The 93,259-nt window shown below is 59.4% G+C and carries 85 protein-coding genes and 3 pseudogenes; 58 read left to right on the top strand and 30 right to left on the bottom strand.

The annotated features are described in order from the left end of the window. Positions 1-703 precede the first annotated feature (703 nt). Positions 704-997 (top strand): winged helix-turn-helix domain-containing protein, encoded by a 294-nt coding sequence (locus QWI18_RS22205; RefSeq protein ID WP_296309061.1) that lies wholly within the window; start codon positions 704-706, stop codon positions 995-997. A 13-nt stretch (positions 998-1,010) separates the two neighbouring features. Here the strand turns inward: QWI18_RS22205 and QWI18_RS22200 are convergent, their stop codons facing one another. Beyond that, the gene (locus tag QWI18_RS22200; protein WP_369319882.1) at positions 1,011-1,706 is read right to left on the bottom strand and encodes a histidine phosphatase family protein; all 696 of its coding nucleotides are present in this window, start codon (positions 1,704-1,706) and stop codon (positions 1,011-1,013) included. Between the two features lie 349 nt (positions 1,707-2,055). On the opposite strand from QWI18_RS22200, the gene QWI18_RS22195 reads away from it, so the two are divergent. Continuing rightward, entirely contained in the window at positions 2,056-2,898 is an 843-nt protein-coding gene (locus QWI18_RS22195) for a phosphatase PAP2 family protein (protein ID WP_369319881.1), read from the top strand. On the opposite strand, the gene QWI18_RS22190 is transcribed toward QWI18_RS22195, so the two are convergent. Both QWI18_RS22190 and QWI18_RS22185 read right to left on the bottom strand, forming a co-directional pair. Further along, positions 2,851-5,106 carry a putative bifunctional diguanylate cyclase/phosphodiesterase gene (locus QWI18_RS22190; protein ID WP_369319880.1) on the bottom strand — a complete coding sequence of 752 codons (2,256 nt, stop codon included), beginning with the start codon at positions 5,104-5,106 and terminating at the stop codon, positions 2,851-2,853. The genes QWI18_RS22195 and QWI18_RS22190 overlap by 48 nt on opposite strands. A 14-nt stretch (positions 5,107-5,120) precedes the next feature. After that, entirely contained in the window at positions 5,121-8,024 is a 2,904-nt protein-coding gene (locus QWI18_RS22185; protein WP_369319879.1) for a chemotaxis protein CheB, read from the bottom strand. Between the two features lie 293 nt (positions 8,025-8,317). On the opposite strand from QWI18_RS22185, the gene QWI18_RS22180 reads away from it, so the two are divergent. Together QWI18_RS22180 and QWI18_RS22175 are read left to right on the top strand one after the other, a co-directional pair. Further along, the gene (locus tag QWI18_RS22180) at positions 8,318-11,011 is read left to right on the top strand and encodes an ATP-binding protein (protein WP_192130416.1); all 2,694 of its coding nucleotides are present in this window, start codon (positions 8,318-8,320) and stop codon (positions 11,009-11,011) included. Positions 11,012-11,120: 109 nt separating this feature from the next. Beyond that, positions 11,121-12,542, top strand: coding sequence for a sugar porter family MFS transporter (locus QWI18_RS22175; protein WP_369319878.1), 1,422 nt, complete (start codon positions 11,121-11,123; stop codon positions 12,540-12,542). Between the two features lie 67 nt (positions 12,543-12,609). Here QWI18_RS22175 and QWI18_RS22170 read toward each other — a convergent pair whose 3' ends face one another. Both QWI18_RS22170 and QWI18_RS22165 read right to left on the bottom strand, forming a co-directional pair. Then, positions 12,610-13,305: a tRNA (adenine(22)-N(1))-methyltransferase TrmK gene (locus QWI18_RS22170; protein ID WP_369319877.1), complete on the bottom strand. Its 696-nt coding sequence runs from the start codon at positions 13,303-13,305 to the stop codon at positions 12,610-12,612. 120 nt (positions 13,306-13,425) lie between these two features. Next, the gene (locus QWI18_RS22165; RefSeq protein ID WP_192130414.1) at positions 13,426-13,815 is read right to left on the bottom strand and encodes a RidA family protein; all 390 of its coding nucleotides are present in this window, start codon (positions 13,813-13,815) and stop codon (positions 13,426-13,428) included. Between the two features lie 130 nt (positions 13,816-13,945). On the opposite strand from QWI18_RS22165, the gene QWI18_RS22160 reads away from it, so the two are divergent. The 7 genes from QWI18_RS22160 to QWI18_RS22130 all read left to right on the top strand — a co-directional run bounded on the left by QWI18_RS22160 (position 13,946) and on the right by QWI18_RS22130 (position 19,066). Then, positions 13,946-14,881: a LysR substrate-binding domain-containing protein gene (locus tag QWI18_RS22160; RefSeq protein WP_369319876.1), complete on the top strand. Its 936-nt coding sequence runs from the start codon at positions 13,946-13,948 to the stop codon at positions 14,879-14,881. A gap of 7 nt (positions 14,882-14,888) precedes the next feature. Then, a complete protein-coding gene (locus tag QWI18_RS22155; RefSeq protein WP_369319875.1) occupies positions 14,889-15,374 on the top strand; it encodes an N-acetyltransferase family protein in 486 nt (161 codons plus the stop codon). A gap of 70 nt (positions 15,375-15,444) precedes the next feature. Then, positions 15,445-16,026: a TetR/AcrR family transcriptional regulator gene (locus QWI18_RS22150; protein WP_369319874.1), complete on the top strand. Its 582-nt coding sequence runs from the start codon at positions 15,445-15,447 to the stop codon at positions 16,024-16,026. A 58-nt stretch (positions 16,027-16,084) separates the two neighbouring features. Next, positions 16,085-17,188 carry an alkene reductase gene (locus tag QWI18_RS22145; RefSeq protein ID WP_369319873.1) on the top strand — a complete coding sequence of 368 codons (1,104 nt, stop codon included), beginning with the start codon at positions 16,085-16,087 and terminating at the stop codon, positions 17,186-17,188. Between the two features lie 116 nt (positions 17,189-17,304). Beyond that, positions 17,305-18,048 carry an SDR family oxidoreductase gene (locus QWI18_RS22140; protein ID WP_369319872.1) on the top strand — a complete coding sequence of 248 codons (744 nt, stop codon included), beginning with the start codon at positions 17,305-17,307 and terminating at the stop codon, positions 18,046-18,048. A 62-nt stretch (positions 18,049-18,110) separates the two neighbouring features. After that, positions 18,111-18,497: a nuclear transport factor 2 family protein gene (locus QWI18_RS22135; RefSeq protein ID WP_065988984.1), complete on the top strand. Its 387-nt coding sequence runs from the start codon at positions 18,111-18,113 to the stop codon at positions 18,495-18,497. Between the two features lie 128 nt (positions 18,498-18,625). Continuing rightward, the gene (locus QWI18_RS22130; RefSeq protein WP_369319884.1) at positions 18,626-19,066 is read left to right on the top strand and encodes an SRPBCC family protein; all 441 of its coding nucleotides are present in this window, start codon (positions 18,626-18,628) and stop codon (positions 19,064-19,066) included. Positions 19,067-19,183: 117 nt separating this feature from the next. On the opposite strand, the gene QWI18_RS22125 is transcribed toward QWI18_RS22130, so the two are convergent. Beyond that, positions 19,184-19,903 carry a hypothetical protein gene (locus QWI18_RS22125; RefSeq protein WP_369319871.1) on the bottom strand — a complete coding sequence of 240 codons (720 nt, stop codon included), beginning with the start codon at positions 19,901-19,903 and terminating at the stop codon, positions 19,184-19,186. Positions 19,904-20,025: 122 nt separating this feature from the next. Further along, complete coding sequence (locus tag QWI18_RS22120) at positions 20,026-20,712, bottom strand: hypothetical protein (protein WP_369319870.1); 687 nt, start codon at positions 20,710-20,712, stop codon at positions 20,026-20,028. A gap of 110 nt (positions 20,713-20,822) precedes the next feature. On the opposite strand from QWI18_RS22120, the gene QWI18_RS22115 reads away from it, so the two are divergent. Beyond that, positions 20,823-21,134 (top strand): hypothetical protein, encoded by a 312-nt coding sequence (locus QWI18_RS22115; protein ID WP_369319869.1) that lies wholly within the window; start codon positions 20,823-20,825, stop codon positions 21,132-21,134. A 40-nt stretch (positions 21,135-21,174) separates the two neighbouring features. On the opposite strand, the gene QWI18_RS22110 is transcribed toward QWI18_RS22115, so the two are convergent. The 12 genes and pseudogenes from QWI18_RS22110 to tssI all read right to left on the bottom strand — a co-directional run bounded on the left by QWI18_RS22110 (position 21,175) and on the right by tssI (position 37,422). Further along, positions 21,175-21,528 carry an SMI1/KNR4 family protein gene (locus QWI18_RS22110; RefSeq protein WP_192130408.1) on the bottom strand — a complete coding sequence of 118 codons (354 nt, stop codon included), beginning with the start codon at positions 21,526-21,528 and terminating at the stop codon, positions 21,175-21,177. 108 nt (positions 21,529-21,636) lie between these two features. Then, positions 21,637-22,854, bottom strand: a pseudogene (locus tag QWI18_RS22105) (DUF6531 domain-containing protein); the annotation flags it as partial. Positions 22,855-23,126: 272 nt separating this feature from the next. Next, entirely contained in the window at positions 23,127-23,597 is a 471-nt protein-coding gene (locus QWI18_RS22100) for an SMI1/KNR4 family protein (protein ID WP_369319868.1), read from the bottom strand. A 9-nt stretch (positions 23,598-23,606) separates the two neighbouring features. Continuing rightward, complete coding sequence (locus QWI18_RS22095; RefSeq protein ID WP_369319867.1) at positions 23,607-24,017, bottom strand: immunity 22 family protein; 411 nt, start codon at positions 24,015-24,017, stop codon at positions 23,607-23,609. Positions 24,018-24,041: 24 nt separating this feature from the next. Continuing rightward, a pseudogene (locus tag QWI18_RS22090) lies at positions 24,042-24,747 on the bottom strand (RHS repeat domain-containing protein); the annotation flags it as partial. A gap of 67 nt (positions 24,748-24,814) precedes the next feature. Beyond that, on the bottom strand, positions 24,815-25,456 hold the full coding sequence (locus tag QWI18_RS22085; protein ID WP_369319866.1) for a hypothetical protein: 642 nt from the start codon (positions 25,454-25,456) through the stop codon (positions 24,815-24,817). Further along, positions 25,453-29,550 (bottom strand): RHS repeat-associated core domain-containing protein, encoded by a 4,098-nt coding sequence (locus QWI18_RS22080; protein WP_369319865.1) that lies wholly within the window; start codon positions 29,548-29,550, stop codon positions 25,453-25,455. Before QWI18_RS22080 ends, QWI18_RS22085 begins: the two co-directional genes overlap by 4 nt. 70 nt (positions 29,551-29,620) lie before the next feature. After that, positions 29,621-30,232, bottom strand: a complete 612-nt coding sequence (locus QWI18_RS22075; RefSeq protein WP_369319864.1) for a hypothetical protein — start codon at positions 30,230-30,232, stop codon at positions 29,621-29,623. A 3-nt stretch (positions 30,233-30,235) separates the two neighbouring features. Further along, positions 30,236-34,465, bottom strand: coding sequence for an RHS repeat-associated core domain-containing protein (locus QWI18_RS22070; protein WP_369319863.1), 4,230 nt, complete (start codon positions 34,463-34,465; stop codon positions 30,236-30,238). 3 nt (positions 34,466-34,468) lie between these two features. Beyond that, positions 34,469-34,933: a DUF1795 domain-containing protein gene (locus QWI18_RS22065; protein WP_296312572.1), complete on the bottom strand. Its 465-nt coding sequence runs from the start codon at positions 34,931-34,933 to the stop codon at positions 34,469-34,471. Positions 34,934-34,966: 33 nt separating this feature from the next. Then, positions 34,967-35,536, bottom strand: coding sequence for a hypothetical protein (locus QWI18_RS22060; RefSeq protein WP_369319862.1), 570 nt, complete (start codon positions 35,534-35,536; stop codon positions 34,967-34,969). A gap of 32 nt (positions 35,537-35,568) precedes the next feature. Then, positions 35,569-37,422 carry a type VI secretion system tip protein TssI/VgrG gene (tssI, locus tag QWI18_RS22055; protein WP_296312564.1) on the bottom strand — a complete coding sequence of 618 codons (1,854 nt, stop codon included), beginning with the start codon at positions 37,420-37,422 and terminating at the stop codon, positions 35,569-35,571. Between the two features lie 749 nt (positions 37,423-38,171). Here tssI and QWI18_RS22050 point away from each other — a divergent pair. The 7 genes from QWI18_RS22050 (at position 38,172) to QWI18_RS22020 (ending at position 43,657) form a co-directional block, all read left to right on the top strand. Continuing rightward, positions 38,172-39,569: a DUF6861 domain-containing protein gene (locus QWI18_RS22050; protein ID WP_369319861.1), complete on the top strand. Its 1,398-nt coding sequence runs from the start codon at positions 38,172-38,174 to the stop codon at positions 39,567-39,569. An 8-nt stretch (positions 39,570-39,577) separates the two neighbouring features. Then, entirely contained in the window at positions 39,578-39,841 is a 264-nt protein-coding gene (locus QWI18_RS22045) for a hypothetical protein (RefSeq protein WP_065988963.1), read from the top strand. 155 nt (positions 39,842-39,996) lie between these two features. Next, a complete protein-coding gene (locus tag QWI18_RS22040; RefSeq protein WP_244160356.1) occupies positions 39,997-40,416 on the top strand; it encodes a hypothetical protein in 420 nt (139 codons plus the stop codon). Positions 40,417-40,832: 416 nt separating this feature from the next. Then, the gene (locus tag QWI18_RS22035; RefSeq protein WP_369319860.1) at positions 40,833-41,759 is read left to right on the top strand and encodes a hypothetical protein; all 927 of its coding nucleotides are present in this window, start codon (positions 40,833-40,835) and stop codon (positions 41,757-41,759) included. 321 nt (positions 41,760-42,080) lie between these two features. Continuing rightward, the gene (gene tri1, locus QWI18_RS22030) at positions 42,081-43,151 is read left to right on the top strand and encodes an ADP-ribosylarginine hydrolase Tri1 (protein WP_369319859.1); all 1,071 of its coding nucleotides are present in this window, start codon (positions 42,081-42,083) and stop codon (positions 43,149-43,151) included. Positions 43,152-43,166: 15 nt separating this feature from the next. Beyond that, the gene (locus QWI18_RS22025; protein WP_369319858.1) at positions 43,167-43,376 is read left to right on the top strand and encodes a hypothetical protein; all 210 of its coding nucleotides are present in this window, start codon (positions 43,167-43,169) and stop codon (positions 43,374-43,376) included. Then, entirely contained in the window at positions 43,373-43,657 is a 285-nt protein-coding gene (locus tag QWI18_RS22020) for a hypothetical protein (protein WP_065988961.1), read from the top strand. Before QWI18_RS22025 ends, QWI18_RS22020 begins: the two co-directional genes overlap by 4 nt. 2 nt (positions 43,658-43,659) lie before the next feature. On the opposite strand, the gene QWI18_RS22015 is transcribed toward QWI18_RS22020, so the two are convergent. Next, positions 43,660-44,130 (bottom strand): hypothetical protein, encoded by a 471-nt coding sequence (locus tag QWI18_RS22015; protein ID WP_369319857.1) that lies wholly within the window; start codon positions 44,128-44,130, stop codon positions 43,660-43,662. 18 nt (positions 44,131-44,148) lie between these two features. Then, on the bottom strand, positions 44,149-44,691 hold the full coding sequence (locus QWI18_RS22010) for a CbrC family protein (RefSeq protein WP_369319856.1): 543 nt from the start codon (positions 44,689-44,691) through the stop codon (positions 44,149-44,151). Positions 44,692-45,081: 390 nt separating this feature from the next. On the opposite strand from QWI18_RS22010, the gene QWI18_RS22005 reads away from it, so the two are divergent. The 4 genes from QWI18_RS22005 (at position 45,082) to QWI18_RS21990 (ending at position 46,938) form a co-directional block, all read left to right on the top strand. Next, positions 45,082-45,483, top strand: a complete 402-nt coding sequence (locus QWI18_RS22005; protein WP_369319855.1) for a hypothetical protein — start codon at positions 45,082-45,084, stop codon at positions 45,481-45,483. 306 nt (positions 45,484-45,789) lie between these two features. Further along, complete coding sequence (locus tag QWI18_RS22000; protein ID WP_369319854.1) at positions 45,790-46,053, top strand: hypothetical protein; 264 nt, start codon at positions 45,790-45,792, stop codon at positions 46,051-46,053. 141 nt (positions 46,054-46,194) lie between these two features. Continuing rightward, positions 46,195-46,494: a hypothetical protein gene (locus tag QWI18_RS21995; protein ID WP_369319853.1), complete on the top strand. Its 300-nt coding sequence runs from the start codon at positions 46,195-46,197 to the stop codon at positions 46,492-46,494. A 126-nt stretch (positions 46,495-46,620) separates the two neighbouring features. Continuing rightward, positions 46,621-46,938: a hypothetical protein gene (locus tag QWI18_RS21990; protein WP_369319852.1), complete on the top strand. Its 318-nt coding sequence runs from the start codon at positions 46,621-46,623 to the stop codon at positions 46,936-46,938. A gap of 277 nt (positions 46,939-47,215) precedes the next feature. Here the strand turns inward: QWI18_RS21990 and QWI18_RS21985 are convergent, their stop codons facing one another. Then, positions 47,216-47,956, bottom strand: coding sequence for a hypothetical protein (locus tag QWI18_RS21985; RefSeq protein ID WP_369319851.1), 741 nt, complete (start codon positions 47,954-47,956; stop codon positions 47,216-47,218). A 321-nt stretch (positions 47,957-48,277) separates the two neighbouring features. On the opposite strand from QWI18_RS21985, the gene QWI18_RS21980 reads away from it, so the two are divergent. The 9 genes and pseudogenes from QWI18_RS21980 (at position 48,278) to QWI18_RS21940 (ending at position 52,538) form a co-directional block, all read left to right on the top strand. Next, positions 48,278-48,808 carry a hypothetical protein gene (locus tag QWI18_RS21980; RefSeq protein ID WP_369319850.1) on the top strand — a complete coding sequence of 177 codons (531 nt, stop codon included), beginning with the start codon at positions 48,278-48,280 and terminating at the stop codon, positions 48,806-48,808. A gap of 280 nt (positions 48,809-49,088) precedes the next feature. After that, complete coding sequence (locus QWI18_RS21975; RefSeq protein ID WP_369319849.1) at positions 49,089-49,391, top strand: hypothetical protein; 303 nt, start codon at positions 49,089-49,091, stop codon at positions 49,389-49,391. A gap of 61 nt (positions 49,392-49,452) precedes the next feature. Further along, positions 49,453-49,761, top strand: a complete 309-nt coding sequence (locus tag QWI18_RS21970) for a hypothetical protein (RefSeq protein WP_369319848.1) — start codon at positions 49,453-49,455, stop codon at positions 49,759-49,761. Positions 49,762-49,783: 22 nt separating this feature from the next. After that, positions 49,784-50,200 (top strand): hypothetical protein, encoded by a 417-nt coding sequence (locus QWI18_RS21965; RefSeq protein WP_369319847.1) that lies wholly within the window; start codon positions 49,784-49,786, stop codon positions 50,198-50,200. A gap of 201 nt (positions 50,201-50,401) precedes the next feature. Next, a complete protein-coding gene (locus QWI18_RS21960; RefSeq protein ID WP_369319846.1) occupies positions 50,402-50,911 on the top strand; it encodes an SMI1/KNR4 family protein in 510 nt (169 codons plus the stop codon). A 122-nt stretch (positions 50,912-51,033) separates the two neighbouring features. Beyond that, the gene (locus QWI18_RS21955; RefSeq protein WP_369319845.1) at positions 51,034-51,297 is read left to right on the top strand and encodes a hypothetical protein; all 264 of its coding nucleotides are present in this window, start codon (positions 51,034-51,036) and stop codon (positions 51,295-51,297) included. A gap of 39 nt (positions 51,298-51,336) precedes the next feature. Beyond that, entirely contained in the window at positions 51,337-51,600 is a 264-nt protein-coding gene (locus QWI18_RS21950) for a hypothetical protein (protein ID WP_369319844.1), read from the top strand. Positions 51,601-51,632: 32 nt separating this feature from the next. Next, a pseudogene (locus tag QWI18_RS21945) lies at positions 51,633-51,977 on the top strand (immunity protein Tsi6 family protein). Further along, positions 51,978-52,538 (top strand): HD domain-containing protein, encoded by a 561-nt coding sequence (locus QWI18_RS21940; protein ID WP_369319843.1) that lies wholly within the window; start codon positions 51,978-51,980, stop codon positions 52,536-52,538. Positions 52,539-52,593: 55 nt separating this feature from the next. Here QWI18_RS21940 and QWI18_RS21935 read toward each other — a convergent pair whose 3' ends face one another. Beyond that, the gene (locus tag QWI18_RS21935; protein WP_369319842.1) at positions 52,594-53,118 is read right to left on the bottom strand and encodes a hypothetical protein; all 525 of its coding nucleotides are present in this window, start codon (positions 53,116-53,118) and stop codon (positions 52,594-52,596) included. Positions 53,119-53,774: 656 nt separating this feature from the next. On the opposite strand from QWI18_RS21935, the gene QWI18_RS21930 reads away from it, so the two are divergent. The 15 genes from QWI18_RS21930 (at position 53,775) to tssA (ending at position 74,918) form a co-directional block, all read left to right on the top strand. Continuing rightward, positions 53,775-54,524, top strand: coding sequence for a hypothetical protein (locus QWI18_RS21930; RefSeq protein WP_296306458.1), 750 nt, complete (start codon positions 53,775-53,777; stop codon positions 54,522-54,524). Positions 54,525-54,593: 69 nt separating this feature from the next. Continuing rightward, complete coding sequence (gene tssB / locus QWI18_RS21925) at positions 54,594-55,127, top strand: type VI secretion system contractile sheath small subunit (protein ID WP_062387737.1); 534 nt, start codon at positions 54,594-54,596, stop codon at positions 55,125-55,127. 14 nt (positions 55,128-55,141) lie between these two features. Beyond that, complete coding sequence (gene tssC / locus QWI18_RS21920) at positions 55,142-56,644, top strand: type VI secretion system contractile sheath large subunit (RefSeq protein ID WP_065988946.1); 1,503 nt, start codon at positions 55,142-55,144, stop codon at positions 56,642-56,644. A gap of 27 nt (positions 56,645-56,671) precedes the next feature. Continuing rightward, a complete protein-coding gene (gene tssE / locus QWI18_RS21915; RefSeq protein WP_065988945.1) occupies positions 56,672-57,154 on the top strand; it encodes a type VI secretion system baseplate subunit TssE in 483 nt (160 codons plus the stop codon). Continuing rightward, a complete protein-coding gene (tssF, locus tag QWI18_RS21910) occupies positions 57,154-58,986 on the top strand; it encodes a type VI secretion system baseplate subunit TssF (protein WP_369319841.1) in 1,833 nt (610 codons plus the stop codon). The genes tssE and tssF overlap by 1 nt, the downstream gene beginning before the upstream one ends. Then, on the top strand, positions 58,950-60,020 hold the full coding sequence (tssG, locus tag QWI18_RS21905; protein WP_192130388.1) for a type VI secretion system baseplate subunit TssG: 1,071 nt from the start codon (positions 58,950-58,952) through the stop codon (positions 60,018-60,020). The genes tssF and tssG overlap by 37 nt, the downstream gene beginning before the upstream one ends. Further along, positions 60,017-62,614, top strand: coding sequence for a type VI secretion system ATPase TssH (gene tssH / locus QWI18_RS21900; protein WP_369319840.1), 2,598 nt, complete (start codon positions 60,017-60,019; stop codon positions 62,612-62,614). The genes tssG and tssH overlap by 4 nt, the downstream gene beginning before the upstream one ends. 53 nt (positions 62,615-62,667) lie before the next feature. Then, on the top strand, positions 62,668-63,441 hold the full coding sequence (tssJ, locus tag QWI18_RS21895) for a type VI secretion system lipoprotein TssJ (protein WP_369319839.1): 774 nt from the start codon (positions 62,668-62,670) through the stop codon (positions 63,439-63,441). Next, on the top strand, positions 63,434-64,777 hold the full coding sequence (gene tssK / locus QWI18_RS21890; protein WP_065988940.1) for a type VI secretion system baseplate subunit TssK: 1,344 nt from the start codon (positions 63,434-63,436) through the stop codon (positions 64,775-64,777). The genes tssJ and tssK overlap by 8 nt, the downstream gene beginning before the upstream one ends. After that, complete coding sequence (gene icmH / locus QWI18_RS21885) at positions 64,774-65,571, top strand: type IVB secretion system protein IcmH/DotU (RefSeq protein WP_065988939.1); 798 nt, start codon at positions 64,774-64,776, stop codon at positions 65,569-65,571. The genes tssK and icmH overlap by 4 nt, the downstream gene beginning before the upstream one ends. 30 nt (positions 65,572-65,601) lie before the next feature. Further along, positions 65,602-69,540 (top strand): type VI secretion protein IcmF/TssM N-terminal domain-containing protein, encoded by a 3,939-nt coding sequence (locus QWI18_RS21880; RefSeq protein ID WP_369319838.1) that lies wholly within the window; start codon positions 65,602-65,604, stop codon positions 69,538-69,540. Between the two features lie 79 nt (positions 69,541-69,619). After that, positions 69,620-70,546: a type VI secretion system-associated protein TagF gene (gene tagF / locus QWI18_RS21875; protein WP_296306482.1), complete on the top strand. Its 927-nt coding sequence runs from the start codon at positions 69,620-69,622 to the stop codon at positions 70,544-70,546. Then, positions 70,543-73,038 (top strand): type VI secretion system membrane subunit TssM, encoded by a 2,496-nt coding sequence (tssM, locus tag QWI18_RS21870; protein WP_369319837.1) that lies wholly within the window; start codon positions 70,543-70,545, stop codon positions 73,036-73,038. The genes tagF and tssM overlap by 4 nt, the downstream gene beginning before the upstream one ends. 159 nt (positions 73,039-73,197) lie before the next feature. Next, positions 73,198-73,716: a type VI secretion system tube protein Hcp gene (locus QWI18_RS21865; RefSeq protein WP_065988935.1), complete on the top strand. Its 519-nt coding sequence runs from the start codon at positions 73,198-73,200 to the stop codon at positions 73,714-73,716. Between the two features lie 101 nt (positions 73,717-73,817). Beyond that, positions 73,818-74,918, top strand: coding sequence for a type VI secretion system protein TssA (tssA, locus tag QWI18_RS21860; protein WP_065988934.1), 1,101 nt, complete (start codon positions 73,818-73,820; stop codon positions 74,916-74,918). Positions 74,919-75,013: 95 nt separating this feature from the next. Here the strand turns inward: tssA and QWI18_RS21855 are convergent, their stop codons facing one another. The 5 genes from QWI18_RS21855 to QWI18_RS21835 form a co-directional block, all read right to left on the bottom strand. Next, complete coding sequence (locus tag QWI18_RS21855; RefSeq protein ID WP_065988933.1) at positions 75,014-75,394, bottom strand: VOC family protein; 381 nt, start codon at positions 75,392-75,394, stop codon at positions 75,014-75,016. Between the two features lie 57 nt (positions 75,395-75,451). Continuing rightward, a complete protein-coding gene (locus tag QWI18_RS21850; protein ID WP_065988932.1) occupies positions 75,452-76,789 on the bottom strand; it encodes an MFS transporter in 1,338 nt (445 codons plus the stop codon). A 109-nt stretch (positions 76,790-76,898) separates the two neighbouring features. Beyond that, positions 76,899-77,837 (bottom strand): hydroxymethylglutaryl-CoA lyase, encoded by a 939-nt coding sequence (locus tag QWI18_RS21845; RefSeq protein WP_369319836.1) that lies wholly within the window; start codon positions 77,835-77,837, stop codon positions 76,899-76,901. After that, positions 77,834-79,027: a CaiB/BaiF CoA-transferase family protein gene (locus QWI18_RS21840; RefSeq protein WP_065988930.1), complete on the bottom strand. Its 1,194-nt coding sequence runs from the start codon at positions 79,025-79,027 to the stop codon at positions 77,834-77,836. Before QWI18_RS21840 ends, QWI18_RS21845 begins: the two co-directional genes overlap by 4 nt. A 106-nt stretch (positions 79,028-79,133) precedes the next feature. Then, on the bottom strand, positions 79,134-80,045 hold the full coding sequence (locus QWI18_RS21835) for a LysR family transcriptional regulator (RefSeq protein WP_192130379.1): 912 nt from the start codon (positions 80,043-80,045) through the stop codon (positions 79,134-79,136). Between the two features lie 958 nt (positions 80,046-81,003). Between QWI18_RS21835 and QWI18_RS21830 the strand changes: the two genes are divergently transcribed. From QWI18_RS21830 to QWI18_RS21785, 10 genes are all read left to right on the top strand, one after another. Further along, on the top strand, positions 81,004-82,635 hold the full coding sequence (locus QWI18_RS21830) for a methyl-accepting chemotaxis protein (protein ID WP_192130378.1): 1,632 nt from the start codon (positions 81,004-81,006) through the stop codon (positions 82,633-82,635). Between the two features lie 66 nt (positions 82,636-82,701). Beyond that, a complete protein-coding gene (locus QWI18_RS21825; protein ID WP_369319835.1) occupies positions 82,702-83,697 on the top strand; it encodes an aldo/keto reductase in 996 nt (331 codons plus the stop codon). Then, positions 83,694-84,143, top strand: coding sequence for a thiol-disulfide oxidoreductase DCC family protein (locus tag QWI18_RS21820; protein ID WP_369319834.1), 450 nt, complete (start codon positions 83,694-83,696; stop codon positions 84,141-84,143). Before QWI18_RS21825 ends, QWI18_RS21820 begins: the two co-directional genes overlap by 4 nt. Positions 84,144-84,344: 201 nt before the next feature. After that, positions 84,345-85,709, top strand: coding sequence for an MFS transporter (locus tag QWI18_RS21815; RefSeq protein ID WP_369319833.1), 1,365 nt, complete (start codon positions 84,345-84,347; stop codon positions 85,707-85,709). Continuing rightward, the gene (locus QWI18_RS21810; protein ID WP_369319832.1) at positions 85,690-86,619 is read left to right on the top strand and encodes a 2-hydroxyacid dehydrogenase; all 930 of its coding nucleotides are present in this window, start codon (positions 85,690-85,692) and stop codon (positions 86,617-86,619) included. Before QWI18_RS21815 ends, QWI18_RS21810 begins: the two co-directional genes overlap by 20 nt. A gap of 119 nt (positions 86,620-86,738) precedes the next feature. Further along, positions 86,739-87,533 (top strand): NYN domain-containing protein, encoded by a 795-nt coding sequence (locus QWI18_RS21805; protein ID WP_065988923.1) that lies wholly within the window; start codon positions 86,739-86,741, stop codon positions 87,531-87,533. Between the two features lie 32 nt (positions 87,534-87,565). Further along, entirely contained in the window at positions 87,566-87,814 is a 249-nt protein-coding gene (locus QWI18_RS21800) for a hypothetical protein (RefSeq protein WP_192130374.1), read from the top strand. Between the two features lie 73 nt (positions 87,815-87,887). After that, the gene (locus QWI18_RS21795) at positions 87,888-88,763 is read left to right on the top strand and encodes a hypothetical protein (RefSeq protein WP_369319831.1); all 876 of its coding nucleotides are present in this window, start codon (positions 87,888-87,890) and stop codon (positions 88,761-88,763) included. A gap of 191 nt (positions 88,764-88,954) precedes the next feature. Continuing rightward, on the top strand, positions 88,955-90,253 hold the full coding sequence (locus QWI18_RS21790; RefSeq protein ID WP_369319830.1) for an MFS transporter: 1,299 nt from the start codon (positions 88,955-88,957) through the stop codon (positions 90,251-90,253). 41 nt (positions 90,254-90,294) lie between these two features. After that, entirely contained in the window at positions 90,295-91,041 is a 747-nt protein-coding gene (locus QWI18_RS21785) for a substrate-binding domain-containing protein (RefSeq protein WP_369319883.1), read from the top strand. Here QWI18_RS21785 and QWI18_RS21780 read toward each other — a convergent pair. Together QWI18_RS21780 and QWI18_RS21775 are read right to left on the bottom strand one after the other, a co-directional pair. Continuing rightward, positions 91,027-91,935 carry a LysR family transcriptional regulator gene (locus QWI18_RS21780; protein WP_369319829.1) on the bottom strand — a complete coding sequence of 303 codons (909 nt, stop codon included), beginning with the start codon at positions 91,933-91,935 and terminating at the stop codon, positions 91,027-91,029. The two genes, QWI18_RS21785 and QWI18_RS21780, sit on opposite strands and share 15 nt — an antisense overlap. Before the next feature lie 108 nt (positions 91,936-92,043). Then, the gene (locus tag QWI18_RS21775) at positions 92,044-92,670 is read right to left on the bottom strand and encodes a pyridoxamine 5'-phosphate oxidase family protein (protein WP_369319828.1); all 627 of its coding nucleotides are present in this window, start codon (positions 92,668-92,670) and stop codon (positions 92,044-92,046) included. Positions 92,671-92,833: 163 nt separating this feature from the next. On the opposite strand from QWI18_RS21775, the gene QWI18_RS21770 reads away from it, so the two are divergent. Next, a complete protein-coding gene (locus tag QWI18_RS21770) occupies positions 92,834-93,034 on the top strand; it encodes a DUF2986 domain-containing protein (RefSeq protein ID WP_065988916.1) in 201 nt (66 codons plus the stop codon). The last annotated feature ends 225 nt before the right edge of the window (positions 93,035-93,259 follow it).

Raw genomic sequence — 93,259 nt, 5'->3', positions numbered from 1 at the left:
AAACTGGGGTATCTGCCACCGACCGTTTACGAACGGACGATGGCCTTGAAACAACCTATCGAGGTGTCCGGAATTAGTTGACCACTACAGATCTGCGGTGTGACGCCTGACGCCTTCCCGGCTAAAGCCGGTCCCACAATTGGGATCGGCGCTGGACCCGCTGGATGCACGCGATGCCTAGAGTGGGATCGGCGCTGGACCCGCTGGATGCAGTCGATGCTTTTTAGTAGGACCGGCTTCAGCCGGGAAGAGGCCAGTGTGTACGACATCGATTTCGCGGTGTGACGCCTGACGCCTTCCCGGCTAAAGCCGGTCCCACAATTGGGATCGGCGCCGGATCCGCTGGATGCAGTCGATGCTTTTAGTGGGACCGGCTTCAGCCGGGAAGAGGCCTTTTTGTGCGCCACAAGATCTGCGGTGTGACGCCTGACGCCTTCCCGGCTAAAGCCGGTCCCACAATTGGGTTCGGCGCCGGACCCGCTGGATGCAGTCGATGCTTTTTAGTAGGACCGGCTTCAGCCGGGAAGAGGCCTTTTTGTGCGCCACAAGATCCGCAGTGTGACGCCTAACGCCTTCCCGGCTGAAGCCGGTCCCACAGTTAGGGCCCGGCGCCAGCCCCACGAGTTCTTCACACCCCTCAAACCAATTTTTGACAATCGCGGCCCTACTATCCCGTCACTGTCGCGAGGGTGGAATCATTACTATGCTGGTTGTTGAAGATCTGGTGCTGGACACCGGAAAATACAGGGCCTTCCGCGCCGACAAACGCTTGAAACTTAACCCGACCAACATCGACATACTGGCGCTGCTGATGCTAAGAAGTCCCGCTATTGTCAGCAAGGAAGAGATCGCCAAAATGCTCTGGGGCGAACAAGGTACTGACAAGAGCACCGGCCTCGGCACCCGCGTCCATCAAATCAGAAAAGTTGTCGATGACGGTTTTGCCTATCCGCTGGTTCATACGGTGTATGGCGTCGGTTATCAACTGTGCAAGTAAGCCACTCTATACCTTATGTTGTTTCAGTCACCCCCTCCCTCTCCAGTTGCTTCCAGTCTTGCGGATTGATGACGCCCCTGATCACTGGCCTGTTGCGCTTGTCCAGCGAGATAAATACCGCCCCGTCGTATTCGCTGGTTTCGGCACTGGGATAACCCTGCTGACTTTCCAGCTGACCGATGCATTCGCTGTGGGTCACCAGGACCAGATTCCGGTTGATCGCCTTGTGCGCCATGACCCGGCCGAGGTTCATGTTCTCGCAATCAACCAACCAGTCCTGGGACGCCACCGGATGGCCAAACAGGGATTGGGCGGTCTGCGCCGTGCGTCTGGACGGGCTGGCGAGGATATCGGTCTGCGCTAACCCCAACTGACCGAGCGAACGTCCCACCTGGGCAGACACTTGGCTGCCGTTGCGGGTGATGCCGTCCTTTGGACCCAGGCACTCATTATCCGACCGATCGCAGCGCTCCCCGTGTCGCACCAGCACCACCACTTCGCCTTTCTTCCAGCTCTCGTAAAGACCCGCCCTGCTCATGTTTTGCCCCCTGACGAGGTCAATCGGCGAACGGGGCCAACAGGTATACCCCGTTAACAGCAGCAGCGACACGACGATACCCGAGGCGGTCAGCAGTACACGGAATTTACTGGCGCTGTTGAATAACTTACCCGCTATCAGTGCGGGCGATACATTAACGTGTTCGCGCATCGTGTTGCTCCGACTGTTCAGTCCATGGCAGATGGAAATCTGCGGCATTGAATGGCAACAAGCGTAAACAGCGATGCATGGTTATTTGGTTAAGGGCTCGTGAAAAATACAGTGATGATCAAGCGTGACCACTTTCAACAGGAGAACAAGACACGCGACTAAACGATCATGGGGTACGACGTTTCATACCCACAGCGTCATCTTGTGATTAAAACCCTCAGCACGCCGTATCTATCAACGCCGTTTTCACATCGTCTTCACCGCGAGCTGACTCGGTCACCCGTAACTTCCGTCAGCGCCGACTTATTTCCCGGCGAAGTTATGAACCCCACTTATCGGGACACTCAGCGTGCGAAACCAACGATCACGATTTTATGCCTGGAACCTGGGTTTACCGATCGCCATTGCCCTGGCGATATTCGTGGTCTTCGACCTGACTTCGCTGGACGAGGTCATCAGCAACTGGCTGTATGGCCCGAATCACGAATTCCCGTTTGGCCACAATCGCCTGTTTGAAAACCTGACCCACCGCTGGCCGCGGATCATTCCCGACCTCACGGGGGAAGCCGCGATCATCGGCTCGCTCCTGTCATTCCTCTGGCCGCTGTTGAAACCGGGGCGACACGACCGGCTTATCAGGTCGCTGGAGAGGTTGCGCATCGCCCCGCTGCTGCGCTTCACCGCCCGCCACCGGCGGGACTTCCTGTTCATCGTTGTCTCGTTCGCCGTGATCACCGGCATGATCCACTTCTTCAAAAGCCACACCAGCATCTACTGCCCGGTCGAAACGACGCTGTACGGCGGGACGATGGAGAAGAGGGAGTGGTTCGAGAATTTCAGCCTGTTCCATGAAGCCGGCGCCGGTCGCTGCTGGCCGGGTGGGCATGCCTCCGGCGGCTTCACCATGGTCGCGCTGTACTTCGTCGCGCGCCGGTATCAATGGCGCCACGCCCGCGCGATCCTGTATGCCTCGATGATTCTGGGGGCGATCTACGGCACCACGCGCGTCCTGCAAGGCTGGCATTTCATGTCGCACACGTTCTGGGCCGGGGTGATCGTGTGGATCGGTGCGCTGCTCACTGCCCTCGCCTGCTATGGCTGGCGACAGCTTGCCCCTGGGCCCGTCGAGGAGGCCAGTCCCGCGCTACGGAAGCGGTCGGTGTCCGGGCCCAACGGAGTCACCGATCTGTAAATGTGGCATGAGCGGGTCAGCCATCCAGGCGTCGATCCAGCCGCGAATCAGCGTCGCCGGCATTGGCTCGGCGATGCCGAAACCCTGGCCGATCTCACAACCGAGCTGCAACAGGCGTGACGCCTGGGCGGGGCTGTTGACGCCCTCGGCGATGACTTCGCGACCGAACGCGCTGGCCAGCCCCAGAATCGCCTGCAGGATCGAGATATCGCCGGGGGCGTCGAGCATGCCGTGAATGAACGTCTGATCGATCTTCAGTTGCGCCACCGGCAAGCGCTTCAAGTAGCTGAGGGACGAATACCCTGTGCCGAAATCGTCCAGGGCAAAGCGCACGCCCAGTTGCTCGCACGCACGCAACGTGCGCGAGACGCCTTCGACGTCTTCCAGCGCGCTGGTTTCGAGGATCTCGATCATCAGCATTTCCGGCCCGACATCAGGGTGTGCTGCGAGTCGCTCGGTCAGGTTCGCCACAAAATCAGGGTGCTGAAGTTGCCGTGCCCCGACGTTGATACTAACCGCCAGATGCAGCCCTTCCCGTTGCCAGCGCTCGATCTGGCTCAAGGCACTTTCGAGCACCCACTCACCCACCACCTCCGCCAGTGAGCTGCTTTCGATCAGCGGCAGAAAACTGCCCGGCAACAGCAATCCGCGCTCCGGATGCTCCCAGCGCAGCAGGGCTTCCGCACCGACGACCGCGCCTGTGCGCAGGTTGACCTTGGGCTGAAAATACAGGCGCAGTTCCCCCTCGCGAATGGCCTGATCGATACGGTCCAGACGCGCGTTGTGCCCACGCATCTCCTGGTCATGCTGCGCATCGAACACGTGGAAACGGTTCTTGCCCTCGAGTTTCGCCTGGTACATCGCCTGATCGGCCTGGCGCAGCAGTTGATCGGCGCTGATCTCGTTATCCTGCGGGTAGTAACTGACGCCGATGCTCGCCGACAGCGTCAGGTTCAGCGCGCCCACCTGCACCACCTCGCTGGCGGCCGTGAGCAGACGTGCAAGGATCGGCGCGCTGTCGCAGAGCTGATCAAGATCGACGATCAGCGCCACAAATTCGTCTCCCCCCAGACGCGCCAGCGTGCAGGCCTCGTTCAGGACGTTCTGCATGCGCCGGGACACGCTGGACAGTACCCGGTCCCCCACGTCATGGCCGTGCAGGTCATTGATCGCCTTGAAGCCGTCCAGGTCCAGGTAACCCAATGCCAGCCGGGTGCCGTTGCCCAAGGCATCGGCCATCGCCTGTTGCATGCGCGAGGCGAGCAGAACGCGGTTGGGCAAGTGGGTCAGCGGGTCGTAGTGGGCCACGTATTCCAGCTGCCGCTGGTAGCTGTGCAGTTCGGTGACGTCGGTGAACAGCGAGACGTAATGCTGGGTAACGCCATGGGCGTCGACGATGGCGGTAATGGTCTGTCGCGCGGCATAGGCCGAGCCGTCGCGCCGGCGGTTCCACAAGTCGCCCTGCCAGTAATGCTCGGTCAGCAGGCTGCGCCAGAGGCTGACGTACTCGGCACGCGGGGTCATGCCGGAGGCAAGAAAGCGCGGGTTCTTGCCCGTCGACTCATCGCGTTCATAGCCGGTGATGGTGGTGAACGCGTCGTTGACCTCGATGATCGCGCCGGTCGGGTCAGTGATCATGATGCCCTCGCGCGCGTGGGTGAATACGCTGGCAGCGAGGTTGAGGCGATGTTCGATCTGCCGGCGCGCGGTGAGGTCGGTCAGGGTCACACGGATGCCGCTCGTCTCGCCGCCGTGGCGCACGCAGTTCAGCCGGGCCTGCCAGTGCGTGCCGTCGGTGCGCTCCAGGCTGAGATCGCACTCCTCCGCTTGCCCTGTGCGACAGACTCGGGCGAATACCTGCTGCCAGTGGTCGCGGTCCCGGCTGACGACGCGGCCGGCAAAGCGCCGTTGCAACAGGCGGTGGCGCGGGTAGGTCAGCAGCGTCTCGCCGGTGCGGTTGACGGCTTCAATGACCCCTTGGCGCGTCAGCGTGAGGTAACCCACCGGCGCGTTTTCGTACAAATCCAGGTAGAGGTCGCGGGAGGCCTCGAGGGCGGACTGGGCAACGCGCAGTTCCTCGTTCTGCATCTGCAACTCGGCCTGGTGCAATTGCAGGTCATGCAGCAGCCGGGCGTTGTCGTCCGGGTCCGGGATGTCGGGAGGGTTCGCCGGATGAACGATATGGGGCTCGAAAGGCGGGGGTTTCATGGTCGTCCCGCACCTCAGGCGTGTGAAGTGTCAGGCTGCATCGCCAGAAGAATCAGGTGCGGCCGCGTGGCATCTCCCACCACCCGACGGGCATTCAGGGTGATCGCTCGCGGGCCTGCATCGGTCAGTTCATGCTCCACGACGAAGCCATCGAAGCTGGTGTCGTTTTCCAGCAGGGTGCCGAGCTTTTGCCGCAGCGCCGGGATGTCCCACAGGCGATTGTTGAGTTCAAAAAGTGTGCGACCGGTGGTCAAGGGCACAGTGGTCGGGAACGTGCGGTAATAGGAGCGACTGGCGGACACAACGCACAAGTTTTCGTCCAGCACCAGCAGCGGCTCGATGACCGTGTCGACGATGGCTTCGGCCAACTCGCGCGCCGCCTGCACGGCCTTCTGGTTGGCGATGCGGCTGTTGATGTCGTGAAAGGTCATGACCACGCCGTCAATGACGTTGTCCAGCGTGCGGTACGGTGCCAGCCGCGCCAGGAACCAGTTGCCCGACACAGTGCACAGTTCGATCTCTTGCGGGATCAACATGTCGAGCACCTCCTGTGCGGGGACCAGCAGGTCCATGGAGTGAATGTACGAAGAGATATCGGCCAGTGGCCGCCCCACATCCTTGGGGATCAGGCGGTAGATCTTCACGGCGTCGCGCGTGAAGCGGCGAATGATCAGCTTTGTGTCAAGAAATATAGTCCCGATATTGATGCTGTCGAGGAGGTTCTTCATGTCATTTTGCATGTCGCCGAGCTGTTCGATCTTCGTTTGCAGCTCGGCATTGACCGTGACCAGCTCCTCGTTGACCGATTGCATCTCTTCACGGGAGGTTTCCAGCTCCTCGTTGGACGACTGCAATTCTTCGTTGGTCGATTGCATCTCTTCGTTGGCCGCGCCCAGCTCCTCGTTCAGGTGCTGCAACTCATCAATGGTCGCCTGCAGGTTCTCCCGCGTGTACGCCAGGTCGTGCTCCAGCAGCCTGACCCGATCGGGCGCCAGATGTGCGGCGGTATCCGGTACCGCGTCGGGCGGAATGTCCGCGCCGCTGGCCGGTTCCTGGAACGTGATCAGGAGCAACTGCTCGCCCTGAGCCGTGTTGCCCATCCGGCGCACGCTGAGGCTGACCCAGCGCGTCGCGCCGTCACCGCTTACCGGCAGCGGCCGGGTGGCAGTCGGCTCGGCGCTGAGGGCGGCACGCTGCACCGCACTGCGCAGGTCCAGCTGCAGGCCTTCGCGGGCCATTTCGACGACGTTGAGGCTGGGTTGCCCCGGCGCAGGGCGCAGGTAGCGGCCAGTGTCGCCGTGGACATACAGAATGTTGCCGGTCAGATCAGTGACCACCGAGGCAGGGCCAAAGTCCTGCAGCAGCGCCCGACGGGTCAGTTCGGCAATGTTGGTTTCCTTGATCATGGTCGCGGGGCGGTCCGGGGGTCGGCTGATGGGGCTGGGCAGCCACGACAGCGTGCTGTCCATCGGCATGGATTTAGGGGTTCGGGTCTTCACGGCCCGGTAGAACTTCCATTTGCGCTGCAACGGCGTGAACAGTGTGGCATGCCCGCCGATGCTCTCGGAAGGCGAGAGAAACAGCACGCCGTCAGGCGTGAGCGCGTAATGAAAGGTCGGGATCAGGCGGTTCTGCAGCGCATGCCCCAGGTAGATCATCAGGTTGCGGCAGCACAGCAGATCGATACGGGTGAAGGGCGGATCCTTGATCACGTTCTGCACCGCGAACACGATCATCTCGCGGATTTCCTTCTTCACCCGGTAACCGCCTTCGACGCGACTGAAATAGCGCTCCAGGCGCTCGGCGCCGACGTCACGGGCGACGGAAAGCGGGTAGAACCCGGCGCGGGCGATGCTGATGGCATCGGCGTCCAGGTCGGTGGCGAACACCTGAATCCCCGGCGCCACCCCGGCAGCCTGACCCTGCGGATGCAGGAGCTCGTACAGAACGATGGCCACCGAGTAGGCCTCTTCACCCGTGGCGCAACCGGCAATCCACACCCGCAGCGGCTCATCGCCAGCCTTGGCGTCGATCATCGGCTGGAGGATCTGCCGCTGCATGACCGTGAACGCGGCCGGGTCACGAAAGAACTGGGTGACGTTGATCAGCAATTCGCTGAACAGCGACTTGCATTCCTCCGCCGAGCCCTGCAGCAGCCTCAGGTAGTCGACCTGACTGGCGAGGTTCATGATCTGCAGCCGTCGCTCGATGCGCCGCGCGATGGTGCTCTTCTTGTACTGGGTGAAGTCGTGGCCGGTCATGGTGCGCAGGTGCAGCAGAATCTGCTCGATGGCGTCGCCCTGCATCGTCGACGGTGCCGGGCCGTCCGGATCCGTGCCGCCGGTCAGTACGCCGGGCATTTGCTCGACGCTCATCACATGACTGGCGTTGCCCGCCTGGATCGCGCTGTCGGGCATGCCGCTGTAGGTCGCCTCCTCCGGCCACTGCACCAGGGTTCTGCCGCCGTGATCGAGGATCGCCCGGCAGCCGGCGGTGCCGTCCGCACCGGTACCGGACAGAATCACGCCGACCGCCCTCGTCCCATGGTGCTCGGCCATTGAGGCGAAGCAGGCGTCGATGGGCAGAGGGTGACCGCGCTCGCCCTCGTAGCGGGTCAGGACCAGCGCGTCGGCCGTCACGCTCAAGCCATAGTGCGGCGGGATCACATACACGGTGTCGGCGTCGAGCGGCGCGCCATGGCTGGCCTCGACGACCCTCATGCCAGTCGAGCGGGCGAGGATTTCGGTGAGCAGGCTGGGCGTGGTCGGTGCAAGGTGCTGGATCACCAGAAAGCTCATGCCCGAATCGCTCGGCATCAGGCTCAGGAAGCGCTGCAGCACTTCCAGACCGCCCGCGGACGCGCCAAGGCCGACGAGCAGTCGGCCCTGGGGGCGGGGGTGCTGCGCGATGTCGGACACGGGATCCCTCATGTGGCAAATGGACGCGGATGATGCCCGCTGCCGGCCGGCCGGGCAATGGCGGATAGGCCGCCAGGCCTCGCCGATGAGTCGCCCCGACGGGTCGACAAGCCAGACAGGCGCCTGCATTAATGTCACACTGACGCCCGGCCTGTCCCTGATAGCGCTGTGCCATACTCTACGTATGCCGGGTCACAGCGTCGCGCGTCAATGCCGTTCATCCAGAAGCGGAAATATCTTCCCGCGCCCCCAGTCCATCCCTTTCTCTGAACCACTGTGTCGAGATGTCGCCCATGAAGTCGGACAACGTACAAATTGGCCCGCTGGATTTCCTGCTGGGCGGGGGTGAGATGGGGCGATTGATCCGGGATTTCGACTGGGCGTCGACGTCACTGGGGGATCCGGCAGCGTGGCCGCAGTCTCTGCGCTCGGCCATCAGCATCTGCCTGCACTCCAGCTTCCCGACCGCGATCTATTGGGGCAAAGACTTCTGCCTGCTGTACAACGACGCCTGGGCACCGATCCCGGCGGATCGTCACCCGGCGGTACTGGGCCACCCGGCGCGGGAGGTCTGGCCGATTATCTGGGACGTCGTCGGGCCGCAGCTCGAAGCCGCCGTCCGGGATGCCGAGGGCTTTTCGGCGTTCGACCAGCGGTTGATGATGGAGCGTGGCGGGAGCCTGGTGGAGACGTGGTGGAACTACAGTTTCACGCCGATCCGCGGGGAAAACGGGCGCATCGCGGGCATCCTCAATCAGGGCCACGAGGTCACTGACCGGATTCTCGCCGAGCGTCGCCGTACGGACCAACTCGTCCGTCAACGCAAGATGTTCGAGCAGGCGCCCGGCTTCATCACGGTGCTCCATGGCCCCGAGCACCGCTTCGAATTCGTCAACCAGTCCTACACGCGGCTGTTCGGCGAGCGCGATTACGTCGGCAAAACCATCTACGAGGCATTCCCGGAGCTCGCAGGCCAGGGCTTTTATGAGTGGCTCGACGGGGTCTACCGCACCGGCGAGCGCCTGGTTCAGCAACACACCCCGATCCAGCTCAGTCACCCGGACGCCCCGTGCGAAGTGCGCTACCTGGATTTTATCTATGAGCCGCTGCTCGATGATGCCGGCCAGGTGACGGGTATTTTCTGCGAAGGCCACGACGTCACCGAGGCGCATATCTCCCGGGCGGCGCTTGAGGCCAGTGAAGCGGCACTGCGCGAGGAAACCCGCACGCTGGAGACACTGAATCGGGTGAACGCCGAGCTGGCCCTCGACCTGGACCTAAAACGACTGGTACAGACCGTGACCGATGCCGGACGAGAGATGACCGGCGCACACATCGGCGGCTACTTTCACAACGTTGCGGGCGATCACTTCGATCTCTTTACGCTGTCTGGCGCGCCGCCCACGGAATTGGCCCGGTTGCCAGGCCCGCGGGCGAGCCCGGTGTTCGCGCCGGCGTTCCTCACCGAGGGCGTGATGCGCTCCGACGACATTTTGCCGGACCCACGCTATGGCGGCATCACGCCGCATTTCGGCTTGCCGGCCGGCCATGCGCCGGTGCGCAGCTACCTGGCAGTCTCGGTGGTGTCGCGCTCGGGGGAGGTGCTCGGCGGACTGTTCTACGGCCACTCGGAGCCGGCGCAGTTCAGCGCGCGTCACGAAGCACTGATGTCGGCGCTCGCCGCTCAGGCCGCCATCGCCATCGATAACGCGACGCTGTTCCAGCAGGTGCACAGCGCCAACGAAACCCTCGAACAGCGGGTGCTGGCCCGTACCCGGGAATTGTCTGAAGCCCACTCGGCCCTGCGCCAGGCGCAGAAGATGGAAGCCGTGGGCCAGCTCACCGGCGGCATCGCCCACGACTTCAATAACTTGCTCGCCGGGATCCTCGGCAGCCTGGAAATGATCGAGCGGCGCATCTCCAACGGCCGGGTGGACGGCCTGGACCGCTACGTCAGCGCGGCCCATGACTCGGCCAATCGCGCCGCCCAGCTCACCCAGCGGCTGCTGGCGTTTTCCCGTCGCCAGACACTCGACCCCAAGCCGACCGACGTCAACCGCCTGGTGGCGGGGATGGGTCAGCTGATCTCTTCGACCCTCGGCCCCTCCATCGGCACGCGGACGATCGCCAGCGGTGACCTGTGGCTGAGCAAGATCGACGCGCCGCAGCTGGAAAGCGCGCTGGTCAACCTCACACTCAACGCCCGCGACGCCATGCCGGAAGGCGGCGAACTCACGGTGCAGACCCGCAACGTCTCCTCAGACAGCGCCGCGGGAGTGGCCGCGCAGCTGCCCGAAGGCGACTTCGTGGAAATCAGTGTCAGCGACACCGGCATGGGGATCGCCCCGGAGATTCTCGATCGGATTTTCGACCCGTTCTTCACCACCAAACCCATCGGCCAGGGCACGGGCCTGGGGCTGTCAATGATTCACGGCTTCGTGCACCAGTCCGGCGGGACGATTCAGGCGCGTTCCACCCACGGCGCAGGCACGACGGTTTCGCTGTATTTGCCGCGTTACCTGGGAGACAGCCATTTGGCCCAAGCCCGCAGCGCACCCCAGAACCGCAGCAGTGGCGAATCCGTTCTAGTGATTGACGACGAACCCCACGTGCGGATGCTGATGTGCGACGCCCTGCGCGAGCGCGGTTATGCCGTCACCGAAGCCATGGACGGACCGTCGGGCTTGCAGATGCTGCGGTCGATGACCTCGATCGATCTGCTGGTGACCGATGTCGGGCTGCCCGGCGGCATGAATGGCCGGCAGGTCGCCGATACCGCCCGTGCGCTGCTGCCTTCGCTGAATGTGCTGTTTGTCACCGGCTACGCGGAAAATTCGGCGGTGGGCGGTGACCAGCTCGAAGCCGGAATGGCCGTGCTGCTCAAGCCTTTCGGCATGGACAGCTTCACGCGGAAGGTCAGCGACATACTCACGGCGTCACCCGCCTCGCCCCCTGCGGAGCGCGACGGCCGCGGGGTGGATGACTGATCAGTCAGCTTTTTTACACCGACCCATGGAACTCACAGGGCCGGCATGCCCCTAACCACGACGTCAGCGAACCGGCATAAGGCCCGTTCCACGAGAGGTTTAGGTTTCCATGTCTTCCAGCACCCCATCCGCCGCCATAGGCCAACCAGACGAGCAGCGCACGTCGCCGCGTCGTCTGATTTTCATCTCGGTCCTTGTCGCCACCATGGGCGCACTCGCTTTCGGTTACGACACGGGCATCATCGCGGGCGCTCTGCCCTTCATGACCTTGCCCCTCGATCAGGGCGGTCTTGGCCTGAACCCGGTCAGCGAAGGGCTGATTACCGCGTCGCTGATCGTCGGCGCCGCCTTCGGCTCACTGGCCAGCGGCTACCTCTCCGACCGTTTTGGCCGACGCGTGACCCTGCGCATGCTGTCGCTGTTGTTCATCGTCGGTGCACTCGGCACGGCCACGGCGCCCTCGGTGCCGTTCATGGTCGCCGCGCGTTTTCTGCTGGGTATCGCGGTTGGCGGGGGCTCGGCGACGGTGCCGGTGTTCATCGCCGAGATCGCAGGGCCTTCTCGTCGCGCCCGACTGGTCAGCCGCAACGAGCTGATGATCGTCAGCGGCCAGTTGCTGGCCTACGTGCTCAGCGCCGTGCTCGCGGCGTTGCTGCACACCCCCGGTATCTGGCGCTACATGCTGGCCATCGCGATGGTCCCGGGCGTGTTGCTGCTGATCGGTACGTTCTTCGTGCCGCCGTCGCCGCGCTGGCTGGCCTCCAAAGGCCGCTTCGATGAAGCGCAAGAAGTGCTCGAACAACTGCGTGACACCAAAGACGCCGCCAAGCGCGAAGTCGAGGAAATGAAAGCCCAGGAAAAAGAAGCCCACAAGCGCGTCGCCGCTCGCGATCTGCTGCGTCAGCCGTGGGTGTTGAAGCTGTTGCTGATCGGTGTCGGGCTGGGCTTTACCGCGCAGTTCACCGGCGTCAACGCGTTCATGTATTACACGCCGATCATCCTCAAACACACCGGCATGGGCACCAACGCTGCACTGACCGCGACCATCGGCAACGGCATCGTGTCGGTCATCGCCACGCTGCTGGGGATCTGGGCCATCGGCCGTTACGGGCGTCGTCACCTGCTGATGACCGGTCTGGTCATCGTGATCATGATGCAGGCGGCGCTGGGTTGCGTGCTGATGTTCATGCCGCAGAACCTGACCCAGAGCTATGCCGCGCTGGCGTGCATTCTGGTGTTCCTGCTGTTCATGCAGATGTGCATCTCGCCGGTCTACTGGCTGCTGATGTCCGAGCTGTTCCCGATGCAGGTGCGCGGGCTGCTGACTGGCACCGCAGTGTCGATGCAGTGGCTATTCAACGCCACGGTCGCGTTCCTCTTCCCGATCGCGGTGGACACGATCGGCAACCCGACCTTCTTCGTGTTTGCGGCGATCAACATCGGCTCGCTTATCTTCGTCTTCCTGTGCCTGCCGGAAACCAAGGGCAAGTCCCTGGAGCAGATCGAAAAGCACATGAAGAAGGAGCTTTGAGGCGAGGTTTCAGATCCCGGGCCTTGCGTCCGGGTCTTTGAAACCAAGGGGCTGGGACTGCGCAGGGTCAGCCGAGCAATTCGGTGATCCAGCGCACTTGCTGCGCGGTGTCGTGCAACGTGTGTTCCGAGACTCCCTGCCGCGCCCGCTGCAAGCTGACCAGGCTGCGTTGCTTGTTACGCAGCCGCCGCTGCCATTTGTCGATGAACGCCGGGCTGCGTTCGAGCATCAACAGCGGGCCGAAGTATAGGGCTTCAGGGCTGTAGACCACCGGTCCGCTGGGTTCGGCGACGATGATTTCGTAGTCGAAGCGGTTCTCCCGCAGCACGTCCTCGTGGACGATGCGATAACCGTTGTCCATCAGCCACTGGCGCAGCTCAGGCTCGCCGCCGTTGGGTTGCAGAATCAGCCGCTCACTTCCGTTGAGCCGCGCTTTGCCGGCCTCAAAAATGTCTCGAATCGTCTCGCCCCCCATGCCGCAGAGGCTGATCGCAGTGATGCCGTCGTCCGCTTCAATCGCTGCAAGGCCGTCAGCCAGACGCACGCGAATGTGCGCCTCGAAACCGTTCTCGCGCACCGTCCGTTGTGCGGCGCTGAACGGCGTCGTCGCCACCTCCCCCGCCACAGCCATCGTAATGAGGCCACGGCGCATCAACGCCACCGGCAGGTAGGCGTGATCGGAGCCGATGTCGGCCAGTCGCGCGCCGGCAGGCACCAGCGCAGCTACGCGCTCCAGGCGCCTGGACAATGTGTGTTCGTTCAACCTTGCCGCCCCTTCTCGCTACGCCCCGGCACGACCTGCCGAAACGGGGCGTGAGTCTGTCGGGCGGTGGCGAGGATTTCAACTGCGGTGAGGCATGGCCGGCGGATTGAGCGTCGGGTACTAAGGCAGCTTGGCGATGACCTTGATCTCGAAATCGAAGCCATACAGCCAGGTCACGCCCACGGCCGTAATGGTCGGATGCGGCGCCTCGCCCCAGAACTCCGGCACCACTTCCCAGGCGGTTTCGAAGGTCGACTGCGGATCGACCATGAACACGGTGACGTCAATCACGTCATCGAAGGTGCAGCCGGCGGCGTTGAGAATGGCATTGAGGTGAGTGAAGGCCAGGCGGACCTGGGCGCGCAGATCGGGTTCGGGCGAGCCATCTTCGCGGCTGCCGACCTGCCCCGAGACAAACAGCAAGCCGGCGGATTTGATTGCCGGCGAGTAGCGATTGCGCTCGTACAGCGCGCGGCGGCCAGGGGGGAATACAACGTCACGAACAGTCATGGGCTTTCTCCTTCAGCGGAGCGGGAGGCTCCGTGGTTTCGGTGGGCAGACTGTAGGGCCGCGGATTCGCTGGATAAACCAGCAGCGTTGATCAAGACTGTTTGCTTTCCCCAAACAATCAGGTGGCGCGATGGACCGTTTCGACGCGATGCAGGCGTTCGTTCGAGTCGTGGAAACCGGCAGCTTCACCAAGGCCGCCGGTACCTTGCACATGAGCAAGACCACGGTGACGCAATTGGTGCAGCAGCTCGAAGCGCGGCTGCGGGTCAAGCTGCTCAACCGCACCACGCGCAAGGTCAATGTCACGGCCGACGGCGCGGTGTTCTACGAACGTGCGCTGCGCGTGCTGGCTGATCTGGACGACGCCGAAACCGGTCTGTCCGCTGCCTCCGCTGCGCCACGAGGGCGTTTGCGTGTGGACGTGCCCAGTCCGTTCGCGCGCATGGTGCTGATCCCGGCGCTGCCGGACTTCAACGCACGCTACCCCGACATCCAGATCGACCTGGGCGTGAGCGACCGCATGATCGATCTCATCGGCGAGAACGTCGACTGCGTGGTGCGCGGCGGCGAGCTGACCGACCAATCGCTGATGGCCCGGCACATCACCGACCTGAAGCTGGGCGTCTACGCGTCGCCGGCGTATCTGCAGCGCGCGGGCACCCCGGATCACCCCCGTGAGCTCGAAGACCCGCAGCACCGCATCGTCGGTTATCGCTGGGCGCGCACCGGGCAGCTGTTCCCGATGGTGCTGCAACGGGACGGCGAAAGGGTTCAGGTGCAAAGCCGCTACCTGCTCACGGTGGACGACGGCAACGCGTACCTCGCGGCAGGCCTTGCCGGCATGGGTGCCCTCTGGCTGCCGCAGTACATGGCCGAGCCGTCCTTGCGCAGTGGTGAATTAGTGTCGCTGTTCAAAGACTGGCAGCTGGAATCGATGCCGATGTACGTGGCCTTCCCGCCCAACCGGCACATCAGCATCAAGCTGCGGGTGTTCATCGACTGGGTTGTGGAGTTGATGAGCGACAGGTACAAAAGCCCATCTCCCGTGACGATCAAACAAGGATAAAGACACGATGGACCAAGTGATCAGCTACCGAGAAGCCACGGTCGAGGATGTGGCGACGATCTGCGAATTGGGGCAGCTACTCAACGCCATTCACCACGCTGAGCGGCCCGATATCTACACGGCTGAGACACTGGATTACACGCGCGACGCCCCTCACTGGATGAGCTTTTTGAACAATCCGGAGCAGGTTATTTTCCTGGCGTTTGTCGGCGACCGGGCGGCAGGGTTTGTCAGCGCGGGAATGTTTTCAGCCGGCGGGCCATTGATGCAGCCGATGGCGTTTGCGCGGATCGGCTCGGTGTGCGTGGCCAAGGTTTTCTGGGGCAAAGGCTTGGGCCGTGGGCTGATTGAGCGAGTGCAAGGGTGGGCGCAGGAGCGCGGCGCGCGGGACATTCGCCTGTCGGTGTGGGACTTCAACACCCATGCGCGGCGGCTGTATGAAGAGCTCGGGTTCGAGACGCGGGCGTTTGAGATGGGCATGCGCCTGACATGAGTGCCGTTCATCGCTGCCGCCCGACCTCTTGTAGACGACCGGTCAGTTTTGTCTTAAGGTGCTGCGCATTATGAAGAAACCCAACCTGGAAATGCGCCAACACATCATCGACGTCGCCAAGTCGCTGATGACCCACAAGGGCTACACCGCCGTGGGCCTGGCTGAAGTGGTGAGCGCGGCGGGCGTGCCCAAGGGCTCGTTTTACTATTACTTCAAATCGAAGGAAGAGTTCGGCGCCGCGTTGCTCGATGAGTACTTCTCCGAGTACCTGGGCCGCGTCGACACCGTCATGACGCGATCAGGCAGCGGCGCTGAAAAGCTGCTGGCCTACTTCGACTACTGGATCGAAACCCAGGGCACCGATCATCCGGAAGGCAAATGCCTGGTGGTCAAGCTGGGTCCGGAAGTCTGCGACCTGTCCGAAGACATGCGCAGGGTGCTGGAGGCTGGCACGGCGAAGATCATCAAGCGCATCACCGCCTGCGTCGACATGGGCGTGGCAGACGGCAGTCTGCACATCGAAGAAGGCAGCGAAGCCTTCGCCGAAACCCTGTACCAACTGTGGCTGGGCTCTTCCCTTTTGGTGAAGGTGAACAAGTCCACTACGTCCTTCGACACGGCCATGCGCATGACCCAACGCCTGCTGCGGTAGCAGGCGCTTTTTTTTCAAAGATTGGTAGACGACCGGTCAAATATGCGAGTAATTCTCAATGATTGATATCAGTAATAGCACCGACTTGTTTTCCCCCGTGCAGATGGGCGCCATCGAAATGGCCAACCGCATCGTCATGGCCCCCGTCACCCGCAGCCGCTATGAAGAAGACGGCGTGCCCGGTGAACTGCACGCCACCTACTACGCCCAGCGCGCCACCGCCGGGATGATCGTGGCCGAAGCCACCAACATCTCGGCCCAGGGCCGCGGCTATGCGGCGACACCCGGGATCTGGAGCGACGCGCAGGTCGCCGGCTGGCGTAAAGTCACCGACGCCGTGCACGCCGCCGGCGGCAAGATCGTCAGCCAGCTCTGGCATGTGGGCCGGTTCTCCAGCGTCGACCTGCAGCCCAACGGCGAAGCCCCGGTCGCGCCGTCCGCCATTCAGGCCGAGGGCAACACCTACACCGTCAACGGCTTCGCCCCGGTGTCGATGCCCCGTGCACTGGAGACCGACGAAATCCCCGGCATCATCGAGCAGTACAAGCACGCGGCCGAGAACGCCAAGCGCGCAGGGTTCGACGGCGTCGAGGTCCACTCGGCGAACAGCTACCTGCTCGACCAGTTCCTGCGCGACTCCACCAATCACCGCACCGATCAATATGGCGGCTCCATCGAAAACCGCGCGCGGCTGACGCTGGAGGTCACCCAGGCGATCGTTGATATCTGGGGCCACGATCGCGTGGGCATTCGCCTGTCGCCGGTCACGCCGGACGCAGGCAACACGCCGCCGGACAGCAACGTCATGGCGTTGCACGGTTACCTGATTCAGCAATTGAACCGCTTCAATCTGGCGTATCTGCACTTTGTCGAAGGCGCGACCGCCACTTCCCGGGAAGTGCCGGAAGGCGTCGACATGGATGCGCTGAGTGCCCAGTTCAACGGGCCGTTCATTGGCAACAACAACTACGACCTGGACATGGCCGTCGAGCGCCGCGCCCAGGGCAAGATCGACGCCGTCGCGTTCGGTCGTCTGTTCATCTCCAACCCGGACCTGGTCGCGCGTCTGCGCCACGGTGCCGAACTGACCATCGCTCCGCGCGAAAGCTATTACGGCGGCGGCGCCAAGGGCTACACCGACTGGCCGCTGGGCACTTACTAGACAGCGCTGGTAAACCGCACCGCTTTCAGACACCGCATTCACTAACGGCTGAACGGCAAGGCTTTCCCAGGAAAGCCGACGCTGCCCGCACGCCTTGAATTTGAGGAAACATCATCATGAATTATCTGGACAAGAAAACCGCCATCGTCACCGGCGCGTCATCAGGGATCGGTGCTGCAACCGCCCGAGCATTGGCCGCCCAAGGGGTTAACGTTGTGGCTGCTGCGCTGGATGAGAAAGGCCTCGCCGCGTTGGTCAGCGAACTCCGCGGAGCGGGCTTTGAGGCGTCCAGCTTCGTCACCGACGTGACCGACGCTGAACAGACTCGCGCACTGGCGCAGTTCGCCAAAGACACTTACGGCTCCGTCGACATCCTCGTCAACAACGCCGGCCTGATGCTGTTCTCCCACTGGGTTGACCTCGTGACCCAGGACTGGAACGCCATGATCGACGTCAACATCAAGGGTTACCTGAACACCATCGCCGCCGCCCTGCCCTTCATGCTCGAACAGAAATCCGGGCAGATCCTCAACATGGATTCGGTGGCCGGGCATCAAGTCGGCCCCGGCGCCGGCGTCTACAGCGCGACCAAATTCTTCGTGCAGGCCATGACCGAATCCATGCGCAAGGAACTGGGTGTGCACCACGGCATCCGCGTCAACACCGTCAGCCCGGGCGTCATCAACACCGGCTGGGCCGACAAAGTCACCGACCCCGCCGGCCGCAAAGCCGCACAGGCGCTCAACGAAATTGCCATCGCGCCAGAAGACATCAGCCGCGCCGTCATCTACGCGCTGAATCAGCCGGCCTACGTCACCGTCAACGACCTGATCATTTCACCCACCCGACAGGACTGGTGATTGCGCGGCTGTTGCTGCTCGACGCTTTGCCCTATCGAACTTAAAACCTGGAGTACACAGACATGAGCAAGAACATCAAAGCTGTTGCCACCCACGACTACAACGCCGTGATCGACACCGCCAGCCGCTATGTTGAAGGCCTGCGCGAAGGCAGTGTTGCGACGATCAAGCAGGCCTTTCATGAAGAAGCGGTGATGTACGGTTTTACCAACGGCCAACTGCTGGGCGGGCCGATTAGCAACTTGTATGACTTTGTCGAGAGCAACGGCAAGGCGGCTGACATCACGACTCGGCTGGATGTGTTGGCGATTACGCCGACCACGGCAGTGGTGCGGGTGGATATGGAGAAGGATGCGATCGGCGCGGATTACAACGACTACCTGACGTTGATCAAGATCGATGGGGACTGGAAGGTGATTGCGAAGGTTTATCACCAGTTTGAGGGGTAGGTTTTACAGCGACTGTTTTGGACGTAGGCCTCGGGGTTTCGATCTCGGGGCTTGCGGGCCGGGTTCTAGCGGCTGGGTATTGAGCGTGTTTTGAGTCGTGGCGGTGGTTATTTTTGGAGTAAGACGTGATGGTTTTAGTTGAGTACAGCGCCGGTTTGCCGTGCAGTGCGGATCAGGCGTGGAAGGTGCTGCGGGCGTTTGGCGGGATCGCGGACTGGCATCCGGCGATTGTGAAGAGTCGTCTTGAGGATGAGGCTGGGGGTTTGCGGGTGGGTGCGATCAGGCGGCTGGCGCTTGCGGACGGTGCGGTGTTGCGGGAGCGGTTGATCGAGTTTGATGATGGGCTCAGGGGGTTGGCTTATGTGTTTGAGGAGTCGCCGTTGCCGGTGGATGGGTATCGGGCACAGGTTCGGGTGGATGAGGTTGCGGGATTGGTGAAGCAGTGTGTTGTGCGCTGGAGCGTGCGGTTTGAGGTGCGGGAGGCTGGGACGGAGGCGGAATTTGAGGAGCTGGTCAGGAGGTTGATTGCGGAGGGGCATGAGGGTTTGCAGGGGGTTGTTCGGGGTTGATGGTGGGCGTCTGAGATTGAATTGGGCGATGGGCACGCCAACGCCCGACCGAGGCACGGCGCGCCGGGTTTGGACGCCCGTTGGGGATCAAGTGAGACTGGCCAGGCAGACTCCTGACTAATGGCGCAGGGAAGCAAGCCAGTTGAACAGCCTGCCCAGCCACCAGCGGCTGCGTGCTTCGCGTATTTCATCAATCTGCATGAACGTGTAAGGCGTGAGCCTGCTCTTTTCTCTCTTGCGCAGTGTGCGTAACCCCCTGATACGGTCGCGAGCGTGGATCAGCATGCAAACGGTGGCAAACAGGAAAATCAGAATGACCAAAATGCCCGTGGTGAACGGCGTGACTGATTTAATCACTGCACCTGCGGCCAAGGTCCCAACACCGGCAATCAACCCTTCCGCTCCCGCGGATGTGGAAGATACGGAAAATGAAACCCTGTTATCGGATACGTCGAACGCGAACCCTCGAGAAGGCGTTAGATAAAGGCCAGCATACAACGTCGCGATGAAACCCAATATCAACCCGGCGGTTATACGTCCCTCAGTCGGAGAAACTCCCAAGTCATCCGTGACCACGGTGTAACTGACCCACGCGGGGGCAAGGGCCAAGAGAAAAATCATCAGAGTGAAGTAACTCAGGGCGAATGTCGTATAACGCTCACACCAATATCTCATGTACAGCGTATAACCTGAGAGCAAGAAAAACAGCAGCCCATACACCCATCCGTCTGTGGCTGAGCGCCAGAGACCAACGACACCCAAGCCCATGGCAACTATGAAAAGCATCCGTGTCAGGGCGTTAACGGTTCGTGCGTCAGGATCGTAGATAGTGGACATTTAGACGCTAGCTCCTTGCATGTGGTACCGGTGTGCGTGTACCTATCGCACATCGCGCGGCGGGCTAACCTTCCCACACCCACTCCAATGATTTTTTTCTCCGATGCGGATACACAGAGCCATCATAACCAGCGGCCTATGAATGAGGCAGCACGCCGTGCGCGTATCCTCTCCACCTCCATGAACGTGTAGCTCACCCGCTCCTTGATTTCCTGCTCTTTCAAACGGCGAAGAGACGAAATACTGACCCGATGATAAAAGAGCATGAAAACCGAGATTGCGAAAAATACACAGGCAAGCAATAAAGCGGGAGAGTCGTAGGAATGGACCATAGGGTAGATCATGCTCGACAGTGCCGCCCCTATTCCGCCCTGCAGCGACTGGTTTCGGAAAGGAGGTGCGGTCACCTCGACCCGATTTCCCCGGGCAACCAGTACCGTCGTTCGGCTTCTCCACCTATACAGCGCTAGGTAAATGACGAATGCGATGAGCAGTGGAATGCATGCCAACGAAAGTGATGTGACGGGTCCTAAGTTCAACTGTTTATACGCTGCGATCAATACCAGAAGAAATGTAAAACCTGGGGCGAAGCCGAGATTCAGAAAAAGCCTGAGATTGGCATATCGGGTGAATTTTTCGGTGCGGTAAGCGCAATCGAAACACCACCAACTCAGCCACACCACCGCCGCACACATGGGGAACAATAAAAGGCTGGGCAAAATACCTGCAGAAAACACCGCTTGCATCGTGAACAACAGCCAGGTGCTGAAGATGATGGACATGAAACGGTGTGGATCTGTGTCAAACATCGGCTATTCCCTACTGTTTATTTGAGCGTCACTGGGCGACCCATTCACTCACTGATGAAGAACCGAGCCCGGCACCTCAAGCCTGCAGTCTACTGCTGAGGGTGCGAGTTTTGGGCGTGTTCGACCAGCAGACTGTTGTCGACGCGGTTGAGGATCTGCGGAAGCTGATCCAGCAGAAGCTTACGTCCGGTAGTCATTCGGACAGGATTGCCGAGCAGGCCGCCAGTGACTTTGGGGGCTATCGACAAAATTGCGAAACGCATGCTGGCGTCACCAACCACGAAGGGAGTGCAGAGAATGGCGACCTTCAAACCTATAATGCCAATCTTGTAGATGCCTACCAGACCCTTAGCGCCATCGGTCAACATCAGAATGTTGACGTTGTAGCTCAATCAATTTTATACCGCATCGTTGACCAGTAATTGGTCGGTTTAGTGCCGATCAAATTGCTGGCGCTAATATTTACAACCCATAAATACTATCAGCTTCCTTATTCATAGTTAACGACCCTAAAGCTCCCAAATCCAAGCTATAGACTTCATCCTCTCCTTTTAAACTTAAAAAATATCCTAAATCTCCATCCTGGCCGATTAGAAAATAGCCAGACTCATAGAACTGCACTTCATACGCTGCATTTCTTTCAAGCAACTCTGCACAACCATAAAGATATACCTGACCTCCTGACACAAGCTTCAGCTCATAAACATCATCCCCCTGTATCACTTCAGCAGAGAACTTTTTATAATTTTCGGCAAGCTTACCCCCAAGACCAACTTCAATTTCTTTGAGTTTTTTCAGCAACTGACTTTCGCCCATATTCAAAGCCCTCATTCGGGAGTTAACAATTAGATATCAAAAAAACGATTTTCTATATTTTTCGCTCGAAAAACATCAAAATACTTATCCGCTTCCTCCAGTTCTTTTCCACCAGAGATATTTCGATTTGTAGGTCGCGTCGATGATGGTGTGCGGCAGACCCTCTTCGCTATTGAGGTACTCGGTCTTCTGGCCCAGCGGATCAATTTCAGCGATCAGATTGCCCTTATCGTCGTAACGCGCCTTCCAGACGCTGCCGTCCGGGAAGGCCGTTTCCGTGATCAAGGTGGTACTGAGGTGGTAGCTATAGGTAATGCTTCGACCGAGCGGGTCAGTCTCTTCGATCAGGCGCGAAAAATCATCGTACTTGAATGTCAGACGATTCCCGTCCGGCAGACTGATGCCGGTCGTGTTGCCCGCTTCATCCAGATCGATGCCGTAACGTTCGCCGCCAAAGTCGCGGCTGGCAATGACCCGTTTGTCCTCGTTGTACTGCACTTCGAGCTCGCGGCCGAGGACGTCGACGGCCCAGGACGTTCTGTTCTTGAAGTCGTAGCGAAAATGAAAGTGTTCGCCATCACTGGTCCAGTGCTCGACCACCCGCGGCTGGCCATCAATGGTTTCCCAGCGGTAGTTGCAGCTCAAACCCAATGCGTTGCTGTGGCTGACCATCACGCCTTCGGCGTAGCTGAACCGGCGCATGCAATCGCCATTGCGATTGATCACTTCGATGAGCTGGCCGTTGTCGTCGTAGCGGTACTGGACGAGGGTTTCAACGGCCAGGTTGTCGACGATACGTTTGACGTCGCTCAGGCGGCCCAGCGGGTTGTCGTAATGCAGGTGGATCCGCACACCGCCCGGCGCGCTGATGTCGGTGAGCGTGCCTTCGACCGTGCGCGTGAAATGCAGGTAATGATCGAGCGCATTTTCCAGACGCTGCAACGGCACCGAAGTGTTGTCGTCCGACACTTCGCCGAAGTAGAAAAACACGTTGTCCAGGGTTTGCAGCAGGTAGTGGCCACCGAGGGTGCGTACCAGATGAATCTGCTCGTAGGGGTTGTAGATGCGCTCGCCGGGCTCGATGTCGACAAAGGGCACGCTGCGGCCCTGGTTGTCGGTGAGGTAAACGAAGCTTCCGCTGCGGCGCAGGCTCTGCTCCCACGGCAAGACCCAGCCCTGGCCCAGCACGCTGTCGACGGTCAGGTCGCTGGCGTAGAAGCGCGACCATTCAATCGGCATCAGGCCTGGCAGTACGAAGTCGGTTTCGCCTGAGTCCAGCAACAGCTTGCGGCCTGCTTTGAGATCGACGGGATTGCCAACCTGCCCCGAAGACTGTCCCGAGCGCAGGCCAGTCCGAGAGCTGGCTGCGAGATAGCTGCCTTCGCTTGGAATTGCCGCATCCTGACATCCGGTGAGTGGCTATCTGAAATCTAAGCGCACCGACGCTATGAGCCTAACTAGTCGGTCCGCGTAGGCGCAATAATCCTCCTTTGGCAATACCCCATGAACCGCAGCTACGCCAACTTGGCGTTAGGGCTCTTCGATCACATATTCCAAGTGTCAAAAGATAATGGCCGCGGTAAGCGTAGCCCGAATAGTTAAAGCTCCGCTATTGAGGTGCGAACAGTGTCGCAGAAAAACGCTTCAAAACTTTCGTACATAACTTCTTTGGCACCATCTCGCTTAAAAGACAGCTCCGTCAATACTACTAGCGCCTCGCCCGACGGGCTAAGCTGAGAAGTATCGATAGAGAATAAAGGACCGTAGCCCGATGCCTTGACTACGATCATTTTTGAATCCGCATCTCCCGCATCTCGAGCATCCTTTGTTGCAAAAAAAACGCAGGGGACCTCCGCAGCTGTGAGCCCGCTTTTGGTAATACCATAATATGTGTTACCACCAAAAGATAACGCCCCAAATTTTTTGAGAAACAGCTTATAGGAGGGAGGAAACTCAATCCCTAATGCTTTTTCAAACTCAGCTATAATTTCATCGCTCGCGCCTCCGGCAAATGCAGACTCGTCACTGCTCAAGTTCATTTCGTTTTCAATAACATCAATATAAGTCATGATCACCTCTCAATTGCCCTCGTATAAGCCTATATACTTGAGGCCATTGTAGGTCTGCTTGTAAGGAGTAGGCACAGTTATTCCACCGTCGGAATACCAAAACATGGCATTGGCTGTATGCACGCCCAAGTCAAAGCATTTGGCCTTCACGTTTTCTAGCTGAAACGGGTCAATGGCAGACTCTTGGAGTAGAACATCCAACTCGACCTCTTTATCTTTCCTAGGAATGATACCAATAAAATCTTCGTCATACCGCGTCTGCCCGATATCCCTGCAAAATCCGCAAACTTTGTACGACGGCTCATCCAGCTCGGAGTTATAGTCCAGCTCAAAATATTTCTGATACTCCGACTCCGGCTCGATGTTAGTACCCATCCATAAATGCACTTTGCCGTACCGCTCAATATCGTATTCATCCACCTAGCACACTCCCAATTTCAGATGTAGATTCTCTCGGCCTAATAACCCGATGTGATCTTGTGATATAAACCGCCCTACCTCCGGATCGTAGTACAGGGACATGTTGTAGTGCAGCCCCGTTTCGTTGTCAAAGTATTGACCCTGAAACCGCAGGTTCTGCGCAACCACGCTAACGGCAAGCGTTTCGACTTCACCCCACGTTTTATACGTCGCTTGCCAAACAATCTGGCCTTCGACATCTGTCATCTCAAGCGGCGTGCCGATCTGATCGGTGTGGAAGTAGTTAAGCTTCTGCTCCGCCTCACCTTCGTTTTGGTCGACTCGTGCTAGCGGCGCGTAGCTGCCTGGCTCGTAAATATAGAGGCTACTCTGCGCCGGGGTTTCCTCACGCAGCATTCGCAGGCCTTGCCAGAGGAAGTGCTTGTGCTCGGTTCACCCTTCAACCTCGGACGTCTTGCCAACGCTACGACCCAGGCTGTCAATACCGGTACGTACCGACGGTGTGCACCTGGCTGTTAACCATCGTCTCTGCACGAACAAGACGGTTTTCGCAATCGTAGATGAACGTTTGCAGCTTGGTTAACCCTGACCGTTTTTCAATCACATTGCCCCACGCGTCGTAGGTATATTCCTGGTCGCGCCATTGCTTGATCCGGTTGTCTTTGACCTGATCAAACTGGCTGGTGTTGAAGTTCAGGCGATTGGCCGTAGCATCGTAGCGGAACTCTTCGCAAGAAGATTAGGCAAATTTTTTAAAGATCGAAGATGAGATCTGATAGCAATTTATTTATACTTAATTATATATCATCAAGACCCGCCCACGGATCATACCTGTAAGCTTCATCCACTTCTAAAAATGAAATACCCTTTAGCCCAGTTGCTGCCAATCTGAATTGCTCACTACAAAACAATTCCAGCGTTTCTTGACAGCGAAAAATATCACTCTCCACATCTTCAGAAACTACAAAAGAATCAATACTGTCAATACTAACTGCGCCAGGATAGAGCGGGCTTTCTACAATACGTCCAGTCTCGATATCTTTTGATACTTCATAGACAGAGCGAGGCTTGTCGAGAGCGGATAAACTTTCACCTGGAAGAAATATAAAAAACTCATCCTTTCGGGTTTCCCCGCCAAACGAAATTTCAAGAGGAATAGCTCTGTAGTTAGCGTCCAATGCGTCACAGACATCTAGAAATTTTCGCGAAACATAAGGGGCACTAACTTGATAAAAATCAAAATTTAACTCCTCAAGCTTTATATCCAAGGCAGAAAGCTCAATCCTATATTCCTTCTTAATATCTAACCTTTCAGGATGCAATTGATAAGGAGACCATTCAAATTTATCATGATTAAAAAAGCCCCCTAAACTCGCAGGACAACCTTCATCTGCCGAGTTGTACTGCATGACATAGTATTTCTTTTCATCTAGTTTCATAGCAAACGCCCCGTAATCGCATCTACAACAAATTTATTAGATTCAAGCCCTGATCTTGCGAAATTTTGGATCTTTCCGACACCCAAAACCAACTGAGTATCAGATAGTTTCCCAGCCTCAAACAAGTCATTTAGCTTAGTAACCTTTGATTCTATGACATTCGTATATTGACCGTGATTAGACCAATGCCCTGGAAGGTCGATACGTTCCGTCAGAGTTTTGCTGCCTGGCAAGAAGATTCCGTTCGATGCTGCATCGCCGTCGAAGCCCATAGTTTTTAGCTTGTCAAACATTCTTGCATACTGTGGATTTTTCAGAACTTCTTCAGGAATTAGATGATGGTTGGCCATACCATCTCCGCTTCTTGCGCCCATATTTTGGCCCAATTTGGTGGAGCACCATCCTAGCGGGTCAACCCCTAGAATAGGATTAACAGCGTACAGGTAAATATTCAATCCGCCCGCTAGCCCAATCGGATCCTGCGTTATAAACCTCCCCACCTCCGGATCGTAATACCTGAACGTGTTGTAGTGCAGACCCGTTTCGTCGTCGAAATATTGACCTTGAAAACGTAGGTTCTGCTCGACTTCGTTTACGGTAAGCGACTCGATCTCACCCCATGACTTGTACGTCGCCTGCCAAACGATCTGGCCATCGACATCCGTCATCTCAAGCGGCGTACCGATCTGGTCGGTGTGGAAGTAGTAAAGCTTCTGCTCTGCCTCACCTTCGCTCTGGTCGACCCGGGCAAGCGGCGCATAGCTGCCTGGCTCGTAGATGTAGAGGCTGCTCTGCGCCGGCGTTTCCTCGCGTAACATCCGCAGGCCTTGCCAGAGGAATTGCTTGTGCTCGGTTTGCCCTTCAATCTCAGACGTCTTCCCGACTCGACGGCCCAGGCTGTCATACCGATACGTGCCAACGCTGTGCACCTGGCTGTTGACCATCGTCTCAGCACGCACCAGCCGGTTTTCGCAGTCATACGTAAACGTCTGAAGCTTGCCCAGCCCTGCCCGCTTTTCAATCAGGTTGCCCCACGCGTCATAGGTATATTCCTGATCGCGCCATCGCTTGATGCGGTTGTCTTTGACCTGATCAAACTGGCTGGTGTTGAAGTTCAGGCGGTTGGCGGCAGCGTCGTAGCGGAACTCTTCGCTATCAACCAAGCGACCGGTGTCGCGACTGTGCAGCTGCCCGTTGGCTTCATACTCGTACTTAATCTCGCCACGCAGTTTGTCGAGCGTGCGGGTCAGTTCTCCCGCTGGATCGTACTCATACCGTCGATGAATCGGGTTGTATGCATGATCCACCAGCAACGACGTGTTGATGCCTGGATTCTGGACCTGCGACAGCTTTTCAGCCGGAATGGTTGATGCGAACTGCCAGCTCTTGCGGCCCATCGCGTCATAGCCAAAGCAACTGGTCAGCTTGCCTTGGGACCGATACACCTCGCGATGCAGGTCATCGCGCTCCATGTCGCTGATGAGCATCCCATCAAGGTTAAGCTGATGCAGGTGGCCACTGCCGTAGTACAGGTGATTCAGGTGCTGGCCAGTCGGCAATGTCAGCGTGGTCAGGTTGCTGAGCGGATCGTACTCGTAGGCAAGCGCACCTTGCGCTGTGGTCTCTTTGGTCAGGCGGCCCAGTATGTCGTAGGCAAACTCCAGCTTTTCTTCGCCGATGCCGAGCTTTTTACCAATCGCTGTAGGTAATCGCGCTATCGACAGCAGCCGATCGCTCTCGTCATACCCGTAATCCTGCCGAGCATCCTGGTTGACCTTCGCCAGCAACCGACCAATCACATCACGCTCAAATTCCGTGCTGCGTTGCGGTCGCTCTGCCCTGTCCCCGTAGCCGATTTCATCAACCCGCGTCAGATGCCCACCCAGGTTGTAGTTGAATCTGCGGGTCAGGTTATCGATGCGTTTCTCTTCGATCAGGCGATCCGACGCATCGTAGGCAAACTCATAAGCCGCATTGTTTTCGTTGACCAGCCCCGTCAGCCGAATCGCTTTATCGTACTCATAGCGAATGCGCTGACCTTTGGCGTCCTGACGGCTGCTAGGCAGACCGCGTGCAGTACGTAGCAGCCGCGTGGTCTGACCCTTGCCATCGGTGTGCGTAAGCACCTGCCCCAATGCGTTGTAGGTAAATGATTCGGACGTTCCATCCGGGTGCTCGATACGCACCACTTCGCCGTCAGGTTTGCGCTCAAGTCGTGTGGTCTGGTTCAACGCATCGGTGACGGCGATCAGGTGGGCGCGATCATCGTAGGTGTAGAACGTGCTTTTTCCAGAGCAATCCTGAAACCGCTCGACCTGCGCCAAGCCATTCCACCACAGGTATTTCGACTTGTAGGTAGCATCAATAATGGTGTGCGGAAGGCCGTCTTCACTGTTGAGGTATTCGGTCTTGTGGCCGAGTGGATCGACTTCAGCGGTCAAATTGCCCTTGTCGTCATAACGGGCTTTCCAGACGCTGCCGTCCGGGAAGGCGGTTTCGGTGATCAAGGTGGTACTGAGGTGATAGCTGTAGGTGATGCTTCGACCTAGCGGGTCGGTCTCTTCGATCAGGCGCGAAAAATCGTCGTACTTGAATGTCAGACGATTCCCGTCCGGCAAGCTAATGCCGGTCGTGTTGCCCGCTTCATCCAGATCGATGCCGTAACGCTCACCGCCGAAGTCGCGGCTGGCGATGACCCGTTTGTCCTCGTTGTACTGCACTTCCAGCTCGCGGCCGAGGACGTCCACCGCCCACGAAATTCTGTTCTTGAAGTCGTAGCGGAAATGAAAGTGTTCGCCATCGCTGGTCCAGTGCTCGACCACCCGCGGCTGGCCGTCGATGGTTTCCCAACGGTAGTTACAGCTCAAACCCAGTGCGTTGCTGTGACTGGCCATCACGCCTTCGGCATAGCTAAACCGGCGCATGCAATCGCCATTGCGATTGATCACTTCGATGAGCTGACCGTTGTCGTCGTAGCGGTACTGGACGAGGGTTTCGACGGCCAGGTTGTCGACGATACGTTTGACGTCGCTCAGGCGCCCAAGCGGGTTGTCGTAATGCAGGTGAATCCGCACGCCGCCCGGCGCGCTGATGTCGGTAAGCGTGCCTTCGACCGTGCGGGTGAAATGCAGGTAATGACCGAGGGCATTTTCCAGACGCTGCAACGGCACGGAGGTGTTGTCGTCCGGCACTTCGCCGAAGTAGAAAAAGACGTTGTCCAGGGTTTGCAGCAGATAGTGGCCGCCCTGGGTGCGTACCAGGTGGATCTGCTCGTAGGGGTTGTAGATGCGTTCGCCGGGCTCAATATCGACAAAGGGCACGCTACGGCCCTGGTTGTCGGTGAGGTACACAAAGCTTCCGCTGCGGCGCAGGCTTTGCTCCCAGGGCAAGACCCAGCCCTGACCCAACACGCTGTCGACGGTCAGGTCGCTGGCATAGAAGCGGGACCACTCAATCGGCATCAGGCCGGGCAGCACGAAATCGGTCTCGCCTGAATCCAGCAACAGTTTGCGGCCTGTTGTGAGATCAACGGGATTGCCGATCATCCCGCCCAGGACTTTCCCGACTGCCGGGCCAATGATGTAGGTGCCCGTGAGGTAGCTGGCGGCAACGGTAGCGCCGAAGCGCAGTGCGCACGGCCCTGCGGCCTTCAACCCTTGCGTCAGCCCTAGCTTGGCGACTGATACCAGCGCTTTGCCCATCGACGCCACGATCATCAGCACGTCGACAACGACGCGAAGCCAACCCGGAATTTCATCGTCGATGTGCAGGTATTGAACCGTGCCGCCGCCGATGAACACATCGTCCGAGCCGCCTGAAATCCGTGCACCACAGGTCAGCCTGTCATCCTTTCGCGCAGCCGCCACGCTGTTGATGAAGACGTTGGATGAGCCCTCGGCGACCTGCACCGGCGCCGGATGTTTTTCGCACCGGCCGAGGCTGAGTTCCACATGCGCGGCATTGCGGTTGTTGACGAACACATCGGTCGAGCAGCCGGGGAGCTGAATCTCCCCGGCCGGCGAGCTGAACATCTTGCCGAAATATTCCCCCAAGGCAGGCAGCGCGCTTGCGGGAAGCCCAACTGCGATAGGCATGAGGAATGCAAAAAATCACTCAGACACTCGCCACAGTCATAAACCAAAGCTCATTCTATGCAAGGGCGGCCTACACCCCCTCTAAAAGCGCCAGGTCAAAAGATTTATTTTTTATAATCTTTTTGTTGGACCTTATTTTTTCAATTATTTCATCATTAACGAGTTCTGGGTTACGGGCGATCGCGCAATGAATGAATACTGCCGGGTAGGCATAGTCAGAGGGCGAATGCAAAACATCGTCAATTGTTCGTTGGCTTGGAATTATGCACCCTGCGATCATAGGAATGTAGTAACTCTCAAGGGACCGTCTAATATCCCCACATACAGCTTTAGCCTCGTCCGGAGAGGGAACACTGATGCTTCCGTACACATTGTTGCTAAATTTTTTGTCTTGTCTTCCAGACGTTGTAAACGAAAAGCATGCAGTGCTCAACAGATTACTTTTGTACGGAGGATCAAATTTAGAGGTGCACTCACAAATGGGCCCCCCAAAAACACGGCCATTGAGAATATAGGCCTTAGCATTTACTAGATATTGGAAATCCAACTCAGCAACTATTTTTTTTTCATGGAGAAGCCTAATGCCACTTTTCAACACCTTAACAGCCAAGACAGGGCACTCTAAATTTTTCAGCTCTCTTAATAGCTCACCCTCAAAATAAATTCGATTCTCTTTAGTCATATATCACCGATACTTGAGAACATTGAAAGTCGCATCATGTATAGCACCCTTACCACCTAAATCTTTACCTGGCTTACCTTTAGTATCAACCTTAAAAGTACCTGCCGTACCACGTGATGGCTTTATGGAACCTCCACCCAGATGCTGGGTGGTGTTAGCCGGACTTGACATGTCGTAAACCCCTGCGGCTTTCTGGTTTTTTGTCAGTCCTCCAGAACCATGTTTAACTTCGAAAACATGCACATTTTCGTGCGCATCTTTAGCAACAATATCAGCTCGAACTCTACTGCCATTAACCTTCATTGTCACCTCTTCGGCTACGACCTTGTACCCATTCTGCTCAAGGTCATGGACGGCTTTAGCTCTCCCCTTATCGCCACTGACAGAGCTTTTGCATAGGCCAAACGGGTCAATCCAGCCAGTAGTATTTGGGCCATATTGATATAGATTAAATCCACCCAACAACCCAATAGGATCCTGCGTTATAAAACGCCCCACCGCCGGATCGTAGTACCTGAAAGTGTTGTAGTGCAGATGGGTTTCGTCGTCGAAATACTGACCCTGGAATCGCAGGTTCTGCTCGACTTCATTTACGGCAAGCGTTTCGACCTCACCCCACGCCTTGTACGTCACCTGCCAAACGATCTGGCCGTCGACATCCGTCATCTCAAGCGGCGTGCCGATTTGATCGGTGTGGAAGTAGTAAAGCTTTCGCTGATCCTCACATTCACTCTGGTCGACCCGTGCTAGCGGCGCGTAGCTTCCAGGTTCGTAAATATAGAGGCTACTCTGCGCCGGCGTTTCCTCACGCAACATCCGCAGGCCTTGCCAGAGGAATTGCTTGTGCTCGGTCTGACCTTCAATCTCAGACGTCTTCCCAACCCGGCGCCCCAAGCTGTCATACCGGTACGTGCCAACGCTATGCGTCTGGCTGTTGACAATTGTCTCCGCACGCACGAGCCGGTTTTCGCAGTCGTAGGTGAACGTATGCAGCTTGGAAAAGCCCGACCGTTTCTCAATCAGGTTGCCCCAGGCGTCGTAGGTATATTCCTGATCGCGCCATTGCTTGATGCGGTTGTCTTTCACCTGATCAAACTGGCTGGTGTTGAAGTTCAGGCGGTTGGCGGCAGCGTCGTAGCGGAATTCTTCGCTATCAACCAAGCGACCGGTATCACGACTGTGCAGCTGCCCGTTGGCTTCATACTCGTACTTAATCTCGCCACGCAGTTTGTCGAGCGTGCGGGTCAGTTCTCCCGCTGGATCGTACTCATACCGTCGATGAATCGGGTTGTACGCATGATCGACCAGCAACGAGGTGTTGATGCCTGGATTCTGGATCTGCGACAGCTTTTCAGCCGGAATAGTCGACGCAAACTGCCAGCTCTTGCGCCCCATCGCGTCATAGCCAAAACAACTGGTGAGCTTGCCCTGGGACCGATAAACCTCTCGATGCAGATCATCGCGCTCCATGTCGCTGATCAACAATCCATCGAGGTTGAGTTGGTGCAGGTGGCCGCTGCCGTAGTACAGATGATTCAGGTGCTGACCCGTCGGCAATGTCAGCGTGGTCAGGTTGCTGAGCGGATCGTATTCGTAGGCCAGCGCGCCTTGTGGCGTGGTCTCTTTGATCAAGCGACCTAGCAGGTCATAGCTGAAGTCTAGCGTCTCTTCCTCAACGCCCAGCTTCTTGCCAATGCTTGAAGGCAGCCGGTGAATGCTGAGCAACCGGTCCGCTTCGTCGTAACTGTAATCCTGCCGCGCATCCTGGTTGACCTTAGCCAGCAACCGTCCAATCACATCACGCTCAAATTCGGTACTGCGCTGTGGCCGCTCTGCCCTGTCGCCGTAGCCGATTTCATCCAACCGCGTCAGATGCCCACCCTGGTTGTAGCTGAACCGACGCGTCAGGTTGTCGATGCGTTTTTCTTCGATCAGACGATCCGATGCATCGTAGGCAAATCGGTACGCAGCATTGTTTTCGTTGACCAGCGCTGTCAGGCGAATCGCCTTGTCGTACTCGTAACTGATGCGCTGGCCCTTGGCGTCCTGGCGGCTGGCTGGGAGTCCGCGCGCCGTGCGCAGCAGACGCGTAATCTGGCCCTTGCCATCGGTATGCGTCAGGACTTGGCCGAGTGCGTTGTAGGTAAACGACTCGGCTGTGCCATCGGGGTGCTCAATGCGCACCACTTCGCCGTCGGGTTTGCGCTCAAGTCGCGTTGTCTGATTCAACGCGTCGGTGACGGCGACCAGATGAGACCGATCGTCGTAGGTATAAAACGTACTTTTGCCCGAGCAATCCTGAAAGCGCTCGACCTGCGCCAGCGCGTTCCACCACAGGTATTTGGATTTGTGGGTGGCGTCGATGATGGTGTGCGGCACGCCGTCGTCGCTGTTGAGGTACTCGGTCTTGTGGCCGAGTGCATCGATTTCAGCGATCAGGTTACCTTTATCGTCGTATCGGGCTTTCCAGACACTACCGTCGGGGAACGTGGTTTCAGTCACCAGCGTCGTACCGAGGTGGTGTTTGTAGCGGATCTTGCGGCCCAGCGGATCGGTCTCTTCGATCAGGCGGGAGAAGTCGTCGTAGTTGAACGCGAGCTTGTTGCCATCGGGCAGCGTGATGCCGGTCAGGTTACTGAGTTCGTCCAGGTCCATGGCGTAGCGCTCACCGCCGTAATCGCGGCTGGCGGTGACAAGACGGTCCTCGTTGTAATGCACTTCAAGCTCACGGCCAAGCACGTCGACCGCCCAGGACTTGCGCTGCGCGAAGTCGTAGCGGAAATGAAAGTGCTCGCCATCGCTGGTCCAGTGCTCGACCACACGCGGCTGACCGTCGATGGTTTCCCAGCGGTAGTTACAACTCAAGCCCAGGGCATTGCTGTGGCTGATCATCACGCCTTCGGCATAACTGAAGCGGCGCATCGTATCGCCGTTGCGGTTGATCACTTCGCTTAACTGGCCGTTGTCTGTGTAACGATACTGGACGAGGGTTTCGACGGCCTCATTGCCCACTATGCGCTTGACGTCAGTCAGGCGGCCCAAAGGATTGTCGTAGTGCAAATGCACCCGCACGCCGCCGGGGGCGCTGATGTCGGTAAGCGTACCGTCGGCGGTTCGGGAGAAATGCAGGTAATGCCCGAGCGCATTTTCCAGACGTTGCAAGGGCACCGGCGTGTTGTCGTCAGAAACCTCGCCGAAGTAGAAGAAGGTGTTATCGAGGGTTTGCAGGAGGTAGTGACCGCCGGGCGATCGGACCAGGTAAATCTGTTCGTAGGGGTTGTAGATGCTTTCGCCAGGCTCGATGTCGACGAAGGGCACGCTGCGGCCCTGGTTGTCGGTGAGGTAAACAAAGCTGCCACTGCGGCGCAGGCTTTGCTCCCACGGCAGGACCCATCCGCGACCCAGCACGCTGTCGACGGTCAGGTCGCTTGCGTAGAAGCGGGACCACTCGATTGGCATCAGGCCCGGCAACACAAAATCGGTTTCACCGGATTCAAACAGCAACTTGCGACCGCTGGTAAGGTCCACGGGGTTGCCGGTCACTGCACCTATCGCCGCTTCAATCACTGGCGGGGCGGCATAACGACCGACCAAGTAACTGCCCGTCAGCAATGCCACAGCTTTCAATGCGCAGGGCCCAGCGGCCTTGAGGCCTTTGGATAGACCTAGGGAGACAACCTTGCCTAATCCCCGCCACGAACCGGCCACGAGAATCGCAACATCGACCCCAAAGCGCAGCTCATCAGAGATTTCCTCATTCACATGAAGATAGCGCTTGGTGCCGCCACCTATAAAAACGTCGCTCGACCCTGTTGCGATATTCGCGTCACAGGTCACCTTGTCGCCTTTGCGCGAAGCCGCTACGTTATTAATGAAAACGTTGGTCGAGCCTTCAGCGACCTTCACCGGGGGCGGATGTTTATCGCAGGTGGCCATGCTTAATTTGGCATGAGCCGCGTTGCGGCTATTGATGAACACATCCGTGGAGCAACCTGCTAACAGGATGCCCCCGGCCGCCGAAGTTAGCGAAGATCCCCACGCCTCTCCCAAAGCGGGCGCGATGCCAGACCCCACTGAAAGTACGACGGCCAGAAGGACAGTGGCCAGCCCTCCCGAGCAAATGATCGCGCCAGCAGCCACTGCCAGCGCAATCCCAAGGACTGCACCCGCCAGAAACCCGCCCAAAGCCCCGGTGTGTTCTATTCCGTCCCCCCAACGCGCCGCTTCGAACATGGGTTATTCCTGTTCGGTGTTGGTTGAGGCGACAATGCCCTCACGTGGCTGAAAGCTCGTTAGAAGCTTCAGCCAGTCTTCATTCTGCACAGAGCTGAAGTCGGCTTGGCTGGTCGTTGAAAACACCAGAATGCGCCCTGGCTGAATCTCGAACGCTGCCTGCCGCTGGTACACCGGCCGACCATCGTTCATGTAATAAGCGTCAACCTGAATTCCGGCAAATGTCTGACCAGTCGATAACACCGCCGCCTTCTTGCCCAGTAAGGTGTAGCCGCGCAGTTTCGACGTGATGAGCTTGATCTGACGGCTGATGTAAGCGTTCAAATCCTCGGCTGGAAGCATGTTGTCACGGCCGACCGTGATGTTCAGCGGAGCGGGAACGCTGTTACCGACCACGAACATATTGACGGTGCGGTCCTGAACGCCTTCCGGCAACGTGATCGATCCTTCCTGAAGCTGATAGTCCATTGAGGTGTGTCCATAAAATAGTAAAGAAGGGATTCAGAAAGCCGCGATGTTCTCGAGCATTTCGTCGAACTCGATTAGCCAGCTAGCCAGCGCGGCATTTTCTGGATTGATCACAGTCGACACGCTAAACCACTGGCGCTCGTTGCCGTGGGCAGGCGCGATGATGGCGCTGGTCGCACGACCATGGCGGCGCTCCTCTCCTGCCATGAACGCATAATCCAGCGAAATCGCCGGGCTGCCCGCCAACAGGCAGTCGCTTTGGCGCACGACGGTGACATCGCCATGATGCTTGCGCAGGTTGTCCACGTAGAGCTCGGCGGACCGCTGCAATGTCAGGCCCTCCGGCGCCGGGCGACGTTTCGCGGTGAACGTGACAGGTTGCCCCTCTCTGTCGAGGGTCATGTCAAGGTCGCGAAACGTCAGCGCGTGAGGCATCAATAACGCCAGGCCGGCGATCTTCAACTCGTTGCGCGAAGGTTGCAGCGGTACCACCGCTGCGGGTTCAGGCTCTACCACAATCGCTGGAGCACCGGCCGCCTCCTCCGCCTGCTGCCGGGCAAGTGCCTCGGCGGCCAGGCGCTTTTCCGAGATGCGGTCGTACATGCTGGTTCTGGTGCTGGGAATCAACGGATTTCTCATTTGTTGATATCCACCCGCTTGCCGTGAATGAAGGTGTCGTTTTTGCCAAAAATATCGACCGAGTTACTCGTGATCTCGATACGGCCATCCATGATTTTGATGCTGCTCTCACCGACCGTGAGAACGATTTCGGTCTTGGCAGTGATATGAACGAACTGGTTGTCGACCTGAATCGTCAACGAGCCGTCTAGAACCTTCATCCGGGTATCGTTCTTAATCGTTTCGGTATGGGTGCCGCCTACGGTGATGGTCCTGTTATTCCCCACCTCGTGCTTTTCATCCACCTCGATCTCGGTGTCCAAGTTGCGCTCGGCGTGCATATGGATCTGCTCGGCGCCTGACTTGTCCTCAAAGCGGAAGAAGTTCGCCGTGGCCGCACTGCCCTTGGTCGAACGCGTCAGAAAGCCACTCTGCGTCTTGTTCGCCGGCAACGACCATGGCGGGGTGTTTTTGCTGTTGTAGACGCTGCCCATGATCAGCGGGCGATCCGGATTGCCGTCCAGGAAAACCACGACGACTTCGTCACCCACACGCGGAATCTGGATGCTGCCGAAGCCGCCGCTGGCGCCGGATTGGGCGACGCGGACCCAGCAGGAGCTGTGGTCGTTGTATTTGCCGTTGCGGTCCCAGTGGAACTGGACTTTCACGCGGCCGAGTTCGTCGGTAAAGATTTCTTCGCCCGGCGGGCCGACGATGATGGCGGTCTGTGGCCCGGAGATCGTCGGGCGTGGCGTGGACCGTTGCGGGCGGAAGGGAATCTTTTTGCGCACGCAGGAGAAGGTGTTGTAGTAGCTCGCCTGATGGCCGTTGAGGTAGTTGTTGTGGCCTTCGCTTTCGACGCCCATCAGCAGGAACTGGCGATCGTCGGCCGAGCCTTGATCGTGGTCGTAGTGCTGCACCAGCTCGAAGGTATAACCAGGCTTCATCGCGCGGCAGTTGCTCGCCCCTTCGAACTTCTTGCCGCGGATTTCCAGGGCTTCCATGCGCAGGCGCAACAGCGTTTCGCCCTCGTCATAAGTGCCGTGGGTGTACTGGCCGGGGAAGTCGTAGATCTCGAACGTCTCGACATCGCCCTGTTTGTTCAGGCTGTTCATCCCGACGGGCAGACGGTTGTTGGGCTGACGGTAGTCGAAGGTCTGCACGGCCATCTTGCCCGCCTGCAACTGGCGGTTGCCGCTCCACTTGGTGATGGAGTCTGCGGTCTCGGTGACGGACGCGGTGTGGAAGCGGATCTGCGGTTGTTCCGGCAACGGCTGCAGCATGCTGGAGTCGTCGCAGATGATCATGGTGTGGCCTTCGGCGGTGTGCTCGAAGTAGTAAAACATCCCTTCTTCTTCAAGCAGACGCTGGACGAAGTTGAAGTCGGTTTCACGGTATTGGGTGATGTAGGTGTAGCGCTTTTGCGGCTTGGTCAGGCGGAATTCATGGCGGGAGAATGCCGGGCACAGTGCGAACACCTGGGTCACCACTTCCTCGACGGTATTGCCCTGAAAGACCCGCGTGTCGAAGCGGTTTTTCAGCATCGAGAACCAAGGGTTGAGCGTCGCGGTGTAGCGGGCCATGCCGCCGTCGCTGCCGGTGCTTGCGAAGCGCGTGAGGTAGCCGGCGATATAGCGCGGCGCGCTGTCGGCCAGTTCGATTTCGATGGTGACCAACTGCCCCATCATCGATTTGAGCTCGACGCCGGAGTCTTCACAGATCAGTAGCAGCTCGAAGCTATACGCCTGGGACAGCGCCTCCCGACCTTTGAAGGACTCGAGCAGCAGTTGCTGTTCCGGACTGGCGAGGTTATTGAACTTGAACAGGCGCCGGTTCTGGGGCGAGAGCAACGCGGCAAGGTCCATCATCATGAAAATCTCCTGGATGGCACGGGGTAGAACGCTACCGCCATGCTCAGCAACAACAGGTTACGAGCCGACAAGGGGGCCGGAGCCCTTGTTGCATCGTCGCTAACGGGTCGATGACGCGCCACCGGGCGCGTTCGCCATCGGCCGTGGGGGCATTCCTACAATCACGTAGGACCCGAGCTACAGACGCTTCTTTAAAACAACAGTCTCGGAATCGACGGTCGGGTCCGCGCACATGTGCGCAATCGGCAGCGCCGCCAGCAGGTTCCTGGTAAAAACTCAATTGCTGGACACTGCGACCGCGCTGCAATGCGAAAGTGCCATCAGGCACTGGAATTCGCGAACGACACCACATTCTCAGAATCGTTACAGATGTTTCACAGCGGCAAAGGAGACACTTATGCGCCTCCCCCTGTCAACCCGGTGAATCGATTTTGCGAAGGGACACGCAGGATGGTGTATTCCATTTGAAATTTCTTAACGGGCGGGTGAATGTCTCGAAGTGCCCGTAATCACAGGCGCTTGCCGGGGGCTATAGGCATCGGTTGGTTCAGTGACTGTGGTCTGCCATCATTGCTGAGTGTAAAAAACCTGAGAAAAATGCGCGCCGGTGGAAATTAAATCGTACTTTAGTGGTCGATAGCGGACTTGACCGCTCCTGCTGGCAACGTGCTAGCTGTAACGGCCAACCGCAACACCCACGCTCACTCACGGCGCTCCATGGCGCCTCTCTCCAGGACTGTGATGTGTAAATGGACTTTTTAGCCAACATACCTAGCTGGGACGATATTGAGCGAAACCTCGACCAAACCTTCGGCGAGCTAAACCAAAGTATCGATAAGGGCCTGCAGAGCGCCAACGACGGTTGGGATGGGTTCACCCGTAGACTTAGCAATGGCGCAAGCCAAGTCTATGCCGACCATGGAGGGGCCCAGATTGATCACGTCCGGCAAGCGTTGACCCTTTCCTACCCGATAGTGCTGGACGACCTCACGCGGAAGTTGGCGTCGATCAACATCACTGAAATCTTGCCGGTGCTGCTGAAGCTGGTGCGGGAAGTGGTGATGATAATGGGGGGGAGCGTTGCAGTGGGCGCCGGGATTGGAGGCGCAGTCGGCTCTCTTGCTTTCGGAGCGGGCGCACTACCGGGAGCAGCGGTCGGCGGCAGTATCGGCTTGGAAGTGGGCAATATTATTCTCATGGCGCTGGGATTGGCGTCCTTAGCTGAGTACTTCCGGCAAGGCGTCGGGCCATGCGCTAGCAGCTTAAGTGAAGGATTCATGACCGCATGGCGGGCCGAAGATGGTTTGAAACCCCCAGGACTCGACCCAACCGGCGGTTCAGCCGCGATGATTCAAGAGCGGATCGAACGCGCCGCTCGACAATTCGCAAGCGGGCAAGAGCAGTACGTTCTGCTGCTTTTGACCGCCATCGTGGCGTTTTTGATGGGCAGGTACTCTCTAAACGCTATGGAAAGCGTCGCGACACGGAGTTTCAGGCTGCGGGCTGAAATCACGAACAAGGAATTTGCCGAGTGGTTAGCGCGCAATGAGCAGCAGCTTCTTAAACTGCAGGAATTGCAACCGAAAGATGTGACGCCATTGAAAAAGGCGGAGCCTGAACCACCTCCGGAGCGACGCGGTGAGCGGAGTGCTCCTCCTAAGATCGAGATGTTTAAAAAGGGATGGACTGCAGAGGATGTTCTGGCGATACCGCAAGGATCGAGGCCTGATCCTTCAGTGTATCTGACGCCTGAATACATGGAGTATCACCTTGCACAGTTTAAGAACGGCGCTTCGCGTGTGATGCCAGTGCGTAACTTTGAAAAATACGGAATAGGTCAGACAGACGGCACGTCATTCATTATGCCCCACCATGAAGTGGACGAAATCTTCGCGAAGGCGGCGGGTGACAATAGAATTCTGGAACAGAAACTCGGTCTTCCTGAAGGGTTCCTAGAAAAGGATAAGATTGTGCGTATTGATATCCCGTCTCCTAACGAGCTAGGCCTGCGTATTCCATCCGGCAATGAAGCGGGGGCTAATGAATTCTGGCTTCCGGGAGGGAAATTACCCGCTGGTAACCTTGAAGCCGTTATTGATGCCGGTAAGATATCCGGGGATCGATTGATAACAACTCCAATACCGTAGAGGACATTATGGAATTTAGAGATATCTACTTTAACCGCGAGGAACGCTTCTCCTTGGGAATTGAAGAAACATCCGGAAAGTTCTACGCTTCATTTCCTGTCAGAAATGACATGATTGAGTATGAGGAATACTACGAAATTAGCCGTGCGCAGTTTGACTTGTTTCAAACGGACCTCAATGCCGCTCTGGCTTTCGTCAACCGTTGCCGCCGCAGAGAACTAGACGAATTGTTGATTCAGAAGCCTGGCAGTAGAAGAGGGTCAGCTAACTAACTCAGGGAATTTATCCCCGGATATTCCGGCCGCTGCTGGGACCGAAAACCTCCAGCAGCGAGGCCGAGCCGCCCAAGTTGTTGCGTGACTCACCACCACTGGAGGTGAGCGGCGGTCAGCAAATTGCAAATATGACGCCAACAAGGAACGTTAATTTGACACACATAGACCGACGCTTGCTCGCCTCCGCGATAATGCTCTTGTGCATCACACCGACGTACGCTCAGGACAGTGAACAAGCGCTAAAAGCCGTTATTGCCGAGCAACAGAAACAGCTCCCCATCATGCTCGACCCTATAACCCGCATCGACAACATCAGCTACACCAATCACAACGTGCTCTACAAAATCACGCTTTACGGCTATGACAATCGGCCAGGTGAGCGGGTGTACTACGAGAGCTACCTGGCTCAGCAGATCCCAAAGGCACTGTGCAGTCAGACGGCCTATTTGCTCCTGCTTGGGCTGGGCAACAAGATCACTTACAGCTACTCAAGCAGCCAGGCCGAGCCAATCACTGAAGTGACCTTCGGACCAGAGACTTGCCGAAAACATGTAGGCGGTGATCCATCGTGATCATCTGCGGTTGAAGCGACAGCATCCGGACCTCCGAAGTGACGAATATCGTTCCGATAAGCGCAATCATGACCCGCATGTCTGCGTTACTGCGCGTCGGGAATAAATACGAATGGGCTGAGCGTCTCGATCAGTATCGAGCAGATCTACCCCACGGCTATGACTTTGCCCTCTCACAAATCTTAGGACTGTACGGAGGAATGGGGTCCCTGACTGACATCGTTTTGTACTGCGACGGCCAGCCCTTGATCGACGAGAACAATGAGTTTGCCGAATTCCGCACCCGGTTATATGAGCTCTGCACGCGCCACTAGCTGTCTCTGTACCCCATCGCCCCACTAGCTAGAAAAGTAGCATTGGCCCCGGCCCGCGACCAAGGCCGCGTATACATCCCAAAGACAAGGACGCAAACACTCATGCAACCAAACAACTCCCACACTTCTTCCGACGCCGGCGAGCTGATCGCAACGTTCCGCCAGGGCAAGGCCTTTTTGATTTTCGGCCTGATATTGGCCGTTGTATTTTTGGGCCTCGCCGCGTTCGTCTTCTATCTGTCCACGATTGTGCCTATGGGCGATCACGGCCCGGTGACTCTCCAGACGTCCCGCGGCATGAACCTCAATTTCTCAGGCGAACACGAAGCGTTTAGTTTCACCATAGGCTTGTTGGCCACTATCGGGCTATGCCTACTGGGTACCACCGCTTGGCACAAGAAGCTGCGTGATACCGACTACGAAGTTTTTGAAAACGGCATCGTGCGCATTACTAAAGACCAGCGCGACTACACGGCGTTTGCCGAGATAGAGGACTTGTACCTGTTCAGCTCCGGGCAAACTGTATTGACGGGCCTGATCACAAACCTGGCCTATCGCCGCAATGCCTCAGAACCCTTTCATCGAGTGGTCGATACATTGAAAGGCTTCCAGGCATTTCAGGAACTGGTTCGTGACTTACACGTACGGGCGCGGCTGCCGGCCGTGGCCGAAGCGCTGGAGTCGGGCCGCTCGGTCACCTTCAACTGCATCAGTTCAAAGCAGGTCTGGGGCAAGCGAGTGACCGGCAACTTCCTCAAAGTCACTACGGCGCCGATTGTTGTACACCGCGACTTCCTCGAGTACCAAGGCAACAAAGTGCCGATGTCGTCGTTGCGCACAGTGAATCTGGGCACTTGGACCGAAAACGTGGTGATCAAGGACGAGAACGGCAAGCCCGTTTTGTCGACCATCGCTACCGGCATTCTGAGCCATGACCTGTTCCTCAATACGCTCGATATGGTATTGGCGGTGGAAGAGCAGGCACGCGAGCCAGCCGCTAATGTCTTCGACTTGAACATCCAACGATGATCTATTGCGGCGCAGGCTGGATGACGTTGTTCACAACATTAGCGATGGTGCTGTCAATGATGTGGTTATGGCCGGATCCGAGCGTTAAGCCCGGCAATACATCGCTCATGCAATTCTTGCTGGCAGTGGGTATTGGGTCAGCCATCAACGTTGTCCTGGGCTTTGTGTTGAAAATGCTAGTTCGCGGCGTGCCGGGCAAAGATATCAAGTTTCTACTGAGTGGTCTGAGGCGCAAGTACTGTACAGGCCTGGAACATCTTTAAGACTTTAAACCGGATTGAAACAGGCTCAATTACTCATTTACTACTAGTAAGAGATCCCATGATCGACCTTCATAGCCCAACGCTGATCGTAACCGAGTACGCTCATCGATACGATCATTTGCAGCCGCCCTCCTACCCTCGTGATACAGGCAGCAGAGGGTATGTCGAGGCTGAATGGGAGAGGTCGAGACCCTCCACTCTGACTTACAACCAATCCATTGACAGAGCGAAAGGAGCTTTGTTGGGGCTGGCTATAGGAGATGCTGTAGGCACCACTCTCGAGTTTTTGCCACGCGATGCAAAGCAGGTAAAAGATATGGTAGGCGGCGGACCCTTTAACTTAAAGCCTGGGGACTGGACCGATGATACAAGCATGGCGTTGTGCTTAGCGGACACTTATCTGGCAAACGACAGATTCGATTACATTGATTATCTAGATAGACTATGCCAGTGGTACAAACAGGGAAGGAACAGCGTAAATGGAGCTTGCTTTGACATCGGGAATGCAACTCGCAATGCACTCGAGGGCTGGCTAAGTCTGAGGCTGAAATGGATTGGGAATACCGAACCTAACACCGCAGGGAATGGCTCTATAATCAGACTGGCACCCGTTGCCATTTTTCGGCGGCATATGCTGTCATCCACGTGGCGAGAAGCACAAACTCAAAGTCGCACCACCCACAGAGCTTTGGAAGCAGTGAACTGCTGTGAGCTCTTGAGCGCACAATTGCACTTGGCACTCAATGGCGCAGATAGGATAGAGATGTGCCAGCCTATGGTTCGTCCCCTTCTAGCGCGAGCAACCATTATCAATGCAGGTGAATACAAACATAAAACCCGTGATCAGATCCGTTCTAGTGGCTACGCCATTGATACTTTGGAGGCAGCACTGTGGGCAGTGTGGAACACTGACAACTTTAAAGATGCAGTATTGCTAGCTGCTAATCTCGCAGATGATGCTGACAGTGTCGCTGCGGTCGCCGGACAACTGGCTGGAGCCCTTTATGGCGCGTCCGGGATACCAGAAGAGTGGGTAACAAAAGCTGCATGGTCAGAGCATATCCAAAACCTAGCATTTCAGCTGCATGAGCAAGCACCTGATAAAGATCCATTTTATGAACTAGGTTAGTTAGTAACCCCAGCCTTGAGTCTCAACTGCTCCGTAAGCAGTGCGCAATGGCAGTTCTCTGATACGGAGATAAAGGACGAGAACGGCAAGCCCGTATTGTCGACCATCGCCACCGGCATTCTGAGCCATGACCTGTTCCTCAATACCCTCGATATCGTATTGGGAGTTGAAGAGCAGGCACGCGAGCCAGCGTCCAATGTCTTCGAAATGAACATCCAACGATGATCTATCGCGGCGCAGGCTGGATGACTCTGTTAACACCACTGGCCATGGTGCTGTTACTGAGCTGGTTGTTGATGGACCCCAGCGCTAAATCCAGTGATTTATCGCTGATGCAATTCTTGCTGGCAGTGGGTATTGGTTCAGCCATCAACGTTGTGCTGGGCTTTGTGTTAAATCGCGAGCTTCACCCCGATGGCGTTCGCCACCACTTCTTTTTCGTGCCGATGCAGTGGCCGGCGCTGGCGATCATGCTTGCCTGCGCAGTGGTTGCTTTACTGAAATAGGCTCACCGGCCGCTCGGCAAGGGCGGTCGGGTTTCGACTTGTTCAAGGCTTACACGGTAAGTCGTGTAAGTGTCCCCGTCTTTCAGGTAAAGGTCGCTGCGGTAATCCGAAATGGCGCCTTTCAGCTTGATATGCAGGCCGTTGGGGACACGCTGGATTTCCACGTCTTTCAAGTCAGTGTCCGAGACCAGGAAGGGCGGGGTCTTGCCCAAATACACCTTCATGGTTTCGTCAGTCGATTCACGATGATCCATGTAGAACCTTAACCACTTGGGCTCTGAACGGTCCCTCGCCTCCTCCACGATATAAAGCCACTGCCCCGGTATGAAGTTTTGCTTCAGGACTATTTGCGGAGGAAGTTCAGGTTTGTGCACGTAGCCATAGGTAAGCGCCACTATCAGGCAGATCAGGAAGAAAATCGCGACGTACTTTTTAAGCCTGAGCTTGAGGGGTTGCCATTCGGTTTTATTCATAGACTTCAACGTTGTGCGTCAATGGTTGTCTTGATAAGCGCCTAGCGTGGCGCAGTGGCGACATTTGAAGAGGTAAGCCGTAGGCCCATGATCCTTATCCAGGGCAGTAAAGAACGCTTGCCACTTCGGCCCCTCCTCCAATCCCGTTGAGTCCTGAACGGCGGCGATGGCTGCTGGCCCCATTTCAAGCAACTCTGTGTGGCCGGCCTTGCCAATGAATTCGGCCGCGTCGTCGCAGTGAGTGAACCAGCATTCTTGCTGCCACCCGCTGAAACCAGGCGTGCGCTGACAGACTTCGGCGATCTGCGCCTCGCTCAGCGTGTCATCGCCATCCAGGCCAACGCTCTCGTCATCGACAAACGTCGCGCCCAGGCGCTGGTGCGCACTCCCGTCGGCAATGCACCAAGGGCAGATACAGTTTTCGTGCTCATCAACGGCGTATACCGGCCCCACGTAGATGTAGCCGCGCGCCTGGTTGCAGCTGACGCAAGTGTCGGAAGAAGGTTGCACCGAGCCGGTACCGACGGGATCGGGATGGTAAATAAAATGGGGCAGTGTCATAAACGCATCCTTGGTGATTGCTTAATTGCATTCTTACACGCTACTTGAATCGAGCAAAAAAATGGCGGATTGCTCATCCAGGTGACCATAAATCGGCACATCTCCATTGCGATCAGCGAACACGCGCTTGGCTTGGAAACACAGCTGCGTGCGGAGCAAATTCACCATAGCTACTATCTAGCTTCAAGCTGAGGAGCTCATCCTACCCGGCCGGTGCGCACCACCGGTATGCTAGCGGGAGTATGGTCACGTGCCCCGGGTAGGCCTTGGGCCCTGGAAACGAAAGGATTAATCATGCCAGATGCCACCCCCGCTATAAACCGCAGGGAAACCGCCAACAAAAAAAGAGGTGGCCATCCGTGCAATTGACTGCGCAAAGACGTGAACCCAATGACAGATAACCTGGACAATGTGTTGCTGATCGCGCTAGCTGACGGCCCACTCGACAAATTTATTGTCGGCGAGCCTTTCTATTTTCAAGAAGCCAAGGTAGACACCCAAGAACCACAAAACGTGATGGCTGCCTTCAACTTGGTGCTCGACTATTGGATGAGGACTAAAGATGAAACGTTTCCCGGCGAATTTGCAGCAGCAATGTTAAAAGCGCTGAAATCCTATCCAGACAAAAATCGAGCGATTTATGCTGTATCCGACTGGATCCAGCATTACTACTATTGCAAAACCCAAAAAAGGCAAATTCAACTGGAAAGTATGGTGAGCTTTTTGAAATGGATACAGCCGGCGTCGCCGGTGCGCTCAAGCATGAACTTGAGGTCAACAAAGCTGAATTAAATAACGACACGCGGTGGGCAGGCGAGTCGTGGAACAGTAAGCAAGGTCTGTGGGGGCCGTTGATGCGTGAGGCGCTAGGCGTGCGGGATAAGTTTGAGGGTCCGGACTTCGTGCCTAACAATCTTTAGCGATGCCTTCGCCACATGGCGCTTGCGCTTGAAGCTTTGACAGAGGCATGCCGGGCGCGTGAAAGCTGATTCTAATTCCAGGACCTGTGACCTTAGTTGAAATCTTTCACGCCATTATTGATCCCGGCAAATTATCCGCGGATCGATTTATGACCACTCTACTACCGAAAAGAACCTTATGAAATTTACAGACATTTACTTTAATCGCGAGGAGCGCTTTTCCCTAGGTATTGAGGAGTCCTCGGGGAAGTTTTATGCTTCAATTCCGGTGACTAACGGCATGACTGACTATGAAGAATATTACGAGATTAGTCATGCACAGCTCGAACTATTTAAAAAGGACCTTAACGCTGCGTTGGCGTTTGTTACGAAATGTCGAAACAGACAACTAGACGAGTTGCTTATCCAAAAGCCTGGAGATGTGAGAGGTTCGCCTGACTGACACTCCCAAGCCAAACATAGTGATGGCAGCCACTGCTGGAAATGGATAACCTCCGGTACCCAGCAGCACGGCGTTCTACTTTATTCCAAATCGCGGAGATTGGTCATCCGTCAAACCTATAGGCTCAATCGGGAATTAACCATGAACATCCCAAGACTCAAGGAACTAGCCATTGCCCTTGAATACCAGCTGTTGATCCATTCCAAGATAGATCCAGAAGCCGCGGCTCTTCATGCTGACTTGAAGCCATTATTGATACATGCAAAAGCTGGCACGCTCACGAACCGGCTTGAAGTGCGAGATGTGCTGGGACGTCATCGCTTTACAGAGAGAAACCTCCAGCAGTATCGCGACTTGGAAAATGCATTCGCGGAGTTTTCGATTGAGGCAACAGGGGGAGAGACGCCAGCTTTGAAGTGGCTTCAAGAACAGATGAAGTGACAACCCGCATTCCACCGATACGTGTTAGCGACAGCTGCACCCTTCGCTTGTCTCGCTCAAAACTACGTGCATGACCGTAAACGTGCTCTACCCCGGGCGGGCACCAAAGATCGTAGGAAATTAGCGATGAATATCACCAAACTAAGAAGCACTGCCTTAAAGCTACAACATCAGCTCGATGAATACTCAAAGATAGATCCCGAAGCCGCTGCCCTCAATTCCGATTTAAAGCCGTTATTGGAGCTGGCGAAAGCAGGCGACCTATCCGAACCCATTCAGGTAGGAGCAGTACCTGGCCACTATCGCTTTACCGAGAAAAACCTTCAACAGTACGGCGAGCTTGAAGACGCGTACGCTGATTTTTCGATCGAGGTGACGGGCGGCGAACCACTGTCGCTGAGCCTATGGATCAAATCCAGGAATAATGGGCAGAACGGTGAGTAAATGCTATCTCGACTGCCCTCGCCACTATGCGATCGGCGTGGTAACCACGTCGTTCAGCGCCACTAGGTCAATACATAGCCATAATCGAAGCCAGGGCCTTAATGCCATACCTAGTATCAACGGCTGCAGAGGGACACTAAGGAAAGCAGGTTTGCTTCTGTTTCGCTTGGGCCAATGCGTGTTCGTCTCAGCGGCGCCCCTTTCTGTCTCCACGTTGTGCTGGGCTTTGTCTTGAGTCGAGAGCTTCACCCCGACGGCGTTCGCCGTATTCATGGATTCAGCTGTAATCGAAAGTAAACAAAACCAAGCGCTCAATTGGCTCGTAGAACATGACGATCAGGTCTGCGCCGGCCGTTCGGTAATGCCAGCCCGGAACGCTCGCCACGTGGAAAAACCGGTTGCCCGCAGGACTCAGCGGATAGACATTCGTGTCGCCGCGGTCTGCATCGATCTCAACGATCTGCATCGGAAACTCGACCGTTTCCACCCAGTTCGCGACCCCATCGACTTCACCGCCCAACTGCGAGACGAACTCGACCGGATAAAGCGGGTCGCCCTGCTCGCGCGCCAGCACCCCGCTGGTGTTAAAGCGCTCGACGGTACTGATAAACGCACTGTGCTGTTCAGCGTAGTGCTGCTCCAAATCTGCTCTCGCGCCTGGATGAGGGTCCGTCAGATGCGCGTTACCCTCATGCAGAAAGAAATAGCGCGGGTCGCCGCACAAGCGGTAACGCCCGTGCTCGACCGTGAAGCCGATCCAGTTGGTTTTCAGCAAATCATCGTGGTACCCGTCCCACTCGGTCAGCTCGCCAACAAGGCTCTCGTAGGGCTCCAGCGGGCTGAGCATGTGCAGCACGCCCGACCACTCGGGATTTACGGTGCTGATATCAACGCTGAACAAAGGGTGCAGATGGTTGGCCAGCTCCAGTTGATCGGCGACAAACACGCTTTCAATCGGAGGGAACGGCGTCAGGCCGGCGGGAACTTTGGTGAAGTCGGGGGTGTGATCGTTGGTCATCAGAAGTTCTTCCTTGTGGGTCACATGGGTCCAGGGCTTTGACTTAGCGAACACGCGGCTGTCTTTTGCACCATAGCTACGTGCGCAGCAATTCCATACGAACAATACCGGGCTTCACGGTGTGGCGCTCATTGTACCCGGCCGGCGCGCATCGCCGGTATGCTACCGAGCAGCTTGGTAACGTGGGCCGTGTAGGCTCTGGCTGTTGGAAGAAAAGGATAATCATGATGGATGCCACCCCACCTTGAGCAGCAGCGAAACCACCAAACGAAGAACAGATGCCGCCATTCATGCAAATGACTGCGCAAGGACGTAAAGCCAATGACAGATAATCTGGACAATGTGTTGCTTATCGCGCTAGCGGACCGCGCACTCGACAAATTTATCGTCGGTGAGCATTTCTATTTTCAAGAAGCCAAGGTAGACACCCAAGAACCACAAAACGTGATGGCTGCCTTCGACTTGGTGCTCGACTATTGGAAAAAGACTAAAGATGAGACGTTTCCGCGGAAATTTGCAACAGCAATGTTGAAGGCTCTGGGAACCTATCCAGACAAAAACCGAGCGATTAATGTTGTAGCTGTCTGGATCTGGTATTACCGACATTGTCTAGCCCAGAAGAAGTCAAATCCAGAGGGCATCTATGGTGATCTTTTTGAAATGAGTACCGCCGGCGTCGCCGGTGCGCTCAAGCACGAACTTGAGGTCAACAAAGATGAATTGATTAACGATACGAGGTGGGCAGGCGAGTCGTGGAACAGTAAGCAAGGTCTATGGGAGCCGTTGATGCGCGTGGCGGTAGGCGTTCGGGATAAGCTCGGAGGTCCGGACTTCGTGCCTGATAATCTCTAGCGGGACCTTGGTCTACTGGCATTTGCGCCGATTCGAAGCGTGTTTCCATGAATACGCATCACCCTCGGATCACAGCCTGCGGACTGCGGTCCCGAACGCCACGAAGCTGCGGTTACCCAAACATCATCAGAGTCGTGGCAGTCTCAGCTTCAACACCACTTGAGCAGCGAGGGCTAGCGGATGACTGAATTCACGTTTAGACCGGCAACTTGCCGCAAAGCGCTGACCAGCAGGGTCAGGTTGTGTAATGCGCTGGAAGGCAGTTTTGAAGAGAGCCGCGATGAATAAAAACAAACTCCAGGCATCGGCGCGTGAGCTCCGGCGCACGCTAGATAAATACGCAGTCATTGAACCTGCCGCAGCGTTACTATCGGCTTCGCTTCAAGACCTTATCGAGAGGGCCGAGCGATGCAGCATTCTTCAGGCGGTGGATATCGGAGATATCCCAGGGTACAAGCTGCTCTCGGAGACCGGGCTCCAGGGCTACGATGATTTGTCCGAGGCGTACGCTGCGTTCTACATTGAGCTCACCGGCGGCGAGTCCGAAGCTCTCAAAGCCTTCAAAGCGAGACGCGGCAAGTAACACGCCGAATGCACTATCTGCACAGGATTTGCACGCACAGCTGCATGCGAAGGAACTCACCATGAGTAACAACAAGCTTCACGCTGCAGCACTCAACCTGGAAACCGAGCTCAAGGCGTATTCCGATCTCGATGCGGAGGCAGCCGAGCTATACGCTGACCTGAGGCCTCTGCTAAAACTCGTCATGCAAGGGGTGATTACGACTCCTTGGGAGTGGGGCCAGATTCCGGGGCGATACCGCTTTAGCGAGCGAGGCCTCCAGGCGTACGAAGCGCTTGAGCAGGCGTTTGCTACTTTTTGCATTGAGCTCACGGGAGGAGAAACGCCGGCCCTGAAATGGATGCGTGAATTCATGTCTCAAGACGACTAGCCGCTGATGGCGTTCGGTTGGCTTGAGCAACGCCCGCTCTCCTCAACCGGCGCCCATCACCGGTATGCTGCTGCCAGTTTTGGTCACGTGGGCCGGGGAGCTTCTGAATCTTGAAAAAGGAAGAAAAGTCATGCAGGACGCCACCACCATGAACCGCAGCGAAACCGCCAAACAAAAAATCGAAACGGCCCTTCGTGCCATTCACTGCACCCTGACTGAGCGGCCGCAGGCGATTTTTGAGATCACCACCGTAGATCAGCTCAATCGTTTCAAAGCAGAATTACTGAAGGCTTTGCACCTGATTTTGCGAGACGAGATCCCGGAACTGATCAGCCACCGTAAACTCGGAATGGCTAGAGTCATTACCGATCAGTGGCCTAACAACCTGACGCTGGGTTTGATCATTATCGAAGCCGAGCAAGCCTTAGAAGCGATCTGATTGCTGCAGCCTCCTTCCAATTCACTAGCCCGCGCAGACCACGCCGATGCAGCGCTGCCCAAACTTGATTTGAGTGCCCTCATAGATATTCTAGCCATGGCACACCACGTTCGGGACCAGCTTAACGGCCCTGACTACGCGCCTGATGGCGGGTAATACATTGAAAGATCGGCACTGGGTCATTTGGTCAGGAGCGGCAACATGAAAGCGATCAGCAAAAGACTGTCTGAAGTACTCGGGGCTCATTGCGCAAACCCAACCTCTCGCCAGATTGACGAACCTCTGCAGGAGGGATGTGTCATTGAGATTGAGGATCTATTGCTGGATCTCATAACCGATCTAGGCGGAGCCGTCGTCTTCACCCGAGGTGCACAACTGGCGACCCCGGCCGGGACCTACGACCTGGACACCCTCTATGGCCTATCACCCGACGGATACAACCTCTTCCACAGGAACAATATGTATTCCGGCCGAATCCCCGACAAGACCTACACATTCGGCGAATCGCCCACAGGCGACCAGTTTTGCATCGATACAGCAACTGGAGCCGTTCATTACTGGGTACATGACGCAGCCGATGGAGACCGGGAATATGCTTTGATTTCTTCCAGTCTGGAAGACCTCCTCAACCGGTTAACGGCGGACGAGACCAGCGATAGGGAAGCGCTGGAAAAGAGCAAAAAGATCGTCAGTATCGATTTGTCCTTCTGAGGTATCAATCTCCAGATGGGTCGCCGAGGTAGCATGCTCAGCACATATTCAGCATCTAGGGCACCAGCTCCACGATCAGCCGCCGCTCACAGACGACTTCGCAATTTTATAGGTTCTTCAGCATGGAATTCATCGACACTTACGTAAACCGAGAAGAGAGATTCTCACTAGGCATCGAGGAAACCTCAGGCCAGTTCTTTGCATCCTTCCCTGTATTCAACGGCTTGATCGAGTACGAAGAATATTACGCAATAGACCAACAAATGTTCGAACGCTTCCAGGTCGATCTCGCCTCAGCGCTTGAATTCGTCAACCGTTGCCGCCGGCGAGAGATGGACGAGTTGCTGATGCAAAAGCCAGGATCAAAACGAGGCTTCGCTTGCTAGCAATGCCGCGCACTCCCAAACGATCCTAGGTACCTCAGCATGAAATTCAGCAGGATCCACGTGAACCGGGAAGAGATGTTCTCCCTGGGAGTCGAAGAAACCTCAGGCCAGTTCTACTTATCATTCCCCGTAAGCAGCGGCTTAGCGGACTACGAAGAATATTACGCAATTGACGCGCACATGTTCGAACGCTTCCAGCACAACCTCGCCTCAGCGCTTGAATTCGTCAACCGCTGCCGCCGGCAAGAGCTGGACGAATTACTGATGCAAAAGCCAGGCTGGAACAAAGGCACTGCTATCTAGCAAACGACGCCGCAACTCAGGGGAACGAGCAGTTGAAAAAAGCCATCGACTACATCGACGAAGCCATTGCGATCACCCGCCTGAGGGAGGCATCGTGCCCAGCGTTCCCACTTTATTCGAGCTCGCTGATCCAACTCGATTTCATCAGAAACATCTTGCTGGGCATCGAGAAAGATAAGAGTCGTCTGCACAAATTGACCATTGGCGCGTGGGCCGGGAAGGAGTTCTAGGAGACGGATCCGGAGCTTGCCCATGCACTCGGCATCGCTTACTACATCGGCATCCAGATCGGTCGCGGTTTAAAAATTAAGCTCCCCGACGGCCAGCCCCTGGAAAGCCTTCACCGCCCATCTCCCCCCATCTCAGGAGTGAATTGATTGACGTCCACCGATCTGCAGCATCTCTACAACAAAGCCTGGCTGTTCGCTTCCCACGCCCACGTCGGGCAAATGATGAAGGGTTCCGACCTCCCCTACTCCACCCACGTCGCCATGGTCGCGAACGAACTGATTTTTGCGGACCGGGAAAGTGACATCGGTGATCTCTCCATTGCGATGCCCGCCGCGCTGCTGCACGACGTGCTCGAGGACACCGCGATCTCGGAGGAGGCATTGGCTGAAGTGTTCGGCGCCGTTGTCGCATCGACTGTCGCCTGCCTGAGCAAGAACCTGATCGTGCCCTTCTCGGATGAGCGCTATTTCCAGGCGATCGCCGCGCATTCCCGTGAGGCGGCGGCCATCAAATTGTGCGACCGGATCACCAATCTTCAGTCCGCGCCCTCGACGTGGTCGCTGGAAAAGCGAGCGTCCTATCATGAGGAGTCTGCGCACATCCTCGCGGCGCTTGGACATACCAATGATTACCTGAATCGCCGGCTGACGGACGCCATGGCGCGCTACAAATCCTTGTACGTTGATGAGCCGCGCAAACACATCTGATGCCTTCTTCGTGAGCAAGCTCACTCCCGCGGGAAACAGTCAACCAGTCACCCCTTCACTCAGCGCCCTGCCTCAGCTGTGCGCCAGACGCAATCACGGTCACATACTCATCAAACAGTTGCACCTGACCCCCGACCCTGCTCCATCCCCGATACGATTCCGCGTCCCTCCTGTAGCGGGCAAAAGCTTCCGATTCCGGTCCGTCCGCAAAAAGTGAAGCGATGGCTGCGCTCTGGAAGTACCAGTAAATTCCGTCACATTGCTCGGTGGCTTTGGCGTTGGAAAGGTCGATCGCCCTGGACCGCCATTGCGCTGCAAGCTGACGTCCCTCTTCCCGAGAAGCGTCTGGCAGCGCTCGCCAGCCAATCTTCTCGGCGTCGTCCACATAGGCGTGATACCGGGCGAGTAATGCCTTATCTCTTTCCCAGACCGAAGGACAAACGGGCGGCGGCGTCGCGAACGCACTAGGCGCCTGACAAACCGGCAACCCGCTGAGAAGTTGCTGCACCCGCGACGACGGCTCCTCCTGCCCCCGCTCCTCGCCGCCGACAGAAGCTGACGCCGAATTCGAACTCGGCACGCTCTTCTCCACCCGCCCTCGCGCCCCAGCAATGCCCTCAACCAACCTCGCACTCCCATCACCCGCTCCCTTGATACATCCCTTCCACAACAACGACGCTCAACCCAAGCCATCGACCCAAGCCACGCCCCGGCAAACTACACCACCCCGCGCCCGAGAAAATCCAGACGCCGCACAAAAAACCACAGATTCGTCACCGCTCCAGCAAAGCGCTTTTGCATCGGTTTTCCTTAGTTGCCCGCTTAGTTCAGATCAGTAGGTGAACCGGTTCACCTTTCCGCCCTTTTCTTTACACGCGCCAAAGGGATCCAATAAATCCCTGCAGCCCTTTAACCATAAGGCCTGGAGCCATTTCCAAGCCCACCGCAGCGCCCGTAGTGGCCATAAAGCATCATTGCGGCCTGTATCAAATCTGAGAAAAACTTCGCGTCTGTAGGAACTTTCCCACACAATTAACTGCCTGAGCTGACACTGCTGGCTACTAGCTATCGGTGTTCGGCCACGTTTCACGCGCCTAATCTTCGCAGCGAGTTTTCGGGATGACGTTCATCCGGACTGCTTCTCGAGAAGGTGTGCCAGCCGGGCAACGCGTATCTCTTCACGCTGTCTCGTCGCATTCGCCGCATTGTTGAGAAGGGTTCAGGGACGATGTACCAATGACTCAAACGTTTGACGTAGAAGCACTCATAAAGCTGCGCAGCCAGACCCGGGCTATTTCCGACGCGCTCAAAGCACAGGCGTCCGATTACCTGGCCACGCTGGCGCTGTTGATTCGCCCTCAGAATCTGTTCGGTGAGTATCTGCAGGGTGCCCAGCGCAGCAGTGGCCGGGAAACCCAGCATCACTTCAAGGAACTCAAGGAGCTCTACGACAGGATTGGTTCGGCGTCTCCGTTCCAGTTGGTCAATGAGATGGAAGTGCCGCTGAACCTGATCAGCACCACGCCCGAGCTGTTTCCGCTGGAATACGACAAGGTCCTGGCCGACAGCGGTCAGACCATCCGCATCACCAGCCCGACCCGCTGGGTGATCGGTTTCAACTCCTTTGACCTGGCGCGCTTTCGCAGCGTCATCAAAGACCCCAATCGCAGCAGCGCCGAGTTGTACCGCTTCGTCGTGCACTACCTGGTGCTGTTTTACTGCGTGAGCAAATCACCGGGGCTGGGGCGTCTGTTCGACGGCCTGCGCTTTCCGGTGAGTTTTGAGCGACTGAAGGATTTTGGCGAACTGCCGTTCTGCGTGATCAGCTCCCCGGTGCGCTCGACGCTGCCGGACGACTCGGTCATTCGCAGCAGCACGCAGATTGCCGGGAATGCCAGTTTTGAAGAACTGGTGGGCCAGGACAGCATCATGGACATGAAAGATGAGATTCGTCAGCGCCTGCTGATGACGATCGAAGGACTGTAAAGCACTCGGCTCAACGTCGAGCCGACACGCAAAATGACTTGCAGCGAGTTGCTCGCACAGGAGAACACGATGGCGAAGAAGGAAAGTACCCAGCACAAACTCGACCGCGTTCGCGCCCCTCGGGTCCACATCACCTACGACGTCGACATCGGCGATGCTCAGGAAAAGAAAGAGCTGCCCTTTGTCGTCGGCGTGCTGGGCGATTTTTCCGGCAACCCCCTTGAGCCGCTGCCCAAGCTCAAGGATCGCAAATTCATCTTCATTGACCGCGACAACTTCAATGGCGTGCTCAAAGGCATCAAGCCGCGCCTGGCCTATCGCGTCGATAACACGCTGGCCAAGAACGGCACGCAGCTGGGCGTCGAGCTCAACTTCAACGCCCTCGAAGACTTCGAGCCGCAGAACGTCGTCAAGCAAGTCGAGCCGCTGCGCAAGCTGCTGGAAGTGCGCAACAAGCTCGCCGACCTGCGCAACAAGATGGGCGGCAACGACAAGCTGGAAGAGCTGTTGATGGACGTGTTGCAGAACACCGAGAAGCTGAAAACGCTGGGCAAGGAATTCGGTCGTGAAGCCGCCGTTCCCGCCACCGACGCCAAAGAGTAAGCAGGAGCACGACCATGAACGACAAACAAACCGTGGCCCAGCAGGACACTGATCTGGTTGAAGTGGAAAACTTCGCCCCGCAGTCCTCGCTGCTCGACAGCATCATTTCCGAAAGCCGTGTCGCCCGCTCCGAAACCGAACGCACCCGCACCCGTGATCTGATCGGCGAGCTGGTGGGTCAGGTGCTGGAAGGCGAAATGACGCCAAGCAAAGACCTGATCGCCGTGCTTGATGCGCGCATCGCCGAGATCGATTCGATGCTCTCCGAGCAGATGAACGAGATCATGCACGCCCGTGAATTCCAGCAACTGGAAGCATCCTGGCGTGGCCTGAAATACCAGGTCGACCAGACCGAGACCAGCACCACGCTGAAGATTCACCTGCTCAACGCCTCGAAGAAAGACCTGGTCCGCGACCTCAAGGCCTCGTCGGAATTCGACCAGAGCGCGCTGTTCAAGAAGATCTACGAAGAAGAGTACGGCACCTTCGGTGGCGCTCCATTCGGCATGCTGCTGGGTGATTACGAGTTCAACCGTAACCCGGAAGACATGTACCTGCTCGAAGAGATCTCCCACGTCGCCGCCGCTGCCCACGCGCCGTTCATTTCGGCCGCGTCGCCCGAGCTGTTCGGCTGGGACTCGTTCACCGACATGTCCGGCCCGCGCGACCTGGCGAAGATCTTCGACACCGTCGAATACGCCAAGTGGAAGTCCTTCCGTAACTCCGAAGACTCCCGCTACGTCGGCCTGACCCTGCCCCACGTGCTGGGTCGGCTGCCGTATGGCCCGGATACCACGCCGGTCGAAGAATTCAACTTCGTCGAAAGCGTCGATGGCCGCGACCATAACAAATACCTGTGGATGAACGCTGCCTACGCACTCGGCACCCGCGTGACTGACGCATTCTCCCGCTACGGCTGGTGCGTGGCGATTCGTGGTGTTGAAGGCGGCGGTCTGGTGGAAGGTCTGCCGACCCACACGTTCAAGACCGATGACGGCGAAATCGCCCTCAAGTGCCCGACTGAAATCGCGATCACCGACCGCCGCGAGAAAGAACTCTCCGACCTCGGTTTCATCCCGCTGGTGCACTGCAAGGGCACCGACTACGCGGCGTTCTTCGGCACCCAGTCGACCCAGAAGCAAAAGCAATACAACACCGACATCGCCAACGCCAACGCCCGTCTTTCGGCGCAGTTGCAGTACATCTTCGCCACCTCGCGCATCGCTCACTACATGAAAGCGATCATGCGCGACAAGGTCGGCAGCTTTGCTTCACGCAAAGACGTCGAGATGTTCCTCAATAAGTGGCTGTCCAGCTACGTGCTGCTCGACGACACCGCCAGCCAGGAAGCCAAGGCCAAGTTCCCGCTGCGTGAAGCCCGCGCCGAAGTCTTCGAAGTGCCGGGCAAGCCGGGCGTGTACAAAGCGGTGACGTACCTGCGTCCGCACTACCAACTGGATGAACTGACGGCGTCGCTGCGACTGGTCGCAGAACTGCCGCAATCCACACGCGGTTAACCGGTCCGGGTCTGCCAGGGAGGCAACATGAGTAGCCAACACAAGTTGTTGCCGTCACTGCTGGACCGGTTGCTGGACGACCGTCCGCACCAGTCCGTTGAAGCCTCGGCGCAACGCTTGTGTTCGCTGGCCGATTACAAGGCCAGCATCGTGCGTGACCTGGAGATCCTGGTGAACACCCGTCAGTCCCTGGTGGCTGGCGAGCTCGCCGGTTTCCCGCAACTGCCCGGCACGATCCTCGATTACGGCATGCCCGATTTCACCAGCAAAAGCGTGCTCGACCCCCAGGACCGTTACCTGATTCAGCAGCAGCTGGAGAAGGCGATTTCAGACGGCGACCGGCGCTTTCGCAGCGTCAAGGTACAACTGCTCGCACAACAAACCGGCCAACGCATGCTGACCTTTCGCGTGGACGCCGTACTGCGCCTGCAAGACATCTCCCGTCAGGTTTCATTTGACGCGGTGTTGCAGGTCAATACCCAGGAATACACAGTACAGAACCTCAACTGATGCTCGACGACCTGCTCCCCTATTACGAAAAGGAACTGTCGCACCTGCGCTTTCTGGGCCAGGAGTTCGCGAGCCAGTACCCGAAAATCGCTTCGCGGTTGCTCATCGAGGGCGATAACTGCGAGGACCCTCATACCGAGCGCTTGATCGAGGCGTTTTCGTTTCTCGCGGCGCGGGTGCACAAGAAGCTCGATGACGAGTTTCCGGAAATCGTCGAGTCGTTCCTTGAGGTGCTGTACCCGCACTACCTGCGCCCTACCCCGTCGATGTCCATCGTCGAGTTCACCCTGGGCAAGAACGAGAAGGTCACCGAGGCCTATCGCGTTGCGCGTCACACCGAGATCCACGCCACGCCCATCGACAGCGTGGTGTGCAAGTTCCGTACGTGCTACCCGGTCGACCTGTGGCCGATCAGCGTGCAGCAGGCTTCGTTCGTCGAAATGGAGCGCTCGGCGTTCAACGGCCACAGTGCTGATCTGGTGGCGCGTCTGCGCATCGGCCTGACGGCGACCTCCGACGTGCTGTTCGGGCAGATGGAGCTGGACTCGCTGCGCTTCTTCCTCGACGGCGAAAGCACACTGATGCTGCAGCTGTACGAATTGCTCTTCAACAACCTGGCCAAGGCCACGCTGACCTTCGAAGACGAAGGCCGTATGCGCGAAGTGGCCCTGCCGGCCAATGCGCTGAAGGCGGTCGGCTATGGTCTGGATGAGGGGCTGGTGGATTACTCGGAGCGTTCGTTCCTTGGCTACCGGCTGCTGCACGAATATTTCACCTTCCCGGACAAGTTCATGTTCTTCGACCTGTCCGGTTTCGGTCGCATTTTGGCGGGCAAGGCGCTGGGCAAAGTCGAGATCAATTTCTACTTCTCCGACTACGACCTGCACGACCGCCTGGCGCGCCTGACGCAGAACATCGGCCGCGCCAACTTCAAGCTCAACTGCACGCCGATCATCAACCTGTTCCGCCAGCAGGCCGAGCCAATCACCCTGACCCATGCTCAGCATGAATACGCCATCATTCCGGACGTGCGCATGCAAAACACGGCCGAGGTGGTGTCCATCGACAAGGTGCGCCGGGTCAAGAAAGTCGGCGGGCTGGAGCAGGTCACCAGCTGCCATCCGTTCTTCGAGCCGCGCGCCGATCAGGGGCCGGGCAACAGCTTCTGGATCGCCCGCCGACGCCCCTCCCAGAGCCGGCAACGGGACGGCACCGACATGTTCATTCGGGTGGTCGACCGGGACCTGGAGCTGATCAACTCGGCCAGCGATACCTTGAGTATCCGCCTGACCTGCAGCAACCGTGACCTGCCTTCACTTCTGCCCTTCGGCGGCGCGCGCGGGGACTTCAGTGTCCCGGCAGGCTCGGTCATTGACGACATCCGCTGCCTGCGCAAACCGACCGCATCGGTGCGCGTGCCACTGGGCAACGGGGTCATCTGGCGCCTGGTCTCGCACCTGTCGCTGAACCACATGTCGCTGGTCAGCAAAGGCCGCGACGTGCTGCTGGAATTGCTGTCGCTCTACAACTACCGCAACACCTCGGCGATCCGTAAGCAGATCAACGGCATTTTCTCGGTGAGCAGCGAGCCGGTGGTCGCGCGGATCGGCCACCCGCGTCCGAACTTCGTGCGCGGCGTGGGCATCACCCTCAAATTCGATGAAAGCCAATACACCGGCAGCGGCGTGTTTCTGTTCGGCATGGTCCTCGACCATTTCTTCGGCCAGTACTGCTCGATCAACAGCTTTACCCAATTAACCCTGCGCACCTTGCAGCGCGAAAAGAGAGTGGTCCAATGGCCCCCGCGAACCGGCGATCAACCCCTGGTCTGATCGACCAGGCACGGGCTGAGCCGCACCGATTCGAATTCTTTCAGTTGGTGCGTTTGCTCCGCCTGCACTACAGCAGGAACGGGCGAATGGACCTGCAGACGCGGCCCCATGAAGACCCGTTGCGCTTTCGCTCGCAGCTGTCGCTGAATTTTCCGGCGAGCGAAGTCAGCGACCTGAAGTTTGAGCGCGAGGGCAAGGTGTCTGCGGCCGGGCTGCCGCTGACCGAAGTGCAGGTGACGTTCATGGGTCTGGTCGGGCCGTCCGGCGTATTGCCGCGCCCGTACACCGAGCTGTTGCTGGAACGCCATATTCAGTACCGCGACGACGCCGCCCACGCGTTTCTTGACGTGTTTTCCCATCGCATGACCACGCTGTTCTACGAGGCCTGGCAGAAGTACAAGTTTTACATCGAGTACGAGCGCAACGGCACGTCGGACTTCGATCGCTACCTGCTTCATCTGGTGGGCCTTGGGCCGCAGGCGCAGAAGCAAAAGTTCGCCCCTGAAGGCTCGCCCCTGCGTCGGGAGCTGTTCAGCTATTTCTCGGGGATGTTCGCGCAGAAGCCGCGCAACGCGCTGAACCTGCAGGTGATGCTGAGCTTTTATTTCTCGCTGCCGTTCAAGGTCCGGCAATTCGCCGGGCGCTGGCTGAAGCTCGACGTCAGCCAATGCACGCAGCTGGGCCGCAAGAACGCCGCCCTCGGGCAGAGCGCGGTGGTCGGCAACCGGGTCTGGGATTACCAGTCCACCGTACGCCTCGACATCGGCCCGTTGGCGCTGGCCGATTACCAGCGTTTTCAGCCCGGCACCGAGGACTACCAGAAGCTGGTGGAGTTGGTGCGTTTTTACATCGGCGCGCACCTGGATTTCCAGATCGCGCCGACCCTCAAGCGCGAGGCGGTGCCGCTGGCGAAGATCGGCCGTCAGGGCAACGTCGCGCTGGGGTGGCTGGGCTGGTTGAAACGTCCGGGCGCCGATGTCGAGCCGGCCCGTTGTGCTCTTTTCCATATTCCTTTTGATGGGGTCTCACTGTGAACCTGAAGTCGCTGTTCGCCAAACTGAACGAAACCAGTCGCACAGCCACAGAAGGCGCTGCCGCCCTGTGCTTGTCAGAAAACCATTACGACGTTGAAGTCGAGCACTTGCTGCTGCAGTTGCTGGAAAACAACGACAACGACTTGCCAGCGATCCTTCGTCACTACGACGTGGTCCCCGAGCGCTTGCAGGCGCAGTTGGTCACCGCCCTCGGCACCTTCAAGAAAGGCAACACGCGCACGCCGGCTTTGTCGCCGCACATCACGCGGATGATCGAGCAGGCCTGGGTCCTGGCGTCCATCGAGTTTGGCCAGAGCCAGATCCGCACCGGTTACCTGATTCAGGCGTTGCTGGACGATGACGAGCTGCACCGTGTGGTCGTGGCCTCCGCGCCTGAGCTGGAGAAAATCAACGCCGACGACCTGCGGGTCAACCTCGCCGCGCTGGTCGAAGGCAGCCCGGAGTCGGGCCTGGCCAGCCCGCTGGAGAGCCCGAAAGCCGCCAACGGCCGCGCCGTTCACGGCAACGGCAAAACGCCGGGGCTGGATCAATACACCATCAACCTGACCCAGAGCGCCCGCGACGGCCGCATCGATCCGGTGCTGGGCCGCGAGTTCGAAGTGCGGCAGATGGTCGACATCCTGACCCGTCGCCGGCAGAACAACCCGATCCTCACTGGTGAAGCCGGCGTGGGTAAAACCGCGGTCGTTGAAGGCCTGGCGTTGCGTATCGTTCAGGGCGACGTGCCGTCGGTGCTCAAGGACGTGGCGATTCACACCCTCGATCTGGGCCTGTTGCAAGCAGGCGCCGGGGTCAAGGGAGAGTTCGAAAACCGCCTTAAGTCAGTGATCGAAGAAACCAAGCGCAGCCTGCACCCGATCATTCTGTTTATCGACGAAGCCCACACGCTGATCGGCTCCGGTGGTCAGGCCGGGCAGAACGATGCCGCCAACCTGCTGAAGCCGGCACTGGCACGGGGCGAACTGCGCACCATCGCGGCGACTACCTGGGCGGAGTACAAAAAGTACTTCGAGAAAGACGCCGCCCTCGCCCGCCGCTTCCAGGTGGTCAAGGTCGAGGAGCCGGACGAAGACAAAGCCATCTACATGCTCCGTGGCCTGCTCGGCAAAATGCAGGAGCACCACAAGGTCACGGTGATGGACGAAGCGCTGGTGCAGGCCGTGCGCCTGTCCAACCGCTACATCACCGGGCGTCAGTTGCCGGACAAAGCCGTCAGCGTGCTCGACACCGCCTGTGCTCGCGTGGCCCTCGCGCAGTCGGCGCAGCCCGGCCCGCTGGAAGACTGCAAGCGTCAGATCGACAACGTGCAGGCCGAGATTGCCGTGCTGCAGCAGGAAGCCGCCAAGGGCAGTGACCACTCCCGCCGTCTGACCGCGCTCAACGATGAATTGCAGAGCGTTCAAAAGACCCGCGAGACGCTGGAACAGCAATGGCAGCGCGAGCTGGAGCTGGTGCAGAAACTGGCCGAACTGGGCAGCGTCGAGGCCCCCGATGTGAGCGAGATTTCCGCCGTACGTGCCGAGTTGGCAGACGTTCAGGGCGAGCAGCCATTGGTCCACGCACTGGTCGACGGCGGCACCATCGGCGAGGTGATTTCCGGCTGGACCGGCATCCCGCTGGGCAAGATGCTGCGCAACGAAATCGACACCGTTCAGCGCCTGCCGGCACTGCTGGGGGAGCGCGTATTGGGTCAGGATCACGCCCTGGCGGAGATCGGCAAACGCATCAAGATCTCCCGCGCGCGCATGGAAGACCCGAACAAGCCCATCGGCGTGTTCCTGCTGCTGGGCCCGAGCGGCGTTGGCAAGACCGAAACCGCTCTGGCGCTGGCCGACACACTGTACGGCGGTGAGCGTAACGTCATCACTATCAATATGTCCGAGTACCAGGAAGCCCACACCGTTTCCAGCCTCAAGGGTTCCCCTCCCGGTTATGTCGGTTACGGCGAAGGCGGCGTGCTGACCGAAGCGGTGCGTCGCAAACCCTACAGCGTGGTGTTGCTGGACGAAGTGGAAAAAGCCCACCCGGACGTGCTTGAGCTGTTCTTCCAGGTCTTCGACAAGGGCGTGCTGGATGACGGCGAAGGTCGCGAGATCAACTTCCGTAACACGGTGATCATCCTCACCTCCAACACCGGTACCGATCGCATCATGCAGCGCTGCCTGAACACCACCGAGCAGCCGACCCCGGACGAGATCGTCGAGGACCTGCGCGACGAGCTGAACCAGGTGTTCAAGCCCGCCTTCCTCGGGCGGTTGACCATCGTGCCGTACTACCCGGTCCAGGACGAGATTCTGGAGCGCATCGTTGCCCTGAAGCTGGAGCGTATTCGCAAGCGTTTCGAGCGCAATCATCAAGCCGTGCTCGGTTACGACGAGGCGCTGGTCAAGGCCATTGCGGCGCGCTGCACCGAGGTCGACAGCGGCGCACGCAACATCGACAACATTCTGTCCAAGACCCTCATGCCGGAACTCTCCCAGCACGTGCTGGAACGCATGGCCCAGGACAAACCGATTCAGAGCCTGCACATCGAACTGGGCAGCGACGGCGGTTTCGCCTACCGCTTGCTTTGATTGGGTTGGAAGGGAGTTGGCTGGATTGATCAAGCATTCATAGGTATGCAGTCATGAATATGCAAAACAGGGAACGTCTTTACGCCGGGGCCAGCTGGGCCACCCGCGTGACCCTTTTGACCGTCCTGATGGCGCTCACCGCCTGCGGCATCACCGACCGCGCCAGCAAGCGCGTCGATGACACCTGGGCCGGTGACATGCTGTTCGGCGACAAGGAAAAAGTCATTCTGAAGGCCGACGGCGGTAACCAGCTCAACCCCGATGAAAGCGGCCGCCCGCTGTCGGTCGTGCTGCGGGTCTATCAGCTCACGGCGCTGGAGCGTTTTGCGTCCATCGACGCCGATTCGCTGTGGGACAACCCGCAGCAGGCCCTTGGCAACACGCTCATCGACAGCCAGGAAATCACCCTGCTGCCGGGCATGGGCCAGATCGACCAGTGGCCGCTGAACACGGCCACTGGTTATGTCGGCATCGCTGCGTTCTTCCGCTCCGACGAGAAGAGCCACTGGAAAGTCGCCTTCGATGCCAACTCCCTGCGCAAGGACGGCATCTGGTTTTCCTCGGACGGCCTGCGCGTGCTGGTCGACAACAACCACGTACTGGCGGTGCGCGGCAATGACGTGCTGAACAAGCCGCAGACCGAAGCGCAGTTCGCCAAAAGCAACGTCATGCCCACGGCCGCGCCCGCCGCCAATGCAGTCAATCCGTCCCTGACTCAACAGGTGCAGGACGCGGCGGTGCAAAAGGCCCAGGACACGGCGGTCGACTCCGCTCAGAAAGGCGCGCAATCAAAATTCGATTCATTAGTGGAAGGCGTTCATGAGTAAGCAGAGCCGCGTGATGTGGTCCGAAGGCATGTTTCTTCTGCCACAGCACTTCCAGTACCAGGATGAATTCCACCAGCACCAGCTGAGCGAATCGACGCTGCGCGCCACGCCCTTTCATTGGGGCGTGCAGGCCATGCAGATCGACGAAGAAGCGCTGGCCAGCGGTTCGCTGCAATTCAAGCGGCTGAAGCTGGTGTTTCCGGACGGCAGCCTGTTCGATGCGCCGGGCCACGATCCGCTGCCGGCGGCGCGGGATTTGCGCGAGTTGCTCAAAGGCAATGACTTCAAGGTCTACGCCGCCCTGAAACTGCCTGAGCCGTTCGGCCTCAATTACGTTGAAGACGGCCAGGAGCAGAAAAGCGCGCGCCGATATCGCAAGCAGTTCGACACCCTGCCCGACCTCAACGAAGGCGATCTGGAAAACGAGATCACCAGCCTGCGCCTGAACGTGGTCATGCTGATCGACGGCGACACGCTGGACGGCTACAGCTATTGCCCGATCGCGCGGCTGTCGCGCAACAACATCGGCGGTTTCAGTCTCGACACCCACTTCGTGCATCCGACCTTGCACCTGGGCACCCACGAAACCCTGATCGGCCTGGGCAAGCGTCTGCTCGGCGCCCTGCACTCGAAGAGCAAGGCGCTCTCCGGCCGCCGCCGGGAACGTGCTGATCAGATCGCCGAGTTCGGTTCCAGCGACGTCACGCTGTTCTGGTTGCTCAACACGGTCAACCGCGCGTACCCGAATCTGGCGCACTTGCTGGCCCACCCGCGCCTGCACCCGGAGCGTCTGTACCTGTTCCTGGCAGAACTGGCCGGTGGTTTGCTGACCTTCTCGCTGGACGTCGAGCTCAACGACATCCCCGAGTACAACCATCACGACCCGGCGGCGTCGCTGGTCACGCTGGACCAGATGATCCGCACGCTGCTGGACAACGTGATCCCGAACCAGTGCATCGTCATCAACCTGACCCAGACCAAGCCCTCGTACTGGCAGGGTCAGCTGCACGACCCACGACTGGTCGATGCCGATTTCTATATTTCCGTGCACGCCGACATGCCCGGCTCCAGCCTGCTGGAACTGGTGCCACGGGCGGTCAAGGTCGGCTCCCCGGAAGACATCGAAGTGGTGGTCAACAGCGCCATGCCCGGCGCCACGCTCAACCATTCGACACGGCTGCCCAACGCCATTCCAGTGCGTCTGGACAACCACTACTTCTCGATCGAACCCCATGGCCGGGTCTACGAACGCATGATGAGCGCCCAGGCGATCTCGTTCTACGCACCCAGCGCTTTCACCAACCTCAAGCTTGAACTGATGGCAGTACTCAAATGAGCGAAGCCGTAATGCAAGGCGCCATGGCCGCCGACCAGCCAAAACCGACCCTCAAAGACCTGGTGCAGGACTTCATCAGCATGGCGCTGATCCTGCGTCGTGGCCGTCAAGTGACCTCGGTCCGCGCGTTCGAGGAGAGCGTCGACAGTTTCTTCGCAACCCTGGAGCGAGAAGCCCGCGCCTCCAATTACAGCGTCGAGCAGGTCAAGGACACGCAATACGCGTTGTGCGCGTTTCTCGACGAAAGCGTGCTGCGGGCCAAAATGCCCGAGGCGCCGGTCGTGGCAAACGCCGAGGCTTCGCCCACTTCAGCCCATGCTGCACTGGCGGCGCCGGCCGAGAAAGTCAACGAACTGCGCCGGCACATCGAAGTGTCGCCGCTGCAGTTCCGCCACTTTGGCGTGCACCTGGCCGGCGAAGGTTTCTTCGACAAGATCGAAACCCTGCGCGCCGACGTCAAGCGCAACCTCGACGTGCTAGAGGTGTATCACCTGTGCCTGGCCCTGGGGTTCGAAGGCAAATTCAGCGTCGGTGAAGGCAAGGATCAGTTGCGCTATCTGGCCAACACCCTCGGCCAGGACATCGCCCGTTATCGCAAGACGCCCAAAGCGCTGTCGCCGGACTGGGCACTGCCGGATCAGGTCTCGCAGATGCTGCGCCACGAGGTGCCGGTGTGGGTCTACCTGGCGCTCATCGCGCTGGTCTGTCTGGCGGTTTACCTGACGCTGGACTGGCTGCTGGGCAAGGACGTCGCCTTATTGTCCGAACACATCAGCCAATTGTTCAGTGCCTGAGCACTGCTCGGGTAAGCGAGTCAGGAAGACATGAAAACACTACTTCGCGCTCTAAAAAGTTTCTGGTTCATCCTCATCGCGCTGTGGCTGGCGAGTCTCGTTGCGTGCGTGGTCGTTGCGGCGCGCAGCCAATGGTCGCGGGAATACCTGCTTCAAGTCATGCTGGTGGTCAGCGCGTTCTACGTCTTCGTGGGCGTATTGCGCCAGCTGCGGCGCATGTCCGCGGAGCGCAATCTCGAGCGTCTGGTGCACCATGAAGTCGACCGCTCATTGCCGGCCGACGGCGATTTCCGCGACCAGCAGGTACTGCGCGACCGCCTCAAGCACGCGATCACCATGCTCCGCGCCGATCGCTCGGCAGGCGGCGGCGGTTCGTCGGCACTGTATGAGCTGCCGTGGTACCTGGTGATCGGTCAGTCAGCGGCCGGCAAGACGTCGCTGCTGACCCGCTCGGGGCTGTCGGCCACCACCGCCGGAGGCCAGAGCAGTGGCGAAAGCGGCACCCGCCACTGCGACTGGTACTTCAGCCCTGAAGCGGTGCTGATCGACACGGCCGGCCGTTACCTGAACGACGACCAGTCGGCGAGCGAATTCACCGCATTCCTGCAACTGCTGAAAAAGCAGCGCAAGAAAACCGCCATCAATGGTCTGGTGCTGGTGGTCAGCCTGCCTGAACTGCTGGCGGCAACGGCCCATGAACGTGCGGAAATGGCGATCCAGCTGGTCGCGCGGATCGAGGAATACAGCCGCAGCCTCGACGCCCACCCGCCGATCTACCTGATGCTGAGCAAGACCGACCAGTTGCCGGGCTTTAATCAGGCTTTCGACGGCCTGGACCTGAACGAGCGTCAGCAACCGCTGGGCATGACGTTTGCGCTGTCGGAAATCCGCAGCCAGGGCTTGAAGACGGTCCTCGACGGCAAGCTGAAGAATCTGCACAACGGCGTGCAGCGTCACGTCGATGCGCAGATGATCAGGCTCGGTTCCGACGCCAACAGCGCGTTGCTCAACTTCCCCAATTACTTCGCCGATCTGTCGGGCGTGCTGGTGCCGTTCCTCGAACACTTCACCCAGCCGGCCAGCCACGGCAGCCCGTTGCTGCTGCGCGGCCTGTATTTCACCAGCGCGTTGCAGACCGCTCAGCAGCTGAGCCAGGTGTTCGACGACGATCTCGCCGAGGCCTTTGCCCTGCAGCCGGCACACGAAGGCGCCCATCTGGCGCAAGCGGGCGGCAGGAAGACCGGCGACCGCAGCTACTTCATCACCGACACCTTCCGCCGGGTGATCTTCCCCGATCGCGCGCTGACCTCGTACCAGTCCCGCGATGGCCGCGACACGTCAATGACCCCGGTGGTCCTCGCCGCTGCGGTCCTCGCCGGCCTGGGTTTCATCGGCTGGCAAGCGCTGTCGTTTCAGCACAACCGCGAATGGATCGCTGCCCTGCAAGACAAGCTGACCGAGCTGAGCGATGCCCCCGATCGTGCCCAGCGCATGGCGGCAGGCGAAGGCCTGGAGCTGCTGCGCAATGAGCTGGCGCTGATCGAAAAACACCGCGCCAAAGGCGTGCCGCTGCAACTGAGTGCCGGCCTGTACCGCGGTGACGAGATCTTTGCCGCCGCGCAAACGGCCTATCTCCAGCAACTGCGCAGCCAGGCCCTTGAGCCGGTGGCGCTGAAGCTGCAAATGCAGATGCGGGCGTTCAATGAGTTCACCAAATCCGTGGACCCTCAGAACGAACTCGCTGCCACGGCCAGCAAATCAGGTGGCAAGCCGGGCAGCAAAAACGATAAGGGCCAGAAGCTGGCCGATCGCGGCGTGCGCAGTTTTGCCGCCAACAGCGGCAAACCCAGTTTGAGCAGCATTCCGCGCAGCGTCGGTGATGTCGGCAGTCGTCTGAAAGGCGCCGTGCGCAGCAACGTGACCAAGGCCCGCGAGGCGGCGCTTGCCGATCTGCGCAACCCGGCCTCGGCCAGTGACGCGGCAGAACTGTCGGCCACCACCGGCGGGCTGTCGTTGTCCGAAGAAATGCTTGGCCGCCTGGATGAGCAGCAAGTCGCCTCGATCATCGAGTCCTACAACTCGCTCAAGCTGTACCTGATGCTGACCCAACCGAGTGTCCACTCGGACCCGGAATTCGTCAGCGCCGCCTTGCCGGTCGCCTGGAGCAACACCGCTTCGGCAGACAGCCCGGTCAGCGATGAGGTCATCGCCGACAACGTGCCGATGTACGTGCAGTTACTCAAGACCGGACAGGCCCCTGCCCTGCCCCGCAATGATCAACTGGTCGAAGAAACCCGCAGGAGCCTCAAGTCGTTCATGATTTCCAGCTCGCTGGTGGACCGTGAATACCTGCGCCTGCAATTGGAAGCCAGTCGCCAGTTCCCGGCCGTGGGCCTCAACGAGCTGGTGCCGCTGCCCGGCCGCCAGTTGCTTTACGGCAGCGAAGCAGTGCCGGCGATCTTCACCCGCCAGGGTTGGGACGGCTTCGTCAAACCCGAGCTGATCAAACTGATGTCGAGCAACCTGCGCAACGAGTCCGACTGGGTTCTGGACGGCGACGGCGGCGACAGCATCATTCAGAAAGCCAACTTCATGCGCGAGTTCATGGCGCGTTACAAGCGTGACTACGCGCAGTCCTGGTACACCTTGCTGAGCAGCGTTGGCGTGCGCCACTTCACCGACATGGCCAACGCCACGCAACAGCTGTCGTTGTTGAGCGACGTGCAGAACTCGCCGGTGAAAATCCTGCTGTCCGGGGTCAACGACAACACCCAGTGGGACGTACCCGCGCCCCAGGTCAATCAACAGGCCGGCACGCCGAAGCCCGATGATTTCTGGAGCAAGGTCACCGGACTGGTCAGCGGCCCGCAAGTGCCGACCGCCGCCATGCTCTCGCCGCTGCCGCCGGTGGACGACGGCAGCCTGGCCCAGCGCTTCGAGCCGGTGTCGCGGGTCTTCGCGACGCAGAACGCCGAAGGCGCCGACAGCACGATCATGGATCGCTACCTGGCGGCGCTGCGCAAACTGAAAGTGCGGATGAACAACATTCAGCGCTCCCAGGACGTCGGCAAGAGCAGCAAGCAACTGATCAGCGAAACCCTCGAAGGTCAGCCGAGCGAAGTCACCAACGTGCGCAACTACGTCGAGACCACGGTGGACACCAGCCGGGGCAGCCTGTCGGAATCGCTGCAGGGCCTGTTCAGCCTGCCGATCCAGTTCGCCTGGGAAACCCTGCGCGACCCGGCCGGCCAGCAGATCGCCAAGGCCTGGGCACAGCAGATCGCCAAGCCGTGGGAGCAAGTCATGGCGCACCGTTATCCGATCGCCGCCGGCAGCCGCAACGAAGCGTCGGTAAAAGACCTGCAGCGTTTCGTCGACCCCGAGTCCGGCCTGCTGCCGAACTTCAAGCGCAACGAAATCGGCAACCTGTCCGGTGGTGAAGGCCTGGGCATGGGCAGCGGCGCCAAGGCTGCGCCGCTGGTGAACCCGAACATGGTCACCAGCATCGACAAGGCCAGCTCCCTCGGCCAGGTCATCGCCAGCCTGTCGGACAAGGAAAACGGCTTCGAAATCATGCTGGAGCCGTCGGCGTTTTTCACCGACATCATCTTCACCCTCGACGGTCAGGTGCAGCATTACCGCAACGGCAAAACCAGCTGGAGCCGTTTCTCCTGGCCGGGCACCACCACCGCACCGGGCGCACGTCTTGACGTGGTGACGCTGACTGGCGAACGCATCACCGTGTTCGACTACCCCGGTCGCTGGGGCCTGTTGCGCATGAACGACAGCGCGCGGGTTGATGACCTCGACGGCATCCAGCAACGCTTCAGCTGGAACACCGCCAATGGTCAGGTCAGCCTCGCGGTGCGCAACTACGGCGGCGTCAAGCTGACCGACCTGGCCAACGTCAAATCCCTGAGCGCGCTGAGCTCGCCGTCCAAGTTCGTGGCGGAAGGGTCGGCCAAGTGATGAGGGTTGCGCGGGTGGTTGAACGCGGCCCTGAAGGCGGGGTTGAGGGCGGGCTGGTGAACGGTCGGGAGCGCCGTCGATGATCGGCTGCTTCGGCAAGCTGCCGTCGAGCGCGGACTTCGTCAGCCTGCACGGCGCCGCGGATGACGTGTGCGAATTCGACGGCTGGCTGCAGGCGTCGCTCGCGGCGATTCATTCGCAGGACGACTGGCAGGCGCGATTCGATCGCCTGCCGGTGTGCTTCTTCTCGTACCGCGCGCGCTCGGGCAACTGGCTGCTGGGCGGTCTGGTCAGTTCGATGGACTCCAGCCAGCGGCGCTACCCGCTGTTCATCTTCCAGACCGTGAAGGCAGGCGATGGCGAGCCGCTGGTCAACCCGTTCACCTTGAGCGAGTTGTTCTGCGCGCAGATCAAACCGTTGCTGCACCTCGGTGCCCAGGGCGAGCAGGCGGCGGTGCTGTTCGAACGGATCAAGGCCCTGCGCCCGTTGCAGGGTCAGGACTTCGCGTTGTTCCGCCAAGTGCACGAGAAGTTCCTGCGCAACTTCAACCTGCGGGACATCGCCACGGCGCTGGAACAGGCCTACCCGGAGTTCGTCACCAACGCCGTACTGACCCGATTGAATGCATTGCGCCGCCCGCTGAACCACGCTCAAGCGCTGGGCATCAGCCTGCCGCTGCCCGCTGAACGCGGCTTGAAAAACCCGACAGCGGACCTCTGGATCGACTGGCTGACGCGGATGAAAACCGGCCGTGTGTCGCCCCAGGTCAGCGTGCTGGCCGACGACTTTATGCGGCCCAAACTGTTGTGCTTCCCGTCCCGCAGCAACACCGGCCTGTACACGGTGCTGGCCGACCCGACCGAGCGGCCTGAGCATTACGACGTACTGGCGGACTTCGCGGCATTCGACGAACACCACCGGCCGCCTGAGTTTCCTGACACCGATCGCCCCCTTTTTGACGTCATCGACCGTTGTGTCGACGCGCTGGATGTGAAGTCCGTATGAACAAGCTCAAGTATTACCTGCTGCGCTACCAACCCTACATTCTGGGGATCTGTTTCTTCCTGACGATCTTCATCGTCTGGGGGCTGGGCCGCGCGCTGGACTTCAGTTCCCTGGGCAGCCTGCTGACCGGCATCGCTGTCTTTCTGCTGCTCTCGATCGGCTACGTGCTGTATCTCTACAGGAGCAACTCGCGGCAGCACAACCTCGAAGGCGTGCTGCGCGACGACGCCGATCAAGCGGTGTTGAACGCAAGCCCGGCGGACCGGGAAGAAGTCAGTCTGCTGCGCGAACGCCTGCTGCAAAGCATCGATCGCCTGCGCAGCAACACCCCGAACGGCACCCGTGCCAAGGACGCGCTGTACGCCCTGCCGTGGTATCTGGTGGTCGGTCAGCCCGCCGCCGGCAAGAGCACCATGCTTTATCAATCCGGCCTGAACTTCCCGTACGCCGAGCGAGAAGGCGTTCGGGTCGCCGGGCTGGGCGGCACGCGCAATTGCGACTGGTTCTTCAGTTCCGAAGCGGTGCTGCTGGACACCGCCGGGCGCTACATGACCGATCAGGAAGAAGCCGGGAAATGGCGCGGTTTCCTGCAGCTGCTGCGCCAGCACCGCCAGCGTCGTCCGCTCAACGGGCTGATCGTGACGGTGAGCATCCACGACATCCTCCAGGCCTCGCTGGAAGATCAGGAACGTCTGGCCAAGCGCCTGCGTGAACGCCTTCAGGAAACCTATTCGCTGCTGGAAGTGCGCCTGCCGATTTACCTGGTCTTTACCAAATGCGACCTGGTGCCGGGCTTCGCGCCGTTTTATCGCCAGTTCGACGAGGTGGCCCGTGGCGAAGTGATGGGCAAGACCTTCACCCACAAAGACTACGAGAAAGCCGACTGGGCCCAGCGTTTCGGCGTGGCCATGGACGAACTGGTCAACTACTGGAAAGAAGTTGCCAGCCAGCAACTGGTGTTGCAGGACATTCAGATCACCCGCCGGGATTCAGCGGTGTATCGGTTCCCGCTGGAACTCGCCGCGCTCAAGCCTCGGCTGCAACTGTTCGTCGATGCCCTGCTGCGCGCTAATCCGTACCAGCATGCCGAGCTGCTGCGCGGCTTCTACTTCACAAGTGCGCTGGATGCCGATGCGCCCGAGTTGGGCGGCCACACCCGTCAGGTCAGCGAGCGCTTCTCCCTGGAGGCCGAGCAGTCCGCTGCCAGCGGCCACGCCCAGCCGCAGCCGCTGTTCATCAACAGCCTGTTCCGCAAGGTGATCATTCCCGACCAGCATCTGGTCGCGCTGTACACCAGCAATGTTCGGGAACGCCGTCGCAAGGCCGCGTGGGTCGGCGGCGCCAGCCTGATTGCGCTGCTGCTGTGCGGCGCGTGGGGCTGGTCGTACTGGAACAACAAAAGCGAGATACAGACGCTGTCGTCTGAACTGACCGCCGCTGCGGCCCAGGACGATCGGACGCCGGCGCAGTACACCGACTGGCAAACCCTGGACCGTCTGCGCCTCCAGACCGCCGATTACTACGCCAGGCACCACGATCAGGGCGTGCCGCTGCGCCTGCGTCTGGGCCTTTATCAGGGCTATAACGTCGAGCCGCTGGTGCGCGGGCGTTACTTCAACCGGCTGGAAACGGTCATGCTCAAGCCGACCGCCGACAACCTCACCCGCTCGCTGTACCTGCTGACCACGATCAAGGTCTATCAGCGCAACGCCAAGGACCTGATGCCGGTGACCGGCGTCGACAGCGTCGAGCCGCGCGCCCTGCCCAACGACAACCGCGCGCAGTCGATCGCCGACTTCGGCAAGGCCACCCTGGAGACCTACGTTCAGCTCTCGCGCTCCCAGCGAGAGAAAGCCGACCCGGCCTTCCTCAAGGCGAAGATCCCGGACTACTGGTACCCGGCCATCGCCAAACAGACCGGCAAAACCATCGGCGCGACGGGCGCTGCGACGAACTCGGGCACGGACTACGAGCTCGCCAGCCGCCAGGTCAACTTCTACAGCGACCAGATCCACGAACCCGACGTGCCGAGAATTCTCGACAACGCGTTCCTGACCTCCAGCTCGCGCAATTACATCAACAGCCTGCTCTCGCAATCGCTGCGCTCCATCGAGACCATCACCCTGGAATCGGACACCCTGTTTGCCTTCGGCCGTGCCGATTTCCAGAGCCTGAAAACCGAGGGCCAGAGTCAGCTGAGCGCCATTGCCGGCAAGCTGCTGAGCACGCCGAACATCGGCAAGATCGTCATCGCCGGTCACGCCGACCAGCTCGGCGACCGCCAGGGCAATCTGCAGGTGTCCAGGCAGCGGGCGCAAACCATCAAGACCTACCTGGTCGGCAAGGGCGTGCCCGCCGAGCTGGTGGAAGCCGTCGGCGAAGGCAGCGAGAAGCCGCTGGTCAAGTGCGACATGCAGCAGCCGCGTGCGCAGTTGATCCAGTGCCTGGAGCCGAACCGACGCGTAGAAATCGAGGTGCGTGCGCTCAACTGATCGCGCGCAGGCACCTGAAGAACCCGGCGCCCGGGCCTGTTGTATGAAGGCCCGGGCAGCGGCAACCGATCCTTTTGAATCTTCAAAGGGGTCAAATCAAGGGGCGTGATCCGGCCGCTGGACGGCTGGCCCCAACCTGCAAGAAAGGAGAATCAAGAAATGGCATTTGACGCATATATTCAGATCGACGGCATTCCAGGCGAAGTTCTGGATGACAAGCACAAGGACTGGATTGAAGTACTCGGCTACGAGTACGGCGCCACCCAAGCGACGTCGGCGACTGCCAGCTCTTCGGGCGGTGCGTCCTCCGAGCGCGTTGCACTGAGCGATTTCAGCATCCGCAAAGCGGTCGACAAGGCCTCTGCGAAGCTGTTTGAAGCGTGCTGCAAAGGCACTCACATCGCCAAGATCCAGCTGAACGTCAACCGTGCGGGCGGCGACAAGCTGACCTACCTGACCATCAACCTGGAAGAGGTTGTAGTGTCGTCGGTCAAGGCCGTTGCCGGTGGCAGTCAGGATGGCGAAGACAAAGCCGTCAGCGACCTGCCGATCGAAGAAATCAGCTTCAACTTCGCTCGCATCAAAACCACCTACACCCAACAAAGCCGTGCCGATGGCCAGGGTGGCGGTAACGTCACCGGCGGTTGGGACCGTACGGCCAACAAGGTTTTCGCTTGATCGAGTAGTCACAGCGGTCCGTTGCCTGGGGCAGCGGACCGTATTCAACACCGCGTCGGCTGGATCGACGCGGTGTTCTTTTTTCTTATCCCGAGTTGACCATGTCTGAATTTCTCAACGACCTTTCACTGACCGAACTGACAGCGCCGATCAATGGAGGAAGCGGCGAAGACCTGAGCTTTTCCACGCTGTTCGACAACGTCAAGGAAGCTCGTCGAGCGGACCCTGATTACTTGACCCAGGGTGACTGGCAGACCGATCTGAAATCCTCGGATTGGGACCTGACGATCACCCTGGCTGCACAAGGCCTTGCTCAGCAGAGCAAGGACCTGATGCTGGTCGCCTGGCTCAGTGAAGCCCTGGCGCACAAATACCACTTCGTCGGCATCACCTTCGGCCTGACCCTGGCCGAGCGGATTCTCGAACGCTTCTGGGATGACCTGTTCCCGGCGCTGGACGAAGGTCTGGAAGAGCGCGCCGCCCGCCTGGCCTGGCTGAAGACCACCCTGGCCGATGTTGTGGGGGGACTGCCGATCACCCAGGGCGATCAGTTCGGCCTGCTGCGCTACGACGAGTCACGGCACATCGAGAACCTGGCGCTGCAAAACCCGCAGGCCATGCGCATCGCGCTGGACGAAGGCAAGATCAACGCGGAGATCTTTCAGCGTTCCGTGGTGTTGACCGACACCGAGCACTTCCTGCGCAAGGCCTCGGAAATCACCGACAGCCTGCAGGCCTGCCGGCAGTTGCAGGACACAGCCGATCGCCTGTTCGGCAGCGAAGCACCGAGCTTTGCCGGCCTGAGCGAGATCCTTTCCCGCGCCGCGCAACTGGCTGAAAAACTGCTCAAGGACCGCGGCGTGGAAATCAATCCCGCGCCTGCCCAACCGACCGCCGAGCCTGTCGCCGAACCGGCCGATCAACCCGCTGCGGGGCCTGCCATGACCATCACCGTGAAAGACACCGCGTCAGCGCCCTTGCGCACCACGCCGCTGACCCGCGACGAAGCCTTTACGATGCTCGCCGGCGTCGCCCAGTTCTTCAAACAGACCGAGCCGCAAAGCCCGGTGCCGTACCTGATCGAACGCGCGATCAAATGGGGCAACATGCCCCTGGAAGGCTGGCTCAGCGACGTCATCAAGGACAGCAACGTGGTCGACAGCATCCGCGACGTGCTGGGCACGAAAGAGCCGAAGGGTTGACACAAAACCCTGACGGGCAACCGCGCCCTCCTCAAAACTGACTCCGCCGCAGTGGTTAAAGGCAGACGCGGATCCTGAGGGAGCGACCAGCACTGTCAGCCCTTCAATTCGGAAATCTCGATCAAGTTGAGATCGGGATCACGCACGTAAACCGAGCGAATCGGCCCTGTCGCGCCGGTGCGCTGAACCGGCCCTTCGACGATGGGCCACTGCTGCGCCTGCAGGTGCGCAATCACCGCGTCGAGGCCCTGGCTGGCGATGAAGCACAGGTCCAGCGCGCCGGGCACCGGCAGGTGGGCCTTGGGTTCGAACTCGTGACCGCGCTCGTGAACGTTGATCTTCTGGTTGCCAAAGCGGAACGCCAGGCGGCCGCTGCCGAAGGTTTCCAGCTGCATGCCCATGACGCGAACGTAGAAATCCTTGCAGGCCTCCACGTCCACAGTGGTCAGAACCAGATGGTCGAGGTGATCAATCATTGAGTGCGCTCCGTGGGCTAATGAGGTCGACCGTCAGGCAGTCCTGGGGCACGGACCTCAGTGGTCGTTCTTGTCCAGCGTTCTCAGCTTCTGCGGCAATGCCCACATTAACAGGCCCGCCGCGATCAGGCTGCTGACGCCGATGACGTAGAGCGCAGGCGTCGTGGTGCCGGTGAGGTCCTTGATCCCGCCGACCATCACCGGGCTGACGATGCCGCCGAACTGCCCCAGGGTGTTGATCAGCGCAATGCCGCCCGCCGCGCCGGCACCTGCGCCCGCCAACAGCTTGGGCGGCAGGGTCCAGAAGGCCGGAATGGCGGCGACAATCCCGCCGCCGAGCATGGCCAGGGAGACGATCAACAGGCTGGTGTGCTGGGCAAAGAAACCGGCGCTGAAGAAGCCGATGGCCCCAAGCACCATGAGCCCGCAGACGAATTTGCGGCGTTCACCGCTGGCGTCCGACAGGCGTCCGACCACGATCATGCTGATGGCGCCGAAGATGTACGGGATGGCCGTGAGCAGCCCGATGATCACCGGGCTTTCGACGCCCGCGCTGCGAATCAGCTGCGGCGCCCAGAAGTTCAGCCCATAGGACGCCACCTGAATCAGGAAATAAATCAGCCCGAGCATCAGGAAGCCCGGCATTTTCAGCGCGGTCAGCAGCGAGCCCCCATGCTTGTTCGGCTCATGCCGGGCGATGCGGCTCGACAGATACGTCTTCTCGGCGTCGGTCAGCCAGTGCGCGTCCGCGACACGGTCCTTGAGCAGCTTCAGCACCGCAAACCCCAGGGCAATACACGGCAGCCCGCCGAGCAGGAACAGCCAGTGCCAGCCGCGCAACTGCATCACGCCGTCCATATGACCGAGCACCAGCCCCGAGACCGGTGCGCCCAGCAGCCCGGCGAACGCCGAGGCCAGGAACAGAATTGACGTGATGCGTCCCCGGTAGGTCTGCGGGAACCACAGCGTCAGGTAAAACAGCACCCCCGGTGCGAAACCCGCTTCCATGGCGCCGATGATGAAACGCAGCACATAGAACTGCCATTCGGCGGTGACGAAGACCATCAGCGCCGTGGCGATGCCCCACGACATCATGATGCGGGCAATCCAGCGCCGCGCCCCGACCTTGTAAAGCATGATGTTGCTCGGCACTTCGAACAGCACGTAGCCGATCACGAACAGGCTCGCACCCAGCCCGTACGCGGTGTCGCTCAGGCTCAAATCGGTTTGCAACTGGAACTTGGCGAAGCTGATGTTGATGCGATCAAAAAACGCGAACAGGTAGCAGACCATGATCAACGGCATCAGGCGCCACGCGACTTTGCGGATCAATGCCTTTTCGGCGCTCACAACCTCGGCGAGGCTGCTGTTCGGGGTCAGAACAGAGACGGTCATTGCGATACTCCAGATCGACTCTCTGAGAGAGCCCTATTGTTTTTGTTGTCTGGACGCGCACGCAGCGGAGCGTGCGCGTTTGTCGGGGGAAACCGGGACGGGTGGCGCGTTAGCCGGGCAAGTCTTCCGGCGCCGAGTGCAGATCACGGTTGCGTCCGGCCTTGGCCACCTGCCCCGGCATTTCATGGCCCAGCAGGGCCGGTAAACGGCGGGACAGCGTGAGCAGATGTGGCAAATCGATGCCCGTCTCGATGCCCATTTCATCGCACAGATTCACCAGGTCCTCGGTGCAGATATTGCCCGAGGCGCCCGGTGCAAACGGGCAGCCACCGAGCCCCCCCAGCGATGCATCAAACCGCCGCGCCCCCGCTTCGTAAGCCGCCAGCACATTGCTCAGCCCCAGCCCGCGGGTGTCATGAAAATGCAGCGTGAGCGCCGATGCCGGGACACGGCTCAGCACCCGCTGCACCAGCGCAAACACCTGACGGGGGTTGGCCATGCCGGTGGTGTCGGCCAGGGAGATACCGTGCATGCCCAGTGCCAGATAGGCGTCGACAATTTCCAGCACCCGGTCTTCATCGATGCGGCCCTCGAACGGGCAACCGAACGTGGTGGCGATGGAGCCGTTCAGGCTCAGGCCTGTGCCCGACGCCAGCGAGACCACGTCGGCAAAGGCCGCCAGGGACTGTTCGCAACCCATGCGCATGTTCGCGCGGTTGTGGGTCTGGCTGGCGGACATCACCAGATTCAGCTCATCGGCACCTGCGTCGAGGGCCCGCTGGGCACCGCGCAGGTTGGGAATCAAGGCGACGTAGGTCACGCAGGGCTGGCGCCGGATGCCACGGAACACCTCATCCCCGTCACGCAAGGCAGGAATGGCTTTGGGGGAAACAAAGGAACCGGCTTCGATGCGGCTGAAACCGGCGAGAGAAAGTTGGTCGATCAAGGCGATCTTGTCAGCGGTGTCCACCCACGTCGGCTCGATCTGCAAACCGTCGCGCGGCGACACTTCCTGCACGATCAGGCGCTGGGAGAAGTCGGTGATCATTGCACCACCCCGCTGTGCTTGAGCTGGGCAATGTCGGCGGCGCTGATGCCCAGCTCGCCGAGCACGCTGTCGGTGTGCTGCCCGAGCGCGGGGCCTTGCCAGTTCACCGAGCCTGGGGTTTCCGAGAGTTTCGGCACGATGCCTGGCATCTTCACCGTGGCCCCGCCGGGCAGATCGGCGTCGAGAATCATCCCGCGCGCCTGGTAATGCGGGTCGGCGACGATGTCCGCGACGTTATAGATCCGTCCCGCCGGCACCTCCGCCTGCTCCAGCGCCTTGAGCACCGCGTCAATGGGCAAGGCCGACGACCACGCGCTGATCGCCCCATCGAGCCTGTCGCTCTGGGCGGCGCGGCCGTCGTTGTGGGCGAACTCGGGGGCCTCGGCCAGATCGGCGCGGCCAATGGTCTGCATCAGGCGTTTGAAGATCGGATCGCTGTTGCCGGCGATGACCACGTAGGCGCCGTCGGCGGTCGGGTAGGTGTTGGACGGTGCAATGCCCGGCAGCGCGCCGCCACTGCGTTCACGGACGTGGCCGAGCATGTCGTATTCCGGCACCAGGCTTTCCATGACGTTGAACACGCTTTCGGCCAGGGACACATCGACCACCTGGCCGTCGCCCTGGCCGGTCTTGACCCGCAACAGCGACATCAGCGCGCCCATCACCGCGTGCATCGAGGCCAGCGAATCGCCCAAACTGACCCCGACCCGCGCCGGCGGCGACCCGGGGGTGCCGGTGGTGTAGCGGATGCCGCCCATGGCTTCGCCGATGGCGCCGAAGCCGGGGCGATCGCGGTAGGGCCCGGACTGACCGTAGCCGGAAATGCGCACGAGGGTGAGTTTGGGGTTCAACGCGTGGAGCACGTCCCAGCCCAGCCCCAGTTTTTCCAGCGCGCCGGGCCGCAGGTTTTCGATCAACACGTCCGCGCTTTCAGCCAGCCGCTTGACGATGTCGATGCCTTCGGGCGATTTGAGGTTCAGCGAAAGGGATTTCTTGTTGCGCGACTGCAGGTACCACCACAGCGAAGTGCCTTCGTGCAGCTTTCGCCATTTACGAAGCGGATCGCCCTGCCCCATGGATTCGATTTTGATCACTTCGGCACCGAACTCGCCCAGCAGGCGGGCGGCGAAGGGAGCAGCGATCAGCGTGCCGATTTCAATGACGCGCACGCCTTGAAGGGGGCCTGTCATAGCGGTTACCTCGAGTCTTTCTTGGAATTTGTCGCCCAGACTAGAGGAACGCGGTTCAGCAAATCCAACCGTCAGTTGGCAACGGCCGTTCGCGAAACGCGAAGGCTTAGCGGTCCTGGCTGTGCAGGTGCTCGAACAGCAACTGGCTGACCGGCGACAGCGCCGCGGTGTCGCGGACCACCAGAATCAGTGTGCGCCGGGCCCAGGCATCGCTCAGGCCCACGGCCTTGAGGCCCAGGGACGGGCCGAGCAGGTCGAACGCCTTGCGCGGCAGCACGCCGATGCCCATGTCGGCCTGGACCATCCGGCACATGGCGTCGAAGCCCGGCACATGGATGCGCACCCGCAGCGGTCGGCCGTGAGCGCGCGCAGCGTTCTGGGTGCGCATGTTGATGGAGCTGGCGGCGTGCAGACCGATGTAGTCGCTGCCGAGGGTGTCTTCGAAGGCCACCTGCTGCAGCCCGGCGAGCGGGTGATCGTCACGCATCACGACGACCAGTTCGTCGCGGCGATAGGGTGCGCTGTGGAGCCCCTGAACATCGGTGTCTTCAGAGCAGATGCCGATGTCCGCGACACCGTCGACCAAGCCCTGCACGACGCCGTTGCTGGGCCGCTCTTCAAGATCGACTTTGACCAGCTCATGGCTGGCGACAAAGGCGTGCAGGTCTTCCGGCAAGAACTGAATGATGGCCGAGAGGTTGGCCAGCATGCGCACATAACCGCGCATGCCCTGGAGGTGCTCGTCGAGTTCAAGGCCCATTTTTTCCAGATCGGAGAGCATGCGCCGGGCGTGGTGCAGCATCGTCTCGCCGGCGGCCGTCAACAGCATGCCTTTGGCATTGCGCAGGAACAGGCCGATGCCGAGCACTTCTTCCAGCTCCATCAGCCGCTTGCTGGCGGCCGACACGGCAATCGCCTCGCGCGCCGCCGCCCGGGTCAGCGTGCCTTCTTCGTACACCGCCACGAACAGCTTCAGGGTGATCAGGTCGAGACGACGGATGAGGTTTTTGTGAAGCATGGGACGTACTCGATCAAGGTCCGGCCGAAAGAATACACGGGTTGTCGGACGGGGATGGCTGAAGCCGGTCCTAATGGATGCTCGCGTCGTCTGTAGGACTGGCTTTAGCCGGGAAGTGGCCAGCACGTTCGCCATGCATTTTGCAGTGTGACGTCCTACGCCTTCCCGACTAAAGCCGGTCCTACCAGGGATCCGCAGTGTGTCTGTAGGACTGGCTTCAGCCGGGAAGAGGCCAGCGTGTTCGCCATCCATTTTGCGGTGTGACGTCCGACGCCTTTCCGGCTAAAGCCGGTCCTACCAGGGATCCGTGGTGTGTCAGTGGGACTGGCTTCAGCCGGGAAGTGGCCAGCACGTTCGCCATCCATTTTGCGGTGTGACGTCCGACGCCTTCCCGGCTAAAGCCGGTCCTACCAGGGATCCGTAGTAGGTCAGTGGGACTGGCTTTAGCCGGGAAGAGGCCAGCACGTTCGCCATCCATTTTGCGGTGTGACGTCCGACGCCTTCCCGGGTAAAGCCGGTCCTACCAGGGATCCGTGGTATGTCAGTGGGACTGGCTTTAGCCGGGAAGTGGCCAGCACGTTCGCCATCCATTTTGCGGTGTGACATCCGACGCCTTCCCGGCTGAAGCCGGTCCTACCAGGGATCCGCAGTGTGTCAGTGGGACTGGCTTTAGCCGGGAAGTGGCCAGCACGTTCGCCATGCATTTTGCAGTGTGACGTCCGACGCCTTCCCGGCTAAAGCCGGTCCTACCAGGGATCCGTGGTAGGTCAGTGGGACTGGCTTTAGCCGGGAAGTGGCCAGCACGTTCGCCATCCATTTTGCGGTGTGACGTCCGACGCCTTCGCGGCTAAAGCCAGTCCTACCAGGGATCCGTGGTGTGCCAGTAGTAATCCACTATCAAGCTGAACCGATTCAGGTCGATATACCGGTGATTTCTATTTTTATGGACAGCCCCGACATGAACCTCAGACGCCTCAACATCGCTCCCCGCTCCCTGATCTGCTTCGGCTTTTTCGCCGTGTTGATCTCCGCCGTCGGACTGTTCTCACTGATGCAATCGTCCAAGCTCAAAGATGCCCGGGACGCACTGCAGGACAACGTACTCCCCACCCTCCTCGCCATCGCCGATATCAAAAATGATCTGCTGACCATCCGCCTCGGCAACACCAGCCTGCGCGCTGCGCAGAGCGCCGCCAGCACCGACTCGGCCATGAAACGCGTCAGCCAGGGCCGCGCTGACCTCGAGCGCGATACCAAACGCCTGAAAACCCTCTTGATCAGTGAGCGTGGTTTGAGTGCCTACGCGCAGATGGAGCGCGACATGCAGGCCTACCTCGCCGTGCACGCGCGTTTTCTCGACGCCGTGGCGCAGAAGCGTGATGACGTTGTCGCCTCGCTGACCGAGCCGTCCGGTGAACAGACCCGCGCGGCAGACGCACTCGCCAAGGACATCGCGACCATCGCCGACCTCGGCAACCAGAAAATGCAGGACTCAAATGTCGCGGCAAATGAAAGTTACGCCCAGGCCCGCGAGGTCATCATCGCCGCCATCGTGGTCGCGCTGGTCGCCACCCTTGCCCTGGCGGCACTGTTCACCCGCAGCCTGGTTGCGCCGATCGCCAAAGCCCTGGCCGTCGCGGAAAACATCGCTGCCAATGACCTGAGCAAGCCGATTCAAGTGGACGGTTCCGACGAGCCGGGCCGCCTGCTGCAAGCACTGTCGGTGATGCAGCAGAACCTGCGCCACACGCTTTCGGAGCTGGGCCACTCGTCCAATCAGCTGGCGTCGACCTCGGAAGAAATGACCGCGGTGACCGAAGAATCCCTGCGCGGGGTTCAGCGTCAGAACGACGAAATCAATCAGGCCGCCACGGCCATCAATCAGATGAGCGCGGCGGTGGAAGAAGTCGCCCACAACGCCTCCCTGGCCTCGACAGCCGCGCGGGATTCCAGCGACTCGGCGGAACAGGGCCGCCTGCGGGTCAACGAAACCATTTCGGCGATCAACGCGCTGCACGACTCGGTCGGCAGCACAGCGGACGAGATCAATGGGCTGGCCGGCCAGGTGCAGAACATCAGCGGCGTGCTGGACGTGATTCGCGGCATCGCCGATCAGACCAACCTGCTCGCCCTCAACGCGGCCATCGAAGCCGCCCGTGCAGGCGAAGCCGGACGCGGTTTCGCGGTGGTGGCCGACGAAGTCCGCGCCTTGGCGCACCGCACCCAGCAGTCCACCGCCGAGATCGAAAAGATGATCGACTCGATTCAGGGCGGCACCCACAAGGCGGTCACCGCCATGGGTCAGAGCAGCGAGCGCGCCCGGGTCAGCCTGGACGTCGCCGGTGCCGCCGGTCGTGCCCTCGCCGACATCAAAACCGCCATCGTGTTGATCAACGAGCGCAACGTCAGCATTGCGACGGCCACGGAACAACAGGCCCAGGTCGCGCGGGAAGTCGATCGCAACCTGACCAGCATCCGCGACCTGTCGCTGCAGACGTCTGCCGGCGCCCATCAGACCTCGGCGGCGAGCAACGAGCTGTCGCAACTGGCGGTGGGCCTGAACGGTCTGGTGATGCAATTCAGAACTTAATGGCACCGACGGAATCGCACCACTGAGCCGCCTGTTTGCGGCATCAGACGATTTCGGAGGTAAAGCATGAAGTTTGTGAAGCTGGGTTCCACGGGACTGGACGTGTCGAGGCTGTGCCTGGGGTGCATGACGTTTGGCGAGCCAGACGCCGGCACGCACCCGTGGACGCTGGATGAGAACGCCAGCCGGCCGATCATCAAGCACGCGGTCGAGCAAGGCATCAACTTCTTCGACACGGCCAACAGCTATTCGGCAGGCACCTCGGAAGTCATCGTCGGCAAGCTGTTGAAAGAATTCACCCGTCGCGAAGAAACCGTCATCGCGACCAAAGTGTTTTTTCCGGCCAACATGTGGGAAGGCTCCAAGCGGCCCAACGAACAGGGCCTGTCGAGGAAAGCCATCATGGCCAACATCGACGCCAGCCTGACGCGGCTGGGCACCGACTACGTTGACCTGTACCAGATTCATCGCTGGGATTATCACACCCCCATCGAAGAAACCATGGAAGCGCTGCATGACGTGGTGCGGGCCGGCAAGGCGCGTTACATCGGCGCGTCGTCGATGTTCGCCTGGCAGTTCGCCAAGGCTCAGCAGGTGGCGACGGCCCATGGCTGGAGCCGCTTTGTGTCGATGCAGAACTACCTGAATCTGGTGTATCGCGAAGAACAGCGCGAGATGATTCCGCTGTGCCTGGATCAGGGCGTCGGGCTGATGCCGTGGAGCCCGATGGCCCGCGGCAGGCTCACCCGGCCCCACGGCCAGCAGACTGAACGCACCAAGACCGACATCTCCGGCCAGTCGTTTTACGAGGCAACGGAAGCCGAAGATGGCCGCGTCATCGATGTGGTCGAGCAGATTGCCGGCGAGCGCGGCGTGCCCATGGCGCAAGTCGCGTTGGCGTGGGTGTTGGCCCAGCGTGGCGTGTCGGCACCGATCGTCGGCGCCTCCAAGCCGGACCATCTGGACGATGCGATCGCGGCATTGGACCTGATGCTCAGCGACGAGGAAGTCAAACGCCTTGAAGCGCCCTACGTTCCCCACGCTGTCACGGGCTTCGCGTGAAGCCCAACGGCAGTTCCGGGCTTGCCACCGGCCGGGCCGTCGTGCTGTTCGACGGCACCTGCAAGCTGTGCAATGGCTGGGCGACCTTCATCATCAGCCAGGACCACGAGCAGCGGCTGACGCTCGCGGCGGTGCAGTCGCCCGAGGGTCAGGCGCTGCTGAAATGGGCGGGGTTGCCCCAGGATCAGTTCAACACCATCGTGCTGGTGGAGAATGACCGTTTTTACGTCCGCTCGGACGCAATGTTCAAGATCCTCGCCCACCTCCCCGCCCGATGGCACTGGCTGCTCGTCGCGCGGGTTTTCCCGAGGGTGCTGCGCGACTGGCTGTACGACAAGATCGCGCTGAACCGCTACAAACTGTTTGGCCGTTATGACGCCTGTCGCTTGCCTGCCGCGGATCATCCCGGCCGTTTCTTGAACCAGAACGCCCTCAACGACCGCTAACTCTTCAGCGGCTGAAATGCCGTCTTCGTGAGCAAGCTCACTCCCACACGTCTTGGGCATGGCTCTAGAGCTCTAGTCAGTCTCACTCGGAAAAGTTCCACTATATGGGACAGACAATCACATATTGAGATCTCAGAATAGGTCGTCTATGGTGAAACCTCTTCGCTCCTCATAGCCACTATAAAAACAACAGGAAGTCCCATGCCCACGCCATCTCTGGATTCGGGCCTGCACGCCAGCACCATGAAGCGCCTCAACCTCAAGTTGATCCCCTTCCTGATGCTGCTGTACATGGTCGCGTACATCGACAAGTCGAACATTTCCGTCGCCGCGTTGCAGATGAATGCCGAGCTGGGCCTGACCGCTCGCATGTATGGCATCGGCGTAGGCCTGTTCTTTCTGACGTACATCCTTCTTGAAGTCCCCAGCAGCGTCATCCTCACGCGGGTCGGCGCGCGGCGCTGGATTGCGCGGATCATGATCACTTGGGGCATCGTCGCGGCGGGCATGGCGTTTGTGCAGAGCGCCAATCAGCTGTACGGCATGCGCCTGTTGCTGGGCGCCGCGGAGGCCGGTTTCACGCCGGGGATCATTTACTACCTGTCGCAGTGGTACCCGAAGACCGATCGGGCCAAAGCCATGTCGTTCTTCTACATTGGCGCCGCGCTGGCGTCGGTGATCGGCCTGCCGCTGTCGGGCGCGTTTCTGCACCTGGACGGCTATTTCGGCGTCAGCGGCTGGCGCTGGCTGTTTCTGCTGGAAGGCCTGCCGGCGGTGATCCTCGGCATTGTCGTGTTGCGCTACCTGCCGGACTCGCCGCAGACCACCCACTGGCTGCACGCCGATCAGAAAGACTGGCTGAGCCGCACCATCGCGGCCGAGCAAGCGAACTCGCCGATCTCCCACCACGCCGCCTGGCAGACCGCATTCCGCAGCCGTCAGGTCTGGCTGCTGAGCCTGTTCTGGCTGTTGCAGGCGTTCGGCACCATCGGCATCACGCTGTTCCTGCCGCTGATCGTCAAATCGGTGTCCGGCCAGGAATCGTTCACCGTCAGCGTCATGTCCGCGCTGCCCTTCCTGTTCGCCTGCGTGTTCATGTACTTCAATGGCACCCATTCCGACCGCAAGGGCGAGCGCGGCTGGCACTTGGCGCTGCCGCTGATGGCCGCCGGGGTGCTGCTGGCGCTGGCGGTGTGGACCAGCAACCCTTGGCTGGCGTACGCCTTGCTGGTGCTGGCGGTCGGTCTGAACTGGGCCGCCACGCCGGTGTTCTGGGCGACCACCACCGAATACCTGTCGGGCGCTGCGGCCGCGGCGTCCATCGCACTGATCAACTCCATCGCCAACATCGCCGGCCTTGGCCTGCCGCCCGTCATGGGCTGGATAAAGGACGCCACGCAAAGCTACGACTACGCCCTGCTGCTGGTCTCCGCAGCCTTGTTGGCGGGCGGTGTGCTGGGACTGTTCCTGGCCCGTTCGCCCCGTGCTGCACCTGTCACCGCCCGCGCAACTCCCCCCGCTGCTGCTCCTGTCCCAAGAGGTTTAAATGAAGCCAAGGCTCCTTAAAATCGCCCGCTTGCCGGCCATGCTCGATGACGCGCTGAACGCGACCTACGACGTGGTGGACGCCGATCAAAACGGCACCGGCGTCGGCGAATCGACCGCCGACATCCGCGCCATGGTCGCCAATGGCGAATCCACGGTCAGCCGTCAGTTGATCGACAGCCTCCCTGCGCTGGAAGTGATCGTTGTGTTTGGCGTGGGCTACGACGGCGTTGATCTGGCGGCAGCGCGGGAGCGTGGCATCCGCGTCACCCACACCCCCGACGTGCTCACCGAAGACGTCGCCGATTTCGCCATGGCCTTGATGCTGGGCATCGCCCGCAACCTGCGGGTGGCCGACCGTTTCACCCGCTCGGGCGCCTGGGCAAACGGACCCATCGCATTCAGCCGCAAGGTCAGCCGGGCGCGCCTGGGCATCATTGGCCTCGGTCGCATTGGCGCCGCCATCGCCCGCCGCGCCCAAGGCTTCGATATGTCGATCGCCTACACCGGGCGGCGGGCTCAGGACGTCGGGTTCACGTACTACCCGTCAGCCCTCGAACTGGCCGCTGCGGTGGATTTTCTCGTCGTCGCGGTCGGCGGCGGCGCCAGCACCCATCATCTGGTGGACGCCAAGGTGCTGGAGGCGCTGGGCCCCAAGGGCTATCTGATCAACGTCGGCCGTGGCAGCGTGGTCGATGAAACCGCCCTCGCCCGGGTCCTCGCCGAGGGTCGTCTGGCCGGCGCGGCGCTGGACGTCTACGAAGACGAGCCGCACCCCATCGCTGCGCTTGTGGATCTGGACAACGCCTTGCTCACCCCGCACATGGCCAGCGCCACGTGGGACACCCGGCAGGCGATGTCCGATCTGGTCATGGCCAACCTCCACGCCTGGCACAGCGGCGCAGACTTGCCCACGCCCGTGCCGGAATAAGCCGATGCTGCCTGTGCCTGGCTGAATGAAAGAATCGAGTCGCAGAAGACGGAATTCGTTGCCTGTTGGCAGTGAGGATTTGGAGGTATGGTGTGGCTTTCCCCTGCCAAGGAAGATCCATGGCCACGCACCCCTCCAGCCACGCTCAAAAGCACCTCGCCGTTCTCATTGATGCGGACAACGCCCCCGCCGCCATCGTCGAAGGTCTGTTCGAAGAAATCGCCAAATATGGCGTCGCCAGCGTCAAGCGCATCTACGGCGACTGGACCGGGCCGCAGCTCGGCGGCTGGAAAAAGGTCCTGCTGGATCACTCGATCCAGCCCATCCAGCAATTCGCCTACACCAAAGGCAAGAACGCCACCGACAGCTCGCTGATCATCGACGCCATGGACCTGCTGTACACGCGGCGCTTCGACGGCTTTTGCCTGGTCTCCAGCGACAGCGACTTCACCCGCCTGGCCTCGCGACTGCGCGAAGAAGGCCTGACCGTGATTGGCTTCGGAGAAGAGAAAACGCCCCGGCCGTTCGTGGCGGCCTGCGACAAATTCATCTACATCGAACTGCTCCGCGAAGAGGTGATCGCTGCCGCCAGCACAGAGCAGCCGCTCGACGCGCCCGCGCAGTCGGACGTAGCAAAACCCGCGGCCGCGGACACCCAGAAGCGTCCCAAAGCGCCCATCAGTTTCATCGCGAAAATCCTCGACGACATTGCCGACGAAGACGGCTGGGTGCAGCTAGGCGCCCTGGGCACCAACATCACCAAGCTGCGACCGGAATTCGACCCGCGCACCCATGGGTACAGAAAGCTCAGCGACCTGATCAAGGGCTACCCGCAAGCCTTCGAGCTGCAGGCCAGACCCGCGTCCAGTGGCACGGCGGTGATGTACGTCCGGCACAGACAAAACGGTAAATAAACCGTCAGCCTGTTTCATTTATGGAGCCCTCCATGCCCGTTTTCTCAGTTGACTATCGCTTCAAAGACCAACCCCGCACCCATCGCTTCGAGCTGAATCAACCAGCCTTGTCAGCGTCCGACGCCGCGATGCACCTGCTTGAGCTGCATTTCGGCGACAGCGAAAACAGCCTGATCATGCCCAATGCCGATGCAGAACCGGATGAAATCATCGAACAGGCCAGCCAGCTCGGGCTGACGGACATTCGCGTCACCCAGGCGGCGAGCGATGACGTCCGGTAAAACGCGTTGAACCCTGCGGCGGCACCTGCATCCGATCACTACGACTGAACATTTCCCGACTGACAGGTGCCCCATGATCGAGATCAACAGCTACACGACCGTCAAACGCCGAGCGCGCGTGCCCCACGACGTATTCGCTCATTACTGGCGTGACGTCCACGGCCCGCTGTGCTCGCGGCTTCCGGGCCTTGGCTTGTACATCCAGCACCACTTTTCCCGGCAGCAGGATGCGCACCTGTGGCCCCTCGCCGATGGCATCAGCGAGATCCAGGATTACGAACTGGACGGTGGCGTGGAGATCGGTTTCGAGTCCGCCGCTGACCAGAAGCTGTTTCAGGAGGCCAGCCCGATCCTGTTCTCGGACGAGCAGAACATGTTCGACGAAACCCTGGCCTACGCCCTGCCTGAAGGCTCGCTGACCCTGACCAACGCGCTGGCGGATGAGCGGTTCAACGGCACCGACACCTTTGACCGGATTCACATCCATTTCAGCCCGCGGGAGACCCTGGCGCAGCTGCACGCGTACCTGAAGTCAGACCTGGGGCCGCTGCTGGCGGCGGCCGACGACGTGGTCAAGGTTTGTCTGCACCTGTGCGACCCCTTCGAGAACGATGGCCAGCACCCACCTGCGCCCAACGTCGCGCACTTCGCCAACCCGGCGCGCGCCGAATTGGCCGTGCTGGAAATCGCGTTCACCTCGCCACTGGCGCGTCGTCGTTTCTTCCAGAGCGACGTGTTCCAGAACACCCTGCCTGAACAGTCGAAGCACATCGCCCAGCTCAAGACGTTCGCCGTCTCCGGGCTCTACACCTACGTGCGCGACAAGTCGCTGACCACCGCCGGATTGCGCGGCAGTCGGGCAGCCGAGTTGATCGAGTATCTGGGCGCGGTGAATCAGGTTCAGCCCGATGTTAAAGAACTGATGCTCAAAGGCACCCAAGCCAGCTAGCGGTTCCTGTCGGCGGCCGTGGCTCACGGCTGCCGACGTTTCCATGGCCTGTCGGGAAACGCCAAGGCCTTTCCATTGATCTGATTCATGCATCAAAGGATGAAAAAATAACGATTATCGTCGTCTGAAAATTGCCACAGAATCTCCAGTTACAAGCGCTTACAAACTCAAAAAAAACGCTGGAGAACAACATGCATCAGCCGCCAAGCCAGAGCTCCTCCGGGAAGTCCAGGGCAGGAATGGTCTTCCGGGTCACCTCCGGAAACTTTCTTGAACAGTTCGACTTCTTCCTCTTCGGCTTCTACGCCACCCAGATCGCCTCCGCCTTCTTCCCCGCCAGCAACGAATTCGCCTCGTTGATGATGACCTTCGCTGTGTTCGGTGCAGGCTTCCTGATGCGACCCCTGGGCGCCGTGCTGCTGGGCGCGTACATCGATGATGTCGGCCGCCGTCGCGGCCTGATCGTGACGCTGGCGATCATGGCCAGCGGCACGTTGCTGATTGTCCTGGTGCCGGGTTATGCCACGATCGGCCTCTGGGCACCGGCGCTGGTCTTGCTCGGACGGCTGCTGCAGGGATTCTCCGCCGGCGCAGAGATGGGCGGCGTGTCCGTCTACCTCGCCGAAATGGCAACGCCGGGGCGCAAGGGTTTCTACGCCAGTTGGCAATCGGCCAGTCAGCAGGTGGCCATCGTCGTCGCCGCCGCCCTGGGTTACGGGCTCAATCAATGGCTTGCCCCGGCCGAACTGTCGGCGTGGGGCTGGCGCATTCCGTTTGCCGTCGGCTGCCTGATCATCCCGTTCATTTTCCTGCTGCGCCGCAGCCTTGAAGAAACCGCAGAATTCACCACGCGCAAACACCGCCCGACGATGAAGGAGGTGTTCGCCACCCTCCTCGGCAACGCCAGTGTGGTGATCCTCGGCATGCTGATGGTGGCAATGACGACCACCGCCTTTTACATGATCACCGTGTACGCACCGACCTTCGGCCGCTCGGTGCTGCAGCTCAGCACCAGTGACGCCCTGATCGTGACCCTGCTGGTGGGGGTCTCGAACTTCTTCTGGCTGCCCATCGGCGGCGCCCTGAGTGACCGACTGGGACGCAAGCCGCTGCTGCTGGCGATGTCATTGCTGACGCTGCTGACGGCGTACCCCGCGCTGTCGTTTCTGGCCCAGGCGCCGACCTTTGCCCACATGCTCGAAGTGCTGCTGTGGTTCTCGTTTCTCTACGGTATTTACAACGGCGCGATGATTCCGGCGCTCACCGAAATGATGCCCGTCGAGGTGCGCGTTGCGGGTTTCTCCCTCGCCTACAGCCTGGCGACAGCCATCTTCGGCGGCTTCACGCCGGCGGTTTCGACCTGGCTCATTCACCTGACCGGGGACAAGGCAGCACCGGCTTACTGGATGATCTTCGCCGCCCTGTGCGCTTTTACCGCGACGCTGGTGCTGTACCGCCGTCTCGCCACTCAGTCACTCGCCACTGCTTGAAGGACCCTGTCATGAATTCTTTACTTAAACCCCTCTGCGTTATGGCGCTGACCAGCTGCGCCTACGGCAATCTTGCGCACGCCGAAGAGCTGACCGTCATGACCTCGGGCGGCTTTACTGCGGCCTATCAGCACCTCGGGCCGGAGTACGCCGAGCACAGCGGCAACACGCTCAAAACGGTGCTTGGCCCGTCGATGGGTAAAGCGGCGGAAGCCATCCCCAACCGGTTGAGTCGCGGCGAGCACGCGGATGTGGTGATCATGGTGGGCTACGCCCTGGATGACTTGATCAAACAGGGCAAGGTCGACGCCGCCTCGCGTGTGGAACTGGCGGACTCGCGCATCGGCATGGTGGTGAAGGCCGGCGCCGACAAACCGGCCATCGGCACCGATGCCGAGCTGAAACAGACCTTGCTGGCGGCCAAGTCAGTGGCTTATTCAGACAGCGCAAGCGGCGTCTACATCGAGAAAGAGCTCTTCATGAAGCTCGGCGTTCAGCCGCAGATGGCGCCCAAAAGCAAGATGATCGAGCGCATTCCGGTGGCCTCCGTTGTGGCCAAGGGTGACTACCAGCTCGGCTTCCAGCAGGTCGCCGAATTGCTGCCGATCCCGGGCGTAACCTTCGTCGGCAAGATTCCGGAAGACGTGCAGTCGGTGACCCGCTATGCCGCCGGCATTCCGAAAAATGCCGATCACCCCGTTGAAGCGAAGGCACTGCTCAAGTTCCTGTCGTCCCCCGACGCGCAGGCCAGCATCCGCGAAACCGGCCTGGACTCAGTCCCGCGGTAACGTCCCGGGCAGCGCGCGAATTCGCTGCTCCAGCTCCAGTGCCGCGGGCGTCAATGTGCGTCCGCGGCGTTTTAGCACCCCCATCTGCCTGACCACCTCCGGCTCCACCAGCCTCACTTTCGCCAGAATCGGGTGGGCGGAGATTGGCATGGCAATGGACGGCACGACCGCAATGCCCAGCCCCGCCTCGACCAGCCCCAGCACCGTGGTCACATGCCGCGCTTCGCAAACGCTGTTCCTGCCCGGCTGCAATCCGGAAAGCGCGCGATCCAGCACCAGGCGATTGCCCGAAGATTTATCCAGCGTTATGCACTCGTGCTCACACGCCTGAGCCCAGGTGACGGTGTCGAGGGTGGCCAGCGGATGGTCGCGGCGGCAGGCAACGACGTAGTGCTCTTCGAGCAGCGCACTGAACTCGATTTCCGGCGCCAGGTTGCCGGTGAAACTCACCCCGAAATCGGCTTCGCCGGACGCCACCGCCGCGCTCACTTCATTGGCCGACACGTCGATCAGTCTGATGTTGATCAGCGGGTATTGCGCGTGAAAGCTGCGGATCGCATGGGGCAGGAAGTAGTACGCCGCAGACGGCACGCAGGCCACGGTCAGGGTGCCCCTGCGGTTGGCGCCGCCATCGCCGATGCTGAGCAGGGCCAGGTCCAGGTCATCCAGTAGCCGTTCGACCTGTGGCAAGAACGCCCGCCCGACGTTGGTCAGCGAGACCTTTCGCGTGGTCCGCTCAAACAGTTTGACCCCCAGGGCGGACTCAAGCTTTTCGATGCGACGGCTCAGCGCCGACTGGGTGATGCGGATGGACTCGGCCGCCCGGCGAAAGCCCTGCTTTTCAACCACCGCGCGAAAAGCCTGGAGGTCATTGAGATCGAAGTGGATGTTCACGGCATGTCGTCGCTTTGATCGTAGACGGGCATCAATGGTAAAGCGGAACCTGTCGGCGAGCTATCCCGGGGCAAGTCGCGCGGCTCGCCCCGGGATCGACGCAGTGACTTAGTAAAGCGTGTCGGCGATCCGGCCCGGCAGCGCCTGGTCATACGCATCACCGTCGATGGCCGCCTGGGACACCTCTTTGAGAATCTGCCCCGCCGTCGGCAACGCGCTGCGCGGCACCTGCTTTGAGGCATCCCACAGCCCTGCCCTGATCACCGCTCGGCTGCACTGGAAATAGACGCTGGTGACGGTGATGCGCAGCACCGATTTCGGCGGCTTCCCGTCCACGGCAAAACGCTCCAGCAGCTCCGGCGAGATGGATATCTGCGCCGTGCCGTTGACGCGCAGGGTTTCGCCGACGCCCGGGACGAGAAACAGCAGTGCAACGCGCGGGTCTTCGACGATGTTGCGCAGGGTGTCGATGCGGTTGTTGCCGCGCCGGTCCGGCAGATACAGCGTTTTGCTGTCTTCGATGTGTACGAAGCCCGGCTGATCGCCCCGCGGCGAAGCATCCAGGCCGCCTGCACCCGACGAGGCGAGGATCACGAAGGACGCCGCTTCGATGAACGGCCGGTAGACCGGGTGGATGTGGTCGACTTCCTTGACCAGGGACGGCGGCGCGATCGGGCCATACACCGCTTCCAGTGCCTGTACGGTGGTCAGGTATGAGCTGTCTTCAAGGTCCATTGTGGGCTCTCTACAATTTCTTCGTGGCTGGACAGGTTCAGCATGCTGTGACGTTTCATGCCCGTTCGGGGCAATAGTGCCAGACGCGTGTGGCAGATTGACCGGCGATCTGATTCACTGCCTGCCTTTCACCGTCCAGCATCTGCACACCGGGTAAACAGGCATGAACCGTCGCAAGAAACTCAACCAGATACTCAAAGCCAACGCAAAAAAGGCAAGTGCCAAACTGGCGCCGAAGAACAAAGACATATACATCAGCAAGGCCGACCGGTTGAAGCTGGCGGCGGAGGCGAATGCTGAAGCCGCTTCAGATCCCACGACCGAATCCGCGCCTGGAGCCGCCAGCCCTTCCGAGCCGGTTTGAACGCCCTCAGTTTGCAGCGCCACTGCCGACGCCTTCCCCTTGTAGGACCGGCTTCAGCCGGGAAGAGGCCAGCGGCGACGCCCTCAATTTTGCAGCGTGATTGCCGACGCCTTCCCGGCTAAAGCCGGTCCTACGCAGACTGTGTGAAAACCTAGCCAACCTGCCTCAGATCTAAGAAAATGCCCCGCATCGAAAGATGCGGGGCATTTTCTTATGGCGTACATC

The organism is Pseudomonas sp. W2Oct36 (genome assembly GCF_041060465.1).
GTDB lineage: Bacteria > Pseudomonadota > Gammaproteobacteria > Pseudomonadales > Pseudomonadaceae > Aquipseudomonas > Aquipseudomonas graminis_B.
Note: the sequence above shows the minus strand (reverse complement) of the source record. Positions and strands in the feature narration are given on the sequence as shown.

Bases quoted from the DNA above. Each gene is read 5' to 3' on its own strand.
- QWI18_RS21880 (WP_369319838.1), top strand. From the start codon at position 65,602: ATGAAAACACTACTTCGCGCTCTAAAAAGTTTCTGGTTCATCCTCATC.
- QWI18_RS21810 (WP_369319832.1), top strand. From the start codon at position 85,690: ATGAAGCCAAGGCTCCTTAAAATCGCCCGCTTGCCGGCCATGCTCGAT.
- QWI18_RS21850 (WP_065988932.1), bottom strand. From the start codon at position 76,789: ATGACCGTCTCTGTTCTGACCCCGAACAGCAGCCTCGCCGAGGTTGTG.
- QWI18_RS22085 (WP_369319866.1), bottom strand. From the start codon at position 25,456: ATGAAACTAGATGAAAAGAAATACTATGTCATGCAGTACAACTCGGCA.
- tssM (WP_369319837.1), top strand. From the start codon at position 70,543: ATGAACAAGCTCAAGTATTACCTGCTGCGCTACCAACCCTACATTCTG.
- QWI18_RS21805 (WP_065988923.1), top strand. From the start codon at position 86,739: ATGGCCACGCACCCCTCCAGCCACGCTCAAAAGCACCTCGCCGTTCTC.
- QWI18_RS22065 (WP_296312572.1), bottom strand. From the start codon at position 34,933: ATGGACTATCAGCTTCAGGAAGGATCGATCACGTTGCCGGAAGGCGTT.
- QWI18_RS21970 (WP_369319848.1), top strand. From the start codon at position 49,453: ATGAGTAACAACAAGCTTCACGCTGCAGCACTCAACCTGGAAACCGAG.
- QWI18_RS21785 (WP_369319883.1), top strand. From the start codon at position 90,295: ATGGCGCTGACCAGCTGCGCCTACGGCAATCTTGCGCACGCCGAAGAG.
- icmH (WP_065988939.1), top strand. From the start codon at position 64,774: ATGAGCGAAGCCGTAATGCAAGGCGCCATGGCCGCCGACCAGCCAAAA.
- QWI18_RS21985 (WP_369319851.1), bottom strand. From the start codon at position 47,956: ATGACCAACGATCACACCCCCGACTTCACCAAAGTTCCCGCCGGCCTG.
- QWI18_RS22020 (WP_065988961.1), top strand. From the start codon at position 43,373: ATGATCTATCGCGGCGCAGGCTGGATGACTCTGTTAACACCACTGGCC.
- QWI18_RS22000 (WP_369319854.1), top strand. From the start codon at position 45,790: ATGAAATTTACAGACATTTACTTTAATCGCGAGGAGCGCTTTTCCCTA.
- tssF (WP_369319841.1), top strand. From the start codon at position 57,154: ATGCTCGACGACCTGCTCCCCTATTACGAAAAGGAACTGTCGCACCTG.
- QWI18_RS22160 (WP_369319876.1), top strand. From the start codon at position 13,946: ATGGACCGTTTCGACGCGATGCAGGCGTTCGTTCGAGTCGTGGAAACC.
- QWI18_RS22045 (WP_065988963.1), top strand. From the start codon at position 39,578: ATGGAATTTAGAGATATCTACTTTAACCGCGAGGAACGCTTCTCCTTG.
- QWI18_RS21845 (WP_369319836.1), bottom strand. From the start codon at position 77,837: ATGATCACCGACTTCTCCCAGCGCCTGATCGTGCAGGAAGTGTCGCCG.
- tssB (WP_062387737.1), top strand. From the start codon at position 54,594: ATGGCGAAGAAGGAAAGTACCCAGCACAAACTCGACCGCGTTCGCGCC.
- QWI18_RS21855 (WP_065988933.1), bottom strand. From the start codon at position 75,394: ATGATTGATCACCTCGACCATCTGGTTCTGACCACTGTGGACGTGGAG.
- QWI18_RS22050 (WP_369319861.1), top strand. From the start codon at position 38,172: ATGGACTTTTTAGCCAACATACCTAGCTGGGACGATATTGAGCGAAAC.
- QWI18_RS22015 (WP_369319857.1), bottom strand. From the start codon at position 44,130: ATGAATAAAACCGAATGGCAACCCCTCAAGCTCAGGCTTAAAAAGTAC.
- QWI18_RS21795 (WP_369319831.1), top strand. From the start codon at position 87,888: ATGATCGAGATCAACAGCTACACGACCGTCAAACGCCGAGCGCGCGTG.
- QWI18_RS21835 (WP_192130379.1), bottom strand. From the start codon at position 80,045: ATGCTTCACAAAAACCTCATCCGTCGTCTCGACCTGATCACCCTGAAG.
- QWI18_RS21800 (WP_192130374.1), top strand. From the start codon at position 87,566: ATGCCCGTTTTCTCAGTTGACTATCGCTTCAAAGACCAACCCCGCACC.
- QWI18_RS22175 (WP_369319878.1), top strand. From the start codon at position 11,121: ATGTCTTCCAGCACCCCATCCGCCGCCATAGGCCAACCAGACGAGCAG.
- QWI18_RS21790 (WP_369319830.1), top strand. From the start codon at position 88,955: ATGCATCAGCCGCCAAGCCAGAGCTCCTCCGGGAAGTCCAGGGCAGGA.
- QWI18_RS22135 (WP_065988984.1), top strand. From the start codon at position 18,111: ATGAGCAAGAACATCAAAGCTGTTGCCACCCACGACTACAACGCCGTG.
- QWI18_RS21930 (WP_296306458.1), top strand. From the start codon at position 53,775: ATGACTCAAACGTTTGACGTAGAAGCACTCATAAAGCTGCGCAGCCAG.
- QWI18_RS21995 (WP_369319853.1), top strand. From the start codon at position 46,195: ATGAACATCCCAAGACTCAAGGAACTAGCCATTGCCCTTGAATACCAG.
- QWI18_RS22165 (WP_192130414.1), bottom strand. From the start codon at position 13,815: ATGACTGTTCGTGACGTTGTATTCCCCCCTGGCCGCCGCGCGCTGTAC.
- QWI18_RS22120 (WP_369319870.1), bottom strand. From the start codon at position 20,712: ATGTTTGACACAGATCCACACCGTTTCATGTCCATCATCTTCAGCACC.
- QWI18_RS22075 (WP_369319864.1), bottom strand. From the start codon at position 30,232: ATGACTAAAGAGAATCGAATTTATTTTGAGGGTGAGCTATTAAGAGAG.
- QWI18_RS21975 (WP_369319849.1), top strand. From the start codon at position 49,089: ATGAATAAAAACAAACTCCAGGCATCGGCGCGTGAGCTCCGGCGCACG.
- QWI18_RS22180 (WP_192130416.1), top strand. From the start codon at position 8,318: ATGAAGTCGGACAACGTACAAATTGGCCCGCTGGATTTCCTGCTGGGC.
- QWI18_RS22100 (WP_369319868.1), bottom strand. From the start codon at position 23,597: ATGACTTATATTGATGTTATTGAAAACGAAATGAACTTGAGCAGTGAC.
- QWI18_RS22035 (WP_369319860.1), top strand. From the start codon at position 40,833: ATGCAACCAAACAACTCCCACACTTCTTCCGACGCCGGCGAGCTGATC.
- tssA (WP_065988934.1), top strand. From the start codon at position 73,818: ATGTCTGAATTTCTCAACGACCTTTCACTGACCGAACTGACAGCGCCG.
- QWI18_RS22190 (WP_369319880.1), bottom strand. From the start codon at position 5,106: ATGAAACCCCCGCCTTTCGAGCCCCATATCGTTCATCCGGCGAACCCT.
- QWI18_RS21815 (WP_369319833.1), top strand. From the start codon at position 84,345: ATGCCCACGCCATCTCTGGATTCGGGCCTGCACGCCAGCACCATGAAG.
- QWI18_RS22145 (WP_369319873.1), top strand. From the start codon at position 16,085: ATGATTGATATCAGTAATAGCACCGACTTGTTTTCCCCCGTGCAGATG.
- QWI18_RS22080 (WP_369319865.1), bottom strand. From the start codon at position 29,550: ATGCCTATCGCAGTTGGGCTTCCCGCAAGCGCGCTGCCTGCCTTGGGG.
- QWI18_RS22155 (WP_369319875.1), top strand. From the start codon at position 14,889: ATGGACCAAGTGATCAGCTACCGAGAAGCCACGGTCGAGGATGTGGCG.
- QWI18_RS21775 (WP_369319828.1), bottom strand. From the start codon at position 92,670: ATGGACCTTGAAGACAGCTCATACCTGACCACCGTACAGGCACTGGAA.
- QWI18_RS21865 (WP_065988935.1), top strand. From the start codon at position 73,198: ATGGCATTTGACGCATATATTCAGATCGACGGCATTCCAGGCGAAGTT.
- QWI18_RS22125 (WP_369319871.1), bottom strand. From the start codon at position 19,903: ATGTCCACTATCTACGATCCTGACGCACGAACCGTTAACGCCCTGACA.
- tssI (WP_296312564.1), bottom strand. From the start codon at position 37,422: ATGATGATGGACCTTGCCGCGTTGCTCTCGCCCCAGAACCGGCGCCTG.
- QWI18_RS21825 (WP_369319835.1), top strand. From the start codon at position 82,702: ATGAAGTTTGTGAAGCTGGGTTCCACGGGACTGGACGTGTCGAGGCTG.
- QWI18_RS22150 (WP_369319874.1), top strand. From the start codon at position 15,445: ATGAAGAAACCCAACCTGGAAATGCGCCAACACATCATCGACGTCGCC.
- tssE (WP_065988945.1), top strand. From the start codon at position 56,672: ATGAGTAGCCAACACAAGTTGTTGCCGTCACTGCTGGACCGGTTGCTG.
- QWI18_RS22110 (WP_192130408.1), bottom strand. From the start codon at position 21,528: ATGGGCGAAAGTCAGTTGCTGAAAAAACTCAAAGAAATTGAAGTTGGT.
- QWI18_RS22205 (WP_296309061.1), top strand. From the start codon at position 704: ATGCTGGTTGTTGAAGATCTGGTGCTGGACACCGGAAAATACAGGGCC.
- QWI18_RS22130 (WP_369319884.1), top strand. From the start codon at position 18,626: ATGGTTTTAGTTGAGTACAGCGCCGGTTTGCCGTGCAGTGCGGATCAG.
- QWI18_RS21950 (WP_369319844.1), top strand. From the start codon at position 51,337: ATGAAATTCAGCAGGATCCACGTGAACCGGGAAGAGATGTTCTCCCTG.
- QWI18_RS22005 (WP_369319855.1), top strand. From the start codon at position 45,082: ATGACAGATAACCTGGACAATGTGTTGCTGATCGCGCTAGCTGACGGC.
- tagF (WP_296306482.1), top strand. From the start codon at position 69,620: ATGATCGGCTGCTTCGGCAAGCTGCCGTCGAGCGCGGACTTCGTCAGC.
- QWI18_RS21840 (WP_065988930.1), bottom strand. From the start codon at position 79,027: ATGACAGGCCCCCTTCAAGGCGTGCGCGTCATTGAAATCGGCACGCTG.
- tssK (WP_065988940.1), top strand. From the start codon at position 63,434: ATGAGTAAGCAGAGCCGCGTGATGTGGTCCGAAGGCATGTTTCTTCTG.
- QWI18_RS22010 (WP_369319856.1), bottom strand. From the start codon at position 44,691: ATGACACTGCCCCATTTTATTTACCATCCCGATCCCGTCGGTACCGGC.
- tri1 (WP_369319859.1), top strand. From the start codon at position 42,081: ATGATCGACCTTCATAGCCCAACGCTGATCGTAACCGAGTACGCTCAT.
- QWI18_RS22140 (WP_369319872.1), top strand. From the start codon at position 17,305: ATGAATTATCTGGACAAGAAAACCGCCATCGTCACCGGCGCGTCATCA.
- QWI18_RS22200 (WP_369319882.1), bottom strand. From the start codon at position 1,706: ATGCGCGAACACGTTAATGTATCGCCCGCACTGATAGCGGGTAAGTTA.
- tssC (WP_065988946.1), top strand. From the start codon at position 55,142: ATGAACGACAAACAAACCGTGGCCCAGCAGGACACTGATCTGGTTGAA.
- QWI18_RS21980 (WP_369319850.1), top strand. From the start codon at position 48,278: ATGACAGATAATCTGGACAATGTGTTGCTTATCGCGCTAGCGGACCGC.
- QWI18_RS22060 (WP_369319862.1), bottom strand. From the start codon at position 35,536: ATGTACGACCGCATCTCGGAAAAGCGCCTGGCCGCCGAGGCACTTGCC.
- QWI18_RS21770 (WP_065988916.1), top strand. From the start codon at position 92,834: ATGAACCGTCGCAAGAAACTCAACCAGATACTCAAAGCCAACGCAAAA.
- QWI18_RS21955 (WP_369319845.1), top strand. From the start codon at position 51,034: ATGGAATTCATCGACACTTACGTAAACCGAGAAGAGAGATTCTCACTA.
- tssJ (WP_369319839.1), top strand. From the start codon at position 62,668: ATGAATATGCAAAACAGGGAACGTCTTTACGCCGGGGCCAGCTGGGCC.
- QWI18_RS21990 (WP_369319852.1), top strand. From the start codon at position 46,621: ATGAATATCACCAAACTAAGAAGCACTGCCTTAAAGCTACAACATCAG.
- QWI18_RS21830 (WP_192130378.1), top strand. From the start codon at position 81,004: ATGAACCTCAGACGCCTCAACATCGCTCCCCGCTCCCTGATCTGCTTC.
- tssG (WP_192130388.1), top strand. From the start codon at position 58,950: ATGGCCCCCGCGAACCGGCGATCAACCCCTGGTCTGATCGACCAGGCA.
- QWI18_RS22070 (WP_369319863.1), bottom strand. From the start codon at position 34,465: ATGTTCGAAGCGGCGCGTTGGGGGGACGGAATAGAACACACCGGGGCT.
- QWI18_RS21960 (WP_369319846.1), top strand. From the start codon at position 50,402: ATGAAAGCGATCAGCAAAAGACTGTCTGAAGTACTCGGGGCTCATTGC.